This is a genomic window from Roseibium sp. MMSF_3412, from assembly GCF_030733265.1.
Taxonomy (GTDB): Bacteria; Pseudomonadota; Alphaproteobacteria; order Rhizobiales; family Stappiaceae; genus Roseibium.
In genome coordinates this window covers 1-115,343 of sequence record NZ_JASHJI010000014.1, presented here as the reverse complement: position 1 = coordinate 115,343, position 115,343 = coordinate 1, and the positions used below count along the sequence as shown (strand labels likewise).

Below are 115,343 nucleotides of genomic sequence, written 5' to 3'. Positions count from 1 at the left end.
GTTAAGGATAGCCTGCGGCGGCGTGGATGCCGCAACGTGCAGCGCGGCCGCCGTGGCGATATCAGATCCCCAGGTGTCCTCGATACACATCTTGGCACCGAAATGGAGGCACAGGTCCCGCGCCCGCCTGAGATCTGAGATGCCACCGAATTTCGAGAGTTTCAGCGCGACGGCATCCATGCAGCCAAGCTCATAGGCTTTCATCAGGCTGGCGGTATCGTGCGCGGTTTCATCAAGTTTCATCGGCAATCCGGTCGCCGAGCGGACGGCTGCACATTCCTCAAGGGTCGCGCAGGGCTGTTCAAGCATGATATCGAGATCGCGGACGGCGCGCCCGACCCGTGTCGCGTCCAGCCGGCTGGCGCCGCAGTTCCAGTCGCCGTAGACAACCGGCCCCGGACCAACGGCTTCACGCACCAGTCTCAGGCGCGCGACATCGGCTTCCCAGTTGGCGTCCGCACCCAGTTTCACCTGGATCTGGCGCATGCCGCCGGCAACCGCATCCGTCGCGATCGCCGCCATGTCCTCCGGGGCGATGCAGGTGATCGAATGATAGAGCGGGAAATCCGCCGACTGCCGGCCGCCAAGGAGCGTGTAGACCGGCAGCCCGCATGCCTTGCCGGTCAAATCCCAGAGAGCGATGTCGATCACCGATTGCACGTAAGGATGGCCCAGCAGCCAGGACCGGCACTTGCGGGCGATCGCATCAACACCGATCGGGTCGCCGCCCAGCAGAACGGGTGCAAGCTCCTCGATCGCAGGCGCGACGCCCCTGGCATAGGACGGGAGGTAGTGCGGTATCGGGCACACCTCGCCCCAGCCGCTGACATCCTGATCGGTATCGATCCTGAGCACCATGCTGTCGACCGTCGCGCAGGTCTTGCCCTCTGCCATGTAGTAGGTTTCATGGCTTGTGAGCGGCACTTTCCAGAGCGTCAGGCCGGTTATCTTGTAAGCAGGATAGTTGCTCATAAAGGGTCCTCGTAAACCGCAACGGGTTCTCCAAGCGCGTCCGGATCGGGTACGACGCCGACACCGGGCTCGTCGCCGAAACGCACGAAGCCATCGTGGTTGCGGGCCCCCTGACCCGGCACCGGGTCGACGGAAAGATGGGCATGGCAAAGCCAGCTGGCGAGCCGGTTGGCAGCCGGGGTCGACGCTGCCAGCTGAAGGGCGGCCGTGTCTGCGAATGCGCTGCCACCGGTGTCTTCGATATGCATCTGCCAACCGACGGCAAGGCCGAAATCGCGGATCTGCCGCGCCCGCGTCAGCCCGCCGACCCGGTTCGGTTTCACCTTCACACCCTGGCAAGCGCCCTGCTTCCAGGCGTCCAGATGGTCCTGAAAGCTCGTCAGGCATTCATCCAGCATGATCGGCTGCTGCACTTTTTCAGCGACAAACGCGCACTGATCGAGCGTTTCGCAGGGCTGTTCAACCCAGTCCCGCGCCGACACCGCATTCAGCACCTGAAGCGCGACGCCCGGCGTCCAGGCCCGGTTGACATCGAAAGTGACCTGCTCACCTTTCGGCAGCGCGTTCGATATGGCTTCAATCCGGTCAATGTCGGCAGCCGCATCCTCGCCGCCGACCTTGGCGGAATGGGTGCGATAGCCTTTTGCGCTGGCGTCCCGGATCAGCGCGATCATCTCCTCCGGTGTTCCCGTTGAAATCGAGGAATTGATCGCAACCGCCGCCGGCTCGTCGCAACCCAGCATGCGCCAGAGCGGCTGACCGGTCGCCTTGCCGGCGAGATCCCAGCAGGCGATATCAAGCGGTGCCTTGGCATAAGGGTGCCCGGGCAACCGCACGTCCATGATCCGGTTGATCTCGTCAAATGCTCGCGGGTCGCGACCGACAAGAGCAGGCGCCAGAAGCCCAAGGGCGGATCGCAGACCCGGCCCATGGGCGGGCAGATAGGTGTGACCCCACGGGCACCCCTCTCCCCAGCCGGAAGCACCTTCGTCGGTCTCGATCCGCACGAAGGTTGAGTCCAGTTTTTCGAACTTCAGCCGACCGCCGGAAAGCCAGTAGGGTTTGGCAAGCGGAAGGTCGATCTGCCAGACGCTGATCCTGGAAATCCTCATGCCGCCTCTCCGTAGACGGCGACGGGTACGCCAAGACTGTCAAGGTCCGGCTCCACGCCAAGACCGGGCGTGTCGGAAGCATAGAGCTTTCCATTCGCTGACTTGGGAGGCGGAGCACCTGTGGACCGTGTGTTGTAGTTGTGCAGATCCGTGGTGTTCTGAAGGAACTCCTCTGGCGTCGAGGCCGCGAAATGGGCAAGCGTTGCCGTTGCAATCTCTCCGCCCCATGTGTCTTCCGAAACAACGGGGATGCGGTTGTCGACGAAGAAGTCCCGGACGCGGCGCGCCTTGGAGAGGCCGCCCAGGTTGGAGATTTTCAGGCAGACGAGATCGGCCGCCCTGTCGGCAACGATCCGTTGTGCGGCTGCAAGACCGGTCACGCATTCGTCCAGTTTCATGGGTAGATCGATCCGCTGACGGACCTGCAGGCATTCTTCGTAGGTGCGGCAGGGCTGCTCGAATATGAAATCGAGATCGCGTGTTGCCCGCGCCACCCTGAGCGCATTGTCGACGCGCCATCCCTGGTTGGCATCCGCCATCGCCTTTTCGCCAGGTTTGAGCAGCGGCACCGTCGCGCGGATGCGGTCGATGTCCTGAACCCAGTCTGCGCCGACCTTGATCTGGAATTGCCGGTAACCGCTTGCGCGGTGCCTCTCCAGTTCGGCGACTGTTTCTTCTGTCGAGCGGTGCGGGGCAACCCGGTACATCGGCGCGCCATCGGTCAGCTTGCCGCCGAGCAGCATCCAGACCGGCGCATTGAGCGCCTTGCCGGCGATGTCCCAGCAAGCGGCATCGAACGGTGCCTTGGCATAGCCATGCCCCTGAACGAGATGATCCAGAAGCTGCTCGATACGGGCGACCTGACGCGGGTCCTCGCCGATCAGCGCCGGCGCAACAAGACGGGCGAGCGCCTCAACGCCCTCCGAATGCGCCACCATGTAGTTCTCGCCGCAAGGCGTGAACTCGCCGCATCCGGCAAGACCGGCGTCTGTGTCGATGACCACCACCGATGCCCGCGCGGTCGAGATCGCGTTACCCGCGCCCCAGCCATAAGTGCCGTCGACATAGGGCAGATCGGTCTTGAAGATCCGGATACGGGTAATCTTCATGGGATCACCACGATGTTTCCCGTATGTTTTTTCTCTATGAAGGCCGTCTGCGCCGCGTGAAAGTCCTTCAGCGCATAGGTCGCCGCAAGCGCCGGCTTGACTTCTCCGCGCTCAATATAGCCGACCAGATCCTTGAAGATATGCGGTTCGACGACGGTGGACCCGATCAGGGTCAGATCGTTCAGGTAAAAGGTTCTGAGATCGAACTCGACGATCGGACCCGCGATGGCGCCGGAACACGTATAGCGGCCCCCGCGCGCCAGAACCGAGACAAGATTGCCCCAATAGGGTCCGCCGACAATGTCGGCGACAACAGAGACGGTCTCCCGGCCGGTCGCTTGCTTAAGGGCTGCACCCAGGTCTTCCGGTGCACGATCCAGCAGCACATCCGCGCCGAGGGCTTTCACGGCAGCATGCTTGGAGGCAGAAGCAAGCGCGACGACCTTTGCGCCACGCCGCTTGGCAAGCTGCACAACCGCGGAGCCGACCCCGCCCGATGCGCCCGTGACAAGAACCGTGTCACGCTCCCCCAAATGCGCGCGGCTGAGCATACCCTCCGCTGTCGTGTAGGAACACGAGAACGTGGCAAGTTCCGCGTCACTCAATGCCGACTGAACCGCGCCGACATTGTTGGCATTGGCGACCGTGTATTCGGCATAGCCACCGTTGCACTCGGACCCGAAGTAACCGGCCTTGTCCTTGTTGAACGGATCGGACCAGTCGCGGAGCCAGCCATCAACCATGACGCGTTTGCCCAGCAGAGTGTCCGGCGCGCCATCACCCAGCGCGACAACCTCGCCGACCGCATCCGCGCCCTGGATGCGCGGAAACGTGATCGGTGCCCCGCCCCAGGTCGGATCTTCTTCGCCGACCTCTTCGTACGCGCCGCCGGTTGTCGCGTCCGAAACGGTCTTGGAGTACCAGCCGGATCTCGTATTCACATCCGTATTGTTCAACCCGCATGCGCCGACCTTGATCAGCACCTCACCGGGTCCGGGTTGCGGGGTCGGCCAGTCCTCGTGCCAGACCAGCTTGTCGAGCCCGCCATGTCCCTCCAGGACAATGGCATTCATGGTCGCCGGTATCGTCATTCCGCAGCCACTCCGACTGGTGCATCCGTTCTGGGAAGCAGGCTTTCGGGGTCATAGGCGGGAACATCAAGCACCCGGGCCTTGCGCACCCCGTTCATGATGACGACTTCCAGCTCCTGCCCCGGCGCGGCCGCTTCAGGTTTGACATAGGCAAAGGCGAGGATCTTGCCGACCGTATGGGCATAGGCGACCGAACTGGTCGCGCCGACAGGCTCTCCGTTGAACAGCACGGCTTCACCGCCATGCCCGTCTTCGAGCCCGTCCGGCTCGATCTGAAGATAGACGCAGACCCAGGGCAGTTCCGACGACGCGGCGCTTGCCTCTGTTGCGTTCTTGCCGAGGAAGTCTGGTTTGTCGAGCTTTACGAAGCGCATCACGTCGGCTTCCGGCAGCGTGACTTCGTTGGTCAGTTCTCCGGCCCCCTTGAAGCCTTTTTCAAGACGCAGCGCGTTCATGGCAAACGAGCCGTAGTCTGCAAGCCCAATGGGTGCGCCGGTCTTCCACAGAGCGTCATACACCTCGAGCATGGCCTCGCGCGGAATGTGGAACTCCCAGCCGAGTTCGCCGGCATAGGACATGCGGAACGCCCACAGCTTGTGCCCGGCAACCTCGATTTCCTGTGCGGTCAGCCAGCGGAACGACGCGTTGTCGAGCGCTGCCGGCGTATTGGGGGCAAGAATGTCACGCGCAAGCGGACCGTTCAGCGTCAACGCACCCCAATCGTTGGAGAGGTTGCGGACGCTGACGTTTTCGCCCTTGCCGTTCTGGCTCAGGTGGTCGAGCAGCCGCTGTTCGAAGAAAGCCGCGCAGACCAGGTAGAACCGGTCTTCAGCCAGGCGGACGACCGTCAGTTCCAGTTCGATCCGGCCCCGCCGGTTGAGCATGTGCGTCAGGGCAATGCCGCCGACCTTCCTGGGCAGCCGGTTGGCAACCAGCCTGTCCAGGTAGGCTTCCGCATCCGGGCCGGACAGCTCGATCTTGGTAAAGGCCGAAATGTCCATAATGCCCGCCGTCGTCCTGACCGCCTGCATTTCCCTCGCGACAGCCTCATGCCAAGCTGCCCTCCGGAACGAGTAGTAGTCCCGCTGCTCCAGGTCGCCGGTCGTGAACCAGCGCGGACGTTCATGCCCGTAGACTTCCTCGTAGACGGCGCCCTTTTCCTTCAGCCGTTCATAAAGCGGGCTGGGTTTGAGCGGGCGTCCTTCCAGCCGGTTGAAATGCGGGAACGGAATTTCGTGGCGCAGGCAGTAATCTTCCTTGGCCTTGACGACCTGCCATTCCTTGTCGGCATAACCGCCGAACCGGCGTGGGTCGAATTCGCGCATGGAAATGTCCGCCGAGCCGTGCACGATCCAGCGTGCAAGTTCACGCGTCAGGCCCGGTCCCCAGCCGATACCGATCTGGGTGCCGCAGCAGCACCAGTAGTTCTTCACGCCCGGAGCCGGACCGATCAGTGGATTTCCATCAGGCGGATGCGAAATCGCGCCGTGCACCTCGCGCTTGATACCGAGCTCGGCGAGGATCGGCATGCGATCCATGGCATTTTCCAGCCACGGCATGATCCGGTCATAGTCCGCTTCGAACAGCTCGTTTTCCGCCTCCCACGGGCAGAAGTCTTCCCATACGGTGTTCGGGTTCTCCTTCTCGTAGATCCCGATAAGACCGGACTTCTGTTCCATGCGGATGTAACCGGAGACCAGCTTGTCGTCGCGAATGACGGGCAGCTCTTCGTCCAGTTCCTTGAATTCCGGCACGGTGTCAGTGACGATGTAGTGATGAGTCATGGAGGTCATCGGCAACTGCAAACCGCTCCATTCGCCCATCTGCCGCGCATATGTGCCGCCCGCATTGACCACGTGCTCGCAGGTAATGTCGCCCAGCTCCGTGGACACTTTCCACTCGCCGTTCGGCTGCTGCTTGATATCCGTTGCGCGGCAGCGCCGGATGATTTTGACGCCGAGCTTGCGAGCCCCGATCGCAAGCGCCTGGGTCACGCCGGACGGGTCCGCATGGCCGTCATCGGGTGTATGCAAGGCCCCAAGAACGCCGTCGAGATTATAGAACGGGTGCAACTCGCGAATGCGCTCCGGTCCGACCAGTTCCATCGGGAACTGAAGCGCCCGGCCAACGCTCATGGTGTGGCGCAGCCAGTCCATCTCGTCTTCCGTGTAGGCCAGCCGGAAAGAACCGCAGCCATGCCAGGTCACCGATTGGCCGGTCTCTTCCTCAAGCAGTCCGGAATAGAGATCGATGTTGTAGCCGACGCATTTTCCGAGCCCGAAACTGGACGTGGAATGGGTGATCTGCCCGGCGGCATGCCAGGTGGAACCGGATGTCAGTTCCGCCTTTTCCAGGAGAACGACGTCCGAGCAGCCCTCATGGGCCAGATGATAGGCAAGGCCGCAGCCCATGATACCGCCGCCGACAATAACGACGCGGGCCGAAGACGGCAGTTTGGAGGTTCCGGTTTCCGACACGTGTGATCTCCCAGGCCGGTGATTTTTCGATGGACATCGTAATTGTACAAATGTACTCTCGTCAATCATGAATGATATGAATGTACCAAAATCTGATTTGAAAGCCCCGCAGGCTGTACTCGACGAACTTGCGTCGGAGCTTGAAGACCTGACACCGGAACTGCGCAAGGCCGCGAGCTATGTGCTTGAAAACCCGAACGATGTCGGCGTCAGTTCGATCCGCGAAATCGCCGATGCGGCAGGGGTCAAACCGAACACCTTCGTGCGCATGGCACGCTCGGTCGGCTTCGACGGCTATGAGGATTTCCGCCACCCGTTTCGCGAGGCAATCCGCAGCCGCGGGACTGATTTTCCGGACCGGGCCCGCTGGCTGCAGTCGCTCGCCAAGGGCGGCCAACTGGGCGCGCTCTTTGCCGAAATGGCCGCCTGCGCCATCTCCAATATCGAGAACACGTTCGCTGCGACCGATGCCAATGCAATGAAGGCGGCAGCCGACGCCATCGTGAATGCGCGCCATACCTATGTCCTCGGCGTCGGCGTCAACAATTCCAACGCCCGCAACTTTACCTATCTTGCCGACATGGCGGTCGACACGATCTGGACCATTCCAAGAATGGGGTCCGTTGCGACGGACGATCTGGCCCGCGCGGACGAGCGGGACGTGCTCGTCGCGATGACCTGCAAACCCTACCGCACGGATGTCATCGCCGCCGTGGAGACGGCACGGGAACAGGGGCTCACCATCGTTGCCATTTCCGACAGCCCGGCCTCGCCCATTGTCGTCGGCAGCGACCATGCCTTCGTCGTCGATGCGGAAACGCCGCAGTTCTTTCCCTCGTCCGTCTCGACGATTGCGCTCCTGGAAACACTGCTTGCCTTCGTCATTGCAGACGCGCCCGAAGACGTCATTTCCAGCATCGACCGTTTTCACACCCGCCGCCACAAGATGGGGCTCTATCAGGAAGAGTGGAAGGACCGCTCATGAACGTTCACAGCCAGCTGACCCATTCGCTCGAAGCCCGCTACTACACGGACCCCGACCATTTCAAACGGGAAAAAGACGGGTTGCTGGCACGAACGTGGCAATTCGCCGGACATATCTCCCAGCTCGAGAAGCCGGGTGACTATTTCACCGTCGATATCGCCGACGAGAGCATCATCTGCCTGCGCGACAGGGACGGCGTGCTGAGGGCCTACTACAATGTCTGCCAGCACCGCGCACATCAGCTGGTACAGGGCGAAGGCAACACCAAGCTGCTGGTCTGCCCCTATCACAGCTGGACCTACGAACTGACCGGCGGCCTGCGCTCCGGCCCCAATGTCCGCTCGGTTCCCGGCTTCGACCGCAGCAAGATCTGCCTGACATCGGTCCGCATCGAAGACTTCTGCGGTTTCCTGTTCGTCAACCTCGACCCGGATGCAAAACCGATGGACGACTGGTTTCCGAACGTGCGCAAGGAACTGCGCGCCTTCGTTCCGCAGATCGACCGTCTGAAACCCCTTGAATGGGTCGAAATTGCCGAGAATTGCAACTGGAAGGTCTCGGTCGAAAACTATTCGGAATGCTATCACTGCCCCATAAACCACCCCACATTCGCGACCGGTGTGGTCAAGCCCGAGACCTATGACATCCAGCCACAAGGATACTGTCTCCGGCACACGACCGAATGCCAGAACCTGGAAAGGATGACCTACGACATCGATCTGGAGGCCAACGAACACGCCGGCGACTATTCCTCGTGGTTCCTCTGGCCGCTGTTCTCGTTTCAGGTCTATCCGGGCAACATCCTGAACACCTATCACTGGCGCGCGGTCGACGTCGATCATGTGATCGTCTGGCGCGGCTGGTACACCATTGACGGCGTCGACAGCGAAACGATCCGGCGGCTCGCCGTTCAGGACCGCTCGACAACCGTGGAAGAGGACATCTACCTGGTCGAGGCCGTCCAGAAGGGGTTGCGCAGCCGCGGCTACAACCCTGGTCCACTGGTGCTCGACCCGGCCTGCGGTGTGAACTCGGAACATTCCGTCAAGGCGCTTCAGAACTGGATGCGGGAAGCCTGATGTCCGCGACCGGGTCCGATGCGCAAGGCATGCCGCTGGAATGGACCGAGGAGCAGAAACTGTTTCCGCATCAGGTCGGTTTCACCTGCCCGCCCCATGACTGGGACGCCGCCCCAAGCGATTTCCTGCGCATTGCCCCCGGCAGTGTCGGTGTCCACGGCTGGATGCTTCATGTGCCCGACTACCGGCACCGGCTCGACCAGCGCACGCAGAACTTTGCCATGCTGGAGGAGTTCGCCTCGGTCATGGCCAACAATGGCGCCGATGTCTGCGCACAGGTCGGTTCAAACTGGGTGCACGCCTCCGGCAAGGGTGTTCAGGGTATTGCCGATTTCTGCGCGCGGCTGAGCGACAAACACGGCCTTGCGTTTCACATGGCAGGCTACGCGATGGTCGAGGCGCTGCGGGAAATGAATGTCGAAAAGGTTGCTCTCAATGCGGTCTATCACTGGCCGGAATGGTGGCAGGGAACGATCGGCTTCCTGAAGGAAGCCGGTTTCGACGTCCTGTGGGCCGGGAACTTTGTCGACCAGGGCTGGTTCAAGAACCAGGAGGACGTGAACCGCAAGAGGTGGATCTTCGACGGCGATCTTGCCCGGCGCAGCTTCGAATTTGTTGCCGACAAGGCGCCAGGTGCCGATGCCTACCTTGCCAACGGCATGGTCAACTTCCGGACCGGGGAAAATAACCAGCCGCAGCGCATGCTGCATCTGACCCCGCATCTGGAAGAGCAGCTTGGCAAACCAGTCATCGCGCACGACACCGCCCTTTACTGGCGAATTTTCCGCTCGCTCGAGCTGGCGCCGGAAGGCAGGCACGGACAGTTGCTGGAGAGGCTCAATGCATAAGATCGTTGCGCTCTGGGCGGTGCCCCGCTCGACCTCGACCGCCTTTGAATGGATGATGCGCCAGCGCGGCGATCTGGACTGCCTGCACGAACCGTTCGGCGAAGCGTGGTACCAGGGCGCAAATCCCCTCTGGCCGAGATGGCGGCCGGGCGAGAAGACCACGCCGGGCCTGACCCTTGAGAGTGTTTGGGAAGACATCCGGACGCGGGCCGAGGCTGGTCCGGTCTTCATCAAGGACTTCCCGCATTATGTCAGCCACATGTGGGACGAAGAGTTCCTGTCCCATTTTACGCATGCTTTCCTGATCCGAGATCCCGCGCTCACGATCACCTCCATGTACGACAAGTGGCCCGACTTCGACAGTGCCGAGGTCGGCTTTCCCGAACAGCGCGCGCTTTTCGACCTGCTTCACGCCTTGCACGGCAAGGCCCCGCCGGTCATCGACAGCGACGACCTTCTGGAAAACCCGGACGGCACGGTAAGAGCGTTTTGCAACGCGGTCGGAATTCCCTTCATTGCCGATGCTCTCACCTGGGAAGCGGGGGCTGACACGGCACAATACAGCTGGTGGGACGGCGGATCCTTCCACGCCAATCTCAGGAACTCGACCGGTCTCCGGCCGCAAAAACGGCGCTACGTTGAACTGGACGATGCGCCAGAACGCGTGCGTCATGTCCATCGGCGCATGAAACCCCACTACGACAGACTTCATTCCTACAGGATCAGGGCAAAGTGACGGATATCCCGGCCTATTGGCACAACTTTATTGACGGCGACTACTGCGAAGGTGGCGCTGGACATATCGAGGTTCTCGATCCCTCGACCGGTGAGCGGGTCGCGGACCAGGCGATTGCGGACGAGGGCGATGTCGACCGCGCGGTTTCGGCGGCCGAGGCCCTCAGTGCAAATGGCGCCTGGTCGGACCTTCGCCCCGTGGAACGCGGCCGCATCGTTCGAAAAATGGGAGAGTACATTCTCGACCGGATCGACGAGATCGCGCCGATCCTGACGCGCGAAGCCGGCAAGCCGCTCTGGGAAGCAAGGCTCGAACTTGAAGGCGCGGCGCGCTACTTCGAATATTACGGGAACCAGGCCGAAACAATGGAAGGCCGCTCCATCCCGCTCGGCGGCGGCTACTTCGATTTCACGACCCACGAACCGTTCGGTGTTTCCGCCCAGATCATTCCCTGGAACTACCCGATGGAAATGACGGCTCGCTCACTGTCAGCCGCGCTTGCCGTCGGCTGTTCCGTTGTCGTGAAGACACCCGAACTCGACCCGCTCACCAACCGGTATTTTGCAGATGCAGCGCTCGCCTGCGGCCTGCCCGACGGCGCGCTCAATATCCTGTGCGGACTGGGCAAGGACACCGGCGCTGCGCTGACGGCCCACCCCGGCGTCAACCAGATCGTCTTCACCGGCTCGGTTCAGACCGGAACAGCCATCGCAACGGCTGCGGCACGGAACGTGGTGCCCTGTGTGCTCGAACTCGGCGGCAAGTCCGCCGCGATTGTCCATGATGATGCCGATCTGGATGCTTTTCTCTCCGATGTCCGTTGGGGCATCTATTTCAATGCCGGCCAGGTCTGTTCGGCGATGTCGCGCGTCGTCGCGCACGAAAGGATTCACGACAAGCTGGTCGACGGCATCGTTGCCATGGCGGAAGACCTCGATGTCGGCGACGGCCTCGGGTTTCCGGATTTTGGCGCAAACATGGGCCCGATGATTTCCGAAGGCCAGTGCCAGCGCGCGGCCGGAATGGTTTCAAAGGCCGAACGCGACGGTGCCCGCACCGCCACCGGCGGACGGCGGATGAACCGGCCGGGTTACTTTCTCGAACCGACGGTACTGACAGGCGTCACGCCCGAGATGACGATCGCCAACGACGAGGTCTTCGGACCGGTTCTGTCTGTCCTGAAGTTCTGCACCGAGGAAGAGGCCATCCGGATCGCCAATGGAACACCGTATGGGTTGGTCGCAGGAGTCTTCACGTCCGACATCGACCGCGCCATGCGGGCGACCAGAGCACTTCGTGCCGGCCAGGTGTTCGTCAATGAATGGTACGCCGGCGGCGTCGAGACCCCCTTTGGCGGTTTCAGCAAATCCGGCTACGGTCGCGAGAAGGGCCGCGAAGCGCTGCTCAACTACGTTCAAACGAAAAATGTCGCGATCAAACTGAGGTAAGAGATGGATCAGGATCTGTTCGAAAAGGGACTGGAGCAGCGCAAGGCGACGCTCGGCGCCGAATATGTCGAAAACAATCTGGCAAAGGCGGATGATTTCACACGCCCGTTTCAGGAGGCAATGACCGCCTGGTGCTGGGGGTTCGGCTGGGGTGACGACGTCATCGACCCCAAGACCCGCTCCATGATGAACCTCGCGATGATCGGCGCGCTCGGCAAAATGACCGAGTGGGAAATCCATTGCAGGGGTGCCATCAACAACGGCGTCTCCAAGAAGGAAATCCAGGCCATCATCCACGTGGTCGGCATTTATTGCGGTGTGCCGCAGGCCCTGGAGTGCTTCCGGGTTGCCAGGAAAGTGCTCGAAGAACAGGGCGCTGCATAACGCCGTCAGGCCACGGCGTCTTCGCGTACCGACAAGTCGCACCCGAGTTCGTCTTCGCGCCAGGTTTGAGTTGGATTTTTGTGCATTTTACGCTATTTTTTCCCAAAGCTTGGGAGGAAAAGCATAAATGGACGGTTTCTGGAGCGTCCTTGGCGGGGCATTCGCCCTCGTCTTCGCACTTGATCCGGATCTCCTGGAAATCATCGGCCTGTCGATGCGGGTGACCCTCACGGCCGTCTTTTTCGCCTGCCTGATCGGACTGCCGCTTGGCGCTGCCGTCGGGGTTTTCCGGTTTCCCGGCAGAACGCTTCTGACAGTCGCGCTGAACGCGCTGATGGGATTGCCGCCGGTCGTGGTCGGTCTTGTCGTCTACCTGATGCTGTCGGCCTCCGGTCCATTCGGCCCGCTTCGCCTGCTTTATACGCCGAGCGCAATGATCATCGCCCAGATGATCATCGTCACACCCATCGTGGCCGCGCTGACGCGGCAGGTGGTCGAAGACCTGAACCGCGAATACGCCGAACAGTTTGCATCGCTCGGGGTCGGTGCACTGGACCGGTTGTTGTCCCTGCTCTGGGATGCCCGCTACAGCCTTTTGACCGTCGCCTTGGCCGGGTTCGGCCGGGCGGTCGCCGAAGTCGGCGCGGTCCTGATCGTCGGCGGCAACATCAACCACGTGACCCGCGTGATGACAACGACCATCGCGTTGGAAACTTCGAAAGGAAACCTCCAGCTCGCCCTCGCACTTGGTGTCGTTCTGCTGGCAATCGCCTTTACGGTGACCGCCTGCGTCATGGCCCTGAAGGCCTCGGCCGTGAGGGCCGCCTATGCGTGACGCCGGTTTCGATATGCCCGCCGCACCCTCCGCTCCGCGTCAGTTGCTGACACCCGAGCCGCTTCTGGAAGCACGCGGGCTTGTGTTCGAAGCAAGCGGCCAGCGGCTTCTGAATGGTGTCGATGTGTCGATCCGAAAAGGATCGCGAACCCTTGTCATGGGACCGAACGGCGCTGGCAAAAGCCTGCTTCTGCGATTGCTCCACGGGCTGATCCAGCCGCAGCAAGGCATGATCTCATGGCAGGGACAGCCGCTTACAAAACAGGTCCGGCAGGCGCAGGCCATGGTGTTTCAGCGCCCGGTCCTGTTGCGCCGGTCCGTTCTTGCCAATCTCAAATTTGCCCTGTCGGTGCGTGGACTGCGCGGTTCCGAGCGTGCAAGGAAGATCGACGACGCCCTTGCCGCTGCCGGTCTCGATCATCTTGCAAAACGGCCCGCGCGCGTTCTCTCCGGCGGAGAACAGCAACGGCTGGCGGTGGTCCGGGCGCTTGCCTGTGACCCCGACCTCCTGTTTCTCGACGAGCCGACGGCCAATCTCGATCCGGCCTCGACCGCAGCGATCGAAACCCTTGTGCTGGAAGCAAATGCGCGCGGCGTCACGATCGTTCTCGTTACCCATGACACAGGTCAGGCGCATCGCCTCGGCGAGGACGTTATCTTTCTCCAGGATGGCGTTGTCGCGGAAACCGGTTCTGCCCATCAGGTTCTGAACACCCCTCAAAGCGAACCGGCACGCGCATGGCATGACGGCAGACTTTACCTTGGTCCCAACACCCGAACTCTGGCGGAAACTTCCAGGAGGACATTTTGATCAGACGCCTGATGAGCCTTGCGCTCGCAACCATTGTTCTCGCGGCGGTAACTGTCTCCGCCTCGATTGCCGATGAGAAGTTCATCATCATTCAATCGACCACGTCGACCCAGAATTCAGGCCTTTTCGACCATATTCTTCCCGCCTTTCGGGACAAGACCGGGATCGAAGTCCGGGTTGTCGCTGTCGGCACGGGTCAGGCGATCCGCAATGCCGTCAATGGAGACGGCGACGTGCTTCTGGTCCATTCAAAGCCGTCCGAAGAAAAATTCGTTGCCGACGGGTTCGGCATCTCCCGCGCCGATGTCATGTATAATGACTTCGTGATTGTCGGGCCCGCCTCCGACCCGGCTGGTATCAGGGGCAGCCGTGACGCGATCGACGCTTTGCCAAAGATCGCGGAGAGCGAGACGCCGTTCGCCTCGCGCGGTGACGACAGCGGCACACACAAGGCGGAGCTCCGGCTCTGGAAAGCCGCGAACATTGATGCAGCCGCTTCGTCGGGGACCTGGTACCGGGAAACCGGGTCAGGCATGGGATCCACGTTGAACACCGCCATCGGCATGGATGCCTATGTCATGACAGACCGGGCGACTTGGATCGCTTTTGGAAACAAGGCGACGCACGAAATCATGGTTGAAGGTGATCCGCGAATGTTCAACCAGTACGGCGTGATCGTGGTGAACCCCGAGGTGCATCCGCACGTGAAGGCCGAAATGGGCCAGGTGTTCGCCGACTGGCTGCTGTCAAAAGAAGGCCAGGCGGCAATCGCGGATTACACGGTCGACGGCCAGCAGCTGTTCTTCCCGAATGCCAATGACGGCTCCAGCTGACATCGGTTGAACCGACCGGAGCGGAGCCAGCTTCGTACACGAGACTGTGACCGGTTCGCGCTTGTTGACGTCCGCGCCGATACGGCATGCTGCTTCCATTCTGGTTGGAGGCGGCATGCTGAAGAAACTCATCCCGGCAGGTCTTGCGCTGATTTGTGCAAGCCCCGCAATGGCCGTCGTTCTGGGCGGCGAAATCGTCGATCAGCGCGGCAATGGCAAGTTTGTTCTTCTGGACACGAGTACGCCTTTCAGCGTCGGTGCCGATAACTTCAACACGGACAATCTTTACGCATTCGATGAGGACCAGAACATTGTTCTGACGGAACCGATCAGGGTCGATTTCGGAGGAGACAACGGCATCATCCGGCAAGGCGAAACCATCGCAAGCCACTATGTCTTCTTCGACAGTTTTGCAGGCGTCCACTATGGCTACGTTGACTTCGATGCACCCGTTCTGGGGATCGCCGCGTTTCAGGACACGATGGCGGCAACCGATTTCCTCGCGAACAACGATGTGAACTACATAAGTACCGAACTGCGCGGGCTGGAGCCAGGCGACCGGGTCTGGGTCGACCGTCAGAATCCCAATCGCCTGTGGGTCTTCTGGGCAGGTTCTTCGCCCGGCGACTATATCCGGGTCTTCACGGAAAAATCGCTAGGCGCGATGATGTAAAGCGTAACGTGTTGCTGCCAGGCAGCGGGACAGGTCTACTCTCCCAGCCGTACGGAGGAACTGCTGCCCTGTTCGGCGCTGGAGAAACCTGCGCGGTCGAGAACCTGGCTCGCGCCGATCGAAATCACCACGATTGCGGCAAAGGCCGCCAACATAGCTCTCATTGTGTTTCTCCGTTCTTGTTTTGCGAGCCGGCCGCCGCTTTCAGATAATTGACCAGGTCGGTCCGGTCCTCGGGCTTGGCGATCACCTGCATCGGCATTTTCGAACCGGGGATGAAGTGATCCGGGCCATCCAGAAACAGCTGGTCGATCGTCTCCTCGGTCCAGACTATATCAGACCCGGTCAGGGTTTTCGAATAGGGGTAGTCCGGCAGCGTCCCCGCGCGTCGTCCGAACACCTCATAAAGGCTTGGTCCCGCCTTGCGCGCACTGCCCTCCGTCAGGGCGTGGCATATGGAACATTTGCGCGCAAACTGCCGTTCGCCGTTGGACATCTGTTCAGGCTTGCGCAGGAAATTGGGCGTTTCCTTCGCCATCGGATCGAACTTTCCAAGACCGGCAACAGGCCAGGAATAGACGATATCCTCGATCCCGCCGGCATGCAGAACTTCGCCATCCTTTGAAAAGGCGAGCGCCCAGATCGGTCCCTTCAGGGCGGCTTTGAAGTCGGACTCAATCGACCATGATTCCGTGTCAAAAACGGTGATAAAGCCATGCCCGTCTCCGGTCGCCAGCCGTTTGCCGTCCTCGCTGAGAGACATGGCGAGAATGGGCCGCCGCTCCAGCGTGAAATCGTGCAGCCGGTCACCGGTTTCAATGTCAACTATGCGGGTGACACCATCCTGCGACCCGTAGGCCACCCAGGTCTCGTTGCTGTTCTTGCCACCGAGTGCCAGCACGTTCACACCGAAGCCGTTTCGGACGATGACCCGTTTTTCGGCCTTGGCGGCAACGTCCCAGAGTATGATGGAGCCGTCGACGGAGGCAGAGTAGAGCCAGGCCCCGTCCGCTGAGAACGCGACCTTGTTCACGCCGGCACTGTGACCGCTCAGGAATGTCGGTGCGCCGCCATCTACCGGCCACAGGCCGATTTTCGCATCCCAGCTTGCGCTGGCGATCATCGTGCGGTCCGGAGACACCGCGAGTCCCATGACCTTCGCCGTGTGGCCTTCAAGCTTTTTCTGCGAGCCGTCTTCAAGGTTCCACAGGATCAGGGCGTTGTCGTCGCCGGCCGACACCACGAGATCGTCGTTGACGAAGCGCACCACCTTGACCGCGGCTTCGTGTCCGTCCAGCCAGTCCGGTTCCCGGCCCGACCAGACCCCGACCGCATTGTCGAAACTTGCCGTTGCCACACGTCCGCTGTCTCTGGACACCGTGATGTCCATGACGGGGCCGCCATGCCCCTTGAGCGTCTCGAAATCGGCGGCGGATGAGGGATCGAAGACAAACAGGGACAGGAACATGGCCACCGCCCCGGACGACCTCGCAGAGATCCGGGGCCCAAGCGCGTCCCGAACGGCAGACCAAGCGCCGTCAGAGCCGCGCAGCCACCCGGAAACCGCAATGCTAGCCGGGCCAGGAACCTGGCCCCGGCTCTGCACTTTGTTTCGCCGGAAAAACACCGAGGCGGATTTCAAACCCAGAACCACCGTTTCTGCCCTACTCAGCAGGAACCGCGTTTTTGGTCGGGGCTTCGGACTTTTGCTGTGCCTCTTCGACTTCCTTGACCCACAGCCCGTGGTGCTCACGCGCCCACTGCAGCTCGACCTCGCCGGATCCCATGGCATCATAGGCACCTTCCATGCCCACCGACCCGATATAGATATGCGCCAGGATCATCGCGATCATCAGGAAGGCCACGATCGTGTGCCAGAGCTGGGCGTATTGCATTTCCTCGTGAGGCGCGAGTTCGGTCGGCAGGGTACCGAGCCCGACCAACTGCGGCAGCCCGAGATTGTTCAGGATTTCGAAGGTCTTGGCGAACATCGGGAAATCGAACGGGAACAACAGCGAGATGCCCGAGGCGGAAATCGATGCACCGAGAACAATCACGCCCCAGAAGATCATTTTCTGACCGAAGTTGAATTTCTTCGCTGGAGGATGAACGCCTTTTTTCAGCAGTCCGCCGCCGACCGCGATCCATTTCAGGTCCGTCTTGTTCGGTATGTTGTGCACCACCCACATGACGAAAATCATCAAGAGACCGAGCATGAATGCCCAGGAAACGTTGTTGTGGACCCACTTGGACGCCAGCGCGATCGGGGCATAGGCATCCTTGCCGAGCAGCGGAATGATGGCGATCCGCCCGAAGAGAACGATCAGACCCGTCACAGCCAGCAAAATGAAACTGCCGGCGAGCAGCCAGTGCCCGAATCTTTCGATCATCTTGAAGCGGGTAATTGTCTGGCCGGTCTTTTCGCCGTCGATCCGGATCCGGCCGCGGAGCAGATAGAACAGGAGGAGGAAGGCAAGCGTGCCGGCAAGCAGATAGGCACCGTAGGTCTTCAATGGTCCGTTGCGGATCTCAAGCCAGCGCATCCCCCCGTCCTGCATCAGCACGGTGGCTTCCTTGCCGCCGGACGAAACCGTGATATCGGCAGACCCGAAGCGCAGGGCGCGCCAGAGTTCGGGATCGGACACCCCGCCCAGTGTTCCCAGCTGATTGGTCATGCCGGCTGCCGAGTTCGGGTCCCCGGTGGCGTTGCGCCTGAAATCGTAATCGACCGCCTCGCCGCGCTGACGCTTCATGATGTCTTCGAGCGTCTGCGCGCCTCCGGTCGCGCTCCGATCGGCCTGCGGTGGCTCCTGGGGCTGTTCCTGGGCAAGTGCCGGGGACAGAAATGCCAGCAAAACAACAACAGCCAAAACCAAGCGTTTCATAGCCGGATCCTCATTCCTTGTGCAGCGTAGAGCCTAGCAGAGATGAAGAGGGCGGCATGTCTGCCGCCCCGTTCAGATTTCAAGAGGGACCGGGATGTTCCGGCGGCAAAGGTTCTCCACCGCCGCCGGATCCATTCCGGTTTACCCGCCCCTTTGACCGTAGGCGGAGCCCCAGCCCCAGGCGCCGGAGCCGAAGCCACGGGCAACCACGCGCTCACGGTAGATAGCGGACACGACGTCGCCATCACCTGCAAGCAGGGCCTTGGTGGAGCACATTTCCGCGCAAAGCGGCAGCTTGCCTTCTGCAATACGGTTCGCACCGTATTTCGCGCGTTCGGCAGTCGAGTTGTTTTCTTCCGGACCACCTGCACAGAAGGTGCATTTGTCCATCTTGCCACGCGATCCGAAGTTCCCGGCTTGCGGGAACTGCGGGGCGCCGAACGGACAGGCGTAGAAGCAGTAGCCGCAGCCAATGCACAGGTCCTTCGAGTGAAGAACCACACCTTCTTCGTTCTGGTAGAAACAATCGACCGGGCACACCGCCATGCAGGGTGCGTCCGAACAGTGCATGCAGGCCACGGAGATCGACCGTTCGCCCGGGCTGCCATCATTGATGGTCACGACCCGGCGGCGATTGATCCCCCACGGCACTTCATTTTCGTTTTTGCAAGCCGTGACACAGGCATTGCACTCAATGCATCGCTCAGCGTCACAAAGGAATTTTGCTCTTGCAGCCATTGCGTCTCCTCCTTACGCGGCCGAGATCTTGCAGAGAGTCGCTTTCGTCTCCTGCATCTGGGTCACTGAGTCGTAGCCATACGTCTGAGCGGTGTTACAGCTTTCGCCAAGGACATAGGGGTCGGCACCTTTCGGATACTTGGACCTCAGATCCTCACCCTGGTAATGACCACCGAAGTGGAACGGCATGAAGGCAACGCCTTCTCCGACCCGCTCGGTCACCATTGCCATGACTTTCACCTTGCCGCCTTCAGGGCCTTCGACCCAGACCTGCGCACCATCGCGCACACCCAGGTTGTTGGCATCGCGAGGATTGATCTCAACGAACATATCCTGCTGAAGTTCGGCGAGCCACGGGTTGGACCGTGTCTCATCACCACCACCCTCATATTCCACCAGGCGGCCGGACGTCAGAATGATTGGATAATCCTTCGAGAAGTCCTGCTTCTGGATAGAGGCATAGAGCGTCGGCAGGCGGTAGAACTTCCGGTCCTCGTAGGTCGGATAGTCGGCCACCAGATCGCGGCGGTTGGTGTAAAGCGGCTCGCGGTGCAGCGGCACCGGATCCGGGAACGTCCAGACGACGGCGCGGGCCTTCGCGTTACCGAAGGGTGCACAGCCGTGCTTGATCGCAACGCGCTGGATGCCGCCGGAAAGGTCGGTCTTCCAGTTCGTTTTCGGCCCGGCAACCGCTTCGATCGATGCCCGTTCCTCGTCGGTCAGATCGCCATCCCAGCCAAGGTCCATGAGCATCTGCATCGTGAACTCGGGATAACCGTCCTGAATTTCCGAACCGGGGTTCGAGACACCGTCGGCAAGCAGGTTGTCGCCGTCCCGCTCGACGCCGAAGCGTGCACGGAAACACAGACCGCCGTCAGCGACAGGTTTGGACATGTCGTAAAGGTTGGGTGTGCCCGGGTGCTTCATGTCGGCGGTGCCCCAGCAAGGCCACGGCATACCGTAGTATTCGCCGTCATTCGGTCCGCCAACAGCCTGCAGCGTTGTGCGGTCGAACGTATGCTGGTTCGCCATGTGCGACTTGATGCGCTCAGGCGACTGCCCGGTATAGCCGATCGTCCACAGCCCGCTGTTGAATTCGCGGGTGATGCTTTCGACGTTCGGTGTTTCCGGATCGTCCATTTCGATGTTGCGGAACAGCCTGTCGCCCCAGCCGAACTTGTTTGCGAACTTGGCCATGATGACCTCGTCCGGCAGACTTTCGAACAGAGGCTCGACGACCTTGTCGCGCCACTGCAGCGAGCGGTTCGACGCGGTCACGGAACCACGGGTCTCGAACTGCGTACACGCCGGCAGCAGGTAGACGCCGTCGGTCCGGTCATGAAGCACCGCGGAAACCGTCGGATAGGGGTCGATCACGACCAGCATATCCAGCTTTTCCATCGCGGTTTTCATTTCCGTCATGCGGGTCTGCGAGTTCGGGGCGTGACCCCAGAGAACCATCGCGCGGACAGAGTTCGGCTGATCGGTATTTGCCGGATCTTCCAGAACGCCGTCGATCCAGCGGCTGACCGGGATACCGGTGAGGTTCTGAAGGCTCTTTTCCTTGCCGTCAGCGCCTTTCACGGTCGCAAACTGGGCTTTCAGCCAGTCCGGATCTTCATCCCAGACACGGGCCCAGTGGCCCCACGCACCTGCGCTCAGGCCATAGTAGCCAGGCAGGGTGTGGCTGAGAACGCCAAGGTCGGTCGCGCCCTGAACGTTGTCGTGGCCGCGGAAGATGTTGGTTCCGCCACCGGTGGTGCCCATGTTGCCGAGGGCAAGCTGCAGCACGCAGTAGGCACGCGTGTTGTTGTTGCCGTTGGTGTGCTGGGTACCGCCCATGCACCAGATCACGGTGCCCGGACGGTTGTTGGCGAGCGTCCGCGCGACGCGCTTCAGCTGGCTTTCCGGGGTACCGGTCACACGCTCGACTTCGTCAGGCGTCCACCTGGCGACTTCTTCGCGGATCTGGTCCATGCCCCAGACACGGGTGCGGATGAATTCCTTGTCTTCCCAGCCATTGTCGAAAATGTGCCAGAGAATGCCCCAGATCAGGGCCACGTCCGTGCCGGGACGGAAACGCACATATTCATCGGCGTGGGCGGCGGTGCGCGTGAAGCGCGGATCGCACACGATCACCGGAGCGTTGTTCTGCTCCTTGGCCCGCAGCACGTGCAGCAGCGAAACCGGGTGAGCTTCAGCCGGATTGCCGCCGATGATGAAGATGGCCTTGGAATTGTGGATGTCGTTGTAGCTGTTGGTCATGGCGCCGTAGCCCCATGTGTTGGCTACGCCGGCAACCGTTGTCGAGTGACAGATACGGGCCTGGTGGTCGACGTTGTTCGTACCCCAGTAGGCGGCAAACTTGCGGAACAGGTAGGCCTGTTCGTTGTTGTGCTTCGCCGAGCCGAGCCAGTAGACGCTGTCCGGTCCGCTTTCCTCGCGGATCTGCATCATCTGGTCGCCGATGGCGTTGATCGCCTCATCCCAGCTGACGCGCTTCCACTCGCCGCCCTCTTTCTTCATCGGGTACTTCAGCCGGCGCTCGCCATGGGCGTGTTCGCGGACCGCGGCGCCCTTGGCGCAATGCGCACCGAGGTTGAAGGGGCTGTCCCATCCCGGCTCCTGGCCGGTCCACACGCCATTCTTCACTTCGGCGATCACGGTGCAGCCGACGGAGCAGTGTGTGCAGACGGATTTTACGAGATTGACGGCTTCGTCCGCAGACTGGGCCTGTGCCTGTGTAACGGTACCGCCAGTAGCGGTAATGGCGGCCAGGCCACCTGCGGCGACACCGGATCCCTTCAGGAATGTCCGGCGGTCTACCGATTTGTGTGCAGCGTCTCTAAGGATACTTGCACCCTGGGGGCGTCGCGCAACCCCATTGGTCTTTTTCCTAAGCATATTGCCCTACCTTGCTTGTATCGGAATCGATACTGCTGGGTTGGTTTTCAGCGAACCGGCCAGCGGGCGTCACGCAACCATAGGCCGGGTGTGAAGTTCAGGGTCCGGTCAGAACCGGGCGCTGTCGAAGTAGGCGCGTGTGTGCGCTGTGTCCTGCATCTTCTCGGATGTAAGATCCACTTCCGCTGCTTGAGCGGTGCCGGAAACCGCTGTCGCGGCCACGGCTACAGGGGCCGACAGGGCCGCCAGTTTCAGGAAGTCCCGGCGGCCAGAACCCTCGCGGGGCACCGCTTGATCGGGCTTTTTCATCGTTGCAATCCTCCTCTCCTTGCAGCGGCCCGCGGCCGCTTAAATTGCCAACGTGAAGTTTAATTCGGCAGCATACCGAAGGCCTCGGCCTCAATCTCCATAAACTGCCGTCCCAAGGCGCCGACGGCCCCGTAGAATACGGAGGTCTTCGACGCTTCAAGATCTGCGAAAAAGTGTATTGCCCAGGGCTCGATATGATCCTGGAAGAATTGTTTCTGCTCCGCTACGGAAGTGACCTTGCCGAAGCGGCCGACAATCATGCCCGCCATCATTTCCATGAGAGAGGCGATATTGTCTTCCGGCTCGTGTGTGCCCTCGGCGCGTCCGATCCCGCGCTTTGCCATGTCGGCGCGCAGGTTGGCGAGCGGCTTTTCGTTCAGGAAACCGGTAAGATAGTGACTTGCATAGGGAAGAAGCTCGCCACGCCCGAGGCCAACGAACAAAGCGTTGAACTCACGCTCAGCGGTCTCCGCCGACGTTACGGAAGCGACCTTCGCAAGCACTCCGAGAGCATTGCCAAGCGTCGTATCATCGGCGGTGAGACCTGAAACTTGTTTCAACAGGGAGGCGTCTGCCGGCTTGACCAGCAACAGACCGATAAAATCATAGAGTTCTGATCGAGCCTGATCTTCAGGATCGATGACGTATTCCGTGACCGCTGCGGACATCCGCGATCTTCCTCCCTCGTGCGCTCACCAGTCTCACCTTTTTGGCGCGCCTCTTACATTCAACTTTAGTATCAACTGTAGTCGAACCGCAAGCGTCGACGTGTAACCTGAAAGTCGAACTCAACTTTTTCAGCTTCCGATTCTTGCGGATCTACCTGGATCTCATGCTTTTCCTGAGATTGCGCTACGTTATCTGCTTGCGTCAATTGCACAGGTGTTTCTTCATTTTCAACATAATCATTGTGCGCCGCAACATTTTCTTCCAGAACCTTGTCTTCTTCTGAAATCTCTTCTTTTTCGGAAAGATTTTCAGGCTTCAACTCAGGCGTTTGCTCGGTTTCATCATCAACGTCGGCAAACTGTTCCAGCATGCCTTTGCCGATCTTGTAGACGGTCTGAAGGTTCTCCACGACGGTCGCGGCGTCGGTGTAGTCCTCGGCATAGTCCACGAGACCGTCGAGATTCGCCAGAACGGGATTGAGGCCCCAGAGCTTGCGGAGAGCGCGCCGCCGGATTCGCTCCGGCACCGCTGCCGACAGGAACCCGGAAAAATCGTCTTCCTTCGTCAGGGTCTCCGGGTCCGGCAACCCGAGTTCCTCCAGAATGTCCTCATCACTCTTTTCTTCCAGCGCGGCACGCTCTTCTGCGGCCAGGGCAGCCTGCTCCTGAGCCTGTTCGGCCTCCTCCGCCTGGCGCACCGCCGCCTTGCGGCGCGACCAGAAATCGCCGCCCGTCTCGTCCTGACTGCCGCCGCTCATTGCAATGTGTCCTTCGGCTTGCGGCCCGGTGCACGGTAAACGTCGCTGATTTGCCGGATACGGGCGTCCCCGATACCGTCTTCCTTCAGGTCGATCCGCTTCTTGTCGCGTTTCCGCTTGATGAAAATCTCGTCCTCGTGATGAAGTTCGACAAAATCGCGGATCCAGGCGATCAATCCGGGAGGCATCGGAACCTTCTCCACCATGACATCGCTCGTATCGGCATAGTCCTGCCCTTCATAGGCGGACGCCGTGAGCAGCATGACATCCATGGGCACGTCGCGGTCCACCTCCTCGGCAGGGCGCATGATCACATAAATGGACGGCACCTTGTCCGATAGAGCGGTGAGATAAGCCTCGGTATCCGTGCGGTAGAGCTCGAGATTCAGCGTCGCAGCGTGATATTCGACCGCATCGCCCTCCTGTCGCATCACTTCCCAGTCAGCGGCTTTTGCGCCTGGCAAAAGAGAAACGGGCCTCCAGCTCCATTTCTGCCACCTCGTCACGCCCGGCAATCTTCTGACGACGACGCCGACAGGCATCGAGCGCGTTCTTTCAACTGTCACTGCGGACTTCCTCCCACCCGCGGATCATCGACCGCGTTTTCTACCCTACATGCTGTAGCAAGTTGCAGAAATTTCAAGTCCGGCGGAAGTCGAACTTGACCTGATGCGGCATACGCCCTTGATATGGTAGCCGGACATGCGCGAATCCGGTGGGGAGAAACCGGGACTGGCGGTCCCGGGAGAGGACGCAACAAGAATGACAGATATGAAGCTTCTGCTGTGCGATTGCCGCAAGAGCCAGGCGATCGACGCGGAACGGTTGGAGGAAGCGTCCGGCGTTTCCTGCTCGAGGGTTTATTCAGAACTCTGCCGGGCCGAAGCCGGTATTGCCGAAGACGCCATCCGGTCGGGCAGTGTAATGATCGCCTGCGGTCAGGAACAGAGCATCTTCCAGGAAATCGCCGCCGACATCGAAACCGAAGAACCGCTGTTCGTCGACCTGCGGGACCGCGCCGGATGGCACGACGGCAGCAGCGATCCAGGCCCGAAGATGGCAGCGCTCATTGCCGACGCGCTCCTGCCGCACCCTGGCGAAAAGGTTGTTGACGTCTCTTCGGCGGGAACAAGCATCATTCTCGGAGACACGGACGATGCGATCGAGGCCGCAACACTCTTGTGCGAAACCTTGAGCGTCACTGTGCTTCTCGATCCGGACGCGGACCTGCCGGTCTCCGACGACCGGAGGTTCGACATTGTCCGCGGACGCCTCAAGGGTGCGACCGGTGCGCTTGGCGACTTCAAACTCTCCTTCGATGCGCTGCAGGAGCGCATTCCCGGCGGACGCGGTGCCTTCAACTGGACCGAGCCGCGCGATGGCGGGCGCACCGGCTGCGACATTATCGTCGATCTGCGCCGTGGGTCCCAGCCGCTCTTTCCCGCACCGGAAAAGCGCGAAGGCTATCTGCGCGCGGACCCCGGCAACGCGGCAGCACGTACCAAGGTGCTCATGGATGCTTCGCAGCTGATCGGCACCTTCGAGAAGCCGATCTACATCAAACTGAACGAAGATCTGTGCGCCCACTCACGCGCTCAGAAGCCCGGCTGCTCGCGCTGCTTGAACCTTTGCCCGACGGGTGCGATCACACCTGCCGGCGACCATGTGGCAGTGGACGCCATGGTCTGCGCCGGTTGCGGCAGCTGTTCCGCCGTGTGCCCTTCCGGTGCGATCTCCTATGACGCGCCGCCGGTTGATCATGTGTTCAAGCGTATCCAGACGCTCGCCTCAACCTGGCGCAAGCTCGGAACGGGCAGTCCACGCCTCCTGGTCCATGATGCAAGCCACGGCCTGGACATGATTCGGCTCAGCGCACGCTACGGCAAAGGTCTTCCGGGCGATGTCATTCCCCTTCAGATTGACGCGCTGGCAGGTTTCGGCCATGCCGAGATGCTGGCGGCCCTTGCGAGCGGTTTCCAGTCTGTAACCCTGCTCCTGTCTCCGGGCACGGAAAAGGACGGCCTTGTCTTCCAGGCGGAGCTTGCTGCCGCCATTGCAGGTGAAGAAAGGGTCAGCCTGGTTGAACCGGTCGATCCGGAACAGCTCGATGAGCTGCTGCGCCGGGATGCACCGGACGCCCTTCCCGTGCAGCCCATTTTGCCCGTCGGTTCGCGCAGGCAGGTGACGCGGCTTGCCGCCAGGGCTCTTAACACCGGCGGGGAACCGATCACCCTTCCTGCCGGGGCACCCTATGGCGCGCTCGACATCAATCTGGACAGCTGTACGCTTTGCCTGTCCTGTGTCTCTCTTTGCCCGTCAGGCGCGCTCAAGGAGAACCCGGATATGCCGCAGCTCCGGTTCCAGGAAGATGCCTGCCTTCAATGCGGCATATGCACCAATATCTGTCCGGAGAGCGCGCTTTCGCTTACCCCCCGCCTGAACCTTGCCGACGACGCGCTGACGCCGATCGTTCTCAAGGAAGAAGAGCCGTTCGAATGTATCTCATGCGGCAAGCCCTTCGGTGTGCGCTCGATGGTGGAGCGCATGACAGAAAAACTCGCCGGAAAGCACGGCATGTTCAAGGACAACAATGCGGCGCAACTCATTCAGATGTGCGACGACTGCCGCGTCAATGCGGTCTATCACTCGGAAAACAATCCGTTTGCCATGGGAGAGCGTCCAAAGGTCCGCACCACCGACGATTACATCAGCAAGCGGCGCGACCATTGACACAGGCAAGACGCGATCACTGGTACTGGATCGGCGCGCCCAGATCAGCCGGCGGTATCCGTGAGACGAAGGCAAGGATTGCATCGAGATCGTCCAGCGTCAGTTCCACCGGCGCAATCGGAGACGGTCGGCTGATGTCGAACGGCTCGGTCACACCGTCGACCTGCGTGAACGACGGATGCGGGTTCAGGGCGAAGAACGCTTCGAACCGTGCGCGCCAGTCTGAAAAGCTCCGCATGACGGCAAAGGAAGGCGAAGAGCCGATCGTGGTCAGCCGCGTTGCCTCGTTCACCATGTGGCAGCGGCCGCAATGGACCACAGCCAGTTTCTCACCGGAGACGACGTCACCGTCAATTGCCTCGGAAACGGCTTCCTTCGGCTTGGCGACCGCCGCTGCGAACACCTGCCCGCTCTCCGGCTTGAATGACTCGATTGTCTTTTTGCCGACATCGCTGATCAGCCATTCCTCGAAACGGACGACATGCTCGTTGCCGGCGTCCGCGATGCCGAGGTACCAGTCCCTGTCGATACCCGCAAAGGCCGGCGTTCCAGCATTGGACGTCGAAAACGCCGCCTCGGCGGTTTCGGTCTCCGGCACGATTTCAATGCGAATGCCGGTTTTCAACGAAAATCGCGGCAGCAGGTGTTTCAGGAACCCGCTCGCAACAAGATCATCCGGCGCACTCAGGCGAAAAGTCTTGGCAGATGCCTCGCCCGTCACGCCCGGCCCTGCAAAAACAAACAGTCCTATCAGGACTGCGAATATAAATCGGCAGCACACGCGCTCCTCCCTCACGTTGCTGTTGGGCAGCTTAGGGGGGAAATCATTGAGCCGTCAATTCACACGCTGCTTATAGAGAGGTTAAGATGAGCGACGAATTCAACATGTCCATGCGAAAATTCCTGAAACAGGTCGGCGTGACCTCGCAGCAGGCGATCGAGGATGCGGTCAGGAAAGCCGGTGCTTCAGCAGGCACGAAATACAAGGTCAAGGCTGTCGTGACGATCGAGGAAATCGGCCTTGAGCACGAAGTAAACGGCGAGATCGAGGGGTAAGCACGTCGTGTCACTGACGCGGGAAACGGTCCTAAATTCACTCAAGTCCGTCAAGGATCCGGCAACCGGTGAAAACATCGTCGCCTCGGGAATGGTGCGCGCCCTTCAGATCGGTGAAGGCACCATCCGCTTCGTGATGGAAATCGACGCAAGCCGCATGAACGAGATGGAGGCCCTGAAGAGCGAGGCGGAAGCCTGTCTCTCGCAGATCGAGGGGGCCGGAAGCGTTCAGATCATCATGACGGCGCATTCGGAAAAGGCCGCTGAGCCACCCAAGCCCAGCGAGCCTACGCCCATCAAACCGCGTCCGGCACCACCCGGGCAATCCGGGCCACAGCGGGTTCCGGGGATTGACAGGGTCGTTGCTGTTGCCTCCGGCAAGGGCGGTGTCGGCAAATCGACGGTTGCTGCAAATCTTGCCTGCGCGCTTGCCGCGGAAGGGCGCAAGGTCGGTCTGCTCGACGCGGATGTCTACGGCCCGTCGCAACCCAAAATGCTGGGCATCTCCGGACGCCCGACGTCGCCGGACGGCCAGATGATCCTGCCGCTGCGCAACCACGGCGTCACGCTGATCTCGATCGGGCTGATGACGTCGGGCGACCAGGCTGTGGTCTGGCGCGGTCCGATGCTCATGGGCGCATTGCAGCAGATGATGAGCCAGGTGCAGTGGGGCGCGCTCGACATACTCATCGTCGATCTGCCGCCCGGAACCGGCGATGTCCAGATGACGCTCTCGCAGAAATTCATCGTCGACGGCGCGATCATCGTGTCGACGCCCCAGGACGTCGCCCTTCTGGACGCCCGCAAGGGCATCGACATGTTCCAGCAGATGCAGGTGCCGATTATCGGAATGATCGAAAACATGTCGACGCATATCTGTTCCGAATGCGGTCACGAGGAACACGTTTTCGGGCATGGTGGCGTCGCGGCGGAAGCGGAAAAACTCGGCGTCCCGTTGCTCGCGGAAGTTCCGCTGCATCTGAACATCCGTCTTGCCGGCGACGGAGGCACACCGATCGCGGTTGAAAACCCGGACGCGCCCGAGGCGAGCGTGTTCAGAAAACTGGCAAAAACACTCGTTGCGGAGGGGCATGCGTGAGTGAACTGCAGTTCCCGCCGATGTTCCAGGGAGAGGGGCTGACCGGCCCCGCCGATCCGTTCGACCGGGCGCTTGCGCTTGCGATCACCGGCACGGATGCAGGCACGGTCGTCTATAATTTTTCAGGCGACACCCTGAAGGCCAGCCTGATCTTCACCCCGGAGGTCCCCCTGGAAGAAGCCGTGGCGACGCTGCCCGTCTGCGGCCTCGGGTTTCAGGCGGCTCTGGGGGCGCTCGCGCCGCCGGAAGTCGCCGTCCATCTGGAATGGGATGGCACGATCCGCGTGAACGGCGCGGTCTGCGGACGCATGCGCCTCAAGGCCTCCACGTCGGACCCGGCGGAAACGCCTGACTGGCTGGTTCTGGGTCTGGAACTCAACATGACCAGCTCGACGGAAAATCCGGGCACCGATGCCGACACGACCTATCTCTCCGAAGAAGGCTGCGCCGAAATCACGCCCGATGGTCTTCTTGAAGCCTGGGTCCGCCATAGCCTTTACTGGATCAACCGATGGCTGGACGAAGGTCTGCGCCCCGTTCATGCTGACTGGCGCGGCCTGGTACCGACGCTTGGGGAACCGATAGAAATCGATGGAAAGTCCGGAACCTTCGTCGGCGTGGACGAGAATTTCGGGATGCTGCTCAGAACCGGGGACGAGACGACCCTGATCCCGCTTTCGAGCCGACTGGAGACCTGAACTCATGAAACTGGCCCGTGCGATCCATATGGATGACAGCGACCGCAACGTCTATTTCTCCCCGGCGCGAACAGGCGAATGGTGTCTGTCGGGAGGCTTCGAGTTCTCGGACTGGACAGAGGCCGACCTTGTCGGCAAGGCCCGGCAGGCCTTTTCCAACGGCTGGTTGGGACTTGAAACCTTCGGCCGCGTTACCTTCGTCGCGATCACGCCGGTCAGCGAAGACGAGTTTTCCGGTCTGGTCGAAAATCTGGCCCGCCACTTCGTCGAGGTCTACGGCGCTCCGTCGGTCGATGCGGCAAGAGGCGTCGCCGAAGACGAACTCCGTTACATGGCCGAGCTTTGCTCCGAGCACGACGAGAACATGCTGCTTGCCGTTCACCGCGAACTCGCCGATGAGGGCGTGAAGGAGAGCTACAGCGCCATCGAGGCCCCGGCCGCCGAACTGGATCTCGTCGCCATGCATGGGGACATGCAATGAACGCCGCGACGCGCTGCAGCCACACCTGAACGCCGGACCGGCTTGAACGACTGCCTTGCCGCCGGCGCTGAGGCCGACTAGTCTCCTGCTTCGGAGGCACCGGATGACACGTCATTTTAAGACTGTGGTGAGACACGAGCGCATGGAGCAGTAGCGGCGATCCGTGCCGTTTTCCATGTGCCCCCGCCCTCGTACGGGGGCATTTTTTTTGACACAACCCGATTAGAGAAACCCTTGGCCCGCACACCGCCGCATCTCATCACGATCATTCTGCTGACAGCATTTTCACCGCTGTCGCTGAACATGTTCCTGCCGTCTCTCGGCACGATCGCGGTGGACCTGCAGACGGACTACGCCCTGGTGAGCGTCGCGATCGCGGGCTATCTGGCAGCAACGGCAGTCATTCAACTGGTCGTCGGCCCTCTCGCGGACCGGTACGGACGGCGGCCCGTCCTGCTCGTTGCACTGGTCCTTTTCAGTCTTGCGTCATTTGTCTGCGCACTGGCCGAAAACATCTGGGTGTTTCTGATTTTCCGGATGCTGCAGGGGAGCATTGTTGCCGGGAACACGCTGTCGCTCGCCATTGTCCGCGACACCAACCCGCCGCAACAGGCGGCAGGACTGATCGGCTATATCAGCATGTGCATGGCCGTCGTTCCCATGCTGGGCCCCGTTCTTGGCGGGCTCCTGGACACCGCGTTCGGCTGGCGCTCCAGCTTTTATCTTTACACAACCTGCGGACTTCTGATCCTGGCACTGTGCTGGTTCGATCTGGGTGAAACGAAACCGGACAGGCAGGCCGACAGCCCCTCGCTGCCACGTGCAATTCTTGAACTGGTCAAGGATCCGCGCTTCTCCGCGTATGCCCTCTGCTCGAGTTTCACGGTCGGGGCTTTCTTCATCTTTCTTGCCGGCGCCCCGCTGATCGCAACCACGTCCTTCGGTGTGACAACGGCAGAGCTCGGATTTCTGATCGGCAGTATCACCGTCGGATTTTCGGCAGGCGGTTTCACGGCGGGAAAACTCTCCGCACGGCTGCCGCTTCCCACAATGATGCTGGTCGGGCGGCTCACGGCCTGCATCGGTCTTTCCGTTGGATTGGTGGTGTTCCTGCTGGGAGGTGCGTCCCCCTACGCCTTTTTCGCCGGCACGATCTTTGTCGGCATCGGCAACGGCATCACCATGCCGGGCAGCAACACTGGCGCAATGTCTGTAAGACCCGATCTCGCCGGGAGCGCTGCCGGACTGACCGGTTCGATGGCTCTTGCAGTCGGCGCGGCGCTGACAAGCCTGACCGGCATCGCCATCGGTTCAGGCGATGAGCCCGTGACCGTGCTCGCGCTCATGCTCGCCAGTTCCGCCATCGGACTGGCCGCTGCTCTTGCGGCCCTGCTTCTTGAGCGGCGCGCAAAAGCAAGACCGTTGGCCATGCCCTGACCGGTTCACCAGATTTGCGAAGCAAGGCAGATTACCGCCTTGCCCCTTTCTTCTTTTTCCAGAACGGCTCGATATCGCCGGCCATGATGCAGCCGAACGGATCGATATAGTCCTCGATCTCGGCCAGACCGTATTTCTTGATCTGGGCGACCACCGCATCCGCCTTCTTGTAGCCGGACGGCAGTTCGGAGACATCGATCTTCTCCTCGAAGAACCGGATGTCGAGACCTTCCGTTTCTTCGCGCAGCATCGCTTCCGGCGTCTTGCCGAGCGAGCGGCGCTTGTGCTCGGAACGCGAAAAGTTGCGTCCTGCACCATGCGGAGAGAACCCGAGCGCATGACCGGCATCCTTGCCGCGTACGACCAGAACCGGCTCCGCCATGTTCAGCGGGATCAGGGTCAGTCCCGTCGCGTCGGACGCATACCCGTCCCAGGCAGGCGTTGCCCCCTTGCCGTGGTAGAACAGTCCATCGCGTTCAAACACGAAGTTGTGCTCGTTCCAGAAGCGATCAGAGTGGCTTGCACCGCTCGCCTCGACCGTTGCCTGATGCAACGCGTTGTGGTTGGCCTTGGTCCACTTGCGGATCAGCTGCAGCGCGTCCCAATAGGCTTTCCCCTCCTCGCTCTCGGACGGGATCCAGGCATTGTGCTTCAGCGTTTTCGGCGACAGCTTCCTGCGGTATTTTTCCGCAACGTTCATGCCGATCCTGTAAAGCAGCGCGCCCGGTCCACGCGAGCCGTGATGGGTTACCATCGCGGTCTTTCCGGTTTTCCTGGAGACGCCGACAAACAGGAAATGGTTGCCGTCGCCCTGGGTTCCCAGATGCTCCTGCGCCGAACGCAGGATTTTCGGGTTGTTCAGGAACCGGTTCTCGCGAAACTGGTCGTAAAGGCTCATGGACATTGTGAAGCGCTTGCCGTTGGCACGCCCGCCGCCGCCGAAATGCGTCACCGAATGCGCCGCATCCAGAACCGCCTTCGGGTCGGCATCCTCGAACTCGGTCATCATCACCGAGCAGCAGATATCGGCGCTGTGCATTCCCGGGTGGATCGCACCGCGCGCCGCCACCACGCCGCCGACCGGAATGGTTCCGAGCGGACCGGCCGGACAGGCATCCGGCATGATCGCCCCTGCCTCTACGGTCGGTGTGCGCATCAGTTCCGTCATGTGATGCTTGACGGCCTTCAGGTTCGCCTCTTCGTCCTCGCCCTCCGCGTCCAGGTTGACGTGAAACGGCTTTGCTCCAGAGGCGGCCAGCGGCAGAACCGGGTCCGGCTTGTAGCTTTCCAGCATCTGACGCACGGCATCCAGCGACGTGCCTTCATTGAGCGCCGCCTGGCCGTCCCTGAGGGCCGCGCCGAAGGCCTTGCCTTCTTCGTGGCCCCACGCGGTCAGCATCGCGCTGGTCAGTGTCGTCGTTTCCGTTTCAATCGTCATCATCTTCTTCCTTCATACCTGCCTGGCGGCAAACATGGGTCGCAGGACCTCTCCGCGGAAACCGCGGGCCGGAGTTGCACCGGCGACACTCACTGTCGTCCTGCTGGCATCCGCCAGGCTGTGCGGGGCAAGGTCTGGCAAGATCTTCATTCCGCCACCGGATTGCTCCGGGCCAGACTTGAACTGGCACGGGAAGCGCTTGCGCGCCTCCCCTCCCGGCCCTGCCGGGAGGCGTCTACCTGTAATCCTACCGGCATCCCCGATTTCGCGGCAAAGCCGCATTCAGTATACCGTTTCAAATTCGGTTGCCGGTCAGGGCGACAAAGGGGTGCAAAACGTTCCTGCTCTACCGTTTGAGCTACGCTGCCTTAGGTGGTTGCAGCGGCGGGACTCGAACCCGCAACCTGGCGATTATGTGTCGATGTAGTTCTGCGGGCATTCGCCCTGACCGTGTTTTCGGGTGCGGCGGCAAGGAATGACAGGACGCTCATGGTCAAGAATGTAGTCCTGCCGGCATCCGCCGCGATTGATTTTCTTGTTCTCGTGTTTGCGCCGGTCTGTGTCCGGCTGAAAGGTCGGCCCGGTCAGGGCGACAAGGTGGGTGCAAAACACTCCTGCTCTATCCGTTGAGCTACGCTGCATCAGTTGGTTGCAGCGGCGGGATTCGAACCCGCAACCTGGCGATTCATAGTCGATGTAGTTCTGCAGGCATTCGCCCTGACCGGTTGTTCCTTGCGGCGGCAAGAGATGACAGGACACTCATGGTCAAGAATGTAGTCCTGCCGGCATCCGCCAGATCTCTTCTCAAGCGCGGCAGGCGGTCGCCCGCCGCGCTTTCCAGTCTCATTCGAGATCGATGGCATCGATCTCCCCAACCCACTGGTCGGCATTCATGGTGCCCTTGGCAAAGGCCGCGACCTGATCGAACACCGCATCGGAGAAGCCCCCGATGTTGAGGATATCCGGCCGCGACTTGGCCTGGGTCGAACCGTAGGGCGCGATATCGATGCACACCATCTTTGCGTCCGGGTTACGCCTTTTCAGCGTTTCCCATTCACGCATCACGCCGGTCTGATGGCCCGCCTGGATCCCGGCCCAGGACTGGTTATCCGAAACCAGAATGACCAGATCCGGGGCACGGCGCTTGGCGTTCAGCCACGCCAGCGGTGCCGCGCAGTTCGTTCCGCCGCCCCACTGCTCGGTGAGCTTTCGGGCATTGGTCATCACGGTGTCTCGCCCGGTCAGCTTGACCGGCCGCACCTTGAGCTCGAACGGCAGGACCGTGGCCCCGCGATTTCGGCGCAGCACCGCCGCGGCGACCAGAGCGGCGACATCAACACAGCGCGTCGCCGTCGTCGCACCCTTTCGGTAACCGGTCACAGGCGAAGCCATGGAACCGGAGACGTCCGGGCACACAACCACCTGGCCCCTCAGGGCCGGGACATTGGCGACCGAGATCTCCATCGCTTCATGCATCGCCTCGCGGATCTCTGCCGGCATTTCGTCCGACAGGGCCTGAAAACCCGTCAGCAGCTGGTACGGGAAAGCACGCGCCTTCCTGATCCGCGTCGGATCCTTCAGAATATCCGCCACCAGACGCACGGCCGGCGTCTTTTCGAACCGCCCACCTTCAAAAACGCCATGACGCAGGAAAGTGTTCAGGTTCATGCGCACCATGTTCCAGGTCCCGCGTTCCGCCAGCTTCGCCCAGTCTTCCCTGGAAAGGGGCAGATGCGTCAGCATCTGGAACGGGACATCCGGCAGTGCCTGGCCTTTCGGGTTCTCCTTGAACGCCACATAGGCACGGACCTGTTCCGGCAGCTTTTCAACGTCGCACGGCTTTCCGATCAGCCAGGCGAACAGGGCAGCCCGCTCTGCATCGCGCGGCTTCGGGTGCACCATCTTGATGACATCCGACAGCGACGGATCGTTACCGATCGAGGCCTGCAGCAACTGATACTCGGTTGCCGCGTTCAGCCATCCGCGAACGAGCGCCTTCGGACGTGTGCCGAGCGACTTTCGTCCCGCCTGACCGGAGCGCATGATCTGCACGAAGTTGCGCAGCATCCTGCCGTCGGTGACCACTTTCGGGAACGCCTTGGCAAGCAGAACCGCATCACGCGATGCCAGAGCCGCCAGCAAGAGTGCCGGCAGATCCTTCATCCTGCCCTTCTGGCGGGCATAGACTGCCGTCTTTGCCAGGAAGGTGTCCGGAACCTTTTCGGCGGCTTCCAGAACCGCCTGCAGTTCCAGCTCGGCAGACTGGTAGAACGTGTTGCCGATGGACCCGGTCGCCGCCAGCTGGGCCAGCCTGTGACGATCCTCGTAGGCATAGGCCTTGCCACCTGCCAGGTTTCTGGCGTCGGCTTTGCCGGAAAAACGTCCACGCTGGGATGCAAACAGGGTTTTGTTCGCCATTTTCTCTCTCCACAAATCCGCGCCCTTGAAGGCGTTGGGGTTGATGTCTGTGTCGAGAAGGAGAATGCCGCAACCTGACGCATGGCAAAACAAAAAACAAAAATCAGACTAACTAATTGAAAAATATAACTTTTTAACGATATTGACATTTCTATCAGGAAATAATCTTATATACACAGATAGTGAATTATAAAAATGGATAGATGCGTGAAAAAGAACGTCGTCATCGGCTTCCTCGGCACCCAACTGGACGCGGGCAAGAAGCGCCGGTGGCGGCCGTCGATTGCCGTGACGCAGCATGGTCTTTTTCCGGTTCACCGCCTGGAACTGCTGTACGACCGGGCCCATCATCGCCTGGCTCAGAATGTGAAACGCGAGATCGAGGACGCCAGCCCGGCGACCGAGGTGCTGTTGCAACAGGTCGATCTCCGCGATCCCTGGGACTTTCAGGAAGTCTATGGCGCCCTCTTCGACTTCGCGCGCGACTACGGGTTCGACGAGGATCGCGAGGACTACTTCGTCCACCTGACGACGGGGACGCATGTCGCCCAGATCTGCTGGTTCCTGCTGACCGAGTCCCGCCACGTTCCGGCCAAACTGGTACAGACGTCGCCGCCGCGCGGCGAGGACGGTGATCTGAGCGGCCAGTACAACATCGTCGATCTCGACCTTTCCCGCTACGACGCCCTCCAGCAGCGCTTCGATCTCATTGCGGAGGAATACAACGCGCTCCTGAAGGCGGGGATAGAAACCCGGAACGCCGCCTTCAACAGCCTTATCGAGCGGGTTGAGCTGGTCGCCACCAACTCCGATGCGCCTCTTCTGCTGCTCGGCGATACCGGGACCGGCAAGAGCGAATTGGCCGAACGCATCTACGAGTTGAAGCTTCAGCGGCGCAGGGTCAAGGGCCGTCTGGTTCACGTGAATTGCGCCACCTTGAAAGGCGAGCGCGCCATGTCGAGCCTTTTCGGCCATCGCCGTGGAACCATGGGAACCGGCAGCCCGGACCGACGCGGATTGCTGCGCGAAGCCGATGGCGGCGTTCTGTTCCTGGACGAGATCAATGAGCTCGGTCTCGACGAACAGGCGATGATCCTGCACGCCGTCGAGACCGGACGCTTCCTGCCGGTCGGCTCCGATCACGAGATCACCAGCCGCTTCCAGCTGATCGCGGGCACCAACCGCAACCTCGGGCAACTCGTCTCGGAGGGACGGTTCCGGCCGGACCTTTATGCAAGGCTGAATCTCTGGACCTTCCGGCTGCCGTCACTCACCGAACGGCGCGAGGACATTGAACCCAATATCGAGTTTGAACTCGACAGGTCCGAAAAGCTCCTCGGCAACCGGGTCGGCTTCAACGCGGACGCGCGCACCCGGTACCTGGAGTTCGCCGCATCACCGGCAACCCCTTGGCCCGGCAACTTCCGCGACCTCGGTGCATCGGTTCAGCGCCTGTGCACGCTGGCGCCGCGCGGACGTATCACCCTGTCGCTTGTGCAGCAGGAAGTCGAGGCGCTTGAAAGCCAGTGGACCAGCGCCGAGGTCAACCCCGATGATGTCCTGTTGCAGGATCTCCTCGGTGACAGGGTTACGGAGATCGACGCCTTCGACAGGGTACAGCTGGCCTATGTTATCCGTGTTTGCCGCAAAAGCCCTTCCTTAAGTGCGGCAGGCAGAACTCTGTTCGCGGCCTCGCGCGCAACAAGGACAAGCCGCAACGACGCCGACCGACTGAAGAAATATCTCGACCGGTTCAGCCTGAACTGGGCCATCGTCACGGCGGAAGAAGGCTAGGTGTGGTTTCCAAAAAGGTTGTTCACTCGCATCGAAGATCTGAGACTGGTTGGTGACCAAACACAATCCAAACCAAATTGACTTCATTTATGCGTGCGTACCCTGGCCCGCCTCCCTGTCCTCTTTGCCGTTTCATCGTCCGCAAGGCTCATAACAGCGACATCGCGGCCGCGTGAAAACGCGCGAGCGGACGTTGAAATAAACGTCAGAACAGGGAACACCCAGTTGAATGCAAGTTACCGACGGCCTTCCTAAATCAAGGGCGCAACAAGATTTGTAATCTGGAAGGCTAATGAACATGACGACACTTACTTCTGAAAACAGGTTGGTCGGCGCACTGCCCACCATCAACTTCGCAACGCTCGGACTGATGTTTGTCACCGGCTTCTTCGCAACGGTCGCATTTGATCTCTGGGGTCAGGTGATCAGCCCGGCACTCGGTTTTGCCAAGCTTTCCCCGCATGGTCTTGCACAGAGCCTGCTCGGCAGCCTCGGACTTCCCAACAATGCATTCGCCGGTTACTTCGTGCACTTCTATGTCGTTGGACTGATCGGCTACCCAATCGGCTGGATGTTCATCTTCGCACCGCTGTGGCAGCGCGTTATCGGCAACACCCACTGGTTCATCCCGTCCGCGATCTACGGCTTCGGTCTCTGGGTCTTCGCCATCGGCGGCATCACGTCCCTCGCAGGCCTGCCCTTTTTCCTGAACTTCACCGGCATCGTCTGGGTCGCCCTGATCGGACACGTTCTCTACGGCATCGTCATGGTCGCCATGCTGCACGTGATCGAGAAACAGCAGAACGCCTGATTTTCAGCAAACACCATGCGGGCGAACCACGCCCACATCCAAAAAAATCGCGCCACTTTGTGGCGCGTTTTTTTTTCATAACCTCACTGCACCAACACGTGTTGAAATGGATTGTCGAAGGATGAAATAAGGTAGTGGTGTTTTGAATTGCATCTCAGGTGGGCTTCTTACTGAACGGCCCGAATGGAGGCTGGCCTTTGAATGTTTTCTTGCGCGTGCTGGCTGACCAGGTCCGGCTCTTGTCCTTTAGAGCCTTCAAGCCGTCGCTCGCGGAGCACTGGCACATCTATCTCGGTTGGGGTCTCTTCACCACCTGGCTCGTCGGGATTGGCCGGTACTGGGATCACCCGAGTGCAGATTGGTGGCAATATGCGGGCCTCGGCTCTCTTGGATATGTTTTTGCCCTGGCGGCGATCGTCTGGGCCATTTCAGCCCCGCTCAAACCTCAGAATCTCAGCTACCGCAACATTCTGATCTTCATCACCCTTACCTCGCTGCCGGCGCTCCTTTATGCCATTCCAGTCGAGCGTTTCATGGCGCTCTCCTCGGCCCAGCTGGCGAATGTCTGGTTTCTCCTGATCGTTGCCGCGTGGCGGGTAGTTCTATTCGCAGTCTTCTTGCGCCGCGTTGGCAAACTCTCTGAAGTAGCTGTGGTCGTCGCAACGCTTCTGCCGCTTGCCCTCATTGTGACGGCGCTGACAATCCTCAATCTTGAGCAAGCCGTCTTCAATATCATGGGCGGACTTCGCGATCCGACTTCCAACGACAGGGCCTATGCCATTTTGGGTGCGATGACCTTCTTCTCTGTGGTCGCAACGCCTGTTCTCCTCATCATGTATGCGTTTCTGGTCATTCGCATTCACTCGCGAAAGGCTTCCGGATGAGGCTTGGCCTGATCGCCATGAGCGGTGTCCGGGTTCAGAACCAGGACCTGATGCAACTTGGTCTGACGCTGCCGGGATTTGTGGAACGCAGCAAGGTGATCGCATCGCTGCCAAGCCTTGCCCTTTTGACCCTTGCCGGTTTGACCCGGTCCGACATCGATGTCAGCTACCATGAGGTTCCGGACATTGCCGGTCCGGACGAATTTCCGGGTGAATATGATGCGGTCGCGATCTCAAGTTATTCTGCTCAAATCAAGGACGCCTATACTCTTGCAGATCACTATCGCCGCGAAGGAACCAAGGTGATCCTGGGTGGACTGCATGTCTCGGCGTGTCCGGAGGAAGCTGCTCGTCACGCCGATGCGATTGTCCTCGGCGAGGGCGAAGCGGTCTGGCCAAAAGTTATGAAAGACCTGAAAGTTGGCGCTCTGAAGCAGGTTTACGATACTCGTTCAAGTTCCTTCGATCTGCGGCACGCCCCCATGCCGGCGTTCGAACTGCTCGATATCGACCGCTACAACAGGCTCACGGTCCAGACCCAGCGCGGCTGCCCGCTTTCCTGCGACTTCTGCGCCTCTTCGATCCGCATCTCACCCAGGTTCAAGACCAAACCGGTAGAGAAAGTCATCGCCGAAATCCACCGAATTAAAACAATCTGGGAAAAGCCGTTCATTGAGTTTGCAGATGACAACACCTTTGCCAACAAGGCTCATGCAAAGCGGCTGGCCAAGGCCCTCGCAGGCGAGAACATTCGCTGGTTTACGGAAACGGATGTGTCGGTTGCAGATGATCCGGAGCTGCTTTCCATGCTGCGTGATGCCGGGTGCAGCCAGCTTTTGATCGGACTGGAGGCGACAGACAAGACGGTTCTGGACGGGATCGAGCAGAAGACCAACTGGAAGGCCAAGCGCGCCGACACCTATCTGGAGGCGGTTCACCGGATACAGCAACACGGCATCACCGTGAACGGATGCTTTGTTCTGGGGCTCGACGGACAGACCGAGGAAAGCTTCGAAGACGTCGCAAAGTTCGTCAGGGACAGCGGTCTTTATGATGTGCAGGTAACGGTGCAAACGCCGTTCCCCGGAACACCACTTTATGAGCGCTTAAAGTCGGAAGGACGCCTGCTTCGTTCAGATGCATGGGAAACCTGCACACTTTTTGACGTCAACGTACGACCCGACGGCATGACAGTCGATGAGCTTGAAAATAGGTTCAAGGACCTGGTGGCAACGCTCTACACAGACGATTTCACACAGTGGCGTCGCAGCGCTTTTCGCAAGCAGGTCCGCGGCGCGCACTAAACAGACTTGGCATCAACTTCCTTCGCTGTTTCCGGCCACGCGCTCCGGATCAAATCGGCACCCGTGTGTCCGGCGTCCAGTACCGTTTGCACGGTTTCTTCCCGTTCCGCCAGACGCGCGAGAGTGACGGTTCCGAGCATCAGCGCCAGCAAAGCAATCCCCTGCCCCGCATCCGTGCCTTCGCGCAAATGCTCCGACACTCTTTCCACGGCATGCAGGCCCTCAGCTTTCGCATCCGGCGAGCCTCTGGAAAGCTCTCCGGCAAGCGCTGCCAGCGGGCAACCATTGCCCCGGTTATCGACGTGGCACATCGACAGATACGTGTCGATATAGTCTGCACGCGCTGCGGCCCTCTCTTCCTCTGTCACGGCAGCCTCCATATCGGCAAGGACATCGTCGACGGCGAGCCTGAAGGCCGAGACCACAAGGTCGTCCTTTGATTTGAAGTGCCGGTAAAACCCCCCATGGGTAAGACCGGCCGCCTGCATGACGTCGGATACGCTCGGCGCTTCCACGCCCCGCTCACGGAAAAGCTGCGCGGCTTTCTCCAGTATCCGTTTGTGCGACTTGCGTTTTTCGGCTTCCGACATTCTCGGCATGGGCGCCTCTCTCCATCGGCTTGACAATTTAGATTTTATCTATCATCTATATTTTAAGATTACAATCATCATCTATAAGTGAGACGCGACAATGAAACCGAAAATTCTCGTGACCAGCGCAGCCGGCAAGACTGGTCTTCCAACCGCCCTGCAACTGTGTGAAAAAGGCTACCCGGTAAGGGCCTTTGTCAGGAGGCGTGACAACCGTTCGGCCCTGCTGGAACGTGCCGGTGCGGACGTTTTTGTCGGCAATCAATACGCATTGACGGACATGCACGCGGCAATGGACGGGGTGCAGCGTGCCTATCACTGCGCGCCGACAGCCCCCAATGGCCTGCACTTCAATGCCGTCTTCACGGTCGCCGCAAACGAGGCGAACCTTGAGCACGTTGTCACGCTCGGGCAATGGCTCACCTCTTCCGATCACCCGTCCCTGTTCACAAGGGAAGTCTATCTTTCCGACGCCTTGATCCGCCTGTCTCCGCGCTTGAGTGTCACCTCGGTCGATCCGGGATGGTTTGCCGACAACTATCTGATGGTGATCGACATGGCCGCTCATCTGGGTCTCTTCACGATGCCGCTCGGTCCGGGAGATAAAAAGAAAAACGCACCGCCATCAAACGAGGACATAGCCGCCGTCGCCGTGGCGGCCCTGACCGACCCGGAGACCCATGCCGGCAGGCGTTACCGCCCGACCGGCCCGGAACTGCTGTCGCCGAACGACATTGCCGCCGCGATGGGGCGGGCGCTCGGGCGGCGTGTCAGATACATGGACATTTCCGAAAAGATGATGACCAAGGCCCTGCGCGCCTTGCCGCCGTCCAATTATTCGGAAGCCGCCGTGTCTCAGCTTGCCATTTATGCAGAGGAATACCGGCGCGGCAGTTTTGCCGTCAGTGCGCCGACCGAAGACGTCTTGCGTCTGGCAGGCCGAACACCCGAAACCTTCGAAAGCATCGTGCGCCGGACAGTTGCCGCTCGGCCCGATCTGAAAAGAAACCTGACGGCGTCTGCCCGTGCACTTGCCGGCTTCCTGAAAATCCTTCTGACACCTGCCCTCGATCTGGAACGCATCCAGTCACAGCGGGACTACGTCCGCCTAGCAAGTCCGAACTTCAGCCAGGACACGCCGGAATGGACCGCAACACATGCGCCAACAATGCCGGTTTCCGCACCCACAAAAGTCGCCTGATTTTCTGTCATCGGAGGAATATGGAACCATGACCGACAACACAGCCATACTGGACCGAAACAGCCGCTTTGCGGATCGTTTTGAAGCTGCAGATCTGCCCATCTTGCCGAAACTCGGCACACTGATCCTTACCTGCATCGACGCCAGGGTCGATCCCGCCCACGTTCTTGGCCTCGATCTCGGCGACGCTGTCGTCCTGCGCAACAATGGCGGGCGGGTCACAGCGTCCGTCATCGACGAAATCGCAACCCTCGCCTTCATGGTGGGCAAAATGACCGGGAACCGCGACCCGAAATTCAACCTCGCCCTCATGCAGCACACGCAATGCGGCGCTCAGAACTTTGCCGATCCGGAGTTCCGGAATGCGCTTGAGGCAACGCTCGGGATCGACGTCTCGGCTTCCGCGGTCGTCGATCAGGAAACAGACCTGAAACGTGACATTGCAAGGCTGGCCGACGCGCCGGTGATCCCCGGCGGGCTCACCGTCTCCGCATTGCTGTATGATGTGAAAACGGGTCGTGTTCGCGAGATTTGCGCGCCGCGCAAGCTATCGGATATCCGCCGCGGCTGAGGTGGCAAGACGTTCGGATCCGTATCGGTCAGGTCAGTCTGTTCAGGCGACCGGAGTGGCTACTGGCATCCACCTTCGGCCCAGATCCGAAGCAACTGCTTGAACACACCGCCGAAGGGATGCTCTTTTGTGACGGCCCGTGTCTGGTCGTTCATATAGGTCTTGGCCTGGGTGCACAGGTTCGCCTGCTCCCACTGGTGACAGGACGCACAGGTCTTGTCTTTCCAGGCCGCTTCCGGAAGACCCTCGATCGGGGGGAAGCGGGGGCTCGCGGAAATCAGGTCGGAAATGCTTCGCGTCGCGATTTCCGGATCTCCGGCACCCAGCGGGGCGTTGAAGGCGACCACATCCGGCAGACCGCCGGAACTTTCGCCAGCCGTCACCTCAGGCGTTGGCGCGACCGGGACAATCGGCTCGGAGATCGGATCGGTCCGCGGCTCGTTCCGTTCGATGGTCTGCAGTTCCAGGCGCGCAAGCTCTGAAAAATGACCGTCCGGATAGGTATCCAGATAGTCCTTGTAGGCGTCGGCGGTGCCGGCCTGGCGGGCTGCCTCGATAAGCGCGCGCTCCGCATCGCTGGGATCGACGGAAACCGGAGCCGGCGCGGGCGCGGGCACTTCCGGATCGCTGGAGGACGCGGTTTCCTGCATCTCGCTGGAAACGAGATCCTGCAGCAGGGAGCGGGCTTCTCCTGCGAAGCGGCTCTCGGGATTGGCGCGCAGGAACAGCATCACCTGGATCGGGTCCTTGCTCAGCTTGACCGTTTCCCAAAGCTGGCGTTCCTGGATTTCCGCGGGCGACGGCATCACGGCGGGCACGAACTGGAAATTCGCGGTCATGGAGGACGTGTCCCACGGCGTCTGAACACCGTTGGTCGCTTCAAGAACATCGCGGCGCACATTCTTGAACAGCGTCTCGATGGGAACGCCGGGGGCCGACATCCGCCGCGCAAGCGAACTGGTGAAGGGACTGTTCGCACCGACCCCGTCAAGAGCGACTTCGCCCGGTCCCGTCGAATAGGCCAGGAACGTGCCGCGCGGTGCCTTCATCTCCGCGAGACCGTTCTCGTTGAGGTCCGGAATGGCTTCGAACGGATTGTCACGGCAGGCATCGAGAATGACAATATTTGTCTGGTTTCGCGCCGAGAACATCTGGCGCAGCAGCGCCTGTGCCGGAACGGCGACCAGGCTGAGATCGGCGGCATCTGAGAGATTCACATCGACGGGCAGCAGAAAGTTCGAACCGAAGGACTGCACGCCGTGTCCTGCGTAGTAGAAAAGGCCTGTCGCATCGTCATCCGCGTCCCGCAGCTTTCGGCCGAAATCGGCAATGGCCCGCGTAAGCTCGTCACGTGAAGCATCCGTCACCAGCATCACGTCAAAGCCGACGGCCTCGAGCGATTCAGCCATGAGAACGGCATCGTTCTTCGGATTGTCGAGCGGCGTGACATACGAATATGCCGAATTGCCGACCACCAGCGCCAGACGCGGATTGTCATCGTCGTCTGCCTGTGCCTGCGAGAACAGGAACAGGACAGGCAGAAGAAACAGCAGAGCCCAGCGAAATTTGGTCTTATTCGACAACAGTAAACTCGATACGGCGGTTGCGGCGCTTGCCGTCAGGTGTGTCGTTGGAGGCAACCGGTCTGGTTTCGCCATAGCCGACGCTGGAAATGCGCAAGGCGGAAACGTTCTTCGCGGAGATATAGTCTTCAACCGCTGCAGCACGCCGTTCTGACAAACGCTGATTGCCCGCCGCGCTACCATCGCTGTCCGTATGGCCGCCGACCTCGATCTTCAGATCCGGGCACCGCGCGATGATGTCGACAAGACTGTCGAGCAGCGGTGCGCTTCTCGCGTCGAGCCGCGCACTGCCGCTGGCGAAATAGATGTTATCGGTGCGGGACAGGATTTCGAAACGTCCCTTGCAGGCTTCGTCGTCCAGATTTCCTTCCGGTTCGATTGCCGTGGCTGCCGCCTCGGTCGCTTCCGGCTTTGCTTCCGCCACGACCTGTTCGCCGGCATTCTTGGAGAACAGGAAATCGAATGTCACGGTCGCAGACGGCACAATGGCGACATTCGCTGCTTCTTCCAGCTTCTTGATGCCGCCATCCAGGTTGAAGTCGCTGGTTGCGATCGAAATCGGTTCAGTCGATGAAACCGCAACGATATCCTCACCGACAAGCGTTACCGCGACCTCGGTTTCAAGTGGCTTGGTCACACCATGCAGCTGAAGATCGAAGGTCAGCGGGATGATTTTCCGCCTGAGTTTGGCAAGATCGGCCAGCGCAGCCGGGTCGATCGTCGTGGAGATCACGGCTTCCGGAAACTCGAACGTCTCGAAGAACAGGAAACGCATCCGCACGTTTCTGAGATCGATCTTGGTGTCGACGGAATCCAGGAAGATCCGGATTTCGGCCGAACCGTCCGGATCAATTTTTCCCTGATACTGGGCAAAGCCACTGCTCTCCACCTTTGTCAGGTTCTTCACGGACTGAAAGCGAACAGTGGATGCATCGGGCTGGAGTGTCCAGCCCGGCGCGAAAATAGTCCCTTGCGCGGTCACTGTCTGCGAAGAGAGCACAAGACAGGCCACACACAGGAATGACAGAGCAACCCGCGCTACCGTCATGATCAGGTCCCCTCACTTCAATCTGGCATCGGCGCTACACTAAGGGCGTATTCGTTACGTTAGTCTTACAACGCCGATGGCTCAATGGAATGTTCCGCACAAGTGATCAGGGATCTTGTGCGCGGAACTGCACTGATATGGGGACTTTTCCACTTCCTCGAATTGAGTGGCTAGACAGTGCCGAGCTGAGCCCTGTCGAAGATCTCGAGTGCACCGTCTTTCGTGAGTTCGACCGGATTGCCGCCAGCCGTCGGGTCGACGATTGCCATCTCGGCAATCAGATCGCGCTTGCTGTCGTCGACATTGAGACCGGACAGCGTGTGCGGCACATCGAGGTCATCGCGCAGTTTGAGCACGGCATCGAGGACGCCCTGATAGCCACCGGCAATTCCCAGGAAGCCGCCGAGGCGTTCGAATTTCTGCTCGATGGCCGGTCTGTTGAACTGCAAAACATAGGGCATGAAGACCGCATTGGTCATGCCGTGATGGGTGTCGTAGAGGGCTCCGACCGGGTGCGAAAGCGAATGAATCGCGCCAAGCCCTTTCTGAAACGCGACCGCCCCCATTGCAGCGGCGCTCATGAGATGGCCGCGCGCCTCCAGATCATCGCCGTCGGCGGCCACCTTCGGCAGGTTTTCGAAAACAAGGCGCATGCCCTCAAGCGCAATACCCTCTGACATCGGGTGATACATCGGGGCCGAATAGGCTTCCAGGCAATGCGCCAGCGCGTCCATGCCGGTTCCGACCGTGATGAACCGGGGCATGCCGACGGTAAGCTGCGGATCGCAGATCACGATTTCCGGTAGCATCTTGGGATGGAAAATCACCTTCTTGGTGTGGGTCGCCTCATTGGTGACGACGCCCGCCCGGCCGACTTCGGACCCGGTTCCCGCCGTTGTCGGAACCGCGATGATCGGTGCGATGCCGTCGGCGTCCGCCCGGGTCCACCAGTCGCCGATGTCCTCGAAATCCCAGATCGGCCGCGTCTGGCCGGACATGAACGCGATCAGCTTGCCGGCGTCGAGACCCGAGCCGCCGCCGAAGGCAATGACCCCATCGTGGCCGCCGGCCTTGAAGGCGGCAACGCCGGCGGAAATGTTGCTGTCGACCGGGTTCGGCTTGACGTCCGAAAATACAGCAGCTGACAGACCGGCGGCCTCAAGGCCCGCGATGGCATCGGCGACCATCGGCAGGCCGGCAAGACCCGGATCGGTAACCAGCAGGGGATTGGTCATGCCGGCCGCCTTGACGGCATCCGGCAATTCCCTGATGCGTCCGACACCGAAGCGAACGGACGTTGGATAGGACCAGTTGACGTTGGGAAGTGAACTCATGGGGATCTCTCGAATTCTGACAGTTCTTTTCTTGTAAACCAGCGAGCGATTGCAACTTCAAAAGGGGACCTGCGCTCTTCTGTTTTTGCCCCTGCATGTGCAGGGCCTGAAGCCCATCGGTCAAAACAAAAGTCACCTGCCCCGTTTCGGGTGAATGGCTCCCGGCCTTCCACTCCGGGTCGGCCGGGAAAACAACACAAGGGATGCGCGCGGTCCCGGTTCCTCTTTCTCCGGCCTCAATGCTCCACGCGGAAGTGGAACGATTTCGGCCGTGTCAGGTTATGGAAGCCGATCTCCGAAAGCGCGGCGCCCTTGCCCGTCTCCTTGACTCCTGTCCAGACCAGAGCCGGATCGAGATAGTCGCAGCGGTTCATGAAAACGGTACCCGTTTCGATCCTGTCGCCGATACAGGCGGCAGCATCGACGTCTTCGCTCCAGATCGACGCGGTCAGGCCATAGGGGCTGTCATTCATGAACTGCAGCGCTTCCTCGTCGTCCTTCACTTTCATGATGCCGACAACAGGTCCGAAACTCTCTTCCCGCATGACCGACATCTGGTGGTTCACGTCGGTCAGAACCTGCGGTGCCAGATACGGCGTGCCATCCTTGTTTTCCGGAAACGCGGACAGGTCGACATGTGCCTTTGCGCCCTTGCGCAGCGCTTCGCCGGTCTGCTCGCGCACCCAGGCCGCGAACCGGGCCTGCGCCATCGGGCCAAGCGTCGTCGCCTCGTCCAGCGGGTTGCCCAGCTGATATTGCTTCGTCAGGTCGACAAACCCGTCCACGAACCTGTCGAACTGGCTCTCGTGCACGTAGACACGTTCTATGCCGCAGCAACACTGTCCGGCATTGTAGAAGGCACCGTCGACGAGGTTGCCGATGGCATAGTCCAGATCGGCGTCGGCGCGCACATAGGCGGGGTCCTTGCCGCCAAGCTCAAGCCCGAGCGTCGCGAACGTACCCGCCAGCGCCTTTTCGATCGCCCGGCCACCGGCGACGGAACCGGTGAAATTGACATGATCGATCAGGCCGGAACCCAGCAGTTTTTCAGTGCCCGCATGCGTCAGCACGATATTCTGGAAAACGCCTTTCGGCAGGCCGGCTGTTTCAAAGGCCTGTGCAAGGCGCTCACCGACCAGCAATGTCTGCGCGGCGTGCTTCAGCACGACAGCATTCCCGGCCATCAGGGCGGGCATGATGGTGTTGATGGCCGTCATGAACGGATAGTTCCAGGGCGCGATCACCATGACGATCCCGAGCGGCACCCGCCGGAGGTAGCGCTTGAAGCCCGGCTTGTCCGTCCGTTCGATATCGGCGAGCGCGTCAGCTGCAATGGAGGCACAATACTCGGTCCGCTCGATCGTGCCGCCAAGCTCACCGCCATAGCGCACGGGACGGCCCATTTGCCAGGCAAGTTCGGGCACGACATCGTCGTTCATTTCCTTCAGCGCTTCCAGGGCCTTCATGCAAAGGGCGACGCGCTCGGCAATCGGAGTTGCCGCCCAGCCTGCCTGTGCGCTTCTGGCCGCCGACACGACCTTTTCGACCGCAGCCTCGTCCAGCGCGGGACGCTCCGCATAGACCGACCCGTCTACGGGCGAAATCAGCTTGATCACATCTGACATTGTTGCCTCACTACATCCTCTTTACGAGGGTTCTCTGATTACGTTTTTTCGAAAGCGCCCTCATCCTGAGGAGAACCGAAAGGTTCGTCTCGAAGGATGGGCCACTTGTCCGGACCCGGCCGCCCATCCTTCGAGACAGCGCTTTCGCGCTTCCTCAGGATGAGGGGTGGGCCAGGGCAACCTGAACAGTTCTAGGCCCGTTCGAAACCCCGGGCGATTTCGTAGTCCGTGACCGCCCGGTCGAATTCCTCGATTTCCCATTCCGCAGCCCGCGCATAGTGATCGATCACCGCGTCGGAAAAGGCTTCGCGCAGAAACTTCGATTTGCGCAGCGTTTCGCGCGCATCGCGCAAGGTGTGCGGGATTTCCCGGGCCCTGCGATTTTCATAGACATCGCCCGTCGTTGGAGGATCGAGCGGCAGTTTCTCTTCCAGTCCCTTGATGCCTGCGGCGATCAGTGCGGCCAGCGCAAGATAGGGGTTGAGATCCGACCCGCCAATCCGGCACTCGACCCGGAGTGCCTTGGTGCCTTCACCGCACAGGCGGAAGCCGGCCGTGCGGTTGTCGACCGACCAGACCGTCTTGGTCGGTGCAAACGTGCCTTTCTGGAACCGCTTGTAGCTGTTGATGTAGGGCGCCAGGAAATAGGTATAGTCCGGGGCGTATTTGATCAGGCCGGCAAGGTAGTGGCGCATCATGTCCGACATGCCCAGCTCCGCCTTGTCGTCGCAGAAGACATTGTTGCCTTTCGTGTCGAACAGCGAGTGGTGCACGTGCGAGGACGAGCCGACCTTGTCGCTGCGCCACTTGGCAAGGAAGGACACCGACCGTCCCTTCGCCCAGGCAATCTCCTTGACGGCGTGTTTGGCAATCGTGTGATACTCGGCCGTATCGAGTGCAGGCGCATATTTGATGTTGAGCTCTTCCTGCCCGGTTTCGGCCTCGCCCTTGGTGTTTTCAACCGGAATGCCCGCACCGAAAAGACCGTTACGGACGGGACGCAACACGTCCTCTTCCTTGGTCGTTTGCAGGATATGATAGTCCTCGTTATAGCCGGAAATCGGCTCGAGATCGCGGAAGCCTTCCTTGCGGATCTCGTCGAAGCTTTTCTCGAACAGGAAAAATTCAAGCTCGGTCGCCATGATCGGCGTCAGCCCCATGTCGGCGAGCCGGGCGACCTGCGCCTTCAGCATCGCGCGCGGCGAATGCGGAACGTCTTCGTGGGTGTGGTGATCCTGGACATCGCACATCACCATGGCCGTGGCTTCCAGCCACGGAACCTTACGGAGGCTCGACAGGTCCGGTTTCATCACATAGTCGCCGTAACCGCCCGACCAGCTCGTCGAAGCATAGCCCTCGACCGTGTACATCTCGATGTCGGTCGCCAGCAGGTAGTTGCAGCAATGGGTTTCGTCATAAGCCGTATCGACGAAATGCTGGGCATGGAAACGCTTGCCCATCAACCGTCCCTGCATGTCGACGATACACGCAAGCACCGTGTCGATCTCGCCGGATGAGACCAGCGTCTTCAGTGCGTCAAAGGTCAGGTTGCCAGGCATTTTTCGAAGTTCCGGTTTCAGGGCAGGATTGATTTGTGGATCTGTCCCTGGCCCCGGCGCTTGTGCCGGGACCAGGAAGCTTCTTGCTTAGCCGATATTAGCTGTAGCGGTAAGGCCGTCCGGCCTTCTGCATGTCGGCATTGTACTTCTTGAAGATCTCGACGACCTTCGCCTTGACGGGAGACTCGGACGCGATTTCGTCCCAGAAGGCCGTTGCGGCTTCTTCAACCGTTGCCCACTGAGCATCCGGAATGGTTGTGAGTTCCATCTTGGTGCCGTTGACGCGCAGGGCTGCTTCACCGCCCCAGTACCACCACTGGCGATAGTAATGCGAGGCATCCATGGCCAGCTGAAGCATGGTCTTCAGGTGGTCCGGAAGCTCGTTCCAGCGTTCCATGTTGGCGAAGAACGACCCGGCCCAGGCGCCGGAGATGTTGTTCGTCAGGAAGTAGTTGGTCACGTCCGCCCAGCCGACCGTGTAGTCTTCGGTGATACCCGACCAGGCGATGCCGTCGAGTTCTCCGGTCTGAACCGCAACCTCGATGTCTTCCCAGGGAAGTGTGACCGGAACCACGCCGAACTGGCTCATGAAGCGGCCCGCGGTCGGGAAGGTGAAGACGCGCTTGCCCTGAAGGTCTTCAAGAGAGCGGATCGGGTCCTTGGTTGCAAAGTGGCAGGGATCCCACGCGCCGGCGGAGATGTGCTTGACGCCAACCTTGGAGTATTCCTCTTCCCAGATTTCCTTCAGGCCGTACTGATTGAACAGCACCGGCACGTCGAGCGAGTAGCGGGATGCAAACGGGAAGTATCCGCCGAACACGGTGACTTCCGTCGGAGATGCCATGGAATCGTCATCGGACTGTACGGCGTCGATCGTTCCCTGCTGCATGGCACGGAAGAGCTCGCCGGTCGGCACAAGCTGATCGGCGGTGAAAAGCTCGATTTCCATCTCACCGTTTGCGGCCTTGTTGAAGGCATCGATATGCGGCTTGATGACATGCTCGGCCAGAGCCGGACCCGCATAGGTCTGCAGGCGCCACTTGATCGGCGACTGGCCGTGAACGGCAGGTGCTGCCAGTGTCGTTGCTCCGGCGGCGGCGACCGTGCCGACACCTGCTTTTTTCAGAAAATCACGTCTGTTGGTCATATCTAGTTCCCCTGGTTGTTGATCAAGTTCCAAGCGGCCTGACCGTTGCCGGTTCTTTCGTTGCCACAGTAAAAGTCCGTTTCCCCCGGACAGTCTTTTTATTGTCCCGCATCGCCCGGTCACCTTCCATAGACGAGGTCAGGCAGCCAAAGGGCGATCTGCGGGAATGCCATCACGAGCGCCAGCGCGAGGGCCATCACGAGGACAAACGGCGTGATCGAACCGTAGATGTCCCGCATGGTGATGTCCTTGGGCGCCATCGCCCGCATCAGGAAGAGATTGTAGCCGAACGGCGGCGTCATGTAGGCAATCTGCGTGGTGATCGTGTAAAGCACGCCGTACCAGATAAGCACATCTGTCCGCGGCATACCGAGATCCAGTGTTCCGACCAGCGGCACATAGAGCGGCGCCACGATCACCAGCATTGCCGTGTCGTCCAGAAAGGTTCCCATCACAAGGAACGACAGCTGCATCAGGATCAGGATCATCCAGGGCGACAGGCCAAGCTGATCGGTAAAGAGGTTCTCGATGGCCTTGACCGCACCCAGACCGTCGAAGACGGCACCAAAGCCGAGAGCCGCGAGGATAATCCACATGAACATGCAGGAAATGCCAAGCGTGTTTTTCAGGCACAAGAGCAAGATGTCCCACGTCATCCGGCGGCGCACGACCGCGGCAAGCAGTGCCGTCAGCGCACCGATTGCCGAGGCTTCGACGAGACTGGTCTTGCCCATCACGAACGGGACCATCATCGACGCGAAGATCACGATCGGCAGGATGCCGGCCAGCAACAGGCGGTACTTCTCGTCCTGGGAGGCCGCCCGTTCGTCCCTGGTCAGCGCCGGACCGAGTTCAGGCTGAACCCGGCACCGGATCGCGATATAGATCACGAACATGGCTGCCATCATCAGTCCGGGCACGGCGCCGGCAAGCCAGAGCTGCCCGACGGGCGCCCGCGCAATCATGGCATAGAGCACGAGCACCACCGATGGCGGCACCAGGATCCCGAGCGACGACCCGGCCTGGATCACCCCCGTGACCATGCGTTTGTCGTATTTCCGTTTGAGCAGTTCCGGCAGGGCGATTGTCGCCCCGATGGCCATCCCGGCGACGGAAAGACCGTTCATGGCCGAAATCAGCACCATCAGGAGGATCGTCCCGATCGCGAGACCGCCATTGATCGGTCCCATCCAGACGTGGAACATCTTGTAGAGATCGTCGGCGATCTTGGTTTCCGACAGCACGTAACCCATGAAGATGAACATCGGCAGCGTCAGCAACGGATACCATTTCATCAGCTTCATGGCCGCGGAAAAGGGAATGTCCCCGCCACCTGTTCCCCACAAGAGAAGCGCTGCGACGGAAGCAATCCCGCCGATTGCACCGAAGACACGCTGACCTGTCAGCAGCATCAGCATCATCGACGAGAACATGAGAAGAGCGATCATCTCATACGACATCAGATCGTCTCTCCCTTGATGCGGGCAATGTCTTTGAGCAATTCGGCAACGACCTGCAAAAGCATGAGAAAAAAGCCAAGGATCATGATCAGCTTGACGGGCCACAGATAAGGCCGCCAGGCGGTCGGGCTGCGCTCGATATAGCCAAGCTTTTCACGCGCCGCCTCCGGTCCGCCCGTCAGGAAGGACCCGATGAGATCGGCATAAAACGCAAAGGGCTCCTTGCCGAAATATCCAAGCGAATAGGCGAAGGAATTCAGCGCGCCGTAGAGCAGCACGCAGAGATAGAAGATCAGCAGCAAGACCGTGAACGCATCGAACCAGGCTTTTTTCTTCAGGCTCCATTCCGCGTAGAAGAGGTCCATTCTGACATTCGATCCCAGTTGGATCGAATAAGGACCGCCGAGCACGTAGTAGGCGACCATCGCGAACTGCGCCACTTCCAGCGTCCAGAGCGACGGGTTGAAGAATGTCTTCGAAATCGACGACCACAGAAGAATGGCGGCCATGATGAAGACGCCCCACATGACGGCCTTTCCGAGGCCGCGATTGAAGCCGTCGACGACCCGGACATAGACGCGCGCCGCCTTAAGCATCGGCACCTCCCGCCGCAACGGTCCCGTCGGCGGGCACCCCGGTGTGCATCGCCTTTGACAGCAACGGTGCCAGAAGATCGGCCCAGCGCGTTTCCTGGTCCGGTGTCGTGATCTCGTCGTTCCGGATCTCGATCATCAGACAGGGCAGCTGCCGGTCTTCGCCATGACGGTGGATCGTGTAGTAGACGCCGTCGGATGGGGCATAGGGTTCGTTGTCGCCGACCGTCAGGCCGCCGCGCGTTGCAAGTCCGGCCAGAACCGGCTCGGCCAGGCTTCGGTCCGTGTCCGATATCAGCCCGATCTCCCACGGGCGGCTCTTCCCCTTGTAGACAGGCGTGAAGGAGTGGACCGAAACCACGGCGGTGGCAAGCCCGCGCGCACGCCGCGCCTCGATGACCTCGTCGATCGCCTTGTGAAACGGCCGGTGAACAAGATCCAGCCGGAACGATTTTTCGGCCTCGGGCAGATTTCTGTTGCCGGAAATTTCAGTGGTTTCGCTCAGGCTCGGAATAAGATCTTCCCGGTCCTCGTCCCGATTGCAATCGATGATCAGACGCGAAATCGTGGTGTGGACGAGCGGCGAATCGAGCCGGTCCGACAGCCCTTTCGCAACACCCAGCGCGCCCGGGTCCCAGGAGATATGCGCGGACTTTTCCGCTTCCGAAACGCCAAGACACTGATCGTAGGGAGGTGGAAAATGGTTGGATGCGTGGTCGCAGACGAAAACAAACGCGCCATTGCCGGCGGCGTTTTCGATCGCCACGGCCCCCGATGACACGCCGTTTTCAGGGCTTTCACCCATTCCCTGTTCCCCTTGAAAATCCGCTGGCGAATTTTGTAACGTTTATTACAGGATTGCCGCTTGATCCGAATTCTGTAATATTTGATACGAAGATTGGTGCCGCTGTCAAATGAAAATAACCGTCCGCGGCCAAAAGCAGGCCAAACACATGGAACGCCCTCTCCTGGAAGACATTCGAGACCGCCTCGACGAATTCACGGCCACGGAAAAAAAGGCCGCGCACGCGCTGATGGCGAACTATCCCGTCCAGGGCCTTGGAACGGTTGCGCAGTTCGCCGAAGCAGCCGGCGTCAGCTCGCCGACCATCCTCCGCTTTATCGGCCGCCTTGGTTTTCCGGGCTTTTCGGAGTTCCAGAAAAAGCTCAGGAGCGAACTTGAAAGCCAGCTGAACTCGCCGCTTGCACGCAGCGCCACGCTCGAAGCGGAACAAGGAGGAGACCCTCATGTTTCCCAGCTGCTGGAAAACGTGCGCGAAACCTTCGAGAACCTCCCCCGGGGCGAACTGGATGGACTGATCCGGCTTTTGTCGGACGAGAAACGAACGCTCCACCTGATCGGCGGCCGCTTTACCGACGGGCTCGCCCGCTATACGGCAGCCCATCTCAGGATCGTACGCTCCGGCGTCAATCACATCGCCGGCCAGCAGGGCAACTGGCTGGATCAGTTGCTGGGCATGAGTCCGCGCGATGTGGTCCTGATTTTCGACATTCGCCGCTATCAGACCGAGATCATCCAGTTTGCCGAGGCTGCCGCAAGACAAGGTGCGACCGTGGCGCTGGTGACGGACAGCTGGATGTCGCCCGTCGGCCGCATCGCCAGCTTCGTGCTGCCTGCAAGGGTCGCCGTGCCCTCCCCCTGGGATTCATCCCTGGCACTGATGGCGATCTCCGAGGTCCTGATCGCCGGTGTCACGCGTGAAAATCAGCAGCGTGCCCAAGAACGGATGCGGGCACTTGAGACCTTGCGAAACGAGGTCGACCCGACAACGGAAAGCCGGTCGTCTGGGCCGGATATCTGACATTCCGCGCAAATCGCACGTGCAGACAAAGTCTTCGCCTGGCAACGTTTCTTCACAACATTTGAGACGTCGCGGCGTCTTTCGAGGCGAGACTCAACTATACTCGACATGCGCATGCGGCGATTGGCGCCGCCCGCAGCATCGAACCGCGGTATGGGTGCGCCCGGGACCTCGATGCGGCTGGAGGGAGACGGAGCGATTTCTGCCAAAGACAATCCGAATCACCCTGTTTTCAGACCGGGCATCCGGTCCACGCCGCGTGCCTTTATCCTGAGCGGGCAAAATTTATTGGTTCAGGAAAAACAACACCCTGTGAAAGGCAGATACTTCACCCTGCCCGGTGGAAAACAGGAACCCGGAGAAGACCTCGTCACAGCCCTCAAACGAGAGTGCCGGGAAGAAATCGGGGTGGATGTTTTCGTGGCAGAATTGCTGCATGTCGCTGAAGTATATCGGGAAAAGTCGGGCGGGACCGAACTCCAGCACCAGCTCGATTTCATCTTCACGTGCCGTGTTCCGGACACATACGAACCCCGGCTCGGCCCCGCGCCCGACCCGCATCAGACAGCAACACGCTGGATTTCGAGTGAAGACGCTCAGCATCTGCGTCCGGTTTATGTCACAAAACTGTTTTCACTTGGCTGTAGGCGGAACCCCGAAGTCTATCTCGGACCATTCAATGACTAACGTGCCAAAAACCATCCGGGAAAATCTCCACTTTCTGTGCGCGGAGATCGACGGCCAATTGCTTCAGCTCGAAGCCTTCTTCAGGACACCGACCATTGCGCACGCCAGGCGCATTCTGGATCGCGCCGGCTATGCGCACAATCTCAAGTCGCGCATACACGCCGCCTGTATCCGGCAACTTGCGAACACAAAAACGGGCAATCGCAAGCACCTGACGCTTCGCAGCCTGGAATTCATCGCAACCGATCTTCAGCGCATTGCCAATCTCGCCCGCCTTTCCCTGCGCCACGTGGAACGGATCGACACGTTCGAGACGCTTGTGCCGTCTCGCTATCCGGCGATGATCCGGCTTGTCCGCAAGGGAGTGGGCAAGATCGAAGCGGCCTTCTTGGGCAACGACAGCGAGCAGGCAATCGAGATCGGCGAGTTGCAGAACAGGATCGAGGCCGACTACCGGAAGCTGTTCAAGATTTATACCCGGGGCATGCGTGAACCCAAATTGCGGCCGGCGGATATTGCGAACAGCCTGCTGGTGGCCAATGAATTTCAGAGAATGGGCCAGTCGCTTAAGTCCATCAGCGAGGCAGTGATTTCAGCCAATATCGGGCAAGCGGTTAATCTGGAACGGTATTTTGCGCTCCAGAATCTCATGTCGGATCTCGACACCAACGGCACCGGACTGAAGATCGAGACAATCGCCGAGACCCGGTCGGGCAGTTCCATCTCCGCGATCAAGGACAGGAAAACGGAAGAAGTTGCCGCGGTCTTCAAGGACGGCGAGAAGACCAAGGTGAAGGAAGAGCGCCAGGGAGTCAAAAGCTGGCACGCGATCTATCCCGGCCTTGCACCCAAGATCCTGTCCTACGAAAAACGCGACCAATCGGCTGCCCTTCTGATCGAACATCTGCCGGGCATGACTTTCGAACAGATCGTCCTGAACGAGCCCGCCGAACATTGCGAAAAGGCGCTCGCCTGCCTTTCCAGAACGCTGAAGGATGTCTGGAAACAGACGAAAATGCAGGAACCGGCCGAACTCGGAAGTATGCAGCAACTGGTCAGACGTCTGGAAGAGGTTCGGCGCGTCCATCCGGAATTCAGGGACACACCCGTCCGGTTTGCCGGACAGAAGATCCTCTCGCTGGACAGCATCGTCCAGGAAGCAGCTAATCGGGAAGCCGCGGTTTCCGCGCCCTTTTCCGTCTATATCCATGGCGACTTCAACGCCGACAACATCATTTACGATCAGGAGGAGAACCGCGTCCATTTTGTCGACCTGCACCGGTCGCGCTACATGGACTACGTTCAGGATGTCTCGGTTTTCATGGTTTCGAACTACCGGCTTCAGGTCGTCGACCGCGAGACCCGCCGACGCATCATGCAGTCGTCTCTGACGCTTTATAACGCGGCAAAAGCCTTTGCCCGCAAGCAGGGTGACGACACGTTCGACTTTCGCCTTTCGCTCGGCCTCGCCCGTTCCTTTGCCAGCTCCACCCGCTTCATTTTCGACAAGCAGCTCGCACGGCGCATGTGGCTCAGAGCCCGCTATCTGATCGAACGGACCATTGCATGCCCGGCAGGCGATGAAGCCAGGTTTCGTGTCCCCGTGAAGGAGATCTTCATTGACTGACCTGAAAATCGGCGTCGTCGGCATCCCGGGCAAGTGGTCGACTGAGGTGCTTGCGGATGCGCTGGAGAAACGGACCGGATTCCGCTGCGTGATCGACATGGCAGAGGTGGCGTTGGACCTGGAAGCGCGGTCCCTGAAGTCCGGCAGCCAGGACCTTTGCCAGCTGGACGGACTGGTCATCAAGAAGATCAGCGAGGAATACAGCCCCGCGACGCTTGACCGGCTTGAGATGCTGCGCATAGCCGAAAGCGCCGACGTCAGGATCTTCTCCAGGACGGCATCCATTCTTGGTCTTGTCAATCGCCTGAGCTGCACCGTGACCCTGTCAAACGCCGGTATCCCGATGCCGGCCACCTGCGTGACCGAAAGCGTAGCGGAGGCCCTCGCAGCGGTGGAACGCTTCGGCAGCGCCGTCTTCAAGCCGCTGTTTTCGACCAAGGCGCGCGGCATGACGCTCATGGACGCCGCCTCGGACGAAGACACGCTCAAAGGAAGCATTGCCGCGTTCAAGGCGGAAAACCCCGTGATGTACCTGCAGCAAAAAGTGAACTTGTCCGGCCGGGATCTCGGCATGGTGTTTCTGGCTGGCAAGTACCTTGGAACCTATGCCCGGGTCGCCCAGACGGACAGCTGGAACACCACGATCCATCATGGCGGAAAATATGAGCCCTTTGACGCGGACGAGGATCTGATCGAGCTGGCAAGACGTGCACAGGCTCCCTTCGGGCTGGACTTCACAACTGTCGATATCGGCCTGACGGACAATGGCCCGGTCGTCTTCGAGGTCTCTGCGTTCGGAGGTTTCCGGGGGGCACTGGAGGGCGCCGGCATCGACGCGGCCGACCTTTATGCCGACCATGTGATTGCAAAGGTGCGTGGATGAACGAAATCTCCGTCCAGGACGTCGTCGACGCGCTTCGGCCCCAACGCGCGACCAGCACCTGCGATCCCGTGTGCCTCGGTGTCGGCGGCTTTGTGATTGAAGTCCGCTGCACCTCACAGGCGCTGCTGGCTGAATTGCTCAGATACTTCCAGCACGTCATCACCGTGCCGACCGACCCCGATCTCACGGTCCATGTGCTCAATCCGATAGACCTGCCCTTTGACGTAGAATTCAACGACTGGGCGCGGGAACCCGGCAAGGCAGGACGCAAGGACGCGATTGCCGATCTTGCCGATGGACGCCTTGTCCTGAAAGTCCGCACCGGTCTCCGCTTCCTTCAAGCACCTGGTTGGGCAGTTGCCTTCGGTCCGGTCGAGGATCATCCCAATCAGGTCATCAATTTCATCAACACCCAGATCCTCAACAAGTTTCAGCGCGAGGACTGGGTTGCCTGTCACGCGGCGGCGGTCAGAACAGCGGGTAAGGGTCTGGCGATTTCAGGCCTGTCCGGCGGCGGCAAGTCGACGACAATGCTCCGCCTGATGGAAGTCGCGGGCACCCAATACGTGACCAATGACCGGCTGCTCGTGCGCGCAACCGGCAAAGGCGCGGAGGCCCTCGGCATCCCGAAACTGCCGCGCATCAATCCGGGCACGATTGTTACAAATTCGCGCCTTGCCGGGCTCATCGACGAGGACCGGGAAGATGAGCTCAGGAACATGGAGCAGGACGAACTCTGGCACCTGGAAGAAAAGTATGACCTCTTCATCGATGATATCTACGGACCCGGGCGCATTTCCCATGACGCACAGCTGACCGATTTCTGGGTTCTGAACTGGTCGCGCAACAGCCGTGCGCCGACTGCGGTATCAAGGGTCGATCTGCCGCAAAGAACGGACCTGCTTTCCGCCATCATGAAAAGCCCGGGACCGTTTTTTCAGACAAGGGAAGGACCCTTCTGGACCGACAGCACACCCCTCGATCCCGGCGCGTATCTCACTGCGCTGGAAGGTGTCCGGATCTGGGAGGTCACCGGACAGATCGACTTCGACGCCCTGTTTGATGCCGGTGCAGAACTTCTGGGCGGTGATCAATGAACGACCGGTTCGCCATCCTGCTGCGCCACGGCGCGTATCACCAAAAGCCTGGCGCTCCAAGCGCCCTGCAGCCATATGGCCTGACGGCGTCCGGACAAGACCAGGCAAGGGCAGCCGCCAATGAAGTCACCGGTTTGGCCGAAGCAGAGGGTTGGCAGATCCATCCGGAGATCATTTGCTCGCGCCAGCAAAGGGCCTGGCAAACGGCAGCAACGCTGGCAGCCGAACTGACCACCACAACCGGTCAAACCTTCCACATTCTCGAAGACGAAGCGCTTGCCGAGAGAAGTGTCGGTGCGTTTGCCAATCTGACAATTGCCGAGATCGAAGACATTCTGGATCAGGATCCCAGATACGTGCGACCGCCGCAAAACTGGAAATCCGACAGCCACTACAGGCTCCCCGTACAGGGTGCGGAGAGCCTCATCGAAGCGGGCGCGCGCGTTGCGCAATGTCTTCGCTTGCACACGGACGGATCACCCGGGCCCACCGGCCCGGATACCTGGATTTTCGTCGGCCATGGTGCCTCGCTGCGACACGCGGCGCATCACCTCGGTGTCCTCGGCCTGGAGGACATTCGCCGCCTCAGCATGCATCACGCCAGACCCGTCGTGCTGAAACGCACACATGAGGGAACCTGGCATCACCACAGTGGCAGCTGGAAAAAACGCCAGTCGCTCGAAACCGCTCTCGACTGACGTGGAAGCAAGGGTACAGACCCACAAATGACCAACAATCCCTCGATACCGCTCCTCCCGCCTATCGCCCCTGGCACGGCTGCCGATCTCGGCATCCCGGAGAACTGCGTTCCCTGGCCCCTGGATGCCAATCCGGACCGCATGGTCGCGGGCGGCCCGGCGCCCGATCTTGCCAACAGCCTTTCGAAAGTGAATGCACTCGGTCCATGGGACTGGCCGGACAAACCGGTCGTCTTCATATCGGACCTGCATGCCGATGCGGAAAGCCTGCTCAGGTCCCTTGTTGCCGCACGCGTGATCCTGCGCACCGGTCAAGGGCTGGATGATTTTGAGCTGACCACCTTCGGCAGAGGTTGCCAGATCATCATCGGCGGCGACTGTCTCGACAAGGGTCCGAGCAATCTCGACCTGCTTGATTGTCTCGCGTCGCTGATGAGAGCTGGGCCGGACATCGTGCTGCTCGCCGGCAATCACGACCTGCGCCTTTATCTCGGACTGCAATCGCTGACGGTGAAACGGGGATCGCTCAATGCACACATGTTTGTGCGCATGGGCAAAAAGGTTCTGCCGCTTCTGCGGGAGGTCTTCGACAGGCATGTCGACTGGCAAAGGCAAGAGCCCGGCCTGCCGGACGAGAAGGCGTGCCTGCGTCTGATGATCCCCGGCAAGAAATGGACGAAGAACTTCCCGGCGATGGCTGCCAGGTATCTGAACGAGGCAGCCGTGCGCAAGGAAATGCGCCGTTTGAGGAAAAAGACCGAGAGATTCGCCGACCACGCCGGGGAAGCCGGCCTGTCGATCCGCCAGCTCTACGCGGCGGCGCTGGCCTGCCGCGACCTCTTTGTTGAACCGTCCGGTCGCTATGCCTGGTTCTTCAGGAGCATGAAGGCGGTTCACCAGAGCGGCTCCCTGCTCTTCGTGCATGCCGGGATCGATGACAGCATGGCGGCCCAGATTTCGGCAAAAGGCATCACCCATGTGAACCGGCGCTTTCGCAAGGAAAGCAGAAAGGACCCTTTTGTCTTCTATTCCGGAACGGTTGCCAACCTGATGCGCACGAAGTATCGGGACATCGACCATCCGCTGACGCAACGGGGCGTTGACGAGCTGCATCTGGCAGGGGTCAAGATGCTGGTCCACGGTCATGTCAACCGTCACCGGGGCCAGGAACTCAATACCAAGCACGGCCTGCTCCATCTGGAAGCCGACATCACGCTTGACCGGCATTCCAGAAGGTCAGAAGGTCTGGACGGTATCGGAACGGGAGCGACGATCATTCATCCGGACGGCAACATCATCGGCATCAGCTGCGACTATCCCCATGCGAAACTGTTCGACCCGCACCAGTTCCTCAAACAACACGGGCTGACCTGATGATGGAACGCAAGGGCCGTTTCCGGCACCAATCCCTGCAGGACAAGAAATCCATCCTGAAAATGCTGGATGCATTGAAACGCGGCATCTCCAAGGGTGAGATCGCGTTCGGCGACGATACCGGCGACATCACCCTGGAGCCGCACGGCCTGATGAACCTCAGGGTCACTGCCACAAACGAGGATGGTCAGTCCCGGCTGGACATGCGCATCAGCTGGACCAATGACAGCCAGGAAAAGCAGGACGTCGGCAAACTGAAGGTGAAGGGCGGGTAGCATGACCCGCCCGACAGTTCTTACCTGAGCGGGCGTTGTCCGAAGGACGGTGTCGATCTGTCCATGCGGTCCAGATTGATGATCGTCGACAGCATGATCCGGTCCTGGCTCCAGTCCGCAGGCTTCTGGATGGACAAGGCGGACAGAAACACGATTGCGACCATCGGCAGAACGGCAAGGCAGACAAAACTCCAATGCGGCTGCATGCGGTCCTTTTCCAGAAGGGCCTCGACACGGCGGCGGAGCTTCTGCGCGGGTGACCTGCGCAGGAACCGGTCCTGCACCTCGATCAGCGCAACGGCGGCGACATTGCCGACCTTGTCCTTTGCGGCAAGGTTCTCACGGCGTCTCAGGCCAGCCTGTGCCGCACGCAGCAGACACATGCAATAGGATCTCAGATCGACATCCCCCGCATCGGTCACCTTCTGGTCGCACGCAAGCTCCCGAAGGCGCTCGACCTCGGACTTCCAGAGATAGAAGAACGGGTTCCAGAAGAAGAATGGCCGCAGGAATTCGAGCCCGATTTCCCAGCTGACATCGCCCTGGCGCAGGTGCTGGAATTCGTGCTTCAGCACGAATTTCAGATCATCAGGTTTCGCAAGCAGCTCCGACGGGATCACCACGTAATGCCGCGTCAGGCCTCTTGCCGAAAACGGCACAAGCGCATGATCTGACAGAAGCAGGTGCAAGCGCCCTGACCGACGCCAGGAATGGCACCCGGAAAGCATCCGCTTAAGGCGCACGACGTTGAGGCCCAGACGCGCCGCGAAAAACGCGAAACCCGCCAGCAGGAACGCGCCAATTGCCATGCCGACACCCGGTGCAAAAGAAACGATGCTTTCCGTCACGCGGCTGCGAAGCCCGAGCAGCGATTGAAAGTCTTCCGCCGGGATTGCAATGCCGCCGCGCAGATATTGCGAGACGGCATAGTCCGCGAGATTGAGCGTCCCGGCAACCGGAACGACCTTTGCGACCTGCATGTGTTGATAGACGGCGACCGCGAGCGGCGACAGCACCATGACCGCGAACAGGCCATTCAGGATGGCCAGCTGATAGTTGAACGCGAGTTTTCTGCCGAACCGGTTCAATGCCAGCTTTGCGGCGAGCCAGATGATGGCCGTGAGGGCCAGCGTAATGTTCAGATCGACATATATGTCGAATACCTGGTTAAGTAGCGTCATCTGTCCTCCTCCTGTCCAGTAACGCTCTCATTTCCTCCAGATCGTCGTTCGAGAGTTCGTATTCGTCGACGAGCCTTGCCACGAGTGACGCAGGCGTGCCGTCGAACAGTTTTTCAGATAGATTTCTCAGGGAACGGGACTGGTAGGTGTCCTTGGTCAGCCGAGGGGTATAGATGAATGTTTTGCCTTCTTTCCGGCTGTCCACGAAGCCTTTTTCATCCAGGATCCGCATGATGGTTGCACAGGACGTGTAGGCAAGCTGTCTGTCCGATGGCAGCGATGCGAGAATGTCCCGCACGGAGCCCTCGCCGAGCTTCCAGAGTTCGGTCATGAACTCCAGTTCGACTTCGGTCAGAAACTCGTTGCTTTTACGCTTTCTCATTACAGCCCTGTGCCGATTGAGGATTGGATGTGGCGCGGGCCATGCCCCAAAAGATCTTTGTGATGTTTTGATTGCATGCCCCGGAACCTATTCATGCACGATTGCTTCGAAATTACTATCGCTTTAGCCGCTCGTGTCCGTTTTCTTCTGTTGGCAAGGGCCGCACATACGCTCGTGCAGCCGGTTGCATGTCACACCTTCCAGAAACAGAACACGCCCCAGCCGATGCTGAGCGCGAGCGGCCACCACAGCGGATTGCCCATCAGCCCGAGCCAGGCCAGGAAGATATAGGCCGTGCCCAGAAGGGTGATGAAGAGACGGTCGCCCCGTGTCGTCGTCAGGCCAAGGACGCCGCGGCGGGCAGCACCGCCGGGATACCTGATTTCGAGCACGGTCAAGAGACCGATTGCGGAGAATATGCCGACGAACAGCAGCGCCGTCGGCCAGGTCCATGCCATCCAGCCGAGCATCAAACCCTCCCCAGGGCAAAGCCCTTGGCTATGTAGTTGCGAACAAAATAGATGACGATGGCGCCGGGAATGATAGTCAGGGTCCCGGCGGCCGCCAGCAGCCCGAGTTCATAGCCCGCGGAGGAAGCGGTCCGGGTCATGACGGCGGCAATGGGTTTCGCCTCGACGGCAGTCAGTGTCTTGGACAGCAGCATTTCCACCCACGAGAACATGAAGCAGAAGAAGGCCGCCACACCAACGCCAGACTTGATGGCAGGCAGGAAGATGGTCACGAAGAAACGCGGAAACGAATAGCCGTCCACATAGGCGGTCTCGTCCAGTTCCTTCGGCACGCCGCTCATGAAGCCCTCGAGGATCCACACGGCGAGCGGGATGTTGAACAGGCAGTGCGCAAGCGCAACGGCCAGATGCGTGTCGAACAGTCCAACAGCCGAATACAGCTGGAAGAAAGGGAGCGCGAACACGGCAGCCGGTGCCATTCTGTTTGTCAGCAGCCAGAAGAAGAGCTGCTTGTCGCCCACGAACGAGTACCGGGAGAAGGCGTAGGCCGCCGGCAGCGCGACCATGACCGAAATCACGGTGTTCATGGTCACGTAGATGATGGAGTTGATGTAACCCCAGTACCATGTCGGATCGGTCAGGATCTCGGTGTAGTTCTCGAACGTCCAGGTTTGCGGGAACAGCGAGAAGCCGGCGAGGATCTCGTTTGTGGTTTTGAAACTCATCGCGACGAGCCAGTAGATCGGCAGCATCAGGAAGAGGATGTAGAGCGCGGGAACCAGGCTTTTCAGACGCATGATCGGTCTCCTCAGTTCTTGTTATCGTTCAGTGTCATCAGCGTGTAGAACAGCCAGGAGACAAACAGCGTGATGGCAAAGTAGATGAGCGACATGGCAGCTGCCGGTCCGAGGTCGAACTGACCGAGAGCAATCTTCACCAGATCGATGGAGAGCAACGTGGTGGAATTGCCCGGTCCGCCACCGGTCAGAACGAACGGCTCGGTGTAGATGTTGAAGCTGTCCATGAACCGCAAGAGGATCGCAATGGTCAGAACCGTCTTCATCTTTGGCAGCTGGATGAACCGGAACACGGCCCAGTTGGATGCACCGTCGATTTCCGCAGCCTGGTAATAGGCATTGGGGATCGACACCAGCCCGGCATAGGCGAGCAGCACCACGAGCGACGTCCAGTGCCAGACATCCATGACGATGATCGTGACCCAGGCCGCGAACGGATCCTGCGTCATGTCGTAGGACAGACCCAGCGTGTGGTTCATGAAGTAGCCGAGCAGGCCGATATCGGGCAGCGTGAAGATGTTCCACATCGCGCCGACGACGTTCCACGGGATCAGCATAGGCAGGGCCATGGTCACGAGACAGAACGGCACCCATGGTCCCTTTTTCGGCATGGAAAGCGCGATCGCGATGCCGAGCGGAACCTCGATGATCAGGATCAGGAACGTGAACAGGAACTGGCGTCCGAGCGCGTTGTGAAAGCGCTCCGAGGTCAGGACCTGTTCAAACCAGTCCAGGCCCTGCCAGAAGAACAGGTTGTCACCAAAGGTCTCCTGGACGGAATAGTTCACCACCGTCATCATAGGAATGAGCGCATTGAATGCGACCAGCAGGAGCACCGGTGTCACGAACCACCATGCGCGTTGATTCTGGGTCTTCACTGGACACCCTCCCCAGGCGTGCTTGCCAGCCAGCCGTCTTTGTAAAGCCGGGTCTGGGATTGCTTGAACGCGAGTTTGATGGAATCGCCGGCATTCGGCGCGTCGCCTTCAAGGATCGCGTGAATACGTCGGTCTCCGGCCATGGCCTCGACCACCTTGTGGCGTCCGACATCGGCGACCTTGCGCACTTTGGCGTCAAGACCTGATCCATTGCCGGAAACCGAGACGAACTCGGGCCGGATGCCGATTTCTGCCGCACCATCGGAGTTGCTTTGAACAGGACCTTCGAGACGGATCAGTTCGTCACCGAAGAACGCCCCGCCGTCGCGCACGTCGCACGGCAGCACATTCATGCCCGGCGAACCGATGAAGTGACCGACAAATGTATGTGCGGGACGTTCGAACAGTTCGACCGGTGTTCCGATCTGCACGATCTCGCCCTCCTGCATGACCACGACCTGATCGGCAAAGGTCAGGGCTTCCGTCTGGTCGTGGGTCACGTAGATCATGGTCGCCTTCACCCGCTGGTGCAGTTCCTTGAGCTTGGACCGCAGCTTCCACTTCAGGTGCGGGTCGATCACGGTGAGCGGTTCATCGAACATCACCACGTTGACGTCCTGGCGCACCAGTCCGCGGCCCATGGAGATCTTCTGCTTGTTGTCGGGCGACAGGTTCGCGGCGCGCGTGTTCAGCATGTCGGTGACCTCCAGCATCTCCGCGATGGCGGTGACCCGTTCCTTGACGGTGGCCTCGTCCCGGCCGCGATTGCGCAGCGGGAACGCCAGGTTGTCGTAGACTGTCATCGTGTCGTAGATGACCGGGAACTGGAACACCTGCGCGATGTTGCGCTGTGCCGGGGGCAGCGACGTCACGTCCTGATCGTCGAACAGGATCTTGCCTTCGGACGGCACCAGCAGCCCGGAGATGATGTTGAGGAGCGTGGACTTGCCGCAGCCCGATGGCCCGAGCAGGGCATAGGCGCCGCCGTCATTCCAGGTCAGGTCGATTTTCTTCAGGGCATAGTCGGCATCGCCCGATGGATTGGGACTGTAGCTGTGCCGAAGGTTGGAGAGCGTTATTTGTGCCATGACATTCTCTCCTCAGGCCACCAATGCGCCGTCGGGCGCAAAGAAGAAACAATGGCTCGGGTCCAGGTAGAACGCGTGGACTTCGCCGACGAAATAGGGATGAACGCCCGGCGACAGCGAGACCCAGGACTGACCCTGGAGATCGAAATGGGCGCTGCTCTCCGATCCGCTCAGTTCCGTGACCTGGACGTGGCCGTCCAGGCGAACCGAATGCGCGGGGGTTTCCACCGGCATGACATGGTTCGGCCGGATCGCCAGCGTGTAGGGACCGTCCTTGAGGCCGGCGACACTCGCCGGCGCCTGCCATCGGATACTCTCCGTAAGCACGACCATGTCACCCTGTTTGGTGACAGGGGCGGTGTTAATCGGCGGATTTGAAAAAACCTTGGCGGCGTCGAGATCTTTCGGCTTTCGGTAGATTTCAGACGTCGGGCCGAACTGGACCACGTTTCCGTCCGTCATAAGCGCCGTCTTGCCGCCGAGCAGCAGGGCTTCTTCGGGTTCGGAGGTCGCATAGACCACGACCGCGCCGCGGCCTGCGAACAGATCGGGCAGCTGGTCGCGCAGTTCCTCGCGCAGCTTGTAGTCGAGGTTGGCAAGCGGTTCGTCGAGAAACACCGCATCGCTTGTCTTGACGATGGCGCGCGCCAGCGCCGTGCGCTGCTGCTGACCGCCGGAAAGCTCATGCGGCTTCCGGTTTAGATAAGGTTTCAGCCGGAGCAGATCCGCGGCTTCTTCCACCCTGCCCTGGATCTCCGACTTGGCGACACCGGACACTTTCAGCGGCGAGGCGATGTTGTCGTAGACCGACATGTGCGGGTAGTTGACGAAGAACTGGTGCACGAGGCTGATATTACGCTTCTGAGCCGACAGTTTCGAAACGTCCTTGCCGTTCAGAATGATCTGTCCGGAGGCAAGGCCATCCAGTCCGGCCATGAGCTTGATGAGCGACGTTTTGCCGGCTCCGGTCTCACCCAGGAGAACGTTGAACTGGCCGGGTTGAAGCGTCAGGCTCGTGTCCTTGATATGGGTGATACCCTGGACCTGCTTGGTGACGTTTTTGAGTTCAAGAGACATGTATTCTAGCCCGCGTCCGGACAGGGCATTCCATGGAAGCGTCGTGCTTCGTGCCCGTCACATTCGGATCGGTGATGGACCGGGGACGAGCCCCGGCCCAGACGAGTCAGGTGTTACACTTTTGCTTACTGACCCCAGCGGGCAACAAGCTCGTCGTAGTTGACGGTGACACCCTGCGGCTTCTCGTTGTCGAGCTTGGCCTTCGGAGCACCCGGCTTGGACAGCCAGACCTGCGGGTCCTGCGGCTCGTTGAGACGCGGTCCGCAACCGCCGTAGACGTTGGCGCGTTCGTCAGCCTGCTGCATGCGGGCCATGACGATGTCCATTTCTTCGGCAAGACGATCCATCGCTTCCTGCGGCGTGAAGGCGCCGGAGTTCACGTCACCGATCTGCTGCCACCAGATCTGCGCCAGCTTCGGATAGTCCGGAACGTTGACGCCGGTCGGCGACCAGGCCACACGGTCGGGCGAACGGTAGAATTCGACCAGACCACCCAGCTTCGGTGCACGCTCGGTGAAGGATTCGTGGTTGATGGTGCTGTCGCGGATGAACGTCAGACCCACGTGGCTCTTCTTGGTGTCGACGGTCTTGGACACGACGAACTGGGCGTAGAGCCAGGCTGCCTTGGCGCGGTCTTCCGGGGTGGACTTCAGGATGGTCCAGGAACCCACGTCCTGATAACCGACCTTCTGGCCTTCTTCCCAGTAAGGACCATGCGGGCTCGGTGCCATGCGCCACAGCGGCGTGCCTTCATCGTCAACCGTGTTGTTGCCTTCCGACTTCGGCTTCACCATGTCGGCTGTGAACGCGGTGTACCAGAAGATCTGCTGGGCAACGTTGCCCTGGCTGAGCGCCGGCAGGGACTGGTAGAAGTCGAAGCTGGCAGCACCCGGAGGCGCGTAGTTGCGCAGCCACTCGTCCCACTTGCGGATCGCGTAGACGGCCGCAGGACCGTTGGCCGCACCGCCGCGCGACACGGACGCACCGACCGGATTACAGGTACCCGCTTCCATGCGGATGCCCCATTCGTCGACCGGAATGCCGTTCGGCTCACCCTTGTCGCCCGCACCGGCCATGGAAAGCCAGGCATCGGTCATGCGCCAGCCGAGGTCGGGTGCACGCTTGCCGTAATCCATGTGACCGTAGATCGTGACGCCGTCGATTTCCTTGACATCCTTGGAGAAGAACTCCGCGATGTCCTCATAGGCCGACCAGTTGACCGGCACGCCGAGATCGTAGCCGTACTTGTCCTTGAAGGCCGTCTTCAGGTCTTCACGGTCAAACCAGTCCTTGCGGAACCAGTAGAGGTTCGCAAACTGCTGGTCGGGCAGCTGGTAGAGGTCGCCATCGGGTCCTGTCGTGAACTGGGTGCCCATGAAGTCTTCAAGGTCGAGCCCCGGGTTGGTCACGTCCTTGCCGTTGCCTGCCATCCAGTCGGTCAGGTTGTAGGCAAGCTGCAGGCGGGAGTGCGTTCCGATCAGGTCGGAATCGTTGACATAGGCGTCGTAGAGGTTCCGGCCGGTCTGCATCTGGGTCTGGACGGCCTGAACGACCTCGCCCTCACCAAGGATCTGGTGATTGACCTTGATACCGGTGATTTCCTCGAATGCCTTTGCGAGAACTTCCGACTCGTAAGAGTGCGTCGGAATGCCTTCGGACAGGACGTTGATTTCCATGCCATCGAACGGTTCCGCTGCCTTGATGAACCACTGCATCTCGGCAAGCTGCTCGTCCTTGGACAGAACGGACGGCTGGAATTCCTGGTCGATCCACTTCTGTGCCGCTGCTTCATCGGCATAAGCAGATCCTGCTCCCGCAAGTACAGCACCGGCTGCAACTGCGGAGAGTAGATACTTGCGCATCTTCATCTCCTCCCATGTGAGTATGAAAGCCGTTTGTAACCGGCTCGTCATACTTGGTCACACCGTTGCCACGATGTCAAACTAAATATTTAGTAGGTATTTTTTTCGGGGGCGTAAAAAAATAAGGCTTTGAATTTACTTATTTATTTATATCGAAAACTTGTTTGTCGGGCCGGTTCATACGGCCCTTTTTTAGTGCCAACCAACGCAGTGTGGCACAATTTTGACATTTCACATAGCGCAAATTTCGATTTCGCTTCTTTCGCTTCAGCATCGAATTAGCTTCATTCGGGCTTCATTTTGCAGTGCAAACGAAAAAAGGAAACCGAATTTCGCAACGCGGCATCCCGTTTGAAACAGTGTCCGGTGAGTCGAGCAAGGCAGTTCAGGCGGCACGGACCCCGCATGCGAGGGGCCTGTCAACAACATGGCAATGCATCGATGGGGCGGCCCCGTCAGAGCACGGTCCTGACACGCCAGAGCTCGGGAAAGAGTTCGACCTCGAGCATGCGTTTGAGATAGGAGACACCGCCGGTCCCGCCGGTTCCGCGTTTGAAGCCGATGACCCGTTCCACGGTCGTTACATGGTTGAAACGCCAGCGCCGGAAATAGTCCTCCAGATCGACCAGCTTTTCACCCACCTCGTAAAGACCCCAATACCGGGACGGATCGCGGTAGACGGCCTGCCAAAGGTCCTCGACCGCATCAATGGCGACATGAGGCGCGGATGCGGGTACCGAGACGCATTCGTCCGGCAGAGTGAACCCCTGCCGGCAGGCGAATTTCAGAACAACCTGGTAGAGCGTCGGATTTTCCAGCTCGCTCTCAAGAAGCGCAATTCCGTCCGGATCGTGCTCGTGCGGCTTGGTCATCGCGATATTGCGGTTTCCCAGAACGTATTCGATCAGCCTGTACTGGAGTGACTGGAAACCCGACGACTGGCCAAGCGCGTCGCGAAAGCGGGTGTAGTCGCTCGGTGTCATGGTTCGCAGCACGTCCCAGGCGGAATTGAGCTGTTCCATGATCCGGCTGACCCTGGCGAGCAGCTTCATTGCCTCGGGCAACCGGTCATTGTCGATGGCATCGCGCGCCGCGTATAGCTCATGCAGCATGAGCTTCATCCAGAGTTCCGACGTCTGGTGCTGAATGATGAACAGCAGCTCATCGGGCGCATCGGATAACGCTTTTTGCGCCGTCAGGATCTTTGAAAGGCCGAGATAGTCACCGTAGGACATCTTGTCGGAGAACTTCATTTCCGCGCCGTCATCCGCCGGATTGTAGACTTTGCCGGGTTCGTTTTTATCGCTCATCAGGACGTCTCACTCAGGACTGCGAAGGACATTTCGCACCGGCCGGCCGGATGTCGTCACTCTGACGAAAATGCGGCCCGCGCTGAAAATTCATAACGGCAAGTGGCTCGTAACGAAAGGTTGCCGGCACCGTCGGATCAAAGGCAGGTCATCGCAAACACATGTCTGAATTGGCAAAGAAACACGTGGTGCGGTGCGTCAAAGTGTGAAACGCTACACGCCGTTTTTCCAGCCCAGGGTGATCAGGGTCATCGCATGTCCATCAGAGCAAGTATCTATCATCTCACGCACTACCGCTATGACCGACCGGTTACGCTCGGGCCGCAGATCATCAGGCTGAGACCGGCTCCGCACAGCCGGACGCGGGTCCTTTCCCACTCGTTGAAAGTCTCTCCAGGTGGCCATTTCGTCAATCATCAGCAAGACCCCTACGGCAACTGGCTTGCCCGGTTCGTCTTTCCCGAGCCGGTGCGAGAATTCAAGATCGAAGTCGACCTGACAGCGGACATGTCCGTCTACAATCCGTTTGATTTCTTCGTGGAAGAAAACGCCGAATATTGGCCGTTCGAATACCCGGAAGAGCTGCGGGACGATCTCCAGATTTATCAGCGCGTGGAAACGCCCGGTCCGCACCTCCAGAAATTCCTTGATGCCGTTCCAAGGGAAAAACAGAAGACCATCGATTTCATCGTCGCGCTGAACGCAAGCGTTTCAAAGGAAGTCGGTTACGTTATCCGCATGGAGCCGGGCGTGCAGACGCCGGAAGAAACCTTCGAGCGCGGCACCGGTTCCTGCCGCGATTCAAGCTGGCTGCTTGTTCAGGCGCTGAGACATCTCGGCTTTGCCGCGCGCTTTGTCTCGGGCTACCTGATCCAGTTGAAGCCGGACCTGGAAGCCCTCGATGGGCCATCCGGCACGGACCACGATTTCACCGATCTGCACGCCTGGGCGGAAGTCTATCTTCCCGGCGCGGGCTGGATCGGGCTCGACCCGACCTCGGGGCTCCTGACCGGCGAGAGCCACATTCCGCTGGCGGCAACCCCGCATTACAGCAACGCGGCGCCCATCGTCGGAATGGCAAGCGCCGCCGATGTCGACTTCTCCTTCGATATGACGGTCTCCAGGATCGCGGAACATCCGCGTATCACCAAACCGTTTTCCGAAGAGGCCTGGACCGACCTCAACCGGCTTGGAGAGGATGTCGACCGCATCCTGAATCAGGAAGACATTCGCCTGACAATGGGCGGAGAGCCTACCTTTGTCTCCATCGACGACTTCGAGGCAGCGGAATGGAACACCGACGCCGTCGGTCCGACGAAGCGGGACCTCGCCGACAAGCTTATCCGCCGCCTCCGGACGCGCTTCGCGCCGGGCGGCTTCCTGCACTACGGGCAGGGCAAATGGTATCCCGGCGAGACGCTGCCGCGCTGGACGTTTTCCCTCTACTGGCGGCAGGATGAAAAACCGATCTGGCGTGATCCCGGGCTGATCGCCGCCGAAGGCGCGGACACGGGCGCCGATGCCGGACAGGCCGAAGCGCTTCTGAACGAAATCGCCGACCGGCTGGAGCTGGATGCGGGCTACGTCGTGCCTGCATACGAGGACCCATCGGTCTGGTTGATCAAGGAAGCCAATCTTCCGGAAAACGTGACTCCGGACAATTCAGAGCTGGAAGACGCCGAAGCAAGACACCGGATTGCCCGCGTCTTTGACCGCGGCCTGACGAAGCCGGCCGGCTACATCTTGCCGGTACAGCGCTGGCAATCGAAATCGACCGAACAAAGATGGCGGTCGGAGCACTGGAAACTTCGCCGCGATGCCCTGTTCCTCGTGCCCGGCGACAGTCCGGTCGGCTATCGTCTGCCGCTGGAATCCCTGCCCTACGTTCCGCCAGCCCAATATCCCTATACAAACATCGCCGATCCGACCATTCCGCGCGATCCGCTTCCCGAATTTTCCGCAGAGCCGCGTTCCGACAGGCGTCAGGGTGTCGCCCACTTCACCGCCGGCGGACAAACGCAGGACAGACGCGAGCAAGGGCAAGGGCAAGCGGAGGGTGAAATCAGTGACGCGTCCGTAAGGACGGCGCTGTCTGTCGAACCCCGTGACGGACGGCTTTGCGTCTTCATGCCGCCGGTCGAACGCCTCGAAGACTATCTGGAACTGATTGCCGTTGCTGAAGCAGCCGCGGCGGACCTGAACCTTCCCGTTCATATCGAAGGCTACCCGCCCCCGCCCGATCCGCGCATGAATGTCATCCGGGTTGCACCGGATCCCGGGGTCATAGAGGTCAATATCCATCCGGCAGGGAGCTGGAAGGAATGCGTCGAGATCACCGAAGGTGTCTACGAGGAAGCACGGCAGAGCCGCCTCGGCGCCGACAAGTTCATGATCGACGGCAAACACACCGGCACCGGCGGCGGCAACCATGTGGTGATCGGCGGCGCGACGCCGCTTGACAGTCCGTTCCTCCGGCGGCCCGACCTGCTCAGAAGCCTCGTGCTCCACTGGCAGCGCCACCCGAGCCTGTCCTATCTCTTTTCCGGTCTCTTCATCGGCCCGACCTCGCAGGCCCCGCGTGTGGACGAAGCCCGGCACGACGGACTCTACGAACTTGAGGTCGCGCTTTCCCAGATCCACCGTCCCGGCGAAGGCGACGCTCCGTTCCCCTGGTTGCTCGACCGCTTGTTGCGGAACCTCCTGGTCGATGTCACCGGCAACACGCACCGCGCCGAAATCTGCATCGACAAGCTCTATTCGCCCGATGGCCCGACAGGCCGCCTCGGCCTTGTCGAGTTCAGGGGATTTGAAATGCCGCCGGACCCGCGCATGAGCCTGGCGCAGCAACTCCTTCTGCGCGCGCTTGTCGCCCGGCTCTGGCAGCATCCGCTTTCCGGCAATCTCACGCGCTGGGGCACAACGCTGCACGACCGCTTCATGCTTCCGCATTTCGTGTGGGCGGATTTCATGGATGTGCTCCGCGATCTTGAACACCACGGCTTTGCGATGCGTCCGGAATGGTTCGAGGCCCAATGCGAATTCCGCTTTCCCTTCTGCGGGGAAATCGAGGTTGAAGGCGTCCAACTGGAATTGCGTCAGGCGCTGGAACCCTGGCACGTGCTTGGCGAAACCGGCGCGATCGGCGGCACCGTCCGCTATACCGACAGCTCCACGGAACGGCTTCAGGTCAAGCTGTCGGCGAGCGACCAGGAACGCTATGCCGTAACCTGCAACCGCCGGCTGATTCCACTCAAGAAAACGGAGACCAACGGCATCGCGGTCGGCGGTGTCCGCTACAAGGCCTGGCAGCCTGCGATGGCTCTGCACCCCGTCCATCCGGTCGATGCGCCGCTGACCTTCGATATCTTCGATCGCTGGAGCGGCCGCGCCATCGGCGGCTGCGTCTATCACGTGGCGCATCCGGGAGGACGCAACTACGACACGTTCCCGGTCAATGGCAACGAGGCCGAAGCCCGCCGGCTCTCGCGGTTCGAGCCGCATGGCCACACACCCGGGCTTTACACGCCGCAGACAGAGCACCCGCACCCGGAGTTTCCATTGACCTTGGACCTCAGACGCCCTGTGGGTGTATAAGGCTCTTTCGGCTTTGAAAGACCCGATATGGGAATAGTGGAATGAGTTTGGACGAAACGGCAGAAAGCGGCGGCCAGGGATACGGTTTGTTGAAATCCTACCGGCCGTTTCCGGGCGTTTCGGACGAACTCCTGGATCCGGCCGGCAATGTCCGGCCTGTCTGGCAACCCTTCCTGGACCACCTGTCCTCGCTCAGCACGGACGAGATCAACGATCGTTTCGCGCGCGGCAACCAGTATCTCAACGATGCCGGTGTCTATTTCCGCCAATACGGTCAGGATGGCGCGCTTGAGCGGGAATGGCCGCTCAGCCATATTCCCGTCGTCATCGGCGAAGGCGACTGGCAGGCGATTGCGGACGGGCTGGTTCAGCGCGCGGAACTGCTGGAAAAGGTCGTCGGCGACATCTACGGCGAAAATCGCCTCGTGTCCGAGGGTTACCTGCCCGCCAGCCTGATCGCCGAAAGCCCCGAGTGGCAACGCCCGCTGGTCGGCGTCACGCCGCGATCGGGTTACTTCCTCCATTTCCTTGCGTTTGAAATCGGGCGCGGGCCGGACGGAACCTGGTGGGTGCTGTCCGACCGGGCACAGGCGCCCTCCGGCGCAGGCTTCGCCCTGGAGAACCGGGTCGCCACCGGACGCATCTTCAACGAGTTTTTCGCCAAGGCCAATGTTCACCGGCTCGCCGGGTTCTTCCGCCGGTTTCGCGACCACTTGCTGGATCTGCGCGGAGAACAGGACAGCCGGGTTTCCATCCTGACGCCGGGTCCGCTCAACGACACTTATTTCGAACATGCCTATATCGCCCGATACCTGGGTTTCATGCTTCTTGAGGGCGAAGACCTGACAGTCGCCAATGGCCGCCTGATGGTCCGGACGGTGGCGGGACTGAAGCCGATCAGCGTCCTGTGGCGGCGGCTGGACTCAGCCTGGACCGACCCGGTGGAGCTGAACGAGGAATCGCATATCGGAACACCCGGCATGGTGGAAGCGGTCCGCGAGGGGACCGTCACGATGGTCAACGCACTTGGCACCGGCATCCTTGAAACCCGAGCGCTGCTTGCTTTCCTGCCGCGCATCTGCGAGCACTTTCTGGGAACCTCCCTGAAGCTGCCCAACGTCGCGACATGGTGGTGCGGCGAAGAGACGACCCGCACTTATGTCAAAGACAACGCCGCGTCGATGATGTTCAGTCCGGCCCTGTCGACCGCGCTGCCCTTCACATCCGGGCACACCGATTTTCTTGGCAGGGATTCCGAGAAGTTCCACAAGGGCATACTGGAAAACTGGATCGATACGGAAAAGGGACGGCTTGTGGCCCAGGAAGCCGTGACCCTGTCCACCACCCCGGCCTACCACGAGGGCACGCTCGTGCCGCGCCCAATGAGCCTGCGCGTCTTCCTTGCACGCACGCAGAATGGCTGGGAAGTCATGTCCGGCGGGTTTGCGCGGATCGGCAAGGAGCCGAGTGCGAGCGCCATTGCCATGCAATCGGGCGGTTCGGCCGCCGACGTCTGGATCGTCGGTACGCGCAAGCTGGCGATGGACACCTTGCTGCACCAGAGCGAGTCGCCCTTTTTCAAGTCGCAGTCCGGCGCCCTGCCCTCGCGCGCAGCAGACAATCTCTTCTGGCTCGGACGTTATGTCGAGCGCGCCGAGGGCGCAGTGCGTCTGTTGCGGGCCTACCACGCGCGGCTTCTGGAAACCGCCGACCCCGAAGCGCCCCTTGTTGCAAGAACCGCGGAGTATCTCGAAGACATCGGCGTCGCCCCGGAGAATCCCATTCCGGAAGGGCTCTGCTCCATGCTGCAATCGGCGGTCAACAGCGCCGGCAAGGTCCGGGACCGGTTTTCAGTCGACGGCTGGCTGGCACTCAATGACCTTGCACAAACGGCAAACGGAGCCCGGCGCGTCATGAAGGACGACGCCGACGTGCCCCGCGCAATGAGCCTCCTGCTCCGCAAGATCACCGGCTTTTCCGGGCTGGTCCACGAAAACATGTACCGTTTTACAGGCTGGCGCTTCCTGAGCATCGGCCGCGCGCTAGAGCGCGCAAACAGGATGGCTGATCTCCTGTCCGTCTTCACCGGGCCGGATGCGCCCGACGGTGCGCTGGAACTTCTTCTTGAGGTCGGTGACAGCGCCATGTCAATGAGCCGGCGCTACGCCGTGTCGCTCAGCCACGCGACGGTGCTTGATCTGCTTGCCATGGACCCGAAGAACCCGCGCTCGGTCATGTACCAGCTCACCGACATGAAGGAGCATATCGACGTCTTGCCGGGCGCATCGGAAAACGGCTATCTCTCCGACCTCGCCCGCGCGGTCTTGCAGATCCACACCAGCCTTGCTGTCGCGACGCCCGAGACGCTGACACAGGAAGCCCTGGGAGAACTCAGGGACCAGATTGCCTTCCTGTCGGTGGAGCTGTCAGATGCCTATATCCGCTAGCAGACCGTGCCTCGGGCCGGACCAAAGATTTGAGAATGCACCGTGCTTTACGACGTGAACCTCGAGATCACCTATGACTATGCCAGCCCGGCGAATTCGGGCCGGCATTCCCTGCGCCTCGTTCCGGCGACAATCCCCGGCGAGCAACGGCTCGTGTCGTCCAGCGTCAGGCTGTCTCCGGGTCCGACGGAACGGCGGAACAGAACGGACTTTTTCGGCAATGCGGTGACCGATGTTGTCTTCCGCAGGGCGCATAGCGAGCTTGCCTTCAGACTGACCGCCCGGATCGACCGGACCTCGGTGCCGCACGAACTCGACATCTCGCCTCCGCTGCCCCTGTTGAAAAAGGAACTGGCCGGCATTCAGTCCCTGGGACCCGACGAACCCGTCCACTTTCTGGCAGCATCCCCGCGCCTGCCGCTGGCACCGGCCTTTGCCGTCTACGCCCAGGAGCACACCAGCCCGGAGATGAGCGCGGTGGCCGCCGTCGAGGCAATCGGCAGAGCCCTGCACGAGGACATGGACTTCGATGCGGAAGCCACCACCGTCGACACGCCGGCAATCGATGCGTTCGAACGCCGGCACGGCGTTTGCCAGGACTTTTCGCACATCATGATCGCCTGCCTCAGAAGCATCGGCATCCCGGCCGGATATGTCAGCGGTTTCTTGAGGACGATCCCGCCGGAAGGTCAGCAGCGGCTGGAAGGCGCCGATGCCATGCACGCCTGGGTGCGCGCGTGGTGCGGCATCGAAAGCGGCTGGATCGAATACGATCCGACCAACGCCCTGCGCGTCGGCCAGGACCACATCGTCGTCGCCCGCGGCCGGGACTACGGCGACACGGCACCCGTAAAAGGCGTCCTGCGCACCGCCGGCACCCAGACCACAGGCCACAAGGTCGACGTCATTCCACGGTAGAGCCAGTCAGCAGATCGATAAGCCAGTACCTGAAAACTCGTCCCGGAATTGTCGTCCCGGTTTGCCGTGGGCTGGCGAACAAAAGAAGTCGGTGAAACCGGGTAGTCTCTGATCGACCTTTTGGTCATGCCATGGCTTGACCCGATGCTTTCCGCTTCATCACGCAATGGATCCCGCAGGAATTGCTCGCATATGCAGACTTGTCATCCCTGCTGAAGCGCAGCGGAAGGCAGGGAACCAGTAACCCCTTGTTTTTCATCTTTCTTCTAAGCGCCAGCGACACGGCGTACTGGGTCCCGGTCTTGCCGCTTACGCGTCAAACCGGGACGACAGATCCGGGAGACAATCCCATTTCCCGACTTGGCGATGGACCGGATCGATCAGCGGATCGCCTTGTCTTCGCCGTCGAAGAAATGCATCCGCGTTTCGTCGAACTTCAGGCCGATCCGCGCGCCTTCCTCGATTGAATCGCTGCCGCTGATCCTGACGAGGATGGTTTCAAGACCGTCCAGCGCGACATAGAGAAAGATGTCGGCGCCGAGATATTCGGCAACCTCGACCGTCCCGCTGCAATGGCCCTCGCCTTCGCCAACAATCGTCATGTGTTCGGGCCGGATGCCGAGTTTGTGCGGTTTCTGCGGCTGACCCGCATGCGGATAGTGGCCGCCGCCATGCCCCTGGAGCGAGAACTGGTCCCCTTCGACCGAACAGGGCAGCACGTTCATTTTCGGCGACCCGATGAACTGCGCGACAAAGAGATTGTCGGGCCGCTCGTAAAGTTCGCGCGGCGAACCGACCTGCTCGATCTGTCCGGCCTGCAGCACCACGATCTTGTCGGCGAGCGTCATCGCCTCGACCTGGTCATGGGTCACGTAGATCATGGTCGTTCCAAGGCTTTTGTGCAGACGCGCGACTTCGAATCGCATCTCGACACGGAGCGCCGCATCAAGGTTCGACAGCGGTTCGTCGAACAGGAACGCGCTTGGCTCGCGCACGATGGCACGGCCGATGGCAACGCGCTGGCGCTGGCCGCCCGACAGGGCTTTCGGCCTGCGGTCGAGGTAATCATCCAGCTTGAGCACTTCCGCCGCAGCATTCACCTTGCTCTCGATTTCGGGTTTGGGAACACCCGCTGTCTTCAGACCGAAGCCGACATTTTCGCGCACGGACATGTGCGGATAAAGCGCATAGGACTGGAACACCATCGACAGGCCACGTCCGGACGGCGGCAATGCCGTTACGTCCTTGGCATCGATCTCGATCGACCCCCGGCTCGTTTCCTCCAGACCTGAAATCAGTCGCAGCAAGGTTGATTTTCCGCAGCCGGAAGGCCCGACAAAAATGACGAATTCACCGTCCTGAATATCCAGGTCAATGCCCTTGATCACCTGGAGTTCGCCGAACCATTTTTCGACTTTGTTGAGCTGAATTGCTCCCATGTCCTTAGTCCTCCGGCTTCCTACGCTGCTTGTTTCACATGTGTTGGAGATGCCCATGTCAGCCAGATGGCTGCGGTCCACGAGAAGGTGCCACCACCTGCACCTGCCGCGGTTTCCGGGCTGAAATATTCGGCAAAGCCGCTGGTCTCGACCAGCTGCGCCGTGTCGCTTCGAAGCTTCTCGGCGCGGATGGCGTCACCGGCTTCGGCAAAGCCCCGGGCGATCATGTAGTTGACCATCGCCCACACCGGACCGCGCCAGTATCTGAGAGGTTCGAAGCTGGGATGGTCCGGATCGTAGGACGGCATCGTGTAACGCACCTTCGCGGCAATGCGGTCGAAATGACCCTGCAATGAGGTCAGCGTCTTCGCATCGTCCAGACCGGCATAAGGGGCCAGGAACGACATGCTTGAGATACCGTCCGTGTGCTTACCGGTTCTGCGATCGAACGCGACATGCGCTTTCAGATCCTCGTTCCAGAGGTTCTTCGCACCCTTTTCCATATGCGCGATCCAGCCTCGGATCTCGTCGGCCTCGGTCTCCTTGCCGAGCTTTTCGGCAAGGACAAGAAGGTCACGCGATGCCCGCAGGAAAATGAAGGTGACACCCGGATCGGCAACGAAGAACGGACAGGTCCGGGCGACTTCCGCCGGATCCCAGCCAACGCTCCGGCAGGCCGCCATGATGCTCAGATACCGGTCATAGTCTTCCTTGTGCGGCCGCATCGCCGGGTCGACATGCGAGGTGTCCTTGCGCTCGTAAGGCTCAATGTCCTTGACCTCCACGGCACGCAGGGCGTCGTCCCAGTCCGGCAGATTGTCCCGCCCCGATTCCCAGGGATGGATGATTGCAAGGACGCCAAGGTTGTCCGGGTCGCGGTACGCAAGATACCAGCGGTGCCAGTTCATCAGGTGAGGGAACAGCGCGCCGGCACGTTCAAGCGCTTTGCCGCTCCTGTCGGTGTCGACAAGGTCCCGGATCACCGTCGCCGCAACCGGGGGCTGCGAATGGCCCGAGCTCGGGATCGGACCGCCATCGGTTCCCCAGACTTTCGGACCGGGAAAATAGCTTGGGTCGTCCTTTCTGAAGAGGATGTGGGGCACCATGCCGTCCCGCCACTGGCCCTCGAACAGCATTTCGATCTCCCGCCAGGCGCGGTCCTGATCGAAGGTTGCGAAACCGAGCGCGACAAAAACCGAATCCCAGTTCCACTGATAGGGGTAGAGCCCCTTCGTCGGCACCGTGTACCCACCCTGATCGTTCTCGATCAGGATGGTTCTGGCTGTGTTATCTAAGTCTGCGTTTGACACAGAAGTCTCCTTGGCCATCACGGCCGTTACAAGCGTTGCCCTAGCCCTTGACGCTGCCGGCCGTCAGGCCCTGCACAAGGAAGCGTTCGAACCAGAGGAAGATGACGAGGACGGGCACGGTCGCGATCACCGCGCCCGCCATGAGATGCTGACGAGGCACCTCGGAGGAATTCAGGGACACGACACCGCGCGACAGCGTGAAGATGTCCGGATTGTCGAGGAACATGAAGGCGAACAGGAACTCGTTCCAGGCGATCATGAAGACGTAGAGCGACACCGATGCAAGCGCCGGAAGCGACAACGGCAGTGTTATTTTCAGAATAACGCCGATCCGCGTCAGCCCGTCCATCAGCCCGGCTTCCTCCAGTTCGGAAGGAATGCCGCGGAAGTAGCCCTGCAGCATGTAGAGGGCGACCGGAATTGTCGTTGCCGGATAGACGATCAGAAGGCCTGTCAGCGTGTTGCGCAGCCCGAGCTGAGAGAACACGGCATAGAGCGGGATCACCAGAACGATCGCGGGAACCATGTAGATCAGGAGGACCGAACGCGACAGGAACGCCTGCCCCGGAAAGCGCAGCCTGGAAACCGCATAGGCTCCGGGCACCGAAAACAGCAGCGTCAGGATCACGGTGGCGACACTGACATAGGCCGAAACCAGCAGGTAACGCCCGAAATTGAACTGGGTGAACAGTTCGACATAGGAGCGGAACAGCCCGTCCAGCCCTTGCGACAGATCGATGGACAGATCCAGCGGATTCGCAAGAAGGGTCTGCTGGCTCTTCAAAGACGTCATCACCATGACGTAGAACGGCAGCGCCACGATGATCGTGAAGATGACGAAGCCGACGCCCTTGGCAATGCGGATGTAGATCACTTCGCGCTCGTAGCGGCTCATGGCTCCAAGCCGTGCGCCGTTGAGGCACACTGTGGTTGCCCATGTCGCACCGAGGATGGTCACGATGAGGGCCAGCCCCTGCCAGACAGGTACGGTACCGAGCGACAGGTTGAAGGGTGCCGCGAACGAGCCGATCATCAAAAGCACGAACATGGTGATCGCGGCGAGCGCCCAGGCGGGCAGGCCGCCTTCAGCCCCCGACGACTGGCGCCACACGAAGACAAGCGCACTGATGAGCCCGGCTATACCGGCGGCCGTTGCCTGCGGCAGGGCCACTTCGCCCGTGATCAGCGTCAGTGTTACGGCAACGACGACGATTGAGGTCACGCCCCAGATCAGGCCCGTGACGGCCGCAAGCAGGATGCTTCCCGGTCTCATAGCCCTTCCTCCTTCGGTGAAAATCGGATGAACAGGGTGGCGAACGTGACCAGCACGACGAAGACCACCACCGCGACCGCGGCACCGGCTCCAAGATTGGAAAGTGCAAAACCCTGTTCATAGACATCGACGGTGAGCGTCCGCGTCCCGGCATTGCCGCCGGTCAGCAGGAAGATGTCGTCGAACTTGTTGAACGTCCAGATGAACCGCAGCAGGAACAGCACGGACAGGATGCCCATGAGCTGAGGCAGCGACAGGTACCAGAACTGCTGCAGCGGCGTTGCCCCGTCCATCTCGGCGGCCTCATACATATCCGTGTTGATGGACTGCATGCGCGCCAGGATGAACAGGAAAGAGAGCGGAAAATAGCGCCACGCCTCGAACGCGATAACGGTTGTCAGCGCCAGCGGAAACTCCATCGGTATCCCGAACAGGGAATATTCGATGGCCCGCTGCCCGAAGAAATTGATCGGATCGGACACGACGCCCATTTTCGTCAGGAGCGCATTCACGGTGCCCGAAAACGGATCGAACAGCACGACCCAGGTGAAGGCGACCGCGATCACGGGCGACACGTAGGGAAACAGGAACAGCCCGCGCACGATGCCGCGGCCCTTGAACACCGTGTTCAGCAATTGCGCGGCAAAAAGGCCGAGCACCAGCGCGCCGCCCGTCCCGAAGATCGTGTAGTAGAAAGTGACCCGCAGCACCGACCAGAACTCTTCCGCGCTGAAGATCCGCCGGAAGTTGTCCAGGGTGAAATCGAAACTCGTCAGGATGTTGTCCGCATCCCCTGCAATAACCGGCTTGCTGGCGCGCTCCGGCCTGTTGGCTGCAAGAAACGCCTCCGTGACCGTGCCTTCGATCTTGAGCCGTTCCCGCCAGCCAGGTTCCACCGTGCCGATGGTGCAGGTCAGCGCGCTTTCATCGAGGGCACAGACATCCGGCAAGGCCGTGACATCGAAGCCGGCCGGTATGGCATCTGTCAGAACGACATCGCGGACTTCCTCTTCCTGCGAGGAATTGCGCAGCCGGTACTCCAGCTCGGCACTGTCGCCCGCCGCCTCGGGTCCTCCGCGCACACGTTCGTTGACGAGCACGGTCGGCGGACGCAGGTCCGCAAGCTGCACCGGTTTCACACTGATCCAGAAGTTGGCCAGGAGCGGCCCGGCGACGATCATCAGGATGATTGCGAATGTCGGCGCGAGCATGAGATAGGCAAGCCACATCTCGCGGCGCTGCATCGGCCCGACCCCTTTGGGCGGCCCGAGGGACTCCGAATTTTGGTTCTGTGCGCTCATGGTTCCAGCTCTGAGTTTCGGCCCTTTGGCAGCGTCTCGATCGAGGTGCGAAAGGACAAGCGGTCCCTATCCTCCCGCGGAACGTGCGGGAAGAAGCGGTTTGCGGGGACCGGGCGCGCTTTGATCCTGCGTCCGGTCCGGATGTTCTGGAGGGGTGGGCTCCACCGGCGAACCGATGGAACCACGTGCGTCAGGTGTTACTGAACCTTGGCCAGTTCTTCGTTGAGCTTTGCGACTGTTGCCGCCGCATCACGCTCGTCGTCGATATACTCGCGCACCAGACGGTTGATCACCTGGCTGTTGATGATTTTCGACGCCAGCGACAGCTGGCCTTCCGTCACGCCCCAGCGGGCGGCGGTGTCGAGACCGGAGACAATCGTGCTGATCGTGTCCGCATCATAGAGATCGGTCAAAGGCGCCTTGCGGTCGACACCGACCGGAAGTTTCGACCAGCCGTCAACGAAAGCGGTCGGGTTGTCGGCGTTGCCCCGACGGATCGGGAACTTGCCTTCCGGCGCGATGGACAGGGTCGACATGTAACCGTCATCCATGGAGAACTCGACGAACTGCATGGCGGATTCCGTGTCGGCGTCGTTGGTGATGCCGAAGTAACGCACATCGCCCCAGGCAGCGCCGTCCGGGTTGGACGGACCGCTCAAGGTGGTCACGATACCGGTCTTGGACGCGAGTTCCTTGGACGTCGGGTCGTCGGAGATCGTCGGCGGTGCACTGTCACGCAGACCGGCAAGCTCGTCCAGAATGAACGGCGACCAGATGATCATTGCTGCTTTGCCGGCGAAATAAAGTTCGCGAGACTGCTTCCAGAACAGATCGCCGGGAGGAGATGCCTTTGCAATCGCCTTGTAGAACTCCAGCGCCTCGATGGTTTTCTTTTCATCAAGTGCCTTGAAGCCCTCGCCGTCGACCGGCGTCACACCGTTGGCCAGAAGCACATGTTCCAGCACCTGGCTCATGAAGTTTTCGTCGATCTTCGTCGCAGCAACGAATGCGAACATTTCCGGCGGATTGTGCAGCTTTTCGACCGCGGCCAGAATGTTTGCGTAGCTGTCCGGAGCTGCAAGGCCGTTCGCGTCGAACAGGTCCTTCCGGTAGACAACCATTTGCGTCCAGCCATCGACCGGAACGGATGCGACACCGCCGTCAACAGCGGCCATTGCGACGGCGCCCGGTGCGAACGTGTCCTTGCCGAGATTGTCGACCACTTCTGTTGCCGCTTCCGTATCCAGGATGCCGGCTTCGGCCCAGGGCAGCGCGTATTGAAGCGTGTGATAGATCACGTCCGGCAGATCGCCGGCAGCAAATGCGGCGGTTGCACGGGTTCCGAGATCGGACTCCGATACCGGGATAACCTCAACCTCGATGCCGGTTTTGTCCTTGAAAGCGGCGGCCATTTCTTCCTGCTTCGCCAGACGCTCCGGCTGCTCTTCTGTTGTCCAGAAACGCAGTGTGTCTGCCTGTGCCGTGGTCAGACCGAGTGCGAGTACGCCCGCAATGGTCGAGGCCAGGAATTTACTCCTCCCAAGCATTTCATTCTCCCTTACTGCCGGAAAGTGGCTGTTCGTTCAGCCGGTCACGGAGCACGCCTGCCAGCGCCTCCGACGTCATGGTCGGTGCGCCGTCCGAGGCGCGCCGGATGAGTTTTGCCTTGGCCAGCGCCTGCAACTGGTGCGGCGGCTTGCCGTCGAGAACATCGATCAGCATGCGGGCCACGCGGCCGCCTGCTTCCTGTGCGCTCTGTGTAAAGGTCGTCAGCGGCGGGTCCACATATTCACCTGCCGGCAGGCCGTCATATCCGATCACCGTGACATCGGCGCCCGGCTTCAGGCCAACGGATCTGCAGAACTGCACGGCGCCGATCGCCAGTGCGTCGGTCGCACACAGGATGGCGGTCGGCGGGGCCTTTGACGAAAGCAGAGCCCTGGCGCCCGCGATGCCGCCCTTTTCACCGATCGGCTGCAGGGTTTCCAGCTCGGCGTCATGGGCAACCCCAAGCGCTTCCAGGCCCTGCCGGTAGCCTTCCAGCCGCTGCCGCGCGAAGTTCAGCTCCAGCGGACCGCCGATGAAACCGATGCGCTCGTGACCGAGGCTGTAGAGGTGGCGCGCGCCGGTGGCAAAGGTTTCCTCGTTGTCAATGTCGAACCAGGCGTAGCCGGACGGGTCGCGCGTGCGTCCATGCGCCACGAACGGGAAATTCTGCTCCTGGAGATACGCGATACGCGGATCTTCGACCTCGGTCCGCGTGACAATGAAACCATCGACCTTGCGCCGGGCGATCAGACGCTTGAGCGTTGCAATAACGTGATCGCGCGAATGCGCGGTGGTGACCAGAAGATCGAGCCCCAGTTCGTCGAGCGCGCGCGCAATGCCGTCGATAAACTCGGCCAGGAACGGATCCGCGCCATTTCCGTGGCCAACCGGGATGATGATCCCGAGCGTGTCCTGACGCCCGCGTTTCAGGTTCCGGGCCGTCGCCGAGGGCTGGTAGCCGAGATCCTGCACCGCTTTCAGGATGCGTTTGCGGGTGTCTTCGGAAATGTCGGTGTAATTGTTGAGGACGCGCGAGACGGTTCCCTTGGCAACGCCGACATGGCGGGCCACGTCGTCAATGGTCACGGAACCACGGAGTCGCGACATCATTCCTCCCAAGGGACACCTGGCCCCGGTTTCTCGCGGCCGATTGCAAATGGCGCGATTTTATTGATGCAAAGTGTTCCAAAACCGGTTTCGGAAGTCAACAAAATCGGTTTCGGAAACATAAAAGATTTATTGCGCAATGCGGGAACGCGTTGGTGTTAAAGCAAAACACTGCGCTTGAAGGTTTCGGAAAAACCATGGCTTGTCCTGCACACCACTAGGTGATCGGGTGTTCCGGTGCACGAGCAGTCCGTTTTAGGACTTCCTCATCACGAGCAATGCCAGGCGCACCATGTCTGGATGAGCAAGGATTCCCACAAGGTCATCCCGGACTTGATCCGGGATCCAATCCACGGCGCAGCAAGATCGACCAAGAAGTGCCTGGTTTGGGCGGCAGCCCCGCGCATATGCAAACAGGCCTCCGGAAACGAGTGGATCCCGGATCTCCGCGCCGCTGCGTCCGGGATGACGAAGGCACGTGCAGGCCAGGCCTACTCTTCGGGCAACTCACCCTCCGGCGGTTGCCAGAGTTCGATCGCATTGCCTTCCGGGTCCAGAAAGCGGAAGAAGCGGCCGTATGCCTCGTCGTCGTAGCCGAGTTCGGTCACGCCGTCGGCGCGAAGGCTCGTCATCAGGGCATCGATGTCATTCACTCGCAGATTGATCATGAACCGGTTGTCCGCGGGGCCGAAATAGGAGGTGTCTTCCTTGAACGCGGCGAAGACCGATGGGCCGGCATTCTGATGCAGCCATGTCCCCATATTGATGTCGAAATGCTTCTTGTAGAACGCGGCCTGCCGCTCCGGGTCGGCACTCTTGAAGAAGACGCCTCCGATGCCGTCGACCTTGCCGTCATGAGCCATGTTCGCATGCCTTCCCTTTGTCCAGCGGTGGCCCGCGCCTCCGGATCATAGGTCTGTCACCGTCCCGTGCCAACAACTTCGTTCGCGCGACATGGCCACAAACGCAAAACGGCCCCTTGTGGGGCCGCCAGCTTTGATGGAAACCAAAACCGTCAGTTGCCGCGCCTGCGCCGTTGCACAAGTCCGACCAACAGGAGACCACCGGCCAGCAACGGAAGCGACGCGGGCAAAGGTACAACGGAAACCGGAGCCCTCGAAACCGAGATGTCCTCGATTACGCCGCGCAGGAACCCGGAGTTGTTCGCACCCGTTGTCACCCTGAAATCGGCAGCGTCGAAACTCAGAAAGGTGTCAGGCCGGGAACCGGACGTCATCAGATAGGTATAGACGCCTTTGATCGTACCGTTCGCAATACTTGTGAAATCGACAACAACGGCAGCAAATGGCTGATGGGCGAAGATACTGTCGGATCTGACGAACCTGGTATAGATTCCGTTCGGCGCTTCATGGACACCGAGCAAGTTATTGCCGTTGTATAGCGACGAAGTGCCTGTATACCTCCCTCTCGAAACGGATGAATCCAGACGGAAATACAGTTCATTGTATTCGATTGACTGCGCGGAAACAGAAAACTTTACGGTAAGTAAGTTGTTTCCATCAGGCGTCATTGTTATCGCATTCGCAGATCCAACAAACGCGATGACACTTACAAGTGCTGCAACCAGTTGCACGAAAACTTTCATAACACACCCCATTTTTGTATGTGGAGTAGCATCGGGTGACGAAATTTACAATGACAGAAATATGAATATCTCCAGCAGTTTAGATTTGTCAGCCGCTGGCCGAAGCGGTTCAACAGGACATCCCTTGGATGAGGTACCTCTCAATGCAAGATAAAATTGATGACCGCACCACAACGGACACCACGTGCAGCCTGGCTGCCAGGCTGATATCGCCTCACACCAGGGAGGCCAGGGCCTCGCAGAGTGGTGCGGGGTCATAGAAGGGTGCCGATGTCTTGCTCACCAGGTCAAGCCTGAGCACCGTGATGCCCCGAGCACTGACCTCTGCCGTTTCGCTCTCCGGCACGCTGCTGTCGACAATCACGAAATTGAGCAATCTGTCTGTCGGGCAGTCCGGTCCCGCATCGCGGTGAAGGTAACTCAGAAGTGCATGCACCTTGTCGGCGAGGTTTAGGTTAGACGTTTCCGGGTCCGGACCAAGGCTCGGCACATAGATTTTCGGAACGGTGCGCGACGCGATCGCCTTGCCGACACCCTTCGGCAGGAGGTTGGCGACAAGACTGGTGTAGAAGCTCCCCGGCGCGAAGCAGATCAGGTCCGCGGATTGTACCAGCGTGCGATTGCGCTTTGGAAAGACACTTTCCACCGGTGCCTTGCCGGCAAGGCCGCGATTGAGGAACAGGTCCCTGATCGGCGATGCCAGTTCCGGGTGCTCCTTGCCGGTCAGGAGGTGCTGCCCGATAACGACATCGCCATTGGCCAGTTCGGCGCCCAGATGCAGGTTGTCGTCCGTGACTGCCCGCACCGTTCCCTGCACGCCGACGAGCTTGGACACCAGGAATATGATCGGCTCGAGCTGCTGGTTCTGGTTCAGATAGCCGCCTGCCAGAATGAGATTGCCGATACTTGCCCCGCGCAGGTCGAAGGACTTCGGACAGGCGCCGCGGAACATGCCGAGCTGGTTCTGGATGAGCGTGCGCATCGGCTGCTCGATGGCCTCGACCAGCGGATGGGTCCCGCCGATCATGCCGTCGAGTTCACCCTGCAGATCGTCGCCATTCGCTGATTTCGCAAAACGGTGCGTGAACAGCCGGAAAACATCCGGATGCCCGAGCACGGTCTCGTCGGCCAGCGCCATCAACCGGCTTCTGAGGTCGCCGATGGCCGGCATGTCGAACGCCACGCGGAGCCCCTGCGAACTGCCGCCGGAGTCGAACGGTGTCACCAGGTGTATGGAATTATGCGTGTAGCGTTTCAGGCATTGCGAAACACCGTTCAACGCCGATCCGCCGCTGAAGAACAGAAGACGCGGTCCGAGCTTCGGATTGGACAGAAACCGTTCGATGCGGAACGGGTCCGGCATACGCACGGCACGCGTGATGGTCACCTCGGACATTCCACCCCCATCGAAACCCCGCCCGTCGGATCAGGTCTCTGTTCCGGCTCTCGCGGCGGATCAGCTCACGCCCCGACCCATATCGCGCGGAAATCGTTCACATTTGTCAATGTCGGCCCGGTCACGACCTGGTCCGCGATCTTTTCAAAGAAGCTGTGAGCGTCGTTGTCAGCCAGCGCACCGGAGGCCGAAACACCAAGCGCATCGGCTTTTGCAAGCGTGTCCGGGCCGACCACCGCACCGGCGACCTCGGCAGCCCCGTCAACGCCGTCCGTGTCACAGGCGATGGCATGAATGCCCGAAGCTCCTTTCAGCGCAAGCGCCAGGGCGAGTGCAAACTCCGCATTCGGCCCGCCGACACCGTTGCCGTTGCGCGTGACGGTCAGTTCACCGCCGGACAGAAGCAGCAATGGCCGGTCGGAGCCGGTGCGCTGCCTTTGCCGCTCGAGCGCCAGCTTGGCCTGGGCGTGTGCGACCTCCCTTGCTTCCCCTTCCAGCGCATCGCCGAGGATCTCGACATCGCACCCGAGACCTTCGGCAAGGTCCTTTGCAGCCTCCAGGGACTGGGAAGGCGCGGCAAAGATCGTGTTGGTCACGCCGGCAAGCCTGTCATGGCCCGGAGGCAAGACGCCGGTGGCTTCGGACAGAACGGTCTTGACGGAAGAAGGCACATCGATCTGCCAGCGGTCCAGGATCGCCGCAGCATCTGCGGAAGAGCTGTCGTCGCCAACGGTCGGCCCCGAACCGATCTCGGCAGGGTCGTCGCCGGGCACGTCCGACAGCAGCAGCGCCAGCATTTTCGCAGGATAGGCAGCCGCCGCAAGCTGGCCGCCCTTGACCGCGCTCAGGTGCTTGCGCACCGTGTTCATCTGACCGATCGGCGCACCGGAACTCAGCAGCGACTGGTTGACCTGCTGCTTTTCGGAAAGCGAGATATCGCCTGCCGGTGAGGTCAGCAATGCGGAGGCCCCGCCCGATATCAGCGCCAGCACGAAATCGTCTTCGTCAAGGCCATGAAGCAGCTCGAGCATGCGCCGCGTCGCGATAAGGCCTGCCTCGTCAGGGACCGGATGCGCGGCCTCGACGATCTCGATGCCCTTGCACGGGCGTCCATAGCCGTAACGGGTGATGACCAGGCCGCTGCACGGTCCCCAATCCGCCTCGACCGCCTCGGCCATGCGTGCCGACGCCTTGCCGGCACCGACAACGGTCACCCGCCCGTCCGGCTTCTTAGGCAGGAAGGCCGCCAGGCTTTTCATCGGATCGGCCACCTCGACAGCCCGCTGGAACAGATTGCGCAGGATATCTTCCGGCTGCTCACTCATCAGGAATGCACCTCTCAGGTTTCGCAAGGTTAGAGACCTGTTTTGGTCGAATTTTCAAGGCTGAATTCGCTTGAAAATGTTCCGGCTCCCGCCAAACCGACGTTATTCGTGCATTTTCGCACCGGCCCGTTTCAGGAAACGGGATTGCGAAGTCAGGTCTCCGACCACACCTTTGACCGGAAAGGAGTGCCAGCATGTCAGACACATCCATTGCAGCCCTGAGGGATGCAATCAGAAATCCCGACGACCCGAACCACATGATGGTCATCAAGACGGCGCCGCGGCGCATGCGCGTTTATGCGGGAGACACCCTGCTCGCCGACAGCACCCGCGCTCTCAGGGTGATGGAGCTGGGCAAGTCGGTTTATGACCCCGTGATCTATTTCCCGGAAGAAGATGTCGTTGCATCCCTGGGTCCGGTGGACAAATCCACCCATTGTCCGATCAAGGGCGATGCCAGTTATGTGTCGCTGGACGGTGAGGAAATCGGCTGGGCCTACAAGGACCCGATCCCGATGACCCGTAAGCTCAAGGGGCATCATGCCTTCTGGCCATCGAAATCCCGGCTTGTCGAAGGAGAATAAAGCAGCCTGGCGGCCTCGGTCGTGAGGACGATTTCACTTCGGACGCCGCACGCAACGGATTGGGCCATAAATGGCAGGAGCGCCATGCCCAAATGGATATATGGGTGAACTTTCGGGTGCTTTGAAGCGCCGAATTCGACGCATCCGAAATGAACAAAGGGCGGCCGCGAGGCCACCCTTTTGTTTCTTTTCGAATTCCCGAGGCGTTTAGAAAAATGCATCGCCTTCCGACAGCTGCAGATCGAACTGCTCCTTAAGATCGGCTTCAGATGTCATCGGCAGTTCATCTGCTATGAATTCGAATTGATCCGGCACGCCTGCACCATCAAAACTGTCCATGAATTCGTTTTCCTCTCCGGTTTCCGAACCAGAGACTTTCGAGAAATCAAACGCAAAACTCTGCTCACCGGTATCGAATTTGATCTTGTCCGGCAGACCGGCCGACTTGGCATCCTCTGCTTCTTTTTTCCTGAGATCTTCTTCAGCTTTATCCAGACGCTCCAGCTCTTTCACCAAACGCTCGTCAACTTCATCGAGGCGCGCCTGGTCTTCTGCCGAGATCTCCGCAGAGTCTTTCTTGTCGATCTCCTCAAGGAGGTCGCTTTCTTCTTTGCGGATTTTTTCGATCAGCTTCTTGAGCTCTTCGATCTTTTCTTCCGGCGACAGTTCCGACCAGTCCCTGGGCTCCTTTTTACGGCCCTCCCCGTCCAGATCCAACTCCATCCGGCCGCTCAGAAAATCAACATGTGACTTGCCGCCTGCAAGGCCGAGTTTTTCTGCCTGCTTGCCCAGAGCACCCAGGGCATCTTCGTCAATCTTCCCTTCGCCGTCGTCGTTCCGGACGACCTGATAGGCGACTTCATTGACCTTGAAATTTCCCTTCGGGTATTCCGTGTTTACGCCCTGTCCGTGTGCCTTGTCCAAAGAGACGGACTTGCCGTTTTTCATCCAGCCGCTTGTAACGGCCAGGCCGAACATCTCATGCGCCTCGACATCCGTGTCGCCGCTGATTTCGACATAGATAGTTTTTGTATAGGTGCGGTAGACAATTTCCTCTTCTTCGCCAAATCCGTCGACATATGTCTCCGTTGTTTTGGTGACCTTGTCATTATCCCGGTCAAAGCTGATGGCGCCGGTCAGGTTGCCGGTGGTCGTCACTCCGGTCTTCGGGTCGGCGATCAGCTTGAGACCGTCGGAACTGTTCATCCCCTTCTCCAGAAGACGCAGGTTCAACGACACATTGTCACCATTTCCCGCACCCCGCAGATCAAAGATGTTTGTCGCCGAGATCGTGAACGCAAAGACGGTCTTGCCGCTGTTGCCTTCGTCTTTCACATATTCATTTGCTGAAATCGTAATCATTGCCCGTCCCCTCACTGGATTAAATCAACGAGAAAACATCTAGTGACTTTCGAACCCTGGCTGTGTGTTGGAAATCACGATCGCGATTGCATTTGTCGCAAACACCTAAATCTGTGTTCTTGAACACATTTTCAGGATCTTTGCGTGAATTAAAAAAGCGGTGAAACTGACTTCTCCGGAAGCGTGGGAGGAAAAAATCGCAAAAGAAAGCGCGCATCGACTGCCGTCAAGATAATGAAAACGTGACCGCAAAAGTTGCTATTCACAGGTCGCGAGCCATGCTACCGGACATTTTGTTTCAACTGTTCCATTACGTAAGTTTACCGAGGTTAGAAATAATGAATAAGTGTATTGCCTCTTGCCTGGGGTTCGCCCTTGTTGCCGCCGGCGGGTTTGTAGCGGCTGAGCCGGGTCAGGCTCAGGACCAGAAAGAGCGCGGCAAGGCGATGATGGTGCTGGATGCTTCCGGCAGCATGTGGGGCCAGATCGACGGGGTGCCGAAAATCAGCATTGCCCGCGACGTCATTGACAATGTCCTTGGCAAATGGGACCCGAACGTCGATCTGGGACTGATCACATACGGCCATCGCCGCAAAGGTGATTGTGCGGACATCGAAGTCATTCAGTCTGCTGCGCCGCTTGAAGCCGCCAATTTTTCTTCGCGTGTCCGCAGCATCAGCCCCAAGGGCAAGACACCGATCGCGGAATCCCTGCTTCTGGCGGCCAAAGAACTGCGTCATGTCGAAGATCCGGCTTCCGTTATCCTGGTCAGCGACGGTCTGGAAACCTGCGAAGCCGACCCTTGCCTCATGGCGTCTCTGCTTGAACAGAGCGGTATCAATTTCACCGTGCACGTGGTCGGCTTTGGCCTGACCGACGAGGAAGCGCGTCAGTTGCAATGCATTGCCGACAACACCGGCGGCAAGTTTCTGAGCGCCGACAACGCCACCGAACTCACGGAAGCACTTTCTGAAACCGTGGTTGCGGTCAGTGAAGCACCCGTGGTTGCCGAACCGGTCAAGCCGGAAGCGCCGGTTGTTCCAGAGAAAATCTCCGGGCTTGACCTTAAGAAACTGAGTTTTGACGTGCAGGAGATGGAGCGCGACAGTGCCACCGGCAAAGTCGTCGCCAAAGGGACTTCCAACGGTGTCGGTTGGACTGTCGTTGCTGACAATATCTACGCGCCTCTGACCAACAAGAGCGGCGGCGCGAGCTTCAACGACTTGCCGGGAAGATATGACGACCTTCACGTCGGCTCGAATTTCACCATAACCTTTGACCAGCCGGTGACGTCCATGCTGGTGGTGCTCGCCAACGACAACGACACGGGTGACGGTCCGAATTTCCAGGAACTGGCACCGGTTGACTTTGTCGATGCCGAAAATCTTGGCGGCGGAACCCAGGTAAAGATCAACGATAAGGGTGGAGCGCTGTTTTACTATCGCGACATCAACATCACCAAAATGACCCATGTGAACGACAATGGGATCAATGACGGCTGGGATCTCGCCTTCTTCGTCTTCCCAACGGCTAACTGAGGCCATCGACCGGTGGCAGTTGATCTGCCACCGCACCTTTTTCAACTATGAAAGCCAACAGATGTGCTCCGCGAGAACCGGAGACGTTTCGACAATCGCGAACGCCTATCCTGTACCGGGGTCGACCCGTCGGCACGGCCTAGTCTTTGCCGACATCCTCGACATAGACCAGAGCGCGGCCCTGGCAGATCCGGGTTCCGTCCGGTGTCGTGCACACGGTTTCAAGGTCCACCAGGTGTTTTTCCGGGCGCAGCCGTGACACCGTCACGGACGCCGTGAGCGCTTGCCCCACGGGGGCAGGCGCAAGAAACTCCAGGCTCTGTTTCAGGTAGTTCGTTCCCCGGCCGGGAAGCTCCACGCCAAGCAGATAGGAAAACAAGCCGCCGATCAGGGGGCCTGGAACCGATGTCGGCACGGTTGCCGTCTCCCCGGCCAACACGGCGAAGTCCTGCATATCCTCCAGTGTATAGGTGCGGGTGATTTCCTTGCTTTGTCCGATTTCCAAAGTCACGACGGACCTCCGAGCCTGCAGGTTCCCGAAAGTGTCACGGCGCGGTCGGCGGTTCTGCTGATTTCAATCAGTACGAGATCCGGTTGCCCTGCGTCCTCGCAAAAGGAAAGCGACAGTTCCTCGTCGGCATAGGAAGGATTTGGAAACATCAGCGTCTGCAATTCATGCTGCCGGCCCGGATAAAGCGTTTCCAGACAGGCATGAACACGTGTGTACAAAAGCATGCCATGCGAAACCGTGCGCCCGAAGCGGGTACGCGCGGAAAACACCGGGTCGACATGAATCGGATTGTCATCGCCGGACAGTCTCGCAAAGGCATCGAAATCACCTTGGGTGGGTGTCCAGGTAAAGACGGTTGCAGATGGTTTGTCAGAGGCAAGGCTCATAGCTCACGCATCCTCCTGAACGGTTGTGGCTGAAAACGTGTCTTTCAGGACGTTCTTTCGCACCTTGCCCGCGGCCGTGCGCGGCAGGTCGTCGGTGACAGTGAAGCTTTTCGGGACCTTGTAGGGCGCCAGCTGTGAGCGGCACCAGTCCGCCAATGCCGCGGTGTCCAGTTCTGTCCCGGGCCGCGGAACCAGAAAAGCTGCACCGACTTCCCCCCACTTGGCGTCGGGAACGCCGATCACGACCGCTTCCAGGATCGCCGGGTGGCCATCCAGAACCTTCTCCACTTCGGCGGGATAGACGTTTTCGCCGCCGGAAATGTACATGTCCTTGATCCGGTCGACGACGAAATAGTAACCGTCCGCATCACGCCGGGCGATGTCACCCGATTTCAGCCAGCCGTCCCCGGTGAATGTCTCGGAGGTGGCCCGGCTGTTGTCCATATAGCCGGGCGTGATGTTCGGGCCGCGGAACTGGACCTCCCCCTCGCCGGCGCCTTCAACGATGCTTCCGTCAGATTTCTCCAGGCGTACGTCGGTGAGGATCTGCGGCTTGCCGACCGACCCGATTTTCTTGGCCGCATGTCCCGGATCCATCAGAAACACGGTGGGTCCGGTTTCGGTCATGCCCATGCCGTTGCAGATCGTCACGCCGCGCGCCTGGAAGTCTGCAAGCAGATGCTTCGGAACGGGTGCCCCGCCGCACCCGAGAGACCGGACACGGGAAAAGTCGGTGCTTTCGACCTTCGATGACAGGGCCAGAGCCTGATAGATCGCCGGCACGCCGAAGAACTGGGTCACCTGGTCTTCATCGATCAGGTCAAGCACCGCGTCCGGATCGAACTTGCGCAGAATGGTCGAGGAGCCGCCGTTCAGAAAGATCGGCAGCGTCGGCAGATTGATCCCCGCGGTATGAAACAGCGGCAGGAAACTGACACCCTTTTCGCCAACGCTCAGTCCGGTTGCCTGGCAATAATTGATCATGTTGGCGTAGGCCATGCCCGCCGTTTGAATGACGGCTTTCGGCAGACCTGTCGTGCCTGAAGTAAAGAGCAGGTACCACGGTGCGGCCGCTTCGACCTGCCCGGTTCCGGCGGGCGACGGATCGGCCCGGTCCAGAAAGTCATCCAATGCGCTCGCACCTTCAGCGGCGGCCCCCATCGGCAGCAGTTCGATCCCGGTGGCATCTGCGAGTTCGTGTGCTGTTGCCATGTGGGCATCGTCGGCAAACATCACCCGGGCATTGGACGCCGCGAGGATCGGCTCGAGCTCGGCAACCGGCTGCCGCCAGTTGAGCGGAACCAGCAGAACTCCCGTCTTCTGGGCTGCGAACAGCAGCACGAAAAAATCGGGATGATTGAGGCAGAGCGCGGCAAAACGGTCCCCCTTGCCCAATCCTTTTTCCAGCAGCAGATTGCCGAGCCGGTCTGCCCGCTCGTTTATGTCGTGAAACGTATAGGACCGGCCGCTGTCCCTGTCCGAGAAGGCGATGGCATCGGGTGTCAGTTCGGCCCGCTTTGCGGCCATGTCGGTCAGAAACTCCATGGGTCCTCCTGGCACCTGGTGTTGAGGTCCTGCAAAGCGTCATGCACGCTTTTGCAGGAATGCCTTCATGCCTGCGAGCGTATCCGGCTGTACGATCAGGTCCAGAAACCTGGACTTTTCCCGGTCGAGACGCATACGCACCTGTTCGAGGCGCACATCGTCCCAGATATTTTTTCGCGTTGCCCGGTGAGTTGCACGCGATCCGGTCTCCAGCATGCGCAGCCACTGTGCAATGACACCGTCGAGTTCCGAGCGCGCGCAAACGCAGGCGGCAAGACCCAGCGCCTGTGCCTCATCAGCACTGATGCGCTCGTTCAGATACTGGATCTGGAGTGCCTTGGCGGTCCCAATGCGTTCAGGCAGCAGTGCCGTCCAGCCGCCGTCCGGCGCGAACCCGACGGTGCAGTAATAGGGCTGGAGAAAGGCCTGCTCGCTCATCGCGGCCATATCGGCAGCCAGAACGAGCCCGGTCGCCCCTCCGGTCACCGGACCGTTGACGGCCGCGAGAACCGGTGCGGGAAAGGACAGCAGTTTCAAGACGACTTCATGCAGACCGCCGACGAGGTCTTCGGCATAGCCCAGCAGCTCTTCTCGCGAACCGGCATGTGAGAGAAAGCCTGAAATGTCGCCGCCGGTCGAAAAACTCGCGCCATTGCCGGTGAGGACAAGCGCGGTGGGATCTCTTCCCGCTGCTTGGTCCAGCGCATCGTCAAGCTCGTTAACAAGTTCCGGCACGAGCGCATTGTGACGGGTTGGGCGGTTCAGGCCGACCCGGACCGCGCCGTCGGCCTCGTCGATAACGACCTGTCCGGCCCCGGTCGTCACGGCTTGAGCCCGTTCGCGATCAGGTCATAGGCCGTGTCGACAAGATCTGTGATCGGTGCCTTGTTCCCGAACACGACAATTTGTTCACCAAGCGCACGTGCAATTCCCATCAGCGCCCAGGCGCGGGTATCGGGATCTCCTTGCGAGATCTGACCGTCTCTTGCGGCCTCTGTCAGCCCGCTCCGATACCCTTCCGCAAAGGCGCTGTAGTATTCGCGGTAGGCATCCGGGTCGACGAACTGGGCTTCCTGGACAATCCGGTAAAGGTCGGGATGGGCCTGAACGAATTCGAGAAAGGCCGTCAGGCCAGCCTGCTCCGCTTCCAGCCTGTTCGAGATCGCCTGTGTCGCATCGGATATCGTGTGACGCACGAGCCGGCCCATCTCCAGGACAAGCTCCGAAAAGACTTCTTCTTTCGTCTTGAAATAAATGTAGAACGTGCCTTGGGCGACCCCTGCTTCACTGGTAATCTGACCGATCGAAGCGTCGTTGTAACCCCGGGCACCGATGACGCGCTCCGCAGCAGACAGAATTGCTTTCTTCGTGGCCTCGCCACGTGCTGTCTTCGGTTTGTTGAAAGGCGTCCTTTGGGACATGGCTGCATTGCCGGCCGGATTGTTCACACCCGCGCTCCTGAAAAATGAAACATGAATCAGTATTCATGTTTCGAACTCGAAAGCAACACTCTTCTGGAATTTCCCGCAGTTTCAGACTTGGAGGCCGGTTCGCAGCAGTGACGTTCGGCACAGCCGTTTGGCGATTTGCAGAACAATATGTTCTATGACTTTTGGACGCATCACCCGTGTTTGACCTTGATCAAGGCGATTTGTCTAATTATGCAGTTTAGAATATCTTAAAGGTACCCGGAAGCTTGGGCATTCGGGACCTGACGCTCAACCACCGGGACGCGACAGACGGTGGAATGAAAAGAGAGGCGCTCGCTTGGAAATGCGGGCGGAGCAGAGGACCGGTATTATGGACGTGAACGCCTATCTTGAAGAGCGTCTTGGCAAACTTCATGACAATGGGAATTACCGGGTCTTCGCCGATCTCGAGCGTCAATCCGGAAATTTCCCGCGCGCGACACGCTATCGTGAAGACGGTTCCACTCAGGATGTCACTGTCTGGTGCTCCAACGACTATCTCGGCATGGGCCAGCACGAAAAGATTGTCGGCGCGATGCAGGACGTCATTGCGAAATGCGGCGCGGGCGCAGGCGGCACACGCAACATTTCCGGCACCAATCACTACCATGTCCTCCTTGAGCAGGAACTCGCCGACCTGCACGCCAAGGAGGCTGCGCTGATTTTCACGTCTGGCTACGTATCCAACTGGGCAGCTCTCGGCACATTGGCTTCCCAGGTCCCGGGCATGATCGTCTATTCCGACTCGCTGAACCACGCCTCCATGATCGAGGGCATTCGCCATGCGCGCTGCGAAAAGCGGATCTTCAAGCACAACGATTATGAAGATCTGGAGCGGCTGATGGCAGCAGACGATCCGGACGCACCGAAGATGGTTGCCTTCGAAAGCGTTTATTCCATGGATGGCGATATCGCCCCGATCAGGGAAATCTGCGACGTCGCGGACAAGTTCGGTGCCATCACCTATCTGGATGAAGTCCACGCCGTTGGCATGTACGGCCCGCGCGGCGGCGGTGTTGCCGAGCGCGAAGGACTGATGGACCGGCTGACCATCATCGAAGGCACGCTCGGCAAGGCATTCGGCGTCATGGGCGGTTACATCACCGGCAGCAGGACGGTTGTCGATTTCATCCGTTCCTTTGCATCGGGGTTCATCTTCACCACCGCACTGCCACCGGCGCTTGCCGCAGGCGCAACCGCGTCCATCAAGCACCTGAAAGCAAGCCCGTTCGAGCGCAAGGCGCACAAGGACCGGGTGGAACAGTTGCGCGCGGCACTCGACAAGCGCGGCATTCCGCACATGGAAAATCCGAGCCACATCGTTCCGGTGATGGTCGGCGATGCCAAGAAATGCAAATGGATCTCCGACATCCTGCTTGAGACCTATGGCATCTACGTACAGCCGATCAACTACCCGACCGTTCCGGTCGGAACCGAACGCCTGCGCTTCACTCCGACACCGCTGCACACGGCAGCCGACATCGAGCATCTCGCGGATTCCATCAACGATCTGTGGTCGCAATGCGCGCTCGCCCGAGCGGTCGCCTGACCGGTTCCTTTCCCTCCCGAAGGTAGATCCTGCCCGCCCTCTTTGGGCGGGTTTTTTTTGCGCATGGACGCGCGGGCGGTCGATGACCACCGCGGCCACAGGCATCAGCATGGGCTGCGCGGCCTTTTTCTTTTCGCACAACTGCCCTAGCTTTGGACTGGGGACCTGTGATCGGGGAGCGGAAATTATGAGAATCGCGCTTGTTGTCGTCGCCTGGTTTTTGCTTCTTGCAACACCCTCGGCTTCCGAGGAACTCGATCTTGAGCTTGTTCTCCTTGCAGACGCCACCGGTTCGATCGACGAAGCCGAAATCCGGTTTCAGCGCGCCGGATACGCGGCAGCGATTACAGATCCGTCGGTTCTGAACGCCATCGCCGGCAATGCCTACGGCAAGATCGTTGTCACTTATGTCGAATGGGCCGACATGTTCTCCCAGGACGTCGTCGTTGACTGGACGGTGATCGACGGGAAGGCTTCGGCGGACGACTTTGCTGCAAGGCTCATGGAAGCACCGCGCCAGGCCTATGGCCGCAACGCGATCGGCGCGGCCCTCCTGAAAGGCAAGGAGCTGATCGACTCAAATGACTACACGGGTCTGCGCCGCGTGATCGATCTTTCCGCAGACAGCGCCAACAACTGGAACGGTCCGCCGATCCGCGAAGCCAGGGACATCGTGGTCGGCTCGGGCATCGTCATCAACGGTCTTGCCGTCCTCTGCCGGCACTGCTCGGGACGGCCCGTCTCCTACGACCTGGAGCAACGATTTTACGATGAGATCATCGGCGGCCCGGCAGCATTTGTCGTCACTGCCGACAGTGCGGCAACCTTTGCCGACGCTGTCCGCAAGAAACTCATTCTGGAGATAGCCGCCGAACCGGCGGACGCCGAGCGCATTCTGCTGCGGCTTGCCCGCGCAGAGTGAAGCACAGGCTGCGCACCGGCCTCAATCACAATTCTCTCCTCGGGTAAATTCACGATTGCCACACGGCAGTGTCATCTGCTTATGATTTGAATCAGGGAGCAGCCGTCGGCATTTGTACCGCGTGGGCTTCGGGAGAAAGAACGTAATGGCCACCGGTCTTTTGATGCTGGCAATGTTTACGGTCTGCTACACGTTGCTGGCGAAAACACTGTCGAATGGAATTCTGACTGCCCCGATCCTCTTTATCGGGTTCGGTTACCTCATGGCCCAGACAGGCCTGATGCCCTTCACCGAAGCAGAACACCTTCTGCACATCGTCGCCGAGCTCGCCCTGATCATCCTGTTGTTTCTGGACGCTGCCCAGATCAATCTGCGCGCGCTCCGCGAACGACATCAGTGGCCGCTCCGGATGCTGCTGATCGGCCTGCCGCTGGCCGTGGTGATCGGCACGGCCGCCGCCGCACCGTTCATGACAACCTATCCGCTGATTGTCGCCGCGCTTGCAGCAGCCCTGCTCGCCCCGACCGATGCGGCCCTCGGTCAGGCCGTCGTGACCAACGAAGCCGTACCGGAAAGGGTCCGGCGCGCACTGACGCTTGAAAGCGGACTGAACGATGGTCTGGCGCTGCCGGTCATCCTGCTCTTTGCCAGCCTGACGGCCGAAGTGATGCATCAGGACGCCACCAACTGGCTGGTCTTCGGCGCGAAACAGCTGGTCTTCGGTCCGCTTGTCGGCGGCATCATGGGGCTTGTCGGCGGCTACCTGTTCCTCGCCGCCAAGCACCGCAAGATGACCTCGGTAACGATTGAGGGCATCGGAGCCATCGCGATGGCGGGAGCCGCCTATCTCGCGGCCGGCCTGGTGGACGGCAACGGCTTCATCTCCGCCTTCGTCGCGGGCCTGGCATTCGGCAACGTCATCAAGGGCCAGTGCGCGTTCATCTACGAGTTCACCGAGAACGAAGGACAGATGCTTGCCTGGGGCGCTTTCTTCCTGATCGGACTTGCCTTGTTGCCCGGCGCCATCGCGCACCTGGACGCCGGCATGCTCGCGATCATCCTGATCAGCCTGTTTGTCGTCCGCCCGCTCGCGGTCTGGCTGTCGCTTGCCGGAACGGACGCCGCCCCGCTGACGAAACTGTTCTTCGGATGGTTCGGCCCGAGAGGTCTTGCCACCGCACTGTTCGCGTTGCTGGTGGTCGACCAGATCGACCATGAAATCGGCGAGTACCTTTTAAACCTTGCCGTCAACGCCGTCTGGATCAGCGCCGTGCTGCATGGTGTGACTGCCGTTCCGTTTGCAAAGTGGTACGGTGCCCGCATGTCGGACGACGAAGGCGCCGCCGAGATGGCAGCAGTGCCGCCGATGCGTCCGGAAGGGGCAGCCGATCAATAACTAAACCCAAGAAAACATTAGAACATCAGCCAAGGCTTCGAGATCAGTCAGAAGCCGTTAGCCGGGGGAAGAAATGAAAAAACACGCTGTAGCCACCTTGAGCGCCCTGCCGGACCGGGACCCGCAATACGCCCTGGTTGCGGATGTCGACCTGGTGGTCGTCCGGTTCGATGAGGACGTCTCCGTCTTTTACGGCCGGTGCCTTCACCGCGGCGCGCTGATGTCCGACGGCTATGTTCAGGGAGACAATCTCATCTGCGGCGTCCACTACTGGGACTACCGCGTCGACAGCGGCGTCTCCGAATACAACAATTCCGAGGCCCTGCCGAAGTTCAAGAGCTGGATTGAAGGAGACGAGGTTCTTGTCGATGAGGATGAAATCGTAGCCTGGGCGCAGGACAACCCGCAGCCGTTCCAGCGCGATCAGTATCTGGGTCTTTATGCCGACACCAGTCACGGCACGGAGGAAGAACCTTATAACGGCCTCATTCAGCAATACGCGCGCGACGGCCTGAGCAAGACCGGCCACCATGGCCGGGTCGATGCAATGGGCGTGCCCCGGACACAGTTGCCCGACTGGGACGACATCCAGATCCTGACCGCACAGCTGCAGCGTTTTCCGCTTCTGGACGATGACCCGGTCGGAACAGACGTTGTCATCGGTCCCAACGCGCAAAAACCGCTTCGCCTGAAGATCCCGCTCTTCGTATCCGACATGAGCTTCGGCGCGCTGTCAGAGCCGGCCAAAGTGGCACTCGCCCGGGGCGCGGAACTTGCCGGCACGGGGATCTGTTCCGGCGAGGGTGGCATGCTGCCGGAAGAACAGGAAGCCAATTCCCGCTATTTCTATGAACTCGCCTCGGCCCGTTTCGGCTTCGACTGGGAAAAGCTCGACCGGGTTCAGGCCTTCCACTTCAAGGGTGGCCAGGGCGCCAAGACGGGAACGGGAGGGCACCTTCCGGGCTCAAAGATGAAGGGCAAGATCGCACAGGTGCGTGGGCTGGAGGAAGGCACCGACGCGATTTCGCCACCCCGTTTTCCGGACTGGACCGATAGCATTCAGATCAGGGAATTCGCCGACGAAGTGCGCACCCGGACCGGCGGTATTCCCATCGGCTACAAGCTGTCGGCGCAGCATGTCGAGAAGGACATCGATGCGGCGCTGGAAATCGGCGTCGACTACATCATCCTCGACGGACGCGGCGGCGGCACCGGTGCGGCCCCAATCATCTTCCGCGACAATATCTCGGTTCCGACCATCCCGGCCCTTGCCCGGGCGCGCCGCCATCTGGACACGTCCGGCCGGTCCGATGTCAGTCTGGTGATCACGGGGGGCCTGCGCAAACCGGCCGATTTCGTAAAGGCAATGGCGCTCGGTGCGGACGCCATCGCCGTTTCCAATGCGGCCATGCAGGCCATCGGCTGCATCGCCATGCGCGCCTGCCACACCAACAATTGCCCGGTTGGCATTGCGACCCAGAAGCCGCATCTGGTCAGCCGGATCCAGGTCGAAAAATCCGCCCGCCAGCTCACCAATTTCTTCGAAGCGTCGGTGGAACTGATGCAGGTGATGGCGCGCGCCTGTGGCTATTCGCATCTGAACGAATTCAACCCGGACGACCTGACCACCTGGAAACGGGAAATGTCCGACTTGTCCGGCGTCGCCTATGGCGGTGTTGCCTGACCCGGTCAGAAAGTTTTGAGGGAGACGAACATGAACACGCAATCGCTTGACTGGATCAAGGTCGGCCACACCGACGATCTGCCCGAAGGCCGCGTGAAGACCGTGACCGCGCGCACCACCTCCATCTGCCTGTCCCATTTCGACGGCCAGTGGGCAGCCATGGAAAACCATTGCCCGCACCAGCGCGGACCTCTCGGCGAAGGATCGATCGAAAAGGGAACAGACGGCAAATGCTGGATCCGCTGCCCCTGGCACGGCTGGGATTTCGATCCGCTTACCGGCAAGCCACCCGGTGGACATGAGGACAGCGGCCAGCAGATCTACCCGCTCAAGATCGAAAACAACGAGATTTTCGTCGGCCTTGAACCGGAACCGGAGCACGAACGCACCGCGACCGACGTGATGGCCGAGACCATGGTCAACTGGGGTGTGAAGCGTGTCTTCGGGATGGTCGGTCATTCCAATCTCGGCCTGGCCGATGCGATCCGGCTTCAGGTCAACAAGGGCAAGCTGGGCTATGTCGGCATTCGTCATGAGGGTGCGGCAGCGTTCGCCGCCTCCGCCTACGGCAAGCTCACGGGCAAGCCGGCCGGGTGCCTGACGATTGCCGGCCCCGGCGCGACCAATCTCCTGACCGGCCTCTGGGATGCCAAGGTCGATCGTTCGCCCGTGCTGGCGCTCACCGGTCAGGTTCAGACCCAGGTCTTCGGTCCCGGTGCGTTTCAGGATATCGACCTGAAGTCCGCTTTCGAGTCGGTCTCCAGGTTCTCCCAGCCTGTTCTGAGCACTTCCAACCATGCCGAACTCATGTCGCTCGCCCTCAAGACAGCGATTGTCGAACGCGATGTCGCCAATCTGATTTTTCCGGACGACGTCCAGACGATCCCGAGCGAAAAGCCGGCGGGACATCCTGAAGGGCGTCTTGGCAGAACGGAGATCTCTCCCTCGCCGGACGACCTTTCCAAGGCCGCGGAAATGATCAATGGCGCGAAACGGCCGGTGATCGTACTCGGTTACGGTGCCAAGGATGTGCGCGACAAGGTCATTGCGCTCGCTGAAAAGGTCGGCGCGCCGGTGATGACGACTTTCAAGGGCAAGGGATTGATCCCGGACACGCACCCGCTGGCCGCAGGTGTCCTTGGGCGGTCCGGCACACCGATCGCAAGCTGGTTCATGAACGAGGCGGACCTGATCATTTCGCTGGGTTCGTCCTTTGCCAACCATACCGGGATCGCGCCCTACAAGCCGATCATCCAGGTGGATTTCGAGCGCATGCAGCTCGGCAAGTTCCATCCCGTGTCGCTTCCGGTCTGGGGTGAAATCGGCACCTTCTGCGATGCTGTTTCAGGCTCCGTCTCGAAGGCAGGCGACGCTGCGGACCAGAGGTCCGAACTTGTCGAACGGTGGGTCATCTGGCGCGAAGAAAAGGAAACGCGGCTGTCGGAAGATCACGGCGGCGGCATTCATTCAGCCGCCGTCTTCAAGGCGCTGACGGAACTCTGCCCGGATGATGCCATCATCCCCGTCGATGTCGGCAACAACACCTACTCCTTCGGTCGCTATTTCGAACCGCGCGGTCAACGCATTCTCATGTCCGGCTATCTCGGGTCCATAGGTTTCAGCCTCCCCGCCGCGCTTGGAGCCTGGTGCGCGACACAGGACTTTGAGGAATACAGGGATCGCAAGGTCATCTCCATTTCCGGTGACGGCGGCTTCGGCCAATACGCAATGGAATTCACCACCGCCGTCAAATACGGGATGAACATCACGCATATTCTGCTCAACAATTCCGAGCTTGGAAAAATCTCCAAGGAACAGCGATCCGGAGAATGGCCGGTCTGGGAAACCAATCTCACCAATCCGTCCTTCGCCGCCTTTGCCCGTCTCTGCGGCGGTCATGGGCACCGGGTCACGGAGGCGTCCGAACTCTCCGATGCCATCGCCAAGGCGATTGCCCATGACGGACCCTCGCTTGTCGAGATCATAACCGATGCGGATCTGGTGTGAGCAAGAACCACAGACGTTGTCATCCCTGCGGAGGCAGGGATCCAGTAGACACCGAAAGTGAACAGTTGCGAAAATACTATGTTGAGGAATACTGGGTCCCGGCCTTGCGCTTCGCTCCAGCCGGGATGACAAATGGAAGAACTTCGGAGGACGCCCGTTGCTGACCGCAGAATTACTTCTTGACCTTGGCCGCATCTACGTGATCGCCGGCGGGATCGTTGCCGCTCTGTTTCTTGTCATCGGCATTGATCGTGTGGAACCGTCCGCGCGCGGCTCCTATGCGTTCCGTCCCCTGCTGATACCGGGCATCTGCCTGATCTGGCCGCTGGTCCTCTATCGCTGGTTCACTCTGGAAAAACACGGAGAAGACGCCCGGTGAAACGCGCCCATCGCACAGCCCATGCGCGGATCTGGACGATCCTCGGCATCCTGCTGCCACTCGCCTTCTTCACGGTCCTGGCGCTGCGTCAGACCCCCCCTGCTGACCGGCCTGCCATTCTGATCGAGGCACCGGCAAGCGACGCAAACGGGACGGAGGCCGCGCAATGAGTGTGCAATACACACCGGTGATCTGGAACCGGAACAAGATTTTCTATGACGCCGTCCTGCTGATCGCGGTCGCTCTCTATCTTTATGTCTATATCCGTGTCGCGCCCGGCTTCGAAGACGTGACCAAGCCGATCGACGGGGCGACCTTGCGCATGCGTGCGTTCGGAAGCTGCGCCTTCCTGATGCTGACGGTGATCCTGTGCATCGGGCCACTCGCACGTCTCGACCGCCGGTTCCTGCCGCTGCTTTACAATCGTCGTCATTTCGGCGTCATGACCGCCGGGATTGCCGCTGTGCACGCCAACTACGTGCTCGGCTGGTACTACAACTTTTCGCCGACAGACAAGTATGTCGCGCTTCTGTCGTCCAACACCAATTACGGCCAGATCCTCGGGTTTCCGTTCGAAACGCTCGGCATCGCCGCGCTTGTGATCCTGTTCGTGCTGGCGGCAACCAGTCACGACTTCTGGCTGAGCTTCCTCGGCGCTCCCATCTGGAAAGCGCTGCACATGTTCATCTATGCGGCCTATGCGTTTGTGGTGCTGCATGTCGCGCTTGGCGCGCTTCAGGGAGCAGGCGATCCGATCTTCACCAGCGTCGTGGCCGCCAGCGTCGTTCTGGTGTCCGCGCTGCATTTCACGACGGGACGGATGGAAGCAAGACGCGACCGGGGCGAGGAAACCGCGAAAGCATCACTCCAGGAACAGGGCTGGCTGGTCGCCGGTGACCTGGATGAGATCGACGACGACTGTGCCAAGGTGGTGACCCTTTCGGACGACGAACGCGTTGCCATCTTCAAGTATGACGGCAAGCTCTCGGCCATCACCAATGCCTGCGCACACCAGAACGGTCCGCTCGGAGAGGGCAAGGTCCTGTGGGGCTGTATCACCTGTCCCTGGCACGGCTATCAGTACAATCTGAGCGACGGGCGCGCGCCGGCCCCCTTTACCGAGAAGATATCCACTTACAGGCTGCAGCTGATCGGTTCGACAATCCTGCTCGATCCGAACGCCTTGCCGCCCGGCACTCATGTTGACCCAGTCGAGATCGGAGAAGCCGCATGAGCTGGAGACAGACAAAGGACGCGCCCTTCTACGTCGGCTATCTCAATGCAGTCCCGAAACCTCTTGTCACCTTTCTGGCAGTCTTTGCGATCTGTTTCACCGGTGGTCTCGGACTGGCTGCCCTCGCCCTGTCGTCGACCCAGAACGACCCCGGCAGTGGCGGTTTCCAATGGGGCAATCGTTTTGAGAATGTCGGCATCCTGGAACTGCGCCCCTATCCGGTCCTGAGGGTCGCGGCGAACGGAGAGACAGCAGCGCGCACCTACATGCTCGCCGGACAGGGCAAGCGCGGTGCCTTCAACCAGGCCGAAAAACATGGCAGCACCCCGGTGACGCTCCGCGGCGTTCCGGTCAATCGCGGCGACCTGACCATGATCCAGGTCGGCAGGGTCGAAACTGCGGAAGATGCAGGGACGCCCTTTACACCGTCCGAGCCGGTACCGCTCGGTCGCTGGAAGCTGACCGGCGAAATCTGTGACGGCAAGTGCTATGCCGGGGCGATGCGGCCGGGACGCGGTCTTGCCCACAAGGCGTGCGCCGACCTCTGCCTGACCGGAGGCATACCGCCGGTCTTCGTCTCGTCCGGCCCGGTCGAGAACCGCAACTTCTTCCTGATGGCGGACAAGGAGGGCAATCTCCTCGGCGATGAAATTAAGCCGCTGCTTGCGCTCTATGTCGAACTGGAGGGAGATGTTGAACGCCTTGATGACCTGATGGTCTTCAAGGTTGACCTTGCCAAGGCGAGGATCCTGAAATGAGCGAAGACCAATCCCCGAGGCCGGCCTGGCAGACCATCCTGATCTCGCTGGTATTGACGGCCGCCCTCACGGCAATCGCCTACTATGCCTGGATCTACGCCAATATCGGGGCACGCCAGTGGGACATCACCAAGAACAGCCTGACGACGGACCTTCGCTTCTTTGTCGGACTGCTGGCGGTCTTCGTTGTGCTGACGTTCCTCGACAAGATCATCGAGTTCGTGAAGTCGAAAATCGGCGGCGGGCACTGACGCGCCTTTACGTCTGATTGATCAGATCCATCAGCAGGGCATTGAACCGGGCAGGCTCTTCCATGTGCGGGGCGTGGCCGGAGCGGTCATAGAGATGCAGCTGAAAGTCGGGCACATGCTTTTCATGCCAGAGATGGACGCCGTGTCCGTAGAGCTGGCTCCTGCGTCCAGCAACAAGATGAAATGGCACGGGAAAATCCGCCAACAAAGACCGGAAGTCCTGCGCGGTAAGCGAAGCCCACATCGGTTTCAAAAGGGCCGGATCGGCTTTCGCAATCTCCAGCGCCGCCTTTTCCTTCTGCTCCTGCCCAACGGGCAGACCGTCTGCAAAAAGCCGGCTCGCGATCCGTCCCGGCAGCTTCGGCCAGTCCGGAACAATCGCATCAAGGAACACCTGGTTCAGCTCTGAATTGAGGCCGTTCAGCGTTCCGTTCTGCCAGGTGGACGTGTTCAGCACCTTCGGCGTCATGTCGATCGCAACGAAAGCGGACAGGCGGTCTGCACCGAAACGCTCAACCATCGCATAGGCTACCAACGCGCCCATGGACCAGCCGCACACGATGGCGTCGGAGATTTCCCTGTCCACCAGCACGGCATGCACCGCCTCGGCAGCCGCCTCAATCGTCAGCGGCAAGTGGTTGCCGGTCTGCCCGTGCCCCGGTAGATCCGGCACTAGGCATCGGGCGTGGTTCTGGAGATTGTCAATCTGGTTCTGAAAGAACTGGCCGGGACAGGACCAGCCGTGAATGAGCACCACGGGGCGTCCGGCCCCGCTGTCGCGCATATAAAGTCCTGTGTTGCTCAAGCACGCCCCGCCCGCAGTCTTCCGACGATCCCGCTCGGAAAGAAATAAACCGACAGGATAAATAGCACGCCGAGCCAAAGCAGCCAGCGCTCAGGCGCAACAAGTGTCGAAACCAGCGGCACGGCGCTTGTCGCTTCTGCCGCAACACCCATCAGGTTCTGCAGATAGGTTTGCGCGAGAATGAACAGCGTCGCTCCGAGAACGGCCCCGTAGAGCGTACCCATACCCCCGATCACGACCATCAGCAGAATGTCGATCATGATCTCCATGGAGAGTGTCGTCGCTGGTCCTGTGTAACGCAGCCAGATCGCCAGAAGAGACCCGGCCAGCGCCGCCATGACGGCAGACAGAACCGTTGCCGTGGTGCGGTACCAGACGACCTTGTAGCCGATTGCTTCTGCCCGGAAGGCGTTGTCCCGGACGGCCTTGAGCGTGCGCCCGAACGGCGAGTTGACAATCCGCAGCATGACCAGGAAAAGCGTCAGCGATGCAAAGAAAACAAGATAATAGGCCAGCAGCTTGCCATTGATCCTGACACCGAAGACCTTGTCATTGACCAGCTTGAAGGCCGGCGTCAGCTCACGTGGGATCTTGTAGTTGAGCCCGTCCTCGCCGCCTGTCAGCCAGGACATCTGCGACACGAAGACTGCAAACGCGCTGGCAACAGCCAGTGTCACCATGGCAAAGAAGATCGCCTTGACGCGCAGCGAGAAAAGACCGATCGCCAGGGCGAAGACGGCTGCGACAAACGCGCCGGCCAGCGTGCCCCAGGTGAGCGACCAGTAACTTGGACCGGAGGTACTGAGCGCGAGCGCCGTCCCGTAGGCGCCGATGCCGAAGAACATTGTATGCGCAAAAGAAACGATCCCAGAATAACCCAGCAGGAGATCGTAACTTGCCACCAGCACGATGAAGATACAGATCCGCGCCGCCGTCTCCAGCGATTTTGTGCCGGGAAACAGGAACGGGGCAAAGGCGAGCGAAATGAGAACGGCCACGAGAAGGAGCGTCAGCAGGCCGCTGCGCGGTGTATCGCCGGAAAGAAGTCGGGTGAGCATACCGGGTCCTCACTTCGCCTTGACGACGGGATAAAGGCCCTGGGGCCGCCACATCAGGATCACCACCATCAGCGCGATGGTCGAGATCAGCGCCACCTTGGGCGCGAGAAATGCGGTGTAGTTGGCCAGCAGGCCAACCAGCAGGGCACCGATGAAGCATCCTTCGACGGAGCCGAGCCCGCCGATGATCACCACGATGAAGACCAGCACCATGATCTCCGATCCCATATGCGCGGTGATCGTCTCCTGGTAGAGCCCCCACATCACGCCGCCGAGCCCGGCAAGCGCCGACCCGGTCATGAACACGATCAGGAAGAGCCGGCGGATCCGGTATCCGAGTGCTTCGACCATCTCGCCGTTCTCAACCCCGGCTCTGACGAGCAGTCCGACCTTCGTGTTTTTCAGGACATGGCGCATGGCAAGAAACAGAGCCAGCCCGATGGCGACGGCCACAAGCCGGTATTTCTCGATGGCCGCCTCCCCGAAGACCACCGATCCCTGAAAGGCTTCCGGGCGCGAGATATGCAGTTCGTCCGGCCCCCAGACCACATGGATCATCTGCTGGGCAACGATCAGCCCCCCCATGGTGACCAGGATCTGTTTCAGATGCTCGCCGTAGACGGGCATCACGATGACCCGCTCGAACGCATACCCGAGCAGTCCGGTGACCCCCATTGCCGCGAGGATGGCGATCAGAACCGCGGCGAGGTTGAGCATGACGCTCGGCGAAGCCGTCCAGCCCGCAAGCCAGGCAAGAACCGTGAAACCGACAAAGGCGCCCACGGTAACAAAAGCGCCGTGCCCGAAATTGATGACGTCCATGAGCCCGAAGACCACCGTCAGCCCGGACGCCATGATGAAGATCATCATGCCCATGGCAAGGCCGGCCACCGTCAGGGTCAGCCAGCTTGCCGGGTTGCCGATCGCCGCAAGCCCCAGCAGCGCAAGGATAGGCACCAGCAGCACCGGCAGTTTCTGCAACACCTGTTCCCGCAACGGGACCTTTTCAATCCGCGGCTTGATGGCTGTTTCGTTCATTGATGCGCCTCCAGGCTCAGCCCCATAAGTCTTTCCTGCAAGCCCTCATCCTCGACCAGTTCGCTCATGGGTGCGGAGTGGATGATGCGGCCGTCATCCATGACGGCAACCGTGTCTCCGATGGCGGACGCCATGGCGAAATTCTGCTCAACCAGCAGGATCGTGGTGTCGGTCTGTTTCAGTTCGCGCAGGGCCTCGGTCATCGCGTTGATGATGGCCGGCGCGAGCCCCTTGGTCGGCTCGTCGATCAGGATCAGCCGGCGTGGTTCGATGATGGCGCGGGCAACGGACAGCATTTGCTTCTGACCTCCCGAAAGCGTTCCGGCGGATGCCTCCCAGAAGGTGCCGATCGGAGGAAACAGCTCCTTGATCCAGCTGAGACGTTTGCCATCGATGGGACCGCTCGAGGCTGCAAGCGCCATGTTCTCGGCAACCGTCAGATCCGTGAAGATGCCCATGTCTTCCGGCACATAGGCAATTCCGCGCCGGGAAATGTCGGGCGTATCCAACGTCGTGATCAGGTGGTCGTCAAAGCGGATCTCGCCCTGGCTGGCGCTCCAAAGACCCATGATGGTCCTGAGCGTCGTTGTCTTGCCCGCGCCGTTCCGCCCTAGAAGAACGGTAACGCCGCCTTCGGGCACCACGAGGTCCACGCCCTGAAGAATGTGATAGGGCCCGATAAGCGTGTGCACGCCGGCAAGTGAAAGCAGGATGTCGGACATCAGGCCGCCTCCGGAGCCTTGCCGAGATACGCTTCCTGCACGACAGGCAGCGCGATCACCTCTGCGGGATCACCATCGGCGACAAGTTCCCCGTTGTGCAGGACGACAATGCGGTCGGCCAGCGAGCGGATGACATCCATCTTGTGCTCAACCAGCAGGATGGTCCTGTCCATGTCCGCCTTCAGCTTCCGGATCAGCTCCAGAATGACCGGCACTTCGTCGACGCTCATGCCGGCGGTCGGTTCGTCGAACATCAGCACCTGCGGACCCAGCGCAATCAGCAGCGCGACCTCAAGCTTGCGCTGATCGCCATGGGGAAGCGCGGAAACGATCTGCTCTGCCTGATCGATCAGCCGCACTTCTGCCAGAACGTGATCGGCACGTTCCAGAAGTTCGATATGGCTTTCCGCGATCGAAAACAGATCAAAGCCCTTTCGCGCCCTGGATTGTACGACAAGGCGGACGTTTTCGCGCACGCTCAGGGTGGGAAACAGGTTCGTCAGCTGGAAGGCACGTCCGATGCCCCGATCCGTCCGGTCGGGAACGGAGTGTCGTGTGATGTCTTCGCCGTTCAGCGCCACGGTGCCGCCCGTTGCCTTCAATTGCCCTGAAATGAGATTGAAATAGGTCGTCTTCCCGGCGCCGTTCGGCCCGACGATGGCGGTCAGCGTTCCCCGGTCAAAGCTGCACGAGACGTGATCGACCGCAACATGGCCGCCGAATCGGATCGTCAGGTCGCGGGTTTCGAGAATGGGTCTTTCTGTCATCACCGGAACGTATCCTGTGCTTTCGAAACGGCTGCCGGCAAGGCCCGGCCGGATTGCATGTCACCCCGGCCGGGCAATTTTACAGGGATTGGGAAAGGAGCGCGCGGTCGATGGGGTGAAACGCGCCAGATACCTTACTGATTGCGAATCGGGATATTCATGTCCTCGATCTTGAGCTCACGGACCAGTTCCGGAATGCCCCATTCGACATCGGGATCGACCCTTATCTTGAAGTGATACATGGGTTGCAGCGCCTGATGATCCTCGGCGCGCAACATCATCGTGCCTTTCGGCGTTTCGAATTCCATGCCTTCCATTGCGCTGATCAGGTCTTCCGTTTCCGTCGACCCCGCCTTGCGGATCGCCTCGACGATTGCGATACCTGCAGACATGCCGCCTGCGGTGAAGAAATCGGGCGGCGCATCGAAACGCTTCTGGTGTTCGGACACAAGCCAGTCGTTCACCGGGTTTTTCGGGATCTCGTAGTAATAGTAGGTCGCACCTTCCATTCCGGGCAGTGCCTTGTAGGCCTTCATCGCCGCCAGGATGTTGCCGCCCGTCGCGATCTCGACGCCGAAGCGTTCCGGCTCCATTGCCTGGATCTTGCTGATCGGGTTGCCGCCGCCGGCCCAGATCACGAACAGGAACTTGCGGCCCGGTTCGTCTTTCAGGGCATCGAAAATGCGCTGCGCATTCGCGGTGAAATCCTTGGTGTCGGTCGGTGCGTATTCCTCGAAAACAAGGTTGGCACCAGTGCCGGCGAGCGCTTCCTTGAAGGCAGCAACGCCGTCTCTGCCGAACGCATAATCCTGTGCGAGCGTTGCAATCGAGACGCCTTCCTGCCCGAGCGCAACGGCGTTGGCGATCGCATCCTGTGAGGAGTTGCGCGACGTCCGGAAGACATAGCGGTTCCAGTTGCTGCCCGTGATGGAATCGGCAACGGCCGGTTCAACGATCAGAAGCTTCTCGTATTCCTCTGCCACCGGCAGCATCGCGAGCGCGACACCGGAGGAAACCGGCCCGACGGCAATATCGACCTCGTCATCGCCATAGGCTTCTGCCAGGGCCGCCTTGCCGATATCCGGCTTCAGCTGCGTGTCCTTCTCGATCACCACGATCTTGCGGCCATCAATTTCCATCGAGCCGTCGGTCGCATATTCGAGGCCCATCATCAGGCCGGTATGCGATTGTTTGGCGTAGGCTTCAAACGGACCCGTCTTGCCATAGACATGTGCGATTTTGATGTCTTCGGCCAGAGCTCCGGCAGCGCCGGCGGCAAACAGACCGACACTTGCAACAAGCGGCAGAGACCAGCGGTAAAGGCGTTTGGTCATCAAGTTTCCTCCCAGTGCGCGCGCAGGCTTCCGTGGGTCGTCCAACGTGTCCCTGACACGCGAATGACACCGGACCCTTGCCTGGCGCTTGCGCATATATGAAACCTGAATCAGTATTCATGTCAAGACCTGCAAAGCGACCTGGACGTTTCTGGATACCGGACGCCCCAGGTCGGTTTCGCCTTTCGTGCCAGCCGTGCAGCCATTGCCCGATATCTTGCAACGGGTTTTGCATGACACGATGACAGCGTCGGCGCTGGGGCGGGCTACACCCCCCAACCGTCATTCCAGACAAGTGAGGCAACGCCGAGCGCTGATCTGGAACCTGTGCCCGGCTTGATCGGGTATTCAGAAATCAGCTCGCGCCAGAGGCGCGTCATCTCAGGAAAGGTGTTTTCGGGTTCGCTCCGCTCACACTGACATCTGGATTCCGGATCAGCGTGCAGCTCGCGCTGCACTTGTCCGGAAAGACGGATCTTTCCATCCGGCCGGCGGCACTGGCTTTGCGGCCTGTCCCGGATCTGACTTCAGACATGCAACCTTCCCCGGCCTCATCCTGAGGAGCACGCTTGCGTGCGTCTCGAAGGATCGGCGGCAGGCTCGGAGCTGCTTGGCCCATCCTTCGAGACAGCGCCGACGCGCTTCCTCAGGATGAGGGTGTTCATACTCGAGTATCGTCATTCCAAATACGCGCATGCGCGATTGGATGCGCTCCTTGAGCCGGTGGCGCTGGGGCGGGCTACACCCCCCAACCGTCATTCCGGACAAGTGAGGCCGAGCCGAGCGCTGATCTGGAACCTGTGCCCGGCTTGATCGGGTATTCAGATATCTGCTCGCGCCAGAGGCGCGTCATCCCAGGAAATGTGTTTTCGGGTTCGCTCCGCTCACGCTGACATCTGGGTTCCGGATCAGCGTGCAGCTTGCGCTGCACTTGTCCGGAAAGACGGATCTTTCCATCCGGCCGGCGGCACTGGCTTTGCGGCCTGTCCCGGATCTGACTTCAGACATGCAACCTTCCCCGGCCTCATCCTGTGGAGCACGCTTGCGTGCGTCTCGAAGGATCGGCGGCAGGCTCGGAGCCGCTTGGCCCATCCTTCGAGACAGCGCTGACGCGCTTCCTCAGGATGAGGGTGTTCATACTCGAGTATCGTGATTCCAAATACGCGCATGCGAGATCAGATGCGCTCAATACGTCGATGGCGCTGGAGCGGGCTACACCCCCCAACCGTCTTTCCAGACAAGTGAGGCAACGCCGAGCGCTGATCTGGAACCTGTGCCCGGCTTGATCGGGTATTCAGAAATCAGCTCGCGCCAGAGGCGCGTCGTCTCCCAGGAAATGTGTTTTCGGGTTCGCTCCGCTCACACTGACATCTGGATTCCGGATCAGCGTGCAGCTTGCGCTGCACTTGTCCGGAAAGACGGATCGTTCCATCCGGGCGGCACTGGCTTTGCGGCCTGTCCCGGATCTGACTTCAGACATGCAAGCTTCCCCGGCATCATCCTGAGGAGCACGCTTGCGTGCGTCTCGAAGGATCGGCGGCAGGCTCGGAGCTGCTTGGCCCATCCTTCGAGACAGCGCTCACGCGCTTCCTCAGGATGAGGTTTTCACGCCCCGACCATCATTCCAGACAAGCGCGGCAGAACCTGCATCCGCTTTTCTGCTGAGACAATCTCCAGCATGGTCGCGGTCAGTGCACACCTGATCCGCCTTTAATCCACCAGACCGCAAGATTTTCATGTTCCGGTCAGAAATGACGGGGTACAAGAAAGTGTGTGGGGGACGTCCGATTCGCGAGACGTCCGGAATGCAGATTTTTTCCCGTCAGCTTCTGCTGACAATCCTTTCCACAGCTGCACTTTTCCTTGCACTGGCATCCCATGCCGGTTCCCAGGAACTCATCATAGATAGCCCCGTTACCGGTACACAGGTGATCGACGGTGTCACCTACGACACGATCATCGTCACCGGTGACGGCAGCATCAGCACAACCGGCAGCTCTGACCATGGTGTTGAGAGCAGCGGCAATGGCAACACGATCACCAATTTGGGAACTATTTTCGTCAACGACAGCTCCGCGGACGGGATCCGCAACGACGCTGCCGATACCGCGATTACCAACATTGGGCTGATTCAGGCTGGCAACGAGGGAATTGAAAACACTGGCGACACCAGCATCATTATAAACTCGGGAACCATCAGGACAATCGGCAGCAATGCGGAAGGGATTTACAACTCCGGCGACAGTACGATCATTGAGAATTCTGGAACTATCACGACAAGTGGCACCTTGTCTGACGGTGTCACCAACTTCGGCGAGCGGGTCAGCATAACAAACACCGGAACAATCCAAGCCGGCAATCGAGGAATAAACAACTTCGCTGCCTATGTCACAGTGGTCAACAGCGGTGTGATCTACTCAAGTGGCGACGGGATTTTTAGCAATGATATGGAGGTCACTGTTCTTAATCGCGGCCTAATTCGCTCCGAAGGCAAAGGTATCTCTGATTATGGCACCGATACGTGGATTGCGAATTCAGGGACGATTGTTTCGGATGAAGAAGGAATACACCTGGTAGGTGACGATGCTGTTGTTGTGAATACCGGCAAAATAGTGAGTGGCGAAGAAGCCGCCCTGCGAGTTCTCAACTCAGTATCCGGCACCACCGTCAATCTCCAGGCCCCCTCCTTTCTCGGCGGTGCCATCACCTTCGAATCCGAGACAACTCTCAACCTCACCACCGGGGCCTCGCACTC

105 protein-coding genes and 1 pseudogene (1 of these 106 running past the window's edge) are annotated in these 115,343 nt (G+C 60.2%); 46 read left to right on the top strand and 60 right to left on the bottom strand.

From position 1 onward, the window contains the following. The 5 genes in view from RBB49_RS21365 to RBB49_RS21345 are tightly spaced (each overlapping or abutting the next) and all read right to left on the bottom strand, a layout consistent with a single transcriptional unit that may run on beyond the window. Positions 1 to 972: the 5' portion of a mandelate racemase/muconate lactonizing enzyme family protein gene (locus RBB49_RS21365; protein ID WP_306144926.1), read on the bottom strand. Its footprint begins 153 nt before the window's first position; 972 of the gene's 1,125 nt are visible here — the first part of the coding sequence; the start codon lies at positions 970 to 972; its stop codon lies off the left edge, out of view. Further along, on the bottom strand, positions 969 to 2,084 hold the full coding sequence (locus RBB49_RS21360) for a mandelate racemase/muconate lactonizing enzyme family protein (RefSeq protein ID WP_306144925.1): 1,116 nt from the start codon (positions 2,082 to 2,084) through the stop codon (positions 969 to 971). Before RBB49_RS21360 ends, RBB49_RS21365 begins: the two co-directional genes overlap by 4 nt. Next, positions 2,081 to 3,193, bottom strand: coding sequence for a mandelate racemase/muconate lactonizing enzyme family protein (locus RBB49_RS21355; protein WP_306144924.1), 1,113 nt, complete (start codon positions 3,191 to 3,193; stop codon positions 2,081 to 2,083). The genes RBB49_RS21360 and RBB49_RS21355 overlap by 4 nt, the downstream gene beginning before the upstream one ends. After that, complete coding sequence (locus tag RBB49_RS21350) at positions 3,190 to 4,284, bottom strand: alcohol dehydrogenase family protein (RefSeq protein ID WP_306144923.1); 1,095 nt, start codon at positions 4,282 to 4,284, stop codon at positions 3,190 to 3,192. The genes RBB49_RS21355 and RBB49_RS21350 overlap by 4 nt, the downstream gene beginning before the upstream one ends. Next, the gene (locus RBB49_RS21345) at positions 4,281 to 6,761 is read right to left on the bottom strand and encodes an FAD-dependent oxidoreductase (protein ID WP_306144922.1); all 2,481 of its coding nucleotides are present in this window, start codon (positions 6,759 to 6,761) and stop codon (positions 4,281 to 4,283) included. Before RBB49_RS21345 ends, RBB49_RS21350 begins: the two co-directional genes overlap by 4 nt. Positions 6,762 to 6,837: 76 nt before the next feature. Here RBB49_RS21345 and RBB49_RS21340 point away from each other — a divergent pair, with 76 nt between their 5' ends. The 10 genes from RBB49_RS21340 (at position 6,838) to RBB49_RS21295 (ending at position 15,393) form a co-directional block, all read left to right on the top strand. Beyond that, a complete protein-coding gene (locus RBB49_RS21340) occupies positions 6,838 to 7,746 on the top strand; it encodes a MurR/RpiR family transcriptional regulator (protein WP_306144921.1) in 909 nt (302 codons plus the stop codon). Then, complete coding sequence (locus RBB49_RS21335; RefSeq protein ID WP_306144920.1) at positions 7,743 to 8,825, top strand: aromatic ring-hydroxylating dioxygenase subunit alpha; 1,083 nt, start codon at positions 7,743 to 7,745, stop codon at positions 8,823 to 8,825. The genes RBB49_RS21340 and RBB49_RS21335 overlap by 4 nt, the downstream gene beginning before the upstream one ends. Continuing rightward, positions 8,825 to 9,673, top strand: coding sequence for a hypothetical protein (locus tag RBB49_RS21330; RefSeq protein WP_306144919.1), 849 nt, complete (start codon positions 8,825 to 8,827; stop codon positions 9,671 to 9,673). Before RBB49_RS21335 ends, RBB49_RS21330 begins: the two co-directional genes overlap by 1 nt. Next, positions 9,666 to 10,409, top strand: a complete 744-nt coding sequence (locus RBB49_RS21325) for a hypothetical protein (protein ID WP_306144918.1) — start codon at positions 9,666 to 9,668, stop codon at positions 10,407 to 10,409. The genes RBB49_RS21330 and RBB49_RS21325 overlap by 8 nt, the downstream gene beginning before the upstream one ends. Further along, entirely contained in the window at positions 10,406 to 11,857 is a 1,452-nt protein-coding gene (locus tag RBB49_RS21320; protein ID WP_306144917.1) for an aldehyde dehydrogenase family protein, read from the top strand. Before RBB49_RS21325 ends, RBB49_RS21320 begins: the two co-directional genes overlap by 4 nt. A gap of 3 nt (positions 11,858 to 11,860) precedes the next feature. Further along, entirely contained in the window at positions 11,861 to 12,241 is a 381-nt protein-coding gene (locus RBB49_RS21315) for a carboxymuconolactone decarboxylase family protein (protein WP_306144916.1), read from the top strand. Between the two features lie 127 nt (positions 12,242 to 12,368). Then, on the top strand, positions 12,369 to 13,076 hold the full coding sequence (locus RBB49_RS21310; RefSeq protein ID WP_306144915.1) for an ABC transporter permease: 708 nt from the start codon (positions 12,369 to 12,371) through the stop codon (positions 13,074 to 13,076). Then, on the top strand, positions 13,069 to 13,887 hold the full coding sequence (locus RBB49_RS21305) for an energy-coupling factor ABC transporter ATP-binding protein (protein ID WP_306144914.1): 819 nt from the start codon (positions 13,069 to 13,071) through the stop codon (positions 13,885 to 13,887). The genes RBB49_RS21310 and RBB49_RS21305 overlap by 8 nt, the downstream gene beginning before the upstream one ends. Continuing rightward, positions 13,884 to 14,720 (top strand): substrate-binding domain-containing protein, encoded by an 837-nt coding sequence (locus RBB49_RS21300; protein WP_306144913.1) that lies wholly within the window; start codon positions 13,884 to 13,886, stop codon positions 14,718 to 14,720. The genes RBB49_RS21305 and RBB49_RS21300 overlap by 4 nt, the downstream gene beginning before the upstream one ends. Before the next feature lie 115 nt (positions 14,721 to 14,835). Continuing rightward, complete coding sequence (locus RBB49_RS21295; protein ID WP_306144912.1) at positions 14,836 to 15,393, top strand: hypothetical protein; 558 nt, start codon at positions 14,836 to 14,838, stop codon at positions 15,391 to 15,393. 35 nt (positions 15,394 to 15,428) lie between these two features. Here RBB49_RS21295 and RBB49_RS21290 read toward each other — a convergent pair whose 3' ends face one another. The 9 genes from RBB49_RS21290 to RBB49_RS21250 all read right to left on the bottom strand — a co-directional run bounded on the left by RBB49_RS21290 (position 15,429) and on the right by RBB49_RS21250 (position 24,221). Beyond that, positions 15,429 to 15,557, bottom strand: a complete 129-nt coding sequence (locus tag RBB49_RS21290; protein ID WP_306144911.1) for a hypothetical protein — start codon at positions 15,555 to 15,557, stop codon at positions 15,429 to 15,431. Further along, positions 15,554 to 16,861 (bottom strand): c-type cytochrome, encoded by a 1,308-nt coding sequence (locus RBB49_RS21285; protein WP_306144910.1) that lies wholly within the window; start codon positions 16,859 to 16,861, stop codon positions 15,554 to 15,556. Before RBB49_RS21285 ends, RBB49_RS21290 begins: the two co-directional genes overlap by 4 nt. Before the next feature lie 196 nt (positions 16,862 to 17,057). Next, positions 17,058 to 18,278 carry a formate dehydrogenase subunit gamma gene (locus tag RBB49_RS21280; RefSeq protein WP_306144909.1) on the bottom strand — a complete coding sequence of 407 codons (1,221 nt, stop codon included), beginning with the start codon at positions 18,276 to 18,278 and terminating at the stop codon, positions 17,058 to 17,060. Between the two features lie 141 nt (positions 18,279 to 18,419). Next, entirely contained in the window at positions 18,420 to 19,016 is a 597-nt protein-coding gene (gene fdh3B / locus RBB49_RS21275; RefSeq protein ID WP_306144908.1) for a formate dehydrogenase FDH3 subunit beta, read from the bottom strand. Between the two features lie 12 nt (positions 19,017 to 19,028). After that, complete coding sequence (locus RBB49_RS21270; RefSeq protein ID WP_306144907.1) at positions 19,029 to 21,920, bottom strand: formate dehydrogenase subunit alpha; 2,892 nt, start codon at positions 21,918 to 21,920, stop codon at positions 19,029 to 19,031. A 108-nt stretch (positions 21,921 to 22,028) separates the two neighbouring features. Next, entirely contained in the window at positions 22,029 to 22,229 is a 201-nt protein-coding gene (locus RBB49_RS21265; protein WP_306144906.1) for a twin-arginine translocation pathway signal protein, read from the bottom strand. Positions 22,230 to 22,288: 59 nt separating this feature from the next. Continuing rightward, positions 22,289 to 22,897 (bottom strand): molecular chaperone, encoded by a 609-nt coding sequence (locus tag RBB49_RS21260; protein ID WP_306144905.1) that lies wholly within the window; start codon positions 22,895 to 22,897, stop codon positions 22,289 to 22,291. 71 nt (positions 22,898 to 22,968) lie between these two features. Further along, the gene (locus RBB49_RS21255; RefSeq protein ID WP_306144904.1) at positions 22,969 to 23,655 is read right to left on the bottom strand and encodes a DUF3306 domain-containing protein; all 687 of its coding nucleotides are present in this window, start codon (positions 23,653 to 23,655) and stop codon (positions 22,969 to 22,971) included. After that, the gene (locus RBB49_RS21250) at positions 23,652 to 24,221 is read right to left on the bottom strand and encodes a DUF3305 domain-containing protein (RefSeq protein WP_306144903.1); all 570 of its coding nucleotides are present in this window, start codon (positions 24,219 to 24,221) and stop codon (positions 23,652 to 23,654) included. Before RBB49_RS21250 ends, RBB49_RS21255 begins: the two co-directional genes overlap by 4 nt. Positions 24,222 to 24,417: 196 nt before the next feature. Between RBB49_RS21250 and RBB49_RS21245 the strand changes: the two genes are divergently transcribed. Continuing rightward, positions 24,418 to 26,385: a 4Fe-4S binding protein gene (locus tag RBB49_RS21245; protein WP_306144902.1), complete on the top strand. Its 1,968-nt coding sequence runs from the start codon at positions 24,418 to 24,420 to the stop codon at positions 26,383 to 26,385. A gap of 16 nt (positions 26,386 to 26,401) precedes the next feature. Here the strand turns inward: RBB49_RS21245 and RBB49_RS21240 are convergent, their stop codons facing one another. Continuing rightward, positions 26,402 to 27,106, bottom strand: a complete 705-nt coding sequence (locus tag RBB49_RS21240; protein WP_306144901.1) for a hypothetical protein — start codon at positions 27,104 to 27,106, stop codon at positions 26,402 to 26,404. 146 nt (positions 27,107 to 27,252) lie between these two features. Between RBB49_RS21240 and RBB49_RS21235 the strand changes: the two genes are divergently transcribed. The 5 genes from RBB49_RS21235 (at position 27,253) to RBB49_RS21215 (ending at position 31,156) form a co-directional block, all read left to right on the top strand. After that, complete coding sequence (locus RBB49_RS21235) at positions 27,253 to 27,441, top strand: DUF6494 family protein (protein ID WP_306144900.1); 189 nt, start codon at positions 27,253 to 27,255, stop codon at positions 27,439 to 27,441. 7 nt (positions 27,442 to 27,448) lie between these two features. Then, positions 27,449 to 28,540 carry an Mrp/NBP35 family ATP-binding protein gene (locus RBB49_RS21230; protein WP_306144899.1) on the top strand — a complete coding sequence of 364 codons (1,092 nt, stop codon included), beginning with the start codon at positions 27,449 to 27,451 and terminating at the stop codon, positions 28,538 to 28,540. Beyond that, positions 28,537 to 29,238 carry a biotin/lipoate--protein ligase family protein gene (locus tag RBB49_RS21225; RefSeq protein ID WP_306144898.1) on the top strand — a complete coding sequence of 234 codons (702 nt, stop codon included), beginning with the start codon at positions 28,537 to 28,539 and terminating at the stop codon, positions 29,236 to 29,238. Before RBB49_RS21230 ends, RBB49_RS21225 begins: the two co-directional genes overlap by 4 nt. A gap of 4 nt (positions 29,239 to 29,242) precedes the next feature. Further along, positions 29,243 to 29,719, top strand: a complete 477-nt coding sequence (locus tag RBB49_RS21220) for a DUF6505 family protein (protein ID WP_306144897.1) — start codon at positions 29,243 to 29,245, stop codon at positions 29,717 to 29,719. A 234-nt stretch (positions 29,720 to 29,953) separates the two neighbouring features. Further along, on the top strand, positions 29,954 to 31,156 hold the full coding sequence (locus RBB49_RS21215) for a multidrug effflux MFS transporter (protein ID WP_306144896.1): 1,203 nt from the start codon (positions 29,954 to 29,956) through the stop codon (positions 31,154 to 31,156). Positions 31,157 to 31,187: 31 nt separating this feature from the next. Here the strand turns inward: RBB49_RS21215 and RBB49_RS21210 are convergent, their stop codons facing one another. Both RBB49_RS21210 and RBB49_RS21205 read right to left on the bottom strand, forming a co-directional pair. After that, on the bottom strand, positions 31,188 to 32,594 hold the full coding sequence (locus RBB49_RS21210) for an RtcB family protein (RefSeq protein WP_306144895.1): 1,407 nt from the start codon (positions 32,592 to 32,594) through the stop codon (positions 31,188 to 31,190). An 843-nt stretch (positions 32,595 to 33,437) separates the two neighbouring features. Further along, positions 33,438 to 35,012 carry an RNA-binding protein gene (locus RBB49_RS21205; RefSeq protein WP_306144894.1) on the bottom strand — a complete coding sequence of 525 codons (1,575 nt, stop codon included), beginning with the start codon at positions 35,010 to 35,012 and terminating at the stop codon, positions 33,438 to 33,440. Positions 35,013 to 35,219: 207 nt separating this feature from the next. On the opposite strand from RBB49_RS21205, the gene rtcR reads away from it, so the two are divergent. From rtcR to RBB49_RS21185, 4 genes are all read left to right on the top strand, one after another. Beyond that, positions 35,220 to 36,806 carry an RNA repair transcriptional activator RtcR gene (rtcR, locus tag RBB49_RS21200; protein WP_306144893.1) on the top strand — a complete coding sequence of 529 codons (1,587 nt, stop codon included), beginning with the start codon at positions 35,220 to 35,222 and terminating at the stop codon, positions 36,804 to 36,806. A 298-nt stretch (positions 36,807 to 37,104) separates the two neighbouring features. Further along, positions 37,105 to 37,617 carry a hypothetical protein gene (locus tag RBB49_RS21195; RefSeq protein WP_306144892.1) on the top strand — a complete coding sequence of 171 codons (513 nt, stop codon included), beginning with the start codon at positions 37,105 to 37,107 and terminating at the stop codon, positions 37,615 to 37,617. A 197-nt stretch (positions 37,618 to 37,814) separates the two neighbouring features. Then, entirely contained in the window at positions 37,815 to 38,501 is a 687-nt protein-coding gene (locus tag RBB49_RS21190; RefSeq protein ID WP_306144891.1) for a hypothetical protein, read from the top strand. Next, positions 38,498 to 39,805, top strand: coding sequence for a radical SAM protein (locus RBB49_RS21185; RefSeq protein WP_306144890.1), 1,308 nt, complete (start codon positions 38,498 to 38,500; stop codon positions 39,803 to 39,805). Before RBB49_RS21190 ends, RBB49_RS21185 begins: the two co-directional genes overlap by 4 nt. Here RBB49_RS21185 and RBB49_RS21180 read toward each other — a convergent pair. Continuing rightward, positions 39,802 to 40,404: a TetR/AcrR family transcriptional regulator gene (locus tag RBB49_RS21180; protein ID WP_306144889.1), complete on the bottom strand. Its 603-nt coding sequence runs from the start codon at positions 40,402 to 40,404 to the stop codon at positions 39,802 to 39,804. The two genes, RBB49_RS21185 and RBB49_RS21180, sit on opposite strands and share 4 nt — an antisense overlap. Before the next feature lie 91 nt (positions 40,405 to 40,495). Between RBB49_RS21180 and RBB49_RS21175 the strand changes: the two genes are divergently transcribed. Both RBB49_RS21175 and RBB49_RS21170 read left to right on the top strand, forming a co-directional pair. Next, a complete protein-coding gene (locus tag RBB49_RS21175; RefSeq protein WP_306144888.1) occupies positions 40,496 to 41,596 on the top strand; it encodes an NmrA family NAD(P)-binding protein in 1,101 nt (366 codons plus the stop codon). 28 nt (positions 41,597 to 41,624) lie between these two features. After that, the gene (locus RBB49_RS21170) at positions 41,625 to 42,167 is read left to right on the top strand and encodes a carbonic anhydrase (protein ID WP_306144887.1); all 543 of its coding nucleotides are present in this window, start codon (positions 41,625 to 41,627) and stop codon (positions 42,165 to 42,167) included. A gap of 59 nt (positions 42,168 to 42,226) precedes the next feature. On the opposite strand, the gene RBB49_RS21165 is transcribed toward RBB49_RS21170, so the two are convergent. The 9 genes from RBB49_RS21165 to RBB49_RS21125 all read right to left on the bottom strand — a co-directional run bounded on the left by RBB49_RS21165 (position 42,227) and on the right by RBB49_RS21125 (position 53,321). Then, positions 42,227 to 43,750 carry a caspase family protein gene (locus tag RBB49_RS21165; RefSeq protein ID WP_306144886.1) on the bottom strand — a complete coding sequence of 508 codons (1,524 nt, stop codon included), beginning with the start codon at positions 43,748 to 43,750 and terminating at the stop codon, positions 42,227 to 42,229. Further along, positions 43,740 to 44,798 (bottom strand): OmpA family protein, encoded by a 1,059-nt coding sequence (locus RBB49_RS21160; protein ID WP_306144885.1) that lies wholly within the window; start codon positions 44,796 to 44,798, stop codon positions 43,740 to 43,742. Before RBB49_RS21160 ends, RBB49_RS21165 begins: the two co-directional genes overlap by 11 nt. Positions 44,799 to 44,968: 170 nt before the next feature. Then, positions 44,969 to 46,132 (bottom strand): iron-containing alcohol dehydrogenase, encoded by a 1,164-nt coding sequence (locus RBB49_RS21155; protein WP_306144884.1) that lies wholly within the window; start codon positions 46,130 to 46,132, stop codon positions 44,969 to 44,971. Between the two features lie 236 nt (positions 46,133 to 46,368). Beyond that, the gene (locus tag RBB49_RS21150) at positions 46,369 to 47,757 is read right to left on the bottom strand and encodes an aldehyde dehydrogenase family protein (RefSeq protein WP_306144883.1); all 1,389 of its coding nucleotides are present in this window, start codon (positions 47,755 to 47,757) and stop codon (positions 46,369 to 46,371) included. A 191-nt stretch (positions 47,758 to 47,948) separates the two neighbouring features. Next, on the bottom strand, positions 47,949 to 49,316 hold the full coding sequence (locus RBB49_RS21145; protein WP_306144882.1) for a glutamine synthetase family protein: 1,368 nt from the start codon (positions 49,314 to 49,316) through the stop codon (positions 47,949 to 47,951). A gap of 97 nt (positions 49,317 to 49,413) precedes the next feature. Further along, positions 49,414 to 50,463, bottom strand: coding sequence for a TRAP transporter substrate-binding protein (locus RBB49_RS21140; RefSeq protein WP_306144881.1), 1,050 nt, complete (start codon positions 50,461 to 50,463; stop codon positions 49,414 to 49,416). Positions 50,464 to 50,582: 119 nt separating this feature from the next. Then, positions 50,583 to 51,923 (bottom strand): TRAP transporter large permease subunit, encoded by a 1,341-nt coding sequence (locus RBB49_RS21135; protein ID WP_306144880.1) that lies wholly within the window; start codon positions 51,921 to 51,923, stop codon positions 50,583 to 50,585. Next, positions 51,923 to 52,519 carry a TRAP transporter small permease subunit gene (locus RBB49_RS21130; RefSeq protein ID WP_306144879.1) on the bottom strand — a complete coding sequence of 199 codons (597 nt, stop codon included), beginning with the start codon at positions 52,517 to 52,519 and terminating at the stop codon, positions 51,923 to 51,925. Before RBB49_RS21130 ends, RBB49_RS21135 begins: the two co-directional genes overlap by 1 nt. Beyond that, entirely contained in the window at positions 52,512 to 53,321 is an 810-nt protein-coding gene (locus RBB49_RS21125) for an N-formylglutamate amidohydrolase (RefSeq protein WP_306144878.1), read from the bottom strand. The genes RBB49_RS21130 and RBB49_RS21125 overlap by 8 nt, the downstream gene beginning before the upstream one ends. Before the next feature lie 148 nt (positions 53,322 to 53,469). Here RBB49_RS21125 and RBB49_RS21120 point away from each other — a divergent pair, with 148 nt between their 5' ends. From RBB49_RS21120 to RBB49_RS21085, 8 genes are all read left to right on the top strand, one after another. After that, positions 53,470 to 54,339 (top strand): MurR/RpiR family transcriptional regulator, encoded by an 870-nt coding sequence (locus RBB49_RS21120; RefSeq protein ID WP_306144877.1) that lies wholly within the window; start codon positions 53,470 to 53,472, stop codon positions 54,337 to 54,339. Between the two features lie 108 nt (positions 54,340 to 54,447). Further along, a complete protein-coding gene (locus RBB49_RS21115) occupies positions 54,448 to 55,026 on the top strand; it encodes an NUDIX domain-containing protein (RefSeq protein WP_336623433.1) in 579 nt (192 codons plus the stop codon). After that, complete coding sequence (locus RBB49_RS21110) at positions 55,019 to 56,653, top strand: PhoU domain-containing protein (RefSeq protein WP_306144876.1); 1,635 nt, start codon at positions 55,019 to 55,021, stop codon at positions 56,651 to 56,653. The genes RBB49_RS21115 and RBB49_RS21110 overlap by 8 nt, the downstream gene beginning before the upstream one ends. Further along, positions 56,646 to 57,536, top strand: a complete 891-nt coding sequence (locus RBB49_RS21105; protein ID WP_306144875.1) for a GAK system ATP-grasp enzyme — start codon at positions 56,646 to 56,648, stop codon at positions 57,534 to 57,536. The genes RBB49_RS21110 and RBB49_RS21105 overlap by 8 nt, the downstream gene beginning before the upstream one ends. Beyond that, a complete protein-coding gene (locus RBB49_RS21100) occupies positions 57,533 to 58,633 on the top strand; it encodes an HprK-related kinase B (RefSeq protein ID WP_306144874.1) in 1,101 nt (366 codons plus the stop codon). The genes RBB49_RS21105 and RBB49_RS21100 overlap by 4 nt, the downstream gene beginning before the upstream one ends. Beyond that, positions 58,630 to 59,331: a histidine phosphatase family protein gene (locus RBB49_RS21095; protein WP_306144873.1), complete on the top strand. Its 702-nt coding sequence runs from the start codon at positions 58,630 to 58,632 to the stop codon at positions 59,329 to 59,331. Before RBB49_RS21100 ends, RBB49_RS21095 begins: the two co-directional genes overlap by 4 nt. 27 nt (positions 59,332 to 59,358) lie before the next feature. Next, a complete protein-coding gene (locus RBB49_RS21090; protein ID WP_306144872.1) occupies positions 59,359 to 60,705 on the top strand; it encodes a metallophosphoesterase in 1,347 nt (448 codons plus the stop codon). Continuing rightward, the gene (locus tag RBB49_RS21085) at positions 60,705 to 60,980 is read left to right on the top strand and encodes an amphi-Trp domain-containing protein (protein WP_306144871.1); all 276 of its coding nucleotides are present in this window, start codon (positions 60,705 to 60,707) and stop codon (positions 60,978 to 60,980) included. Before RBB49_RS21090 ends, RBB49_RS21085 begins: the two co-directional genes overlap by 1 nt. A gap of 20 nt (positions 60,981 to 61,000) precedes the next feature. Here the strand turns inward: RBB49_RS21085 and RBB49_RS21080 are convergent, their stop codons facing one another. The 9 genes from RBB49_RS21080 to kynA all read right to left on the bottom strand — a co-directional run bounded on the left by RBB49_RS21080 (position 61,001) and on the right by kynA (position 70,025). Further along, positions 61,001 to 62,161: a M56 family metallopeptidase gene (locus RBB49_RS21080; protein WP_306144870.1), complete on the bottom strand. Its 1,161-nt coding sequence runs from the start codon at positions 62,159 to 62,161 to the stop codon at positions 61,001 to 61,003. Continuing rightward, positions 62,148 to 62,543, bottom strand: a complete 396-nt coding sequence (locus RBB49_RS21075; RefSeq protein WP_306144869.1) for a BlaI/MecI/CopY family transcriptional regulator — start codon at positions 62,541 to 62,543, stop codon at positions 62,148 to 62,150. Before RBB49_RS21075 ends, RBB49_RS21080 begins: the two co-directional genes overlap by 14 nt. Before the next feature lie 191 nt (positions 62,544 to 62,734). After that, positions 62,735 to 63,013, bottom strand: coding sequence for a DUF2160 domain-containing protein (locus tag RBB49_RS21070; protein WP_306144868.1), 279 nt, complete (start codon positions 63,011 to 63,013; stop codon positions 62,735 to 62,737). Continuing rightward, positions 63,013 to 63,810: a carbohydrate ABC transporter permease gene (locus RBB49_RS21065; protein WP_306144867.1), complete on the bottom strand. Its 798-nt coding sequence runs from the start codon at positions 63,808 to 63,810 to the stop codon at positions 63,013 to 63,015. The genes RBB49_RS21070 and RBB49_RS21065 overlap by 1 nt, the downstream gene beginning before the upstream one ends. Positions 63,811 to 63,821: 11 nt before the next feature. Next, the gene (locus tag RBB49_RS21060) at positions 63,822 to 64,688 is read right to left on the bottom strand and encodes a carbohydrate ABC transporter permease (RefSeq protein WP_306144866.1); all 867 of its coding nucleotides are present in this window, start codon (positions 64,686 to 64,688) and stop codon (positions 63,822 to 63,824) included. Continuing rightward, positions 64,685 to 65,776 (bottom strand): ABC transporter ATP-binding protein, encoded by a 1,092-nt coding sequence (locus tag RBB49_RS21055; RefSeq protein WP_306144865.1) that lies wholly within the window; start codon positions 65,774 to 65,776, stop codon positions 64,685 to 64,687. Before RBB49_RS21055 ends, RBB49_RS21060 begins: the two co-directional genes overlap by 4 nt. A 12-nt stretch (positions 65,777 to 65,788) precedes the next feature. Then, positions 65,789 to 66,853 (bottom strand): ABC transporter ATP-binding protein, encoded by a 1,065-nt coding sequence (locus RBB49_RS21050; RefSeq protein ID WP_306144864.1) that lies wholly within the window; start codon positions 66,851 to 66,853, stop codon positions 65,789 to 65,791. A gap of 125 nt (positions 66,854 to 66,978) precedes the next feature. After that, complete coding sequence (locus RBB49_RS21045) at positions 66,979 to 68,715, bottom strand: ABC transporter substrate-binding protein (RefSeq protein ID WP_306144863.1); 1,737 nt, start codon at positions 68,713 to 68,715, stop codon at positions 66,979 to 66,981. Between the two features lie 455 nt (positions 68,716 to 69,170). Beyond that, the gene (kynA, locus tag RBB49_RS21040; protein WP_306144862.1) at positions 69,171 to 70,025 is read right to left on the bottom strand and encodes a tryptophan 2,3-dioxygenase; all 855 of its coding nucleotides are present in this window, start codon (positions 70,023 to 70,025) and stop codon (positions 69,171 to 69,173) included. A 255-nt stretch (positions 70,026 to 70,280) separates the two neighbouring features. On the opposite strand from kynA, the gene RBB49_RS21035 reads away from it, so the two are divergent. Genes RBB49_RS21035 through RBB49_RS21025 form a run of 3 tightly spaced genes read left to right on the top strand, consistent with a single transcriptional unit; the run spans position 70,281 to position 76,984 of the window. Continuing rightward, the gene (locus RBB49_RS21035) at positions 70,281 to 73,619 is read left to right on the top strand and encodes a DUF2126 domain-containing protein (RefSeq protein WP_306144861.1); all 3,339 of its coding nucleotides are present in this window, start codon (positions 70,281 to 70,283) and stop codon (positions 73,617 to 73,619) included. Positions 73,620 to 73,660: 41 nt separating this feature from the next. Beyond that, positions 73,661 to 76,066 (top strand): circularly permuted type 2 ATP-grasp protein, encoded by a 2,406-nt coding sequence (locus RBB49_RS21030; RefSeq protein WP_306144860.1) that lies wholly within the window; start codon positions 73,661 to 73,663, stop codon positions 76,064 to 76,066. Positions 76,067 to 76,108: 42 nt separating this feature from the next. Next, positions 76,109 to 76,984, top strand: a complete 876-nt coding sequence (locus RBB49_RS21025; protein WP_306144859.1) for a transglutaminase family protein — start codon at positions 76,109 to 76,111, stop codon at positions 76,982 to 76,984. A 380-nt stretch (positions 76,985 to 77,364) separates the two neighbouring features. On the opposite strand, the gene RBB49_RS21020 is transcribed toward RBB49_RS21025, so the two are convergent. The 10 genes from RBB49_RS21020 to RBB49_RS20975 form a co-directional block, all read right to left on the bottom strand. Further along, positions 77,365 to 78,423, bottom strand: a complete 1,059-nt coding sequence (locus tag RBB49_RS21020; RefSeq protein WP_306144858.1) for an ABC transporter ATP-binding protein — start codon at positions 78,421 to 78,423, stop codon at positions 77,365 to 77,367. 20 nt (positions 78,424 to 78,443) lie between these two features. Then, complete coding sequence (locus tag RBB49_RS21015) at positions 78,444 to 79,733, bottom strand: hypothetical protein (RefSeq protein WP_306144857.1); 1,290 nt, start codon at positions 79,731 to 79,733, stop codon at positions 78,444 to 78,446. A gap of 40 nt (positions 79,734 to 79,773) precedes the next feature. Then, positions 79,774 to 81,006, bottom strand: a complete 1,233-nt coding sequence (locus RBB49_RS21010; protein ID WP_306144856.1) for a carbohydrate ABC transporter permease — start codon at positions 81,004 to 81,006, stop codon at positions 79,774 to 79,776. Further along, entirely contained in the window at positions 81,003 to 82,307 is a 1,305-nt protein-coding gene (locus RBB49_RS21005) for a sugar ABC transporter permease (protein WP_306144855.1), read from the bottom strand. The genes RBB49_RS21010 and RBB49_RS21005 overlap by 4 nt, the downstream gene beginning before the upstream one ends. A gap of 197 nt (positions 82,308 to 82,504) precedes the next feature. Then, complete coding sequence (locus tag RBB49_RS21000) at positions 82,505 to 83,854, bottom strand: ABC transporter substrate-binding protein (protein WP_306144854.1); 1,350 nt, start codon at positions 83,852 to 83,854, stop codon at positions 82,505 to 82,507. Between the two features lies 1 nt (position 83,855). Beyond that, the gene (locus RBB49_RS20995) at positions 83,856 to 84,962 is read right to left on the bottom strand and encodes a LacI family DNA-binding transcriptional regulator (protein WP_306144853.1); all 1,107 of its coding nucleotides are present in this window, start codon (positions 84,960 to 84,962) and stop codon (positions 83,856 to 83,858) included. A gap of 491 nt (positions 84,963 to 85,453) precedes the next feature. After that, positions 85,454 to 85,825, bottom strand: a complete 372-nt coding sequence (locus tag RBB49_RS20990; protein ID WP_306144852.1) for a VOC family protein — start codon at positions 85,823 to 85,825, stop codon at positions 85,454 to 85,456. 152 nt (positions 85,826 to 85,977) lie between these two features. Next, positions 85,978 to 86,346 (bottom strand): hypothetical protein, encoded by a 369-nt coding sequence (locus RBB49_RS20985; RefSeq protein WP_306144851.1) that lies wholly within the window; start codon positions 86,344 to 86,346, stop codon positions 85,978 to 85,980. A 436-nt stretch (positions 86,347 to 86,782) separates the two neighbouring features. After that, positions 86,783 to 87,964, bottom strand: coding sequence for a GAK system CofD-like protein (locus RBB49_RS20980; protein WP_306144850.1), 1,182 nt, complete (start codon positions 87,962 to 87,964; stop codon positions 86,783 to 86,785). 65 nt (positions 87,965 to 88,029) lie between these two features. Beyond that, the gene (locus tag RBB49_RS20975) at positions 88,030 to 89,289 is read right to left on the bottom strand and encodes a glycerate kinase (RefSeq protein ID WP_306144849.1); all 1,260 of its coding nucleotides are present in this window, start codon (positions 89,287 to 89,289) and stop codon (positions 88,030 to 88,032) included. A 194-nt stretch (positions 89,290 to 89,483) separates the two neighbouring features. Between RBB49_RS20975 and RBB49_RS20970 the strand changes: the two genes are divergently transcribed. Continuing rightward, positions 89,484 to 89,873 (top strand): DUF427 domain-containing protein, encoded by a 390-nt coding sequence (locus RBB49_RS20970; protein ID WP_306144848.1) that lies wholly within the window; start codon positions 89,484 to 89,486, stop codon positions 89,871 to 89,873. A 207-nt stretch (positions 89,874 to 90,080) separates the two neighbouring features. On the opposite strand, the gene RBB49_RS20965 is transcribed toward RBB49_RS20970, so the two are convergent. Then, entirely contained in the window at positions 90,081 to 91,235 is a 1,155-nt protein-coding gene (locus RBB49_RS20965; protein WP_306144847.1) for a hypothetical protein, read from the bottom strand. A gap of 338 nt (positions 91,236 to 91,573) precedes the next feature. Between RBB49_RS20965 and RBB49_RS20960 the strand changes: the two genes are divergently transcribed. Next, positions 91,574 to 92,773: a VWA domain-containing protein gene (locus RBB49_RS20960; protein WP_306144846.1), complete on the top strand. Its 1,200-nt coding sequence runs from the start codon at positions 91,574 to 91,576 to the stop codon at positions 92,771 to 92,773. Positions 92,774 to 92,912: 139 nt separating this feature from the next. On the opposite strand, the gene RBB49_RS20955 is transcribed toward RBB49_RS20960, so the two are convergent. The 5 genes from RBB49_RS20955 to RBB49_RS20935 are packed head-to-tail and all read right to left on the bottom strand — an operon-like array spanning position 92,913 to position 96,663. Then, positions 92,913 to 93,284, bottom strand: a complete 372-nt coding sequence (locus RBB49_RS20955; protein ID WP_306144845.1) for a phosphate acetyltransferase — start codon at positions 93,282 to 93,284, stop codon at positions 92,913 to 92,915. Next, positions 93,281 to 93,670, bottom strand: a complete 390-nt coding sequence (locus tag RBB49_RS20950; RefSeq protein WP_306144844.1) for a MaoC/PaaZ C-terminal domain-containing protein — start codon at positions 93,668 to 93,670, stop codon at positions 93,281 to 93,283. The genes RBB49_RS20955 and RBB49_RS20950 overlap by 4 nt, the downstream gene beginning before the upstream one ends. 3 nt (positions 93,671 to 93,673) lie before the next feature. Then, positions 93,674 to 95,215 carry an AMP-binding protein gene (locus RBB49_RS20945; protein WP_306144843.1) on the bottom strand — a complete coding sequence of 514 codons (1,542 nt, stop codon included), beginning with the start codon at positions 95,213 to 95,215 and terminating at the stop codon, positions 93,674 to 93,676. Positions 95,216 to 95,254: 39 nt separating this feature from the next. Further along, a complete protein-coding gene (locus tag RBB49_RS20940; protein ID WP_306144842.1) occupies positions 95,255 to 96,040 on the bottom strand; it encodes an enoyl-CoA hydratase/isomerase family protein in 786 nt (261 codons plus the stop codon). After that, complete coding sequence (locus tag RBB49_RS20935) at positions 96,037 to 96,663, bottom strand: TetR/AcrR family transcriptional regulator (RefSeq protein ID WP_306144841.1); 627 nt, start codon at positions 96,661 to 96,663, stop codon at positions 96,037 to 96,039. Before RBB49_RS20935 ends, RBB49_RS20940 begins: the two co-directional genes overlap by 4 nt. A 352-nt stretch (positions 96,664 to 97,015) precedes the next feature. Here RBB49_RS20935 and hemA point away from each other — a divergent pair, with 352 nt between their 5' ends. The 10 genes from hemA to RBB49_RS20885 all read left to right on the top strand — a co-directional run bounded on the left by hemA (position 97,016) and on the right by RBB49_RS20885 (position 106,864). After that, positions 97,016 to 98,233, top strand: a complete 1,218-nt coding sequence (hemA, locus tag RBB49_RS20930) for a 5-aminolevulinate synthase (RefSeq protein WP_306144840.1) — start codon at positions 97,016 to 97,018, stop codon at positions 98,231 to 98,233. A 187-nt stretch (positions 98,234 to 98,420) separates the two neighbouring features. After that, positions 98,421 to 99,155, top strand: a complete 735-nt coding sequence (locus tag RBB49_RS20925; protein ID WP_306144839.1) for a DUF1194 domain-containing protein — start codon at positions 98,421 to 98,423, stop codon at positions 99,153 to 99,155. Between the two features lie 145 nt (positions 99,156 to 99,300). Continuing rightward, a complete protein-coding gene (locus RBB49_RS20920) occupies positions 99,301 to 100,551 on the top strand; it encodes a sodium:proton antiporter (protein WP_306144838.1) in 1,251 nt (416 codons plus the stop codon). A 73-nt stretch (positions 100,552 to 100,624) separates the two neighbouring features. Further along, on the top strand, positions 100,625 to 102,235 hold the full coding sequence (locus RBB49_RS20915; protein WP_306144837.1) for a glutamate synthase-related protein: 1,611 nt from the start codon (positions 100,625 to 100,627) through the stop codon (positions 102,233 to 102,235). Between the two features lie 30 nt (positions 102,236 to 102,265). After that, positions 102,266 to 104,242 carry a thiamine pyrophosphate-dependent enzyme gene (locus tag RBB49_RS20910; RefSeq protein ID WP_306144836.1) on the top strand — a complete coding sequence of 659 codons (1,977 nt, stop codon included), beginning with the start codon at positions 102,266 to 102,268 and terminating at the stop codon, positions 104,240 to 104,242. A 157-nt stretch (positions 104,243 to 104,399) separates the two neighbouring features. Continuing rightward, positions 104,400 to 104,621, top strand: a complete 222-nt coding sequence (locus tag RBB49_RS20905) for a hypothetical protein (RefSeq protein ID WP_306144835.1) — start codon at positions 104,400 to 104,402, stop codon at positions 104,619 to 104,621. Beyond that, entirely contained in the window at positions 104,618 to 104,791 is a 174-nt protein-coding gene (locus RBB49_RS20900; protein WP_306144834.1) for a hypothetical protein, read from the top strand. Before RBB49_RS20905 ends, RBB49_RS20900 begins: the two co-directional genes overlap by 4 nt. Beyond that, a complete protein-coding gene (locus RBB49_RS20895; protein WP_306144833.1) occupies positions 104,788 to 105,855 on the top strand; it encodes a Rieske 2Fe-2S domain-containing protein in 1,068 nt (355 codons plus the stop codon). The genes RBB49_RS20900 and RBB49_RS20895 overlap by 4 nt, the downstream gene beginning before the upstream one ends. After that, complete coding sequence (locus RBB49_RS20890) at positions 105,852 to 106,613, top strand: hypothetical protein (protein ID WP_306144832.1); 762 nt, start codon at positions 105,852 to 105,854, stop codon at positions 106,611 to 106,613. Before RBB49_RS20895 ends, RBB49_RS20890 begins: the two co-directional genes overlap by 4 nt. Continuing rightward, positions 106,610 to 106,864, top strand: a complete 255-nt coding sequence (locus tag RBB49_RS20885; RefSeq protein WP_306144831.1) for a hypothetical protein — start codon at positions 106,610 to 106,612, stop codon at positions 106,862 to 106,864. The genes RBB49_RS20890 and RBB49_RS20885 overlap by 4 nt, the downstream gene beginning before the upstream one ends. 7 nt (positions 106,865 to 106,871) lie before the next feature. On the opposite strand, the gene RBB49_RS20880 is transcribed toward RBB49_RS20885, so the two are convergent. The 8 genes from RBB49_RS20880 to RBB49_RS20845 all read right to left on the bottom strand — a co-directional run bounded on the left by RBB49_RS20880 (position 106,872) and on the right by RBB49_RS20845 (position 114,068). Beyond that, positions 106,872 to 107,669, bottom strand: coding sequence for an alpha/beta fold hydrolase (locus RBB49_RS20880; RefSeq protein WP_306144830.1), 798 nt, complete (start codon positions 107,667 to 107,669; stop codon positions 106,872 to 106,874). Then, positions 107,666 to 108,727, bottom strand: a complete 1,062-nt coding sequence (locus tag RBB49_RS20875) for a branched-chain amino acid ABC transporter permease (protein WP_306144829.1) — start codon at positions 108,725 to 108,727, stop codon at positions 107,666 to 107,668. The genes RBB49_RS20880 and RBB49_RS20875 overlap by 4 nt, the downstream gene beginning before the upstream one ends. Positions 108,728 to 108,736: 9 nt before the next feature. Then, positions 108,737 to 109,765: a branched-chain amino acid ABC transporter permease gene (locus tag RBB49_RS20870; protein ID WP_306144828.1), complete on the bottom strand. Its 1,029-nt coding sequence runs from the start codon at positions 109,763 to 109,765 to the stop codon at positions 108,737 to 108,739. Continuing rightward, on the bottom strand, positions 109,762 to 110,487 hold the full coding sequence (locus RBB49_RS20865) for an ABC transporter ATP-binding protein (protein ID WP_306144827.1): 726 nt from the start codon (positions 110,485 to 110,487) through the stop codon (positions 109,762 to 109,764). Before RBB49_RS20865 ends, RBB49_RS20870 begins: the two co-directional genes overlap by 4 nt. Then, positions 110,487 to 111,254, bottom strand: coding sequence for an ABC transporter ATP-binding protein (locus RBB49_RS20860; protein WP_306144826.1), 768 nt, complete (start codon positions 111,252 to 111,254; stop codon positions 110,487 to 110,489). The genes RBB49_RS20865 and RBB49_RS20860 overlap by 1 nt, the downstream gene beginning before the upstream one ends. A 134-nt stretch (positions 111,255 to 111,388) precedes the next feature. Continuing rightward, entirely contained in the window at positions 111,389 to 112,588 is a 1,200-nt protein-coding gene (locus RBB49_RS20855; RefSeq protein WP_306144825.1) for a substrate-binding domain-containing protein, read from the bottom strand. Between the two features lie 849 nt (positions 112,589 to 113,437). After that, on the bottom strand, positions 113,438 to 113,596 hold the full coding sequence (locus tag RBB49_RS20850; RefSeq protein WP_306144824.1) for a hypothetical protein: 159 nt from the start codon (positions 113,594 to 113,596) through the stop codon (positions 113,438 to 113,440). Positions 113,597 to 113,882: 286 nt separating this feature from the next. Next, positions 113,883 to 114,068: a hypothetical protein gene (locus tag RBB49_RS20845; RefSeq protein ID WP_306144823.1), complete on the bottom strand. Its 186-nt coding sequence runs from the start codon at positions 114,066 to 114,068 to the stop codon at positions 113,883 to 113,885. Positions 114,069 to 114,393: 325 nt separating this feature from the next. On the opposite strand from RBB49_RS20845, the pseudogene RBB49_RS20840 reads away from it, so the two are divergent. Next, positions 114,394 to 115,343: pseudogene (locus RBB49_RS20840) on the top strand (hypothetical protein); the annotation flags it as partial.

Coding starts and splice junctions, on each gene's coding strand:
- RBB49_RS21360 (WP_306144925.1), bottom strand. CDS start 2,084: ATGAGGATTTCCAGGATCAGCGTCTGGCAGATCGACCTTCCGCTTGCC.
- RBB49_RS21355 (WP_306144924.1), bottom strand. CDS start 3,193: ATGAAGATTACCCGTATCCGGATCTTCAAGACCGATCTGCCCTATGTC.
- RBB49_RS21350 (WP_306144923.1), bottom strand. CDS start 4,284: ATGACGATACCGGCGACCATGAATGCCATTGTCCTGGAGGGACATGGC.
- RBB49_RS21340 (WP_306144921.1), top strand. CDS start 6,838: ATGAATGTACCAAAATCTGATTTGAAAGCCCCGCAGGCTGTACTCGAC.
- RBB49_RS21335 (WP_306144920.1), top strand. CDS start 7,743: ATGAACGTTCACAGCCAGCTGACCCATTCGCTCGAAGCCCGCTACTAC.
- RBB49_RS21330 (WP_306144919.1), top strand. CDS start 8,825: ATGTCCGCGACCGGGTCCGATGCGCAAGGCATGCCGCTGGAATGGACC.
- RBB49_RS21325 (WP_306144918.1), top strand. CDS start 9,666: ATGCATAAGATCGTTGCGCTCTGGGCGGTGCCCCGCTCGACCTCGACC.
- RBB49_RS21315 (WP_306144916.1), top strand. CDS start 11,861: ATGGATCAGGATCTGTTCGAAAAGGGACTGGAGCAGCGCAAGGCGACG.
- RBB49_RS21310 (WP_306144915.1), top strand. CDS start 12,369: ATGGACGGTTTCTGGAGCGTCCTTGGCGGGGCATTCGCCCTCGTCTTC.
- RBB49_RS21305 (WP_306144914.1), top strand. CDS start 13,069: ATGCGTGACGCCGGTTTCGATATGCCCGCCGCACCCTCCGCTCCGCGT.
- RBB49_RS21295 (WP_306144912.1), top strand. CDS start 14,836: ATGCTGAAGAAACTCATCCCGGCAGGTCTTGCGCTGATTTGTGCAAGC.
- RBB49_RS21290 (WP_306144911.1), bottom strand. CDS start 15,557: ATGAGAGCTATGTTGGCGGCCTTTGCCGCAATCGTGGTGATTTCGATC.
- RBB49_RS21285 (WP_306144910.1), bottom strand. CDS start 16,861: ATGTTCCTGTCCCTGTTTGTCTTCGATCCCTCATCCGCCGCCGATTTC.
- RBB49_RS21280 (WP_306144909.1), bottom strand. CDS start 18,278: ATGAAACGCTTGGTTTTGGCTGTTGTTGTTTTGCTGGCATTTCTGTCC.
- fdh3B (WP_306144908.1), bottom strand. CDS start 19,016: ATGGCTGCAAGAGCAAAATTCCTTTGTGACGCTGAGCGATGCATTGAG.
- RBB49_RS21270 (WP_306144907.1), bottom strand. CDS start 21,920: ATGCTTAGGAAAAAGACCAATGGGGTTGCGCGACGCCCCCAGGGTGCA.
- RBB49_RS21265 (WP_306144906.1), bottom strand. CDS start 22,229: ATGAAAAAGCCCGATCAAGCGGTGCCCCGCGAGGGTTCTGGCCGCCGG.
- RBB49_RS21260 (WP_306144905.1), bottom strand. CDS start 22,897: ATGTCCGCAGCGGTCACGGAATACGTCATCGATCCTGAAGATCAGGCT.
- RBB49_RS21255 (WP_306144904.1), bottom strand. CDS start 23,655: ATGAGCGGCGGCAGTCAGGACGAGACGGGCGGCGATTTCTGGTCGCGC.
- RBB49_RS21245 (WP_306144902.1), top strand. CDS start 24,418: ATGACAGATATGAAGCTTCTGCTGTGCGATTGCCGCAAGAGCCAGGCG.
- RBB49_RS21235 (WP_306144900.1), top strand. CDS start 27,253: ATGAGCGACGAATTCAACATGTCCATGCGAAAATTCCTGAAACAGGTC.
- RBB49_RS21220 (WP_306144897.1), top strand. CDS start 29,243: ATGAAACTGGCCCGTGCGATCCATATGGATGACAGCGACCGCAACGTC.
- RBB49_RS21210 (WP_306144895.1), bottom strand. CDS start 32,594: ATGACGATTGAAACGGAAACGACGACACTGACCAGCGCGATGCTGACC.
- RBB49_RS21205 (WP_306144894.1), bottom strand. CDS start 35,012: ATGGCGAACAAAACCCTGTTTGCATCCCAGCGTGGACGTTTTTCCGGC.
- RBB49_RS21195 (WP_306144892.1), top strand. CDS start 37,105: ATGACGACACTTACTTCTGAAAACAGGTTGGTCGGCGCACTGCCCACC.
- RBB49_RS21185 (WP_306144890.1), top strand. CDS start 38,498: ATGAGGCTTGGCCTGATCGCCATGAGCGGTGTCCGGGTTCAGAACCAG.
- RBB49_RS21180 (WP_306144889.1), bottom strand. CDS start 40,404: ATGCCGAGAATGTCGGAAGCCGAAAAACGCAAGTCGCACAAACGGATA.
- RBB49_RS21175 (WP_306144888.1), top strand. CDS start 40,496: ATGAAACCGAAAATTCTCGTGACCAGCGCAGCCGGCAAGACTGGTCTT.
- RBB49_RS21170 (WP_306144887.1), top strand. CDS start 41,625: ATGACCGACAACACAGCCATACTGGACCGAAACAGCCGCTTTGCGGAT.
- RBB49_RS21160 (WP_306144885.1), bottom strand. CDS start 44,798: ATGACGGTAGCGCGGGTTGCTCTGTCATTCCTGTGTGTGGCCTGTCTT.
- RBB49_RS21155 (WP_306144884.1), bottom strand. CDS start 46,132: ATGAGTTCACTTCCCAACGTCAACTGGTCCTATCCAACGTCCGTTCGC.
- RBB49_RS21150 (WP_306144883.1), bottom strand. CDS start 47,757: ATGTCAGATGTGATCAAGCTGATTTCGCCCGTAGACGGGTCGGTCTAT.
- RBB49_RS21145 (WP_306144882.1), bottom strand. CDS start 49,316: ATGCCTGGCAACCTGACCTTTGACGCACTGAAGACGCTGGTCTCATCC.
- RBB49_RS21140 (WP_306144881.1), bottom strand. CDS start 50,463: ATGACCAACAGACGTGATTTTCTGAAAAAAGCAGGTGTCGGCACGGTC.
- RBB49_RS21135 (WP_306144880.1), bottom strand. CDS start 51,923: ATGTCGTATGAGATGATCGCTCTTCTCATGTTCTCGTCGATGATGCTG.
- RBB49_RS21130 (WP_306144879.1), bottom strand. CDS start 52,519: ATGCTTAAGGCGGCGCGCGTCTATGTCCGGGTCGTCGACGGCTTCAAT.
- RBB49_RS21125 (WP_306144878.1), bottom strand. CDS start 53,321: ATGGGTGAAAGCCCTGAAAACGGCGTGTCATCGGGGGCCGTGGCGATC.
- RBB49_RS21120 (WP_306144877.1), top strand. CDS start 53,470: ATGGAACGCCCTCTCCTGGAAGACATTCGAGACCGCCTCGACGAATTC.
- RBB49_RS21115 (WP_336623433.1), top strand. CDS start 54,448: ATGCGCATGCGGCGATTGGCGCCGCCCGCAGCATCGAACCGCGGTATG.
- RBB49_RS21110 (WP_306144876.1), top strand. CDS start 55,019: ATGACTAACGTGCCAAAAACCATCCGGGAAAATCTCCACTTTCTGTGC.
- RBB49_RS21100 (WP_306144874.1), top strand. CDS start 57,533: ATGAACGAAATCTCCGTCCAGGACGTCGTCGACGCGCTTCGGCCCCAA.
- RBB49_RS21095 (WP_306144873.1), top strand. CDS start 58,630: ATGAACGACCGGTTCGCCATCCTGCTGCGCCACGGCGCGTATCACCAA.
- RBB49_RS21090 (WP_306144872.1), top strand. CDS start 59,359: ATGACCAACAATCCCTCGATACCGCTCCTCCCGCCTATCGCCCCTGGC.
- RBB49_RS21085 (WP_306144871.1), top strand. CDS start 60,705: ATGATGGAACGCAAGGGCCGTTTCCGGCACCAATCCCTGCAGGACAAG.
- RBB49_RS21080 (WP_306144870.1), bottom strand. CDS start 62,161: ATGACGCTACTTAACCAGGTATTCGACATATATGTCGATCTGAACATT.
- RBB49_RS21075 (WP_306144869.1), bottom strand. CDS start 62,543: ATGAGAAAGCGTAAAAGCAACGAGTTTCTGACCGAAGTCGAACTGGAG.
- RBB49_RS21070 (WP_306144868.1), bottom strand. CDS start 63,013: ATGCTCGGCTGGATGGCATGGACCTGGCCGACGGCGCTGCTGTTCGTC.
- RBB49_RS21065 (WP_306144867.1), bottom strand. CDS start 63,810: ATGCGTCTGAAAAGCCTGGTTCCCGCGCTCTACATCCTCTTCCTGATG.
- RBB49_RS21055 (WP_306144865.1), bottom strand. CDS start 65,776: ATGGCACAAATAACGCTCTCCAACCTTCGGCACAGCTACAGTCCCAAT.
- RBB49_RS21050 (WP_306144864.1), bottom strand. CDS start 66,853: ATGTCTCTTGAACTCAAAAACGTCACCAAGCAGGTCCAGGGTATCACC.
- RBB49_RS21045 (WP_306144863.1), bottom strand. CDS start 68,715: ATGCGCAAGTATCTACTCTCCGCAGTTGCAGCCGGTGCTGTACTTGCG.
- kynA (WP_306144862.1), bottom strand. CDS start 70,025: ATGAGCGATAAAAACGAACCCGGCAAAGTCTACAATCCGGCGGATGAC.
- RBB49_RS21035 (WP_306144861.1), top strand. CDS start 70,281: ATGTCCATCAGAGCAAGTATCTATCATCTCACGCACTACCGCTATGAC.
- RBB49_RS21030 (WP_306144860.1), top strand. CDS start 73,661: ATGAGTTTGGACGAAACGGCAGAAAGCGGCGGCCAGGGATACGGTTTG.
- RBB49_RS21020 (WP_306144858.1), bottom strand. CDS start 78,423: ATGGGAGCAATTCAGCTCAACAAAGTCGAAAAATGGTTCGGCGAACTC.
- RBB49_RS21010 (WP_306144856.1), bottom strand. CDS start 81,006: ATGAGACCGGGAAGCATCCTGCTTGCGGCCGTCACGGGCCTGATCTGG.
- RBB49_RS21005 (WP_306144855.1), bottom strand. CDS start 82,307: ATGAGCGCACAGAACCAAAATTCGGAGTCCCTCGGGCCGCCCAAAGGG.
- RBB49_RS21000 (WP_306144854.1), bottom strand. CDS start 83,854: ATGCTTGGGAGGAGTAAATTCCTGGCCTCGACCATTGCGGGCGTACTC.
- RBB49_RS20995 (WP_306144853.1), bottom strand. CDS start 84,962: ATGTCGCGACTCCGTGGTTCCGTGACCATTGACGACGTGGCCCGCCAT.
- RBB49_RS20990 (WP_306144852.1), bottom strand. CDS start 85,825: ATGGCTCATGACGGCAAGGTCGACGGCATCGGAGGCGTCTTCTTCAAG.
- RBB49_RS20980 (WP_306144850.1), bottom strand. CDS start 87,964: ATGTCCGAGGTGACCATCACGCGTGCCGTGCGTATGCCGGACCCGTTC.
- RBB49_RS20975 (WP_306144849.1), bottom strand. CDS start 89,289: ATGAGTGAGCAGCCGGAAGATATCCTGCGCAATCTGTTCCAGCGGGCT.
- RBB49_RS20970 (WP_306144848.1), top strand. CDS start 89,484: ATGTCAGACACATCCATTGCAGCCCTGAGGGATGCAATCAGAAATCCC.
- RBB49_RS20965 (WP_306144847.1), bottom strand. CDS start 91,235: ATGATTACGATTTCAGCAAATGAATATGTGAAAGACGAAGGCAACAGC.
- RBB49_RS20960 (WP_306144846.1), top strand. CDS start 91,574: ATGAATAAGTGTATTGCCTCTTGCCTGGGGTTCGCCCTTGTTGCCGCC.
- RBB49_RS20950 (WP_306144844.1), bottom strand. CDS start 93,670: ATGAGCCTTGCCTCTGACAAACCATCTGCAACCGTCTTTACCTGGACA.
- RBB49_RS20945 (WP_306144843.1), bottom strand. CDS start 95,215: ATGGAGTTTCTGACCGACATGGCCGCAAAGCGGGCCGAACTGACACCC.
- hemA (WP_306144840.1), top strand. CDS start 97,016: ATGGACGTGAACGCCTATCTTGAAGAGCGTCTTGGCAAACTTCATGAC.
- RBB49_RS20925 (WP_306144839.1), top strand. CDS start 98,421: ATGAGAATCGCGCTTGTTGTCGTCGCCTGGTTTTTGCTTCTTGCAACA.
- RBB49_RS20920 (WP_306144838.1), top strand. CDS start 99,301: ATGGCCACCGGTCTTTTGATGCTGGCAATGTTTACGGTCTGCTACACG.
- RBB49_RS20915 (WP_306144837.1), top strand. CDS start 100,625: ATGAAAAAACACGCTGTAGCCACCTTGAGCGCCCTGCCGGACCGGGAC.
- RBB49_RS20910 (WP_306144836.1), top strand. CDS start 102,266: ATGAACACGCAATCGCTTGACTGGATCAAGGTCGGCCACACCGACGAT.
- RBB49_RS20895 (WP_306144833.1), top strand. CDS start 104,788: ATGAGTGTGCAATACACACCGGTGATCTGGAACCGGAACAAGATTTTC.
- RBB49_RS20890 (WP_306144832.1), top strand. CDS start 105,852: ATGAGCTGGAGACAGACAAAGGACGCGCCCTTCTACGTCGGCTATCTC.
- RBB49_RS20885 (WP_306144831.1), top strand. CDS start 106,610: ATGAGCGAAGACCAATCCCCGAGGCCGGCCTGGCAGACCATCCTGATC.
- RBB49_RS20875 (WP_306144829.1), bottom strand. CDS start 108,727: ATGCTCACCCGACTTCTTTCCGGCGATACACCGCGCAGCGGCCTGCTG.
- RBB49_RS20870 (WP_306144828.1), bottom strand. CDS start 109,765: ATGAACGAAACAGCCATCAAGCCGCGGATTGAAAAGGTCCCGTTGCGG.
- RBB49_RS20865 (WP_306144827.1), bottom strand. CDS start 110,487: ATGTCCGACATCCTGCTTTCACTTGCCGGCGTGCACACGCTTATCGGG.
- RBB49_RS20860 (WP_306144826.1), bottom strand. CDS start 111,254: ATGACAGAAAGACCCATTCTCGAAACCCGCGACCTGACGATCCGATTC.
- RBB49_RS20855 (WP_306144825.1), bottom strand. CDS start 112,588: ATGACCAAACGCCTTTACCGCTGGTCTCTGCCGCTTGTTGCAAGTGTC.
- RBB49_RS20850 (WP_306144824.1), bottom strand. CDS start 113,596: ATGTCTGAAGTCAGATCCGGGACAGGCCGCAAAGCCAGTGCCGCCGGC.
- RBB49_RS20845 (WP_306144823.1), bottom strand. CDS start 114,068: ATGTCTGAAGTCAGATCCGGGACAGGCCGCAAAGCCAGTGCCGCCCGG.